Origin of the sequence: Bacillus sp. UNC322MFChir4.1, from assembly GCF_000746135.1 — a bacterium.
GTDB lineage: Bacteria > Bacillota > Bacilli > Bacillales > Bacillaceae_G > Bacillus_A.
In genome coordinates, this window is sequence record NZ_KN050809.1 from 230,686 (window position 1) to 346,028 (window position 115,343).

At 35.1% G+C, this 115,343-nt stretch carries 117 protein-coding genes, 1 tRNA gene, 3 pseudogenes and 1 riboswitch (2 of these 122 only partly in view); of the genes and pseudogenes, 29 read left to right on the forward strand and 92 right to left on the reverse strand.

Translation table 11 applies throughout. From position 1 onward, the window contains the following. On the reverse strand, positions 1-827 hold the 5' portion of the coding sequence (locus BR72_RS18425; protein ID WP_035435368.1) for an NAD(P)H-dependent flavin oxidoreductase. Its footprint begins 259 nt before the window's first position; the window shows 827 of its 1,086 coding nt (coding positions 1-827); its start codon is at positions 825-827; its stop codon lies off the left edge, out of view. 110 nt (positions 828-937) lie between these two features. Between BR72_RS18425 and BR72_RS18430 the strand changes: the two genes are divergently transcribed. Beyond that, positions 938-1,840, forward strand: coding sequence for a S66 peptidase family protein (locus BR72_RS18430; protein ID WP_035435370.1), 903 nt, complete (start codon positions 938-940; stop codon positions 1,838-1,840). A 399-nt stretch (positions 1,841-2,239) separates the two neighbouring features. Here the strand turns inward: BR72_RS18430 and BR72_RS18435 are convergent, their stop codons facing one another. Next, positions 2,240-2,638: an SseB family protein gene (locus tag BR72_RS18435; protein WP_035435372.1), complete on the reverse strand. Its 399-nt coding sequence runs from the start codon at positions 2,636-2,638 to the stop codon at positions 2,240-2,242. Between the two features lie 332 nt (positions 2,639-2,970). Between BR72_RS18435 and BR72_RS18440 the strand changes: the two genes are divergently transcribed. Further along, positions 2,971-3,153, forward strand: a complete 183-nt coding sequence (locus BR72_RS18440) for a DUF3913 family protein (RefSeq protein ID WP_035435375.1) — start codon at positions 2,971-2,973, stop codon at positions 3,151-3,153. Between the two features lie 23 nt (positions 3,154-3,176). Here the strand turns inward: BR72_RS18440 and BR72_RS18445 are convergent, their stop codons facing one another. The 17 genes and pseudogenes from BR72_RS18445 to BR72_RS18525 form a co-directional block, all read right to left on the reverse strand. Beyond that, positions 3,177-4,202, reverse strand: a complete 1,026-nt coding sequence (locus tag BR72_RS18445) for a type II CAAX endopeptidase family protein (RefSeq protein ID WP_090995311.1) — start codon at positions 4,200-4,202, stop codon at positions 3,177-3,179. A gap of 135 nt (positions 4,203-4,337) precedes the next feature. After that, the gene (locus tag BR72_RS18450) at positions 4,338-5,114 is read right to left on the reverse strand and encodes an ABC transporter permease (RefSeq protein ID WP_035435380.1); all 777 of its coding nucleotides are present in this window, start codon (positions 5,112-5,114) and stop codon (positions 4,338-4,340) included. Further along, positions 5,114-6,016 carry an ABC transporter ATP-binding protein gene (locus tag BR72_RS18455; RefSeq protein WP_035435383.1) on the reverse strand — a complete coding sequence of 301 codons (903 nt, stop codon included), beginning with the start codon at positions 6,014-6,016 and terminating at the stop codon, positions 5,114-5,116. Before BR72_RS18455 ends, BR72_RS18450 begins: the two co-directional genes overlap by 1 nt. A gap of 14 nt (positions 6,017-6,030) precedes the next feature. Then, positions 6,031-6,822 (reverse strand): hypothetical protein, encoded by a 792-nt coding sequence (locus tag BR72_RS18460; protein WP_035435387.1) that lies wholly within the window; start codon positions 6,820-6,822, stop codon positions 6,031-6,033. Beyond that, on the reverse strand, positions 6,819-7,517 hold the full coding sequence (locus BR72_RS18465; RefSeq protein WP_035435390.1) for an ABC transporter ATP-binding protein: 699 nt from the start codon (positions 7,515-7,517) through the stop codon (positions 6,819-6,821). Before BR72_RS18465 ends, BR72_RS18460 begins: the two co-directional genes overlap by 4 nt. After that, on the reverse strand, positions 7,505-7,894 hold the full coding sequence (locus BR72_RS18470; RefSeq protein ID WP_035435393.1) for a GntR family transcriptional regulator: 390 nt from the start codon (positions 7,892-7,894) through the stop codon (positions 7,505-7,507). Before BR72_RS18470 ends, BR72_RS18465 begins: the two co-directional genes overlap by 13 nt. A 537-nt stretch (positions 7,895-8,431) precedes the next feature. After that, positions 8,432-9,814, reverse strand: a complete 1,383-nt coding sequence (locus BR72_RS18475) for a putrescine aminotransferase (RefSeq protein ID WP_035435396.1) — start codon at positions 9,812-9,814, stop codon at positions 8,432-8,434. Further along, positions 9,815-11,308: an aldehyde dehydrogenase family protein gene (locus tag BR72_RS18480; RefSeq protein WP_035435399.1), complete on the reverse strand. Its 1,494-nt coding sequence runs from the start codon at positions 11,306-11,308 to the stop codon at positions 9,815-9,817. A 200-nt stretch (positions 11,309-11,508) separates the two neighbouring features. Next, positions 11,509-13,638 (reverse strand): sigma 54-interacting transcriptional regulator, encoded by a 2,130-nt coding sequence (locus BR72_RS18485; RefSeq protein ID WP_035435402.1) that lies wholly within the window; start codon positions 13,636-13,638, stop codon positions 11,509-11,511. Between the two features lie 142 nt (positions 13,639-13,780). Continuing rightward, complete coding sequence (locus tag BR72_RS18490; protein ID WP_035435404.1) at positions 13,781-14,029, reverse strand: biotin/lipoyl attachment domain-containing protein; 249 nt, start codon at positions 14,027-14,029, stop codon at positions 13,781-13,783. A 296-nt stretch (positions 14,030-14,325) separates the two neighbouring features. Further along, on the reverse strand, positions 14,326-15,675 hold the full coding sequence (locus BR72_RS18495) for an APC family permease (RefSeq protein WP_035435406.1): 1,350 nt from the start codon (positions 15,673-15,675) through the stop codon (positions 14,326-14,328). A gap of 416 nt (positions 15,676-16,091) precedes the next feature. Then, entirely contained in the window at positions 16,092-17,060 is a 969-nt protein-coding gene (gene nrdF / locus BR72_RS18500) for a class 1b ribonucleoside-diphosphate reductase subunit beta (protein WP_035435408.1), read from the reverse strand. Positions 17,061-17,244: 184 nt separating this feature from the next. Continuing rightward, a pseudogene (locus BR72_RS18505) lies at positions 17,245-18,630 on the reverse strand (ribonucleoside-diphosphate reductase subunit alpha); the annotation flags it as partial. Between the two features lie 369 nt (positions 18,631-18,999). Then, positions 19,000-19,698: pseudogene (locus BR72_RS18510) on the reverse strand (ribonucleotide reductase N-terminal alpha domain-containing protein); the annotation flags it as partial. Continuing rightward, the gene (gene nrdI, locus BR72_RS18515) at positions 19,685-20,044 is read right to left on the reverse strand and encodes a class Ib ribonucleoside-diphosphate reductase assembly flavoprotein NrdI (RefSeq protein WP_035435410.1); all 360 of its coding nucleotides are present in this window, start codon (positions 20,042-20,044) and stop codon (positions 19,685-19,687) included. The gene nrdI and the pseudogene BR72_RS18510, both read right to left, overlap by 14 nt. Positions 20,045-20,498: 454 nt before the next feature. Further along, positions 20,499-20,816, reverse strand: a complete 318-nt coding sequence (locus tag BR72_RS18520) for a hypothetical protein (RefSeq protein WP_035435412.1) — start codon at positions 20,814-20,816, stop codon at positions 20,499-20,501. Positions 20,817-20,864: 48 nt separating this feature from the next. Continuing rightward, on the reverse strand, positions 20,865-21,059 hold the full coding sequence (locus tag BR72_RS18525) for a hypothetical protein (RefSeq protein WP_035435414.1): 195 nt from the start codon (positions 21,057-21,059) through the stop codon (positions 20,865-20,867). 406 nt (positions 21,060-21,465) lie between these two features. Here BR72_RS18525 and BR72_RS18530 point away from each other — a divergent pair, with 406 nt between their 5' ends. Then, the gene (locus tag BR72_RS18530) at positions 21,466-22,023 is read left to right on the forward strand and encodes a GNAT family N-acetyltransferase (protein WP_035435416.1); all 558 of its coding nucleotides are present in this window, start codon (positions 21,466-21,468) and stop codon (positions 22,021-22,023) included. Between the two features lie 62 nt (positions 22,024-22,085). Here the strand turns inward: BR72_RS18530 and BR72_RS18535 are convergent, their stop codons facing one another. Continuing rightward, the gene (locus BR72_RS18535) at positions 22,086-22,685 is read right to left on the reverse strand and encodes a hypothetical protein (RefSeq protein ID WP_035435418.1); all 600 of its coding nucleotides are present in this window, start codon (positions 22,683-22,685) and stop codon (positions 22,086-22,088) included. Between the two features lie 228 nt (positions 22,686-22,913). Next, positions 22,914-23,072 carry a hypothetical protein gene (locus tag BR72_RS26805; protein ID WP_035435420.1) on the reverse strand — a complete coding sequence of 53 codons (159 nt, stop codon included), beginning with the start codon at positions 23,070-23,072 and terminating at the stop codon, positions 22,914-22,916. Positions 23,073-23,281: 209 nt separating this feature from the next. On the opposite strand from BR72_RS26805, the gene BR72_RS18545 reads away from it, so the two are divergent. Beyond that, positions 23,282-23,467 carry a YkvS family protein gene (locus tag BR72_RS18545; RefSeq protein WP_035435422.1) on the forward strand — a complete coding sequence of 62 codons (186 nt, stop codon included), beginning with the start codon at positions 23,282-23,284 and terminating at the stop codon, positions 23,465-23,467. A gap of 35 nt (positions 23,468-23,502) precedes the next feature. Here BR72_RS18545 and queF read toward each other — a convergent pair whose 3' ends face one another. The 4 genes from queF to queC (BR72_RS18565) are packed head-to-tail and all read right to left on the reverse strand — an operon-like array spanning position 23,503 to position 25,884. After that, complete coding sequence (gene queF, locus BR72_RS18550; RefSeq protein WP_035435424.1) at positions 23,503-24,000, reverse strand: preQ(1) synthase; 498 nt, start codon at positions 23,998-24,000, stop codon at positions 23,503-23,505. An 18-nt stretch (positions 24,001-24,018) separates the two neighbouring features. Continuing rightward, the gene (gene queE / locus BR72_RS18555) at positions 24,019-24,735 is read right to left on the reverse strand and encodes a 7-carboxy-7-deazaguanine synthase QueE (protein WP_035435426.1); all 717 of its coding nucleotides are present in this window, start codon (positions 24,733-24,735) and stop codon (positions 24,019-24,021) included. Then, complete coding sequence (queD, locus tag BR72_RS18560) at positions 24,728-25,222, reverse strand: 6-carboxytetrahydropterin synthase QueD (RefSeq protein ID WP_035435428.1); 495 nt, start codon at positions 25,220-25,222, stop codon at positions 24,728-24,730. The genes queE (BR72_RS18555) and queD (BR72_RS18560) overlap by 8 nt, the downstream gene beginning before the upstream one ends. Beyond that, positions 25,222-25,884: a 7-cyano-7-deazaguanine synthase QueC gene (gene queC / locus BR72_RS18565; protein WP_035435431.1), complete on the reverse strand. Its 663-nt coding sequence runs from the start codon at positions 25,882-25,884 to the stop codon at positions 25,222-25,224. The genes queD (BR72_RS18560) and queC (BR72_RS18565) overlap by 1 nt, the downstream gene beginning before the upstream one ends. A 96-nt stretch (positions 25,885-25,980) precedes the next feature. After that, positions 25,981-26,024, reverse strand: a riboswitch (PreQ1 riboswitch). A 234-nt stretch (positions 26,025-26,258) separates the two neighbouring features. Here queC (BR72_RS18565) and BR72_RS18570 point away from each other — a divergent pair. After that, on the forward strand, positions 26,259-27,467 hold the full coding sequence (locus BR72_RS18570) for an ATP-binding protein (protein WP_035435646.1): 1,209 nt from the start codon (positions 26,259-26,261) through the stop codon (positions 27,465-27,467). Between the two features lie 10 nt (positions 27,468-27,477). Here BR72_RS18570 and BR72_RS27185 read toward each other — a convergent pair whose 3' ends face one another. From BR72_RS27185 to BR72_RS18590, 4 genes are all read right to left on the reverse strand, one after another. Beyond that, the gene (locus BR72_RS27185) at positions 27,478-27,594 is read right to left on the reverse strand and encodes a DUF6254 family protein (protein ID WP_035435434.1); all 117 of its coding nucleotides are present in this window, start codon (positions 27,592-27,594) and stop codon (positions 27,478-27,480) included. A gap of 128 nt (positions 27,595-27,722) precedes the next feature. After that, positions 27,723-28,256 (reverse strand): DinB family protein, encoded by a 534-nt coding sequence (locus tag BR72_RS18580; protein ID WP_035435436.1) that lies wholly within the window; start codon positions 28,254-28,256, stop codon positions 27,723-27,725. A 141-nt stretch (positions 28,257-28,397) separates the two neighbouring features. Continuing rightward, complete coding sequence (locus BR72_RS18585) at positions 28,398-30,092, reverse strand: M3 family oligoendopeptidase (RefSeq protein WP_035435438.1); 1,695 nt, start codon at positions 30,090-30,092, stop codon at positions 28,398-28,400. 382 nt (positions 30,093-30,474) lie between these two features. Next, positions 30,475-30,921 (reverse strand): MarR family winged helix-turn-helix transcriptional regulator, encoded by a 447-nt coding sequence (locus tag BR72_RS18590; protein ID WP_035435440.1) that lies wholly within the window; start codon positions 30,919-30,921, stop codon positions 30,475-30,477. Positions 30,922-31,070: 149 nt separating this feature from the next. On the opposite strand from BR72_RS18590, the gene BR72_RS18595 reads away from it, so the two are divergent. Beyond that, positions 31,071-32,567 (forward strand): ATP-binding protein, encoded by a 1,497-nt coding sequence (locus BR72_RS18595; protein ID WP_035435442.1) that lies wholly within the window; start codon positions 31,071-31,073, stop codon positions 32,565-32,567. A gap of 24 nt (positions 32,568-32,591) precedes the next feature. On the opposite strand, the gene BR72_RS18600 is transcribed toward BR72_RS18595, so the two are convergent. Further along, positions 32,592-32,861 carry an aspartyl-phosphate phosphatase Spo0E family protein gene (locus BR72_RS18600; RefSeq protein WP_035435446.1) on the reverse strand — a complete coding sequence of 90 codons (270 nt, stop codon included), beginning with the start codon at positions 32,859-32,861 and terminating at the stop codon, positions 32,592-32,594. A gap of 439 nt (positions 32,862-33,300) precedes the next feature. On the opposite strand from BR72_RS18600, the gene BR72_RS18605 reads away from it, so the two are divergent. Continuing rightward, positions 33,301-34,074 (forward strand): divergent polysaccharide deacetylase family protein, encoded by a 774-nt coding sequence (locus tag BR72_RS18605; RefSeq protein ID WP_035435447.1) that lies wholly within the window; start codon positions 33,301-33,303, stop codon positions 34,072-34,074. A 26-nt stretch (positions 34,075-34,100) separates the two neighbouring features. Here the strand turns inward: BR72_RS18605 and cbpA are convergent, their stop codons facing one another. Next, positions 34,101-34,727, reverse strand: coding sequence for a cyclic di-AMP binding protein CbpA (cbpA, locus tag BR72_RS18610; RefSeq protein WP_035435450.1), 627 nt, complete (start codon positions 34,725-34,727; stop codon positions 34,101-34,103). Positions 34,728-34,888: 161 nt separating this feature from the next. Beyond that, positions 34,889-35,518, reverse strand: a complete 630-nt coding sequence (locus BR72_RS18615; protein WP_035435451.1) for a class II aldolase/adducin family protein — start codon at positions 35,516-35,518, stop codon at positions 34,889-34,891. Between the two features lie 443 nt (positions 35,519-35,961). Here BR72_RS18615 and BR72_RS18620 point away from each other — a divergent pair, with 443 nt between their 5' ends. Further along, a complete protein-coding gene (locus BR72_RS18620) occupies positions 35,962-37,728 on the forward strand; it encodes a B12-binding domain-containing radical SAM protein (protein ID WP_035435453.1) in 1,767 nt (588 codons plus the stop codon). 32 nt (positions 37,729-37,760) lie between these two features. On the opposite strand, the gene BR72_RS26810 is transcribed toward BR72_RS18620, so the two are convergent. After that, positions 37,761-37,913, reverse strand: coding sequence for a hypothetical protein (locus BR72_RS26810; RefSeq protein WP_035435455.1), 153 nt, complete (start codon positions 37,911-37,913; stop codon positions 37,761-37,763). Positions 37,914-38,206: 293 nt separating this feature from the next. On the opposite strand from BR72_RS26810, the gene BR72_RS18630 reads away from it, so the two are divergent. Continuing rightward, positions 38,207-38,542: a DUF3905 domain-containing protein gene (locus BR72_RS18630; protein WP_035435456.1), complete on the forward strand. Its 336-nt coding sequence runs from the start codon at positions 38,207-38,209 to the stop codon at positions 38,540-38,542. A gap of 225 nt (positions 38,543-38,767) precedes the next feature. Here BR72_RS18630 and BR72_RS18635 read toward each other — a convergent pair whose 3' ends face one another. The 5 genes from BR72_RS18635 to phaR all read right to left on the reverse strand — a co-directional run bounded on the left by BR72_RS18635 (position 38,768) and on the right by phaR (position 44,025). Beyond that, on the reverse strand, positions 38,768-40,117 hold the full coding sequence (locus BR72_RS18635) for a TrkH family potassium uptake protein (protein ID WP_035435457.1): 1,350 nt from the start codon (positions 40,115-40,117) through the stop codon (positions 38,768-38,770). Positions 40,118-40,129: 12 nt separating this feature from the next. Further along, positions 40,130-41,332, reverse strand: a complete 1,203-nt coding sequence (locus BR72_RS18640; RefSeq protein ID WP_035435459.1) for an NAD(P)/FAD-dependent oxidoreductase — start codon at positions 41,330-41,332, stop codon at positions 40,130-40,132. A 159-nt stretch (positions 41,333-41,491) separates the two neighbouring features. Next, positions 41,492-42,577, reverse strand: coding sequence for a class III poly(R)-hydroxyalkanoic acid synthase subunit PhaC (phaC, locus tag BR72_RS18650; RefSeq protein ID WP_035435464.1), 1,086 nt, complete (start codon positions 42,575-42,577; stop codon positions 41,492-41,494). An 82-nt stretch (positions 42,578-42,659) separates the two neighbouring features. After that, positions 42,660-43,403 carry an acetoacetyl-CoA reductase gene (locus BR72_RS18655; protein WP_035435466.1) on the reverse strand — a complete coding sequence of 248 codons (744 nt, stop codon included), beginning with the start codon at positions 43,401-43,403 and terminating at the stop codon, positions 42,660-42,662. Between the two features lie 154 nt (positions 43,404-43,557). Beyond that, positions 43,558-44,025 (reverse strand): polyhydroxyalkanoic acid synthase subunit PhaR, encoded by a 468-nt coding sequence (gene phaR, locus BR72_RS18660; RefSeq protein ID WP_035435468.1) that lies wholly within the window; start codon positions 44,023-44,025, stop codon positions 43,558-43,560. Positions 44,026-44,241: 216 nt separating this feature from the next. On the opposite strand from phaR, the gene phaQ reads away from it, so the two are divergent. From phaQ to BR72_RS18690, 6 genes are all read left to right on the forward strand, one after another. Then, entirely contained in the window at positions 44,242-44,691 is a 450-nt protein-coding gene (gene phaQ / locus BR72_RS18665; RefSeq protein WP_035435470.1) for a poly-beta-hydroxybutyrate-responsive repressor, read from the forward strand. A gap of 43 nt (positions 44,692-44,734) precedes the next feature. Beyond that, positions 44,735-45,259 (forward strand): polyhydroxyalkanoic acid inclusion protein PhaP, encoded by a 525-nt coding sequence (gene phaP / locus BR72_RS18670; protein ID WP_035435471.1) that lies wholly within the window; start codon positions 44,735-44,737, stop codon positions 45,257-45,259. Between the two features lie 101 nt (positions 45,260-45,360). After that, positions 45,361-45,804 (forward strand): MaoC family dehydratase, encoded by a 444-nt coding sequence (locus BR72_RS18675; RefSeq protein ID WP_035435472.1) that lies wholly within the window; start codon positions 45,361-45,363, stop codon positions 45,802-45,804. Between the two features lie 134 nt (positions 45,805-45,938). After that, positions 45,939-46,124: an alpha/beta-type small acid-soluble spore protein gene (locus tag BR72_RS18680; protein ID WP_020061915.1), complete on the forward strand. Its 186-nt coding sequence runs from the start codon at positions 45,939-45,941 to the stop codon at positions 46,122-46,124. Between the two features lie 390 nt (positions 46,125-46,514). Beyond that, positions 46,515-47,321: a TerC family protein gene (locus tag BR72_RS18685; protein WP_035435475.1), complete on the forward strand. Its 807-nt coding sequence runs from the start codon at positions 46,515-46,517 to the stop codon at positions 47,319-47,321. Positions 47,322-47,524: 203 nt separating this feature from the next. Beyond that, complete coding sequence (locus BR72_RS18690; RefSeq protein ID WP_035435477.1) at positions 47,525-48,361, forward strand: formate/nitrite transporter family protein; 837 nt, start codon at positions 47,525-47,527, stop codon at positions 48,359-48,361. A gap of 52 nt (positions 48,362-48,413) precedes the next feature. Here BR72_RS18690 and BR72_RS18695 read toward each other — a convergent pair whose 3' ends face one another. The 22 genes from BR72_RS18695 to BR72_RS18800 all read right to left on the reverse strand — a co-directional run bounded on the left by BR72_RS18695 (position 48,414) and on the right by BR72_RS18800 (position 68,054). Continuing rightward, positions 48,414-48,728 (reverse strand): cyclic-phosphate processing receiver domain-containing protein, encoded by a 315-nt coding sequence (locus BR72_RS18695; RefSeq protein WP_035435479.1) that lies wholly within the window; start codon positions 48,726-48,728, stop codon positions 48,414-48,416. A gap of 12 nt (positions 48,729-48,740) precedes the next feature. Then, positions 48,741-49,451, reverse strand: coding sequence for a prepilin peptidase (locus BR72_RS18700; protein WP_035435482.1), 711 nt, complete (start codon positions 49,449-49,451; stop codon positions 48,741-48,743). Between the two features lie 111 nt (positions 49,452-49,562). Beyond that, the gene (locus tag BR72_RS18705; RefSeq protein WP_035435485.1) at positions 49,563-50,273 is read right to left on the reverse strand and encodes a LutC/YkgG family protein; all 711 of its coding nucleotides are present in this window, start codon (positions 50,271-50,273) and stop codon (positions 49,563-49,565) included. After that, positions 50,273-51,694: a LutB/LldF family L-lactate oxidation iron-sulfur protein gene (locus tag BR72_RS18710; RefSeq protein WP_035435488.1), complete on the reverse strand. Its 1,422-nt coding sequence runs from the start codon at positions 51,692-51,694 to the stop codon at positions 50,273-50,275. The genes BR72_RS18705 and BR72_RS18710 overlap by 1 nt, the downstream gene beginning before the upstream one ends. Before the next feature lie 18 nt (positions 51,695-51,712). Further along, a complete protein-coding gene (locus BR72_RS18715; RefSeq protein ID WP_035435490.1) occupies positions 51,713-52,429 on the reverse strand; it encodes a (Fe-S)-binding protein in 717 nt (238 codons plus the stop codon). A 154-nt stretch (positions 52,430-52,583) separates the two neighbouring features. Then, entirely contained in the window at positions 52,584-53,273 is a 690-nt protein-coding gene (locus BR72_RS18720) for a FadR/GntR family transcriptional regulator (protein ID WP_269320429.1), read from the reverse strand. Positions 53,274-53,540: 267 nt separating this feature from the next. Beyond that, positions 53,541-54,929 (reverse strand): sensor histidine kinase, encoded by a 1,389-nt coding sequence (locus BR72_RS18725; RefSeq protein ID WP_035435492.1) that lies wholly within the window; start codon positions 54,927-54,929, stop codon positions 53,541-53,543. Position 54,930: 1 nt separating this feature from the next. Continuing rightward, entirely contained in the window at positions 54,931-55,602 is a 672-nt protein-coding gene (locus tag BR72_RS18730; protein WP_035435494.1) for a response regulator transcription factor, read from the reverse strand. Continuing rightward, a complete protein-coding gene (locus tag BR72_RS18735; protein ID WP_035435495.1) occupies positions 55,599-56,570 on the reverse strand; it encodes a YncE family protein in 972 nt (323 codons plus the stop codon). Before BR72_RS18735 ends, BR72_RS18730 begins: the two co-directional genes overlap by 4 nt. 541 nt (positions 56,571-57,111) lie before the next feature. Continuing rightward, complete coding sequence (folE, locus tag BR72_RS18740) at positions 57,112-57,699, reverse strand: GTP cyclohydrolase I FolE (RefSeq protein WP_035435497.1); 588 nt, start codon at positions 57,697-57,699, stop codon at positions 57,112-57,114. Between the two features lie 43 nt (positions 57,700-57,742). Next, positions 57,743-58,459, reverse strand: a complete 717-nt coding sequence (gene queE / locus BR72_RS18745; protein WP_035435499.1) for a 7-carboxy-7-deazaguanine synthase QueE — start codon at positions 58,457-58,459, stop codon at positions 57,743-57,745. Continuing rightward, positions 58,452-58,943 (reverse strand): 6-carboxytetrahydropterin synthase QueD, encoded by a 492-nt coding sequence (gene queD / locus BR72_RS18750; protein WP_035435500.1) that lies wholly within the window; start codon positions 58,941-58,943, stop codon positions 58,452-58,454. Before queD (BR72_RS18750) ends, queE (BR72_RS18745) begins: the two co-directional genes overlap by 8 nt. Beyond that, positions 58,943-59,608, reverse strand: a complete 666-nt coding sequence (gene queC, locus BR72_RS18755; protein ID WP_035435503.1) for a 7-cyano-7-deazaguanine synthase QueC — start codon at positions 59,606-59,608, stop codon at positions 58,943-58,945. The genes queD (BR72_RS18750) and queC (BR72_RS18755) overlap by 1 nt, the downstream gene beginning before the upstream one ends. Positions 59,609-59,620: 12 nt before the next feature. Next, a complete protein-coding gene (locus tag BR72_RS18760; protein ID WP_035435505.1) occupies positions 59,621-60,409 on the reverse strand; it encodes an ABC transporter permease in 789 nt (262 codons plus the stop codon). 2 nt (positions 60,410-60,411) lie between these two features. After that, positions 60,412-61,203, reverse strand: coding sequence for an ABC transporter permease (locus BR72_RS18765; protein WP_035435507.1), 792 nt, complete (start codon positions 61,201-61,203; stop codon positions 60,412-60,414). After that, entirely contained in the window at positions 61,200-62,198 is a 999-nt protein-coding gene (locus BR72_RS18770; protein WP_035435509.1) for an ABC transporter ATP-binding protein, read from the reverse strand. The genes BR72_RS18765 and BR72_RS18770 overlap by 4 nt, the downstream gene beginning before the upstream one ends. Positions 62,199-62,215: 17 nt before the next feature. Then, on the reverse strand, positions 62,216-62,872 hold the full coding sequence (locus BR72_RS18775) for a PIG-L deacetylase family protein (RefSeq protein WP_035435511.1): 657 nt from the start codon (positions 62,870-62,872) through the stop codon (positions 62,216-62,218). Positions 62,873-63,002: 130 nt separating this feature from the next. Then, positions 63,003-63,803 (reverse strand): class I SAM-dependent methyltransferase, encoded by an 801-nt coding sequence (locus tag BR72_RS18780; protein ID WP_035435513.1) that lies wholly within the window; start codon positions 63,801-63,803, stop codon positions 63,003-63,005. A gap of 11 nt (positions 63,804-63,814) precedes the next feature. Then, the gene (locus BR72_RS18785) at positions 63,815-64,594 is read right to left on the reverse strand and encodes a glycosyltransferase family 2 protein (protein ID WP_035435515.1); all 780 of its coding nucleotides are present in this window, start codon (positions 64,592-64,594) and stop codon (positions 63,815-63,817) included. Then, positions 64,560-65,318 carry a DUF5591 domain-containing protein gene (locus BR72_RS18790; RefSeq protein WP_035435518.1) on the reverse strand — a complete coding sequence of 253 codons (759 nt, stop codon included), beginning with the start codon at positions 65,316-65,318 and terminating at the stop codon, positions 64,560-64,562. Before BR72_RS18790 ends, BR72_RS18785 begins: the two co-directional genes overlap by 35 nt. Positions 65,319-65,331: 13 nt before the next feature. Continuing rightward, positions 65,332-66,999, reverse strand: coding sequence for a carbamoyltransferase family protein (locus BR72_RS18795; RefSeq protein WP_035435520.1), 1,668 nt, complete (start codon positions 66,997-66,999; stop codon positions 65,332-65,334). Positions 67,000-67,019: 20 nt separating this feature from the next. Continuing rightward, positions 67,020-68,054: a bis-aminopropyl spermidine synthase family protein gene (locus tag BR72_RS18800; protein WP_035435522.1), complete on the reverse strand. Its 1,035-nt coding sequence runs from the start codon at positions 68,052-68,054 to the stop codon at positions 67,020-67,022. 1,014 nt (positions 68,055-69,068) lie between these two features. Here BR72_RS18800 and BR72_RS18805 point away from each other — a divergent pair. Continuing rightward, positions 69,069-69,989 carry a CAP domain-containing protein gene (locus BR72_RS18805; RefSeq protein WP_035435525.1) on the forward strand — a complete coding sequence of 307 codons (921 nt, stop codon included), beginning with the start codon at positions 69,069-69,071 and terminating at the stop codon, positions 69,987-69,989. Positions 69,990-70,293: 304 nt separating this feature from the next. On the opposite strand, the gene BR72_RS18815 is transcribed toward BR72_RS18805, so the two are convergent. The 12 genes from BR72_RS18815 to BR72_RS18870 all read right to left on the reverse strand — a co-directional run bounded on the left by BR72_RS18815 (position 70,294) and on the right by BR72_RS18870 (position 85,020). Continuing rightward, positions 70,294-71,211, reverse strand: a complete 918-nt coding sequence (locus tag BR72_RS18815; protein ID WP_035435530.1) for an RluA family pseudouridine synthase — start codon at positions 71,209-71,211, stop codon at positions 70,294-70,296. A 94-nt stretch (positions 71,212-71,305) separates the two neighbouring features. Beyond that, positions 71,306-71,716 carry a hypothetical protein gene (locus BR72_RS18820; protein ID WP_035435533.1) on the reverse strand — a complete coding sequence of 137 codons (411 nt, stop codon included), beginning with the start codon at positions 71,714-71,716 and terminating at the stop codon, positions 71,306-71,308. Positions 71,717-71,824: 108 nt separating this feature from the next. Next, positions 71,825-74,020 (reverse strand): MMPL family transporter, encoded by a 2,196-nt coding sequence (locus tag BR72_RS18825; protein WP_035435650.1) that lies wholly within the window; start codon positions 74,018-74,020, stop codon positions 71,825-71,827. A 104-nt stretch (positions 74,021-74,124) separates the two neighbouring features. Then, positions 74,125-74,754: a phosphatase PAP2 family protein gene (locus tag BR72_RS18830; RefSeq protein ID WP_035435535.1), complete on the reverse strand. Its 630-nt coding sequence runs from the start codon at positions 74,752-74,754 to the stop codon at positions 74,125-74,127. Between the two features lie 221 nt (positions 74,755-74,975). Then, positions 74,976-76,544, reverse strand: coding sequence for an IS200/IS605 family accessory protein TnpB-related protein (locus BR72_RS18835; protein WP_035435536.1), 1,569 nt, complete (start codon positions 76,542-76,544; stop codon positions 74,976-74,978). A 116-nt stretch (positions 76,545-76,660) separates the two neighbouring features. Beyond that, positions 76,661-76,840 carry a MerR family transcriptional regulator gene (locus tag BR72_RS18840; RefSeq protein WP_035435539.1) on the reverse strand — a complete coding sequence of 60 codons (180 nt, stop codon included), beginning with the start codon at positions 76,838-76,840 and terminating at the stop codon, positions 76,661-76,663. Between the two features lie 158 nt (positions 76,841-76,998). Next, entirely contained in the window at positions 76,999-78,051 is a 1,053-nt protein-coding gene (locus tag BR72_RS18845; protein WP_035435542.1) for a polyamine ABC transporter substrate-binding protein, read from the reverse strand. A 117-nt stretch (positions 78,052-78,168) separates the two neighbouring features. Continuing rightward, a complete protein-coding gene (locus BR72_RS18850; RefSeq protein WP_035435544.1) occupies positions 78,169-78,969 on the reverse strand; it encodes an ABC transporter permease in 801 nt (266 codons plus the stop codon). A 6-nt stretch (positions 78,970-78,975) separates the two neighbouring features. Further along, on the reverse strand, positions 78,976-79,821 hold the full coding sequence (locus BR72_RS18855; RefSeq protein ID WP_035435546.1) for an ABC transporter permease: 846 nt from the start codon (positions 79,819-79,821) through the stop codon (positions 78,976-78,978). Then, complete coding sequence (locus BR72_RS18860; protein ID WP_035435547.1) at positions 79,818-80,801, reverse strand: ABC transporter ATP-binding protein; 984 nt, start codon at positions 80,799-80,801, stop codon at positions 79,818-79,820. Before BR72_RS18860 ends, BR72_RS18855 begins: the two co-directional genes overlap by 4 nt. Positions 80,802-81,070: 269 nt before the next feature. Continuing rightward, positions 81,071-82,438, reverse strand: coding sequence for an aldehyde dehydrogenase (locus BR72_RS18865; protein WP_035435549.1), 1,368 nt, complete (start codon positions 82,436-82,438; stop codon positions 81,071-81,073). Between the two features lie 197 nt (positions 82,439-82,635). Next, complete coding sequence (locus BR72_RS18870) at positions 82,636-85,020, reverse strand: immune inhibitor A domain-containing protein (protein ID WP_035435551.1); 2,385 nt, start codon at positions 85,018-85,020, stop codon at positions 82,636-82,638. A 340-nt stretch (positions 85,021-85,360) separates the two neighbouring features. Here BR72_RS18870 and sinI point away from each other — a divergent pair, with 340 nt between their 5' ends. Next, positions 85,361-85,474: a DNA-binding anti-repressor SinI gene (gene sinI, locus BR72_RS25865; RefSeq protein ID WP_141771584.1), complete on the forward strand. Its 114-nt coding sequence runs from the start codon at positions 85,361-85,363 to the stop codon at positions 85,472-85,474. Between the two features lie 96 nt (positions 85,475-85,570). Further along, a complete protein-coding gene (locus BR72_RS18875; RefSeq protein WP_035435554.1) occupies positions 85,571-85,894 on the forward strand; it encodes a helix-turn-helix domain-containing protein in 324 nt (107 codons plus the stop codon). 140 nt (positions 85,895-86,034) lie between these two features. Here BR72_RS18875 and BR72_RS18880 read toward each other — a convergent pair whose 3' ends face one another. The 8 genes from BR72_RS18880 to BR72_RS18915 all read right to left on the reverse strand — a co-directional run bounded on the left by BR72_RS18880 (position 86,035) and on the right by BR72_RS18915 (position 94,882). Next, on the reverse strand, positions 86,035-88,422 hold the full coding sequence (locus tag BR72_RS18880) for an immune inhibitor A domain-containing protein (protein ID WP_035435556.1): 2,388 nt from the start codon (positions 88,420-88,422) through the stop codon (positions 86,035-86,037). A gap of 456 nt (positions 88,423-88,878) precedes the next feature. Next, complete coding sequence (gene calY, locus BR72_RS18885) at positions 88,879-89,472, reverse strand: biofilm matrix protein CalY (RefSeq protein WP_035435558.1); 594 nt, start codon at positions 89,470-89,472, stop codon at positions 88,879-88,881. Between the two features lie 514 nt (positions 89,473-89,986). Beyond that, entirely contained in the window at positions 89,987-90,673 is a 687-nt protein-coding gene (locus BR72_RS25040) for an LPXTG cell wall anchor domain-containing protein (RefSeq protein WP_051957356.1), read from the reverse strand. Between the two features lie 82 nt (positions 90,674-90,755). Beyond that, complete coding sequence (locus tag BR72_RS18895) at positions 90,756-91,346, reverse strand: CalY family protein (RefSeq protein WP_035435559.1); 591 nt, start codon at positions 91,344-91,346, stop codon at positions 90,756-90,758. A 133-nt stretch (positions 91,347-91,479) separates the two neighbouring features. Beyond that, complete coding sequence (locus BR72_RS18900; RefSeq protein ID WP_035435561.1) at positions 91,480-92,109, reverse strand: DUF4047 domain-containing protein; 630 nt, start codon at positions 92,107-92,109, stop codon at positions 91,480-91,482. A 435-nt stretch (positions 92,110-92,544) separates the two neighbouring features. After that, positions 92,545-93,120, reverse strand: coding sequence for a signal peptidase I SipW (gene sipW / locus BR72_RS18905; RefSeq protein ID WP_035435563.1), 576 nt, complete (start codon positions 93,118-93,120; stop codon positions 92,545-92,547). Positions 93,121-93,270: 150 nt separating this feature from the next. Further along, complete coding sequence (locus BR72_RS18910) at positions 93,271-94,506, reverse strand: D-alanyl-D-alanine carboxypeptidase family protein (protein ID WP_035435565.1); 1,236 nt, start codon at positions 94,504-94,506, stop codon at positions 93,271-93,273. A 148-nt stretch (positions 94,507-94,654) separates the two neighbouring features. Beyond that, positions 94,655-94,882 carry a hypothetical protein gene (locus BR72_RS18915; RefSeq protein ID WP_035435653.1) on the reverse strand — a complete coding sequence of 76 codons (228 nt, stop codon included), beginning with the start codon at positions 94,880-94,882 and terminating at the stop codon, positions 94,655-94,657. Between the two features lie 314 nt (positions 94,883-95,196). On the opposite strand from BR72_RS18915, the gene BR72_RS18920 reads away from it, so the two are divergent. Further along, positions 95,197-96,903, forward strand: a complete 1,707-nt coding sequence (locus tag BR72_RS18920) for an IS200/IS605 family accessory protein TnpB-related protein (RefSeq protein WP_035435567.1) — start codon at positions 95,197-95,199, stop codon at positions 96,901-96,903. A gap of 69 nt (positions 96,904-96,972) precedes the next feature. On the opposite strand, the gene BR72_RS25045 is transcribed toward BR72_RS18920, so the two are convergent. Then, positions 96,973-97,200 carry a hypothetical protein gene (locus tag BR72_RS25045; RefSeq protein ID WP_051957357.1) on the reverse strand — a complete coding sequence of 76 codons (228 nt, stop codon included), beginning with the start codon at positions 97,198-97,200 and terminating at the stop codon, positions 96,973-96,975. 857 nt (positions 97,201-98,057) lie between these two features. Between BR72_RS25045 and BR72_RS18930 the strand changes: the two genes are divergently transcribed. The 4 genes from BR72_RS18930 to BR72_RS18950 all read left to right on the forward strand — a co-directional run bounded on the left by BR72_RS18930 (position 98,058) and on the right by BR72_RS18950 (position 101,691). Then, complete coding sequence (locus BR72_RS18930) at positions 98,058-98,978, forward strand: tyrosine-type recombinase/integrase (RefSeq protein ID WP_035435569.1); 921 nt, start codon at positions 98,058-98,060, stop codon at positions 98,976-98,978. Positions 98,979-99,125: 147 nt separating this feature from the next. Further along, positions 99,126-99,908, forward strand: coding sequence for a helix-turn-helix domain-containing protein (locus BR72_RS18935; RefSeq protein WP_035435573.1), 783 nt, complete (start codon positions 99,126-99,128; stop codon positions 99,906-99,908). A gap of 827 nt (positions 99,909-100,735) precedes the next feature. Further along, positions 100,736-100,966 (forward strand): hypothetical protein, encoded by a 231-nt coding sequence (locus BR72_RS18945; protein WP_035435577.1) that lies wholly within the window; start codon positions 100,736-100,738, stop codon positions 100,964-100,966. 95 nt (positions 100,967-101,061) lie between these two features. Further along, positions 101,062-101,691 (forward strand): hypothetical protein, encoded by a 630-nt coding sequence (locus tag BR72_RS18950; RefSeq protein WP_035435580.1) that lies wholly within the window; start codon positions 101,062-101,064, stop codon positions 101,689-101,691. Between the two features lie 265 nt (positions 101,692-101,956). Here the strand turns inward: BR72_RS18950 and BR72_RS18955 are convergent, their stop codons facing one another. The 6 genes and pseudogenes from BR72_RS18955 to BR72_RS18990 all read right to left on the reverse strand — a co-directional run. Continuing rightward, on the reverse strand, positions 101,957-102,226 hold the full coding sequence (locus tag BR72_RS18955; protein WP_035435582.1) for a hypothetical protein: 270 nt from the start codon (positions 102,224-102,226) through the stop codon (positions 101,957-101,959). Further along, positions 102,226-102,600, reverse strand: a complete 375-nt coding sequence (locus BR72_RS18960; protein ID WP_231559732.1) for a hypothetical protein — start codon at positions 102,598-102,600, stop codon at positions 102,226-102,228. The genes BR72_RS18955 and BR72_RS18960 overlap by 1 nt, the downstream gene beginning before the upstream one ends. 74 nt (positions 102,601-102,674) lie before the next feature. Continuing rightward, positions 102,675-103,346: a hypothetical protein gene (locus BR72_RS27190; RefSeq protein WP_231559733.1), complete on the reverse strand. Its 672-nt coding sequence runs from the start codon at positions 103,344-103,346 to the stop codon at positions 102,675-102,677. A gap of 60 nt (positions 103,347-103,406) precedes the next feature. Then, positions 103,407-104,309, reverse strand: coding sequence for a phage major capsid protein (locus tag BR72_RS18970; protein ID WP_035435586.1), 903 nt, complete (start codon positions 104,307-104,309; stop codon positions 103,407-103,409). A 169-nt stretch (positions 104,310-104,478) separates the two neighbouring features. Further along, entirely contained in the window at positions 104,479-105,318 is an 840-nt protein-coding gene (locus tag BR72_RS18975) for a hypothetical protein (protein ID WP_035435589.1), read from the reverse strand. Between the two features lie 1,317 nt (positions 105,319-106,635). After that, positions 106,636-106,911, reverse strand: a pseudogene (locus BR72_RS18990) (Rha family transcriptional regulator); the annotation flags it as partial. A gap of 1,063 nt (positions 106,912-107,974) precedes the next feature. Between BR72_RS18990 and BR72_RS18995 the strand changes: the two are divergent. Next, positions 107,975-108,556 carry a recombinase family protein gene (locus BR72_RS18995; RefSeq protein ID WP_035435597.1) on the forward strand — a complete coding sequence of 194 codons (582 nt, stop codon included), beginning with the start codon at positions 107,975-107,977 and terminating at the stop codon, positions 108,554-108,556. Between the two features lie 85 nt (positions 108,557-108,641). Here the strand turns inward: BR72_RS18995 and BR72_RS19000 are convergent, their stop codons facing one another. Next, complete coding sequence (locus tag BR72_RS19000) at positions 108,642-108,836, reverse strand: hypothetical protein (RefSeq protein ID WP_035435598.1); 195 nt, start codon at positions 108,834-108,836, stop codon at positions 108,642-108,644. A gap of 173 nt (positions 108,837-109,009) precedes the next feature. On the opposite strand from BR72_RS19000, the gene BR72_RS19005 reads away from it, so the two are divergent. Beyond that, positions 109,010-109,082, forward strand: a tRNA-Val gene (locus tag BR72_RS19005). Between the two features lie 498 nt (positions 109,083-109,580). Here BR72_RS19005 and BR72_RS19010 read toward each other — a convergent pair. The 4 genes from BR72_RS19010 to BR72_RS19020 form a co-directional block, all read right to left on the reverse strand. After that, the gene (locus tag BR72_RS19010) at positions 109,581-110,549 is read right to left on the reverse strand and encodes a 2-keto-3-deoxygluconate permease (protein WP_035435601.1); all 969 of its coding nucleotides are present in this window, start codon (positions 110,547-110,549) and stop codon (positions 109,581-109,583) included. Positions 110,550-111,268: 719 nt separating this feature from the next. After that, entirely contained in the window at positions 111,269-111,511 is a 243-nt protein-coding gene (locus tag BR72_RS19015; protein ID WP_035435604.1) for a hypothetical protein, read from the reverse strand. Positions 111,512-111,605: 94 nt separating this feature from the next. Beyond that, a complete protein-coding gene (locus tag BR72_RS27360; RefSeq protein ID WP_269320428.1) occupies positions 111,606-111,728 on the reverse strand; it encodes a hypothetical protein in 123 nt (40 codons plus the stop codon). Beyond that, the gene (locus tag BR72_RS19020) at positions 111,725-112,819 is read right to left on the reverse strand and encodes a response regulator aspartate phosphatase (RefSeq protein ID WP_035435606.1); all 1,095 of its coding nucleotides are present in this window, start codon (positions 112,817-112,819) and stop codon (positions 111,725-111,727) included. Before BR72_RS19020 ends, BR72_RS27360 begins: the two co-directional genes overlap by 4 nt. A 582-nt stretch (positions 112,820-113,401) precedes the next feature. Here BR72_RS19020 and BR72_RS25875 point away from each other — a divergent pair. The 4 genes from BR72_RS25875 to BR72_RS19035 form a co-directional block, all read left to right on the forward strand. Beyond that, entirely contained in the window at positions 113,402-113,857 is a 456-nt protein-coding gene (locus BR72_RS25875; protein ID WP_331280398.1) for a GMC family oxidoreductase N-terminal domain-containing protein, read from the forward strand. Next, positions 113,844-114,026, forward strand: a complete 183-nt coding sequence (locus BR72_RS27480; protein WP_331280399.1) for a GMC oxidoreductase — start codon at positions 113,844-113,846, stop codon at positions 114,024-114,026. Before BR72_RS25875 ends, BR72_RS27480 begins: the two co-directional genes overlap by 14 nt. 525 nt (positions 114,027-114,551) lie before the next feature. Beyond that, positions 114,552-115,112 carry an HAAS signaling domain-containing protein gene (locus BR72_RS19030; protein ID WP_035435610.1) on the forward strand — a complete coding sequence of 187 codons (561 nt, stop codon included), beginning with the start codon at positions 114,552-114,554 and terminating at the stop codon, positions 115,110-115,112. A 26-nt stretch (positions 115,113-115,138) separates the two neighbouring features. Beyond that, positions 115,139-115,343: the 5' portion of an NDxxF motif lipoprotein gene (locus tag BR72_RS19035; RefSeq protein ID WP_035435612.1), read on the forward strand. The gene runs 416 nt beyond the window's last position; only the first 205 of its 621 coding nucleotides appear in the window; it begins with the start codon at positions 115,139-115,141; its stop codon lies beyond the right edge, outside the window.

The window sequence follows — 115,343 nt, forward strand, 5'->3', positions numbered from 1 at the left end:
TACTTACCTGAAAATGCCCGTGTCATTGTCGTACTTTGATCTGTACTTTTTATAATTGCTTCTTTATGTGCATTATGAGCTGCACTTTCAAAACAAGTTAAAAATGCCGTTCCCATTTGTACTCCTTCTGCACCGAGTGCATAAGCTGCCACTACTCCCCGGCCATCCATAATTCCGCCTGCGGCAACAATTGGAATATGAGGGATCGCATCAACAAGCTGCGGAATCAGTGCAGTTGTTCCAATCATAGAATCTTGTTCTTTTCCTAAAAATGTTCCGCGATGTCCTCCTGCCTCACTTCCTTGTCCCACAATAATATGTACGCCTAAATCTTCCAATACCTTTCCTTCTGCTACATTTGTTGCCGTACCAATTATTTTGATCCCGTGACTTTTTAACAACTCTATTTCTTCTCGTGTTGGTGTATCAAAAGTAAAACTAAAAACAGGCACGTTCTCCTCTATAAGAACTTTCAGCTGTTCTTTATAATTCTCTGGTAACTGCACTGATTTCTTCACTATTTCTAATTGCAATTGTTCCCGAATGGGTTGTAGTAATTGTTGTGATTCTGCTACTTCTTTTTCATTCATTTGTATATCGTTTGTAATAAACAAGTTCACTGCAAAAGGTTTATCTGTTAACTGACGAATTGCACGTACTGAAAGGCGAATTTGTTCAGAACTCATATATCCTGCACCTAATGTTCCTAATCCTCCGCTATTAGACACAGCAGCTACTAACTCTGGTGTTACAACTGTTCCTGCCATTCCAGCTTGAATAATTGGATATGTAATTTGCAACTTCTCACATACTCGGCTATAAAACATTTTTTTCTCCCCTTTCTCTTATACTTTCTTGACCAATAAAACTATTTCCTTCTTTCTTCAATTATTGAAGAGCCATTACATGAATATAGTGTAAGAAAGGAGGGAATTTGATGCAGTACCCAAAAGCGTTACAATACGGAGATACCGTTATGATCATCGCTCCAGCAGGTCCTCCGTCTATTGAGCACATTCTGCAAGCAAAACAAAAATTCGAAGAGATGGGCTTATGCATTATCATTGGAAAGAGTGTACAAGAAAAACGAGGCTATTTAGCTGGAGATGATACCGTTCGTCTTCATGACCTACATGAGGCCTTTACAAACCCACATGTGAAAGGGATTTTTTGTGCTAGAGGAGGATATGGGACTGGTCGCCTTCTACCTTCTATTAACTATGAGCTCATTCGAGATAACCCTAAAATTTTCTGGGGTTATAGCGATATTACAGCTTTACATATCGCTTTCGGACAATTGGCACAACTCGTTACGTTTCATGGTCCCATGATGCAGGAAGTTGGAAAGGGACTTGATACTCTCTCTTTTTCCTCTTTCAAACAACTTTTCCGTCCGTACTCTATTATTTTAGAAGGGGCAGCGTTTCTTCATTCTTTCAATTGTTGCGTCACTGCTCCTCTTGTCGGAGGAAACTTAGCTGTCATTACAAGTACTCTTGGTACACCGTACGAAATTGATACAAAAGATAAATTATTATTATTGGAGGAAATCGGCGAAGAACCTTATCGCGTTGATCGTATGTTAAATCAATTACGCTTAGGAAAGAAATTTGAACAGTGTGCCGGCGTTATCTTTACAAATTGTCACAAGTGTACATCTACAAAACCAGCTTTATCTATTTCTGAAATTCTATATGATTATATTATCTCTTATAATATTCCACTATTGTATGACTTACCAATTGGTCATATCCAGCCAAATATAGGAGTTCCTCTAGGTGTCCCTGCTACAATAAATGGGCAACAAAAAACACTTTCTATCTCTTCTGGTATAAAGTGAAACTTCCATCAGTGAGGAGTCCTTCATCCTCCACCAATCAATCTTGAAGTGGGAATCTCATATTTCCCATTAATGCGAGGTAAATTTGAATAGAAATAATAAAGGAGAAGCAAAAAGCTTCTCCTTTATTATTTCTATTCAGTTATTCTTGTTGTTGTTATTGTTGTTATTTCTGTTATTCCAGTAATTCCAGCAACAGTTGTATTTGTTTTTGTTATTATTGTTGTTATTATTGTTGTTATTATTGTTGTTGTTATTGTTGTTATTACGGTTTTTCCAATTGTATAAGTTATCCCAGCAGCAGTTGTTATTGTTGTTATTGTCAGCCATATATATCCATCCCCCCCTTGGTCAAGCTACTAATACTATATGACGCAAAGGAAAAATGGTAACGGTACTTTATTGATAATAGTTAAAAATTCTTCCGGAAGCAATGTCAGCAATTTCTGGAGGTGTAAATGTTTTATCAAGATCTGTGCCGATATTTAAGACTGCTGTTGCTTCGGCATCAATGCTTTCAAATAACTCTTTTCCACGAATCGAAATAACAGGTACATCTTCCGGCAATGCAGCTTGTAAAAACTCAAGTTGCGTAAAGAATGGTAAAATCCATCTTCCTTCCCCTTGAAAATAGCGTAAATGCACGATTCCTTGTGTATCTCCTTCTTCTATATCAACTGTTCCTGCAACATAAACATGTGTTGTTAATAGTGTTTCATAAAATTCTTTTTGCTTTTGTTCATCTCCATCAGTTAATGCTAATAATGTTTCTAGTTTTTTTATTGGAATATGTGCCATACGCCCCACCCTGCTTTCAAAATTATTGTAATGTAATTATACAAAATATTCTTATTTTTTTCTATAAAATTATTTTTTTACTATAAAGCTAAGTAACTTCTCCTTTCTCAGTCCGCTAATAATAATCATTCTAGCTATAATTAAAACATTCAATAACAGCTTGTTTACATTGTCTTTTCAAAAATGGGTTCCAACTGATATCGAACATGTCCTCCCTCAACGAAAATATTTTTTGTTAAGTTTATTCAAAAAAACACGTAAAAACCTCTTACAATAAGCATAAAAATGTTTTATTATGTATTAAAATACAAAACTAAGAAAGGGGCACCACAGTGAAAATTTGGTTTTATGAAAAAATTAATAACACAAATGATTTACTCGGTATTTGGGATAACGTCCCTACTATTCCGCGAATTGGTGAGAAAGTAGAAATTTTAAAGAGAATACGTACTGTAACAGACATTAAATATACAAAAAACGGGAATAAATTCCATGTTGAAATTCTTATTTCTTAAAGAAAAAAGCTCTCCATTTTTCTTTAGGAGAGCCTTTCTCTTTCATCTGCTTTTTTTATCACAATTGTATCATTCACTAGTTCCACTTTTACATAATCACTTTCTTCTAAACCTAAATGATTGACAGCTTCATCAGGTAATTCGACAGCCATGTAGCGATCGGTGAAGACAACTTGACTATATGTAGCCTGCTCTGCAATCACGTCAGTTTGTTTTTCTTCTTGAATGATCCGCAATGATGGCAGTCCAACTTCTTTTACAGTGCGCCAATTTCGACGAATAAAGGGAATAAGCCATAATAAGCTAATAATAATGATAACAAGACCGATCCATAAATTACTCGGCGCTTGCAATTCAGCAATTTTTACTGGTTCTTGTGTGCCGCTATCAGTAAATTGAATAATGCTAACGACAGTATTGTTTAAAGCATGCACAATTATATTTGTCCATAAGCTTTTCGTTTTAATGTATAAAAGGCACATAACAACACCGAATAAAAAGGCACCAATCACATCTATGTGCCCAAATCCAAAAATTAGTGAAGAAATGATAACGGCCCGTTTCAAGCCCCACTTATACGCCATTCGGTTTAAGAAAAAGCCTCGAAAGATTACTTCTTCCATAATTGGAGCAAATATACAAGCTGAAATGACACTTAAAACTTTTGTAAAAGTAGTGCTCATATCAATTACATTTCCATCACTTAATAAATCAACTAAAAAGTCCGGAATTAGCTGAGCTAGTAAGTAAAATTGAACAAACGAAATGCCGAATGAAAATATCATTCCCATAGCCGTAGCAATTAAAATAAGTCGCCATGGAATGGATGATGGTTTATCAAAAAAACTTGTAAATACCACATTATGCTTTTTCATCTTATAAAACAACCACAGTAATGGAAATACAAAGAAAACGAAAGTGTCTGAAACAAATTCGAATACATTATTTCCAGCCCCTATTACTTCTAGCAAAAGGTATGTAATGAATGAACTTAAAATCATCCACCCAAAAAAACTACGAAGTCGAATACGTGAAAATGTAAGGTTAATAGAAAACACCTCCAACATGATATATCTATATTATAGTATCAATATGCTGTAATTTCTTCCTTTATTTATAAAATTAGCTCTGTATCATCCTACAACTCTCTAAAATAAATCCCCGCTTAAAGCGAGGATTTATTTTTATAGCACATCACGTTTTTGGAACAATGCACTCGAAGCAACGAGTAAAACAACAAAATGAGCTAACACAAATAACAAAGAAGTTGTAAAGCTAAACTCTGTAAATATCGGCTTTGCCCCTTGACTGAGCAACACATTACTATCATACATATTTAAATTCAAGTGAAACATTACAATATACTTTGCTATACCTTGGGCAAATTGGACGATTAGTATTTTTAACATTCCCTCTAGGAAGAAGAAAAACAGTGTAATAACTAATGGTAAAACTGATTTTCTAAAAATATTTGCTAATAAGAATGCAACTGTTGGATAAAAGAAGATCGGTAAAATATTATAGGCAAAACGTTTTACCAAAATTGCAAAGGTTACCGTCCCAATGTCCCCCCCAAATGCAATGAGGCCAATTAACATTGCTGTAAGTAAAGAAGCAATACATACGAATAATATCGCTAAGAGAACTGTAATATACTTTGAAAATAAGATCGTAACTCGCTTTCTCGGACGAATTAACAATTGTTTAATTGTCCCTTTTTGAAATTCATCTGTAATTGTGCGGGATGCAAGCGTTATTCCAAAGATTGTTGCAAACGTAGCAATCATGCCGATATTTTGCTCTGCATACATAATGAATCCTTCAATTTTGATTTCAGGCGGAGCCCATTTTTTAATAATAACTGCTCCTGCAATTTCTAATACTGCTAACACAACTAATAAAATATACATACTCTTTTTCGCATGTAACTTTAAAAATTCATTTTGAATTAATTTTATCATTACGCTTTCCCTCCCCCTGTAACTGCTAAGAACTCATCTTCTAATGATTTATTTTGAACTGTTACACCGTACACAAGAACATCAGCATGCACTAATTTTTTCACAAGTTGCGGAATATCCTCTTTCATGACAGATACAATAATTTTGTTTTCTTGTATAGTTCCTTTAATCAGTTCATTCGCTTCCTCTACTTGATCTACTTCAAACGCTACTACGATTTGTTCATCGCCTTTTACCTGTTCACGTAAACTATACTCTTGTACAAATTGTCCATTCTTAATAATAACGACACGATCACACATCAGCTCAATTTCACTTAATAAGTGACTTGATACAATGACTGCAATGTTTTCTTCCTTTGCTAAACGCTGTAAGTAATCGCGAATTTCACGAATTCCCGCCGGATCTAAACCATTTGTCGGTTCATCTAAAATTAAAATTTTCGGGTTATGCAGTAGTGCTTGTGCAATCCCTAAACGTTGTTTCATACCAAGAGAATATGTTTTTACCTTTTTATGTATCGCATGTTCTAGCTCAACTAGCTTTATAATTTCAGCAATCCGTTCTTTACCAATTGGTGTAACAGCCATATTCGCAAAATGCTTTAAGTTTTGCATTCCTGTCATATAATCATATAGTTCAGGATTCTCTACAATCGCACCAATATACTCTAACGCTTTCTCCCGTTCAGTACGTATACTGTGACCACAAATAGTAATATCGCCTTCTGTTATTGAAATCAGCCCTGTCATCATACGAATTGTCGTCGTCTTCCCACTTCCATTTGGTCCAAGAAAGCCGTACACTTCCCCTTCCTGTACTTCAAACGAAAGACCACGAATAATTTCAGCACTTCCTATTTTTTTATGAACATTTTCTAATTTCACCACTACATTTCCCAATGCCTATTCCTCCTTTAAACCTCTAATTTTTTGTCGATGATATAAGACGCTATGAATATGAAAAGGAAAGTCGATAACAAAACAAAGCATATATACGAAATACTTGCCCCTTCATTTATATAAAATGATGTTTCGAAAAAACCATTTTTATCTATAAATCCAATATGTTGAGTAGAGAATATATATTTGTCCATTTTTTCCAAGAGCGTAGTTATAAAAAATTGAATTACACCTAGAAGCAAAAAGAAAAATATAAATAATACTTTACTTAATAACGAGTTCACATCAAAAAGTTTTATAATTGCAATTATGAGGTATATAGAAACTAAAAAACCCGTTATATCTATAACCCATAAAAAGATAGAAAAGAAATGATGAAGCAACCCAAATTTATAAAAGTATTGCATCGCTCGTTGAATCTCTCCATTTGTGTTTTTCCCGTAAATATCTAATGAAAAAAAATGAACAAATCCTAAAGCTATTAATGACAATAAAACAACCATTATCGTAAAAAATAATAGGTTAGCATATATATATTTTTTAGCAGGAATAGCTGTATATCGAATCATAGAATTTTTTAACATTCTCCGAAATGATGAGACTGCTATTAATCCAATTGAAAATACCGTTATAGTAAATAATAATATAAACAAAACCAATATTACATTTTGTTTCATTGGAGTCATGTGCTTAGCAGAACCCATAAAATTGAATAAAAGAATAAGCGAGATTGTAATAAACCCTAGATAAATAATCCATATTTTCTTTTTATTACAGTTATATAAATAATGAAGAAGTGGATTCATTGTCCAAAAACCTCCTTGAACAACTCGTGTATTGCTTTTCCTCTTTGAAAACGAAGATCTTCTACATTTTCATGTAACACAATTTCTCCGTCCTTTAAAAAGATGACTTCATCAAATAAGTTTTCAATTTCACCGATTAAATGAGTAGAAATTAAAATGGTACTATCTTCACGGTAAAATTGAAGAATTAACTCTAATACATGCTCCCGTGAGACAAGATCGATTCCGCCAAGCGGTTCATCTAATACATACAGTTTTGCATGCCGTGAAAACGTTAAAATAAGTTGTAGTTTTTCTACCATTCCTTTTGATAAAGCATTAATTTTTTCTTCTAATGGAATTTTCAATTTCGCGATTGTATCCACAGCTTTTTGAATATCGAAATCTTCGAAAAAATCACGATAGAAAAACAAAGAATCTTTTACAGTCATCCACTCTTCAAATATAGGACGGTCGGACATGAATGAGACGATTTTTTTCGTTTCTCGATTTACTTTCTTATTAGCAATGAAAATATCTCCTTGAGAAGGATGCTGTAAACCGACAATCATTTTCAGCAACGTCGTTTTTCCGCTGCCATTATCCCCAACAAGTCCAATAATTTTTCCTTCTGTTATTTTGATATTTACATCTCTAATAACAGCTTTTAAATCGTAACGTTTCCACAAATTCTCTATTTCCACTAATTCTCGCATCTGTTCTCCCCCTTTTTCTCTTCTAATGAAGAATGAAGAATGGACAACATTTCCTCTTCTGAAAACCCTAAGTTGTTCATTCCATTTATAAAGACATGAAGCAACTCTTTCGCCATATCTTTTCGCATATCCATAATTTTCTCTCCTTCAGTTGCTACATATCTTCCCATTCCTCTACGCGTCACAACGATACCCTCGCGTTCTAACTCTTGAAATGTACGTTGAATTGTATTTGGATTCACTTGTAGCTCACCGGCTAATTCACGGACAGAGGGGATTTTACTACCAGGTGATAAATGACCTGTTGCGATTTCTTTTTTTATGTATTCCATCACTTGAATGTAAATCGGGATGTTGGGAGAAAATTCAATTTTCATTTCTTCCTCCTAATGTCATAGTGTACTAATCAAATAGTACACTATGACATTAAAAATGTAAATATTAACCTGCTATATTATTTTTTTAATATAACTGAAATTCACAGCATATTCTCAATAAAAATCTATATAATAACAATGTTATGTAAACTTATTCCTCAAAAAAAAGAGTGCCCTATACATATAGAGCACTCACCTTATTAAAAGTTAAATACAAAATCATGTTTTTTGTATCTGTATATAAACCATTTCGCACATTTGGATTCATTTCATATGTAGTACTCACCAGTAAAACCCATTAGAATGAATATAGTTTTACTGGTTTGTTTTTACACTTTATCCCGCTATTCGTGGGCAGTAATACTCCCACCTCAAGATTCGACGAAAGCATTGTCCAGCTCTAGCGGCTAGAATCTCCGGCCGTTTCCGCTTTTCTTAAGAAGTTAGGTGGGAGATAAACTGCCCGTAAAAGCCCGATTGGTGAGGGCTTTTAATCAGTGGGGGATGAAGAAAACCCCCACTGATTAAAGTTTCACTTTATTGTACTTTTACTTGTGCTAACACTGATTTGAAAGTATTGATTACCGTATCTACTTCTTCATAACTAATTGTAAGAGACGGTTCAATACGAATTGTTTTTGAATTAATTAGCGTTCCTGCAACAAGGATGCCTTGATCAAACATTGCTTTCGATACTTCATATCCAATTTCATCTTTATGGAACTCAATACCAATCATTAAACCTTGACCACGAATTTCAAATACTTTGTCTTCATGTCCTTCCGCTGCTTTTTTCAATCCGTTTAAGAAATACTCCCCAACTTCTGCAGCTCGTGCTGGTAAGTTCTCTTCCAATAAAACATGAATTGTTGCAATTGCAGCAGCACATGCAAGTGGATTTCCACCAAACGTTGTTGTATGCATGAATGGGTTATCAAACCAACTTTTAAATACTTGTTCTTTGGCAACAATTGCACCTGCTGGCATTACGCCTCCGCCAAATGCCTTCGCAAGACAGATAATATCCGGCACTACATCATACAGTTCTGCCGCAAACATTCTCCCTGTACGTCCCATCCCAGTTTGTACCTCATCAAAAATAAGCAATGATCCAAATTCATCACAGAGTTCTCTTACTTCTTTTAAATAATTTTCTGGAGGTAAAATAATACCGCCTTCCCCTTGAATTGGTTCTAGAATAACAGCTGCAACATCTTCACCTACTAATACACAAGTTTCAAATGTTTTTCTCATCATCTCGATATCGCCAAATGGAACGTGACGGAAACCTGGAATTAATGGTAAGAATGGTTTACGGAACATTCCTTTTGCTGTTCCAGATAAAGATCCAAGACTCTTACCGTGAAAGGCACGTGTTGTTGAAATGAAAGTTGTTCGTTCACTATACATTTTTGCTAATTTTAATGCCGCCTCCACACTTTCTGTCCCACTATTTGTAAAGAAAGCATATTTCAAATCACCAGGTGTAATATCTGCTAAAATCTTTGCAAGAATCGCACGAAGTGGATCTAGTAGATCCTGACTATGCAATGCTTGACGCTTTAATTGATCTGTTACAGCTTTCACCACTTTCGGATTACGGTGTCCAACATTATAAATCCCAAATCCACCTAAACAATCAATATATTTTTTTCCATTGATATCCATAAAACAAGATCCTTCATCAGACCATTCTACTGCTGCAAATTGTCCATCTTTTGTTACTGTTTTTCTGTAGGCAAGAAAACCAGGATTAACATGCTCTCTAAATCCATCTACTGTTTCTTTTTGGATCCAGTTCGCCTCTTCTTCAGAGACCTTTTCTTTTTCAATTAACTGCAGTACTTTCATAATATAATCATTTACATTTGAATTGTTTACATCCTGCTCATTTGATTTACTTTCTATATTCGTCACCATTTATTTCACTCCTATAGTCTTTTTATTTGCAAACCAACCAATTGGTTCTACTTCTAGATTTATATTAATCTGCTTAATTTCTTGAAATTCTTCTAAACCAAACGTTCCTAAACTACGACCGATCCCACTTTGCTTATATCCGCCCCAAGGCGCCTCGTTGTATGTTGGATGATAACTATTAATCCATGTAATCCCAGCGCGAAGCTTGCGGATTACGCGCATCGCTTTTGCCCCATCAACAGTAAACACCCCTCCAGCTAAACCGTAATCTGTACCGTTTGCTAGCTCAATCGCTTCCTGTTCACCTTTAAACTTTTGGATTACTACAACAGGACCAAAAATTTCTTCCTGCACAATACGCATTTCAGGTTTTACATTGACAAAGACCGTTGGTTCAATAAAGAAACCATCACCTTTTCCATCCGCAAGTATACGCTTTCCTCCGCAAGCAATTTCTGCTCCTTCGTCTTTCCCAATCTCAATATAGCGTAATACTTTTTCCATATGCTCTTGACTTACAAGTGGTCCCATCTCTGATTCTAGGTTATCACCAGGTCCAACATTAATTTGCTTTGCTCGTTCTACGAAATGAGTAACGAATTTATCATATATACTTTCCTCTACAAGAATTCTCGATCCCGCTGAACACACTTGTCCAGTACCTGCATAAATACCAAACAGCGCATAATCAACAGCGGTTTCAAAATCTGCATCTGCAAAAATAATATTTGGAGACTTCCCGCCAAGTTCTAGCGAAATCTTTTTCATATTATCCGCCGCTGTTCTCATAATGTGCTTTCCTGTTTTCGTTCCACCCGTAAAGGAAATCATGTCAACTTTATCACTTGCTGCAATCTCGTTTCCTACTGTTGGTCCAGCTCCCATTACCATATTTGCAACGCCTTTTGGCATATTTACTTTCTCAAGGATTTCAAATAATTTTGTTGCAGTGACTGGTGTCACTTCAGAAGGTTTAAATACAATTGTATTTCCAGCTGCTAAAGCAGGTGCAATTTTCCAAACACTCATTAGTAACGGATAATTCCAAGGAACAATTAAACCACAAACACCAACCGGCTCTCTGACTACCATAGCTTGCATTGGATCAGCTACATGATATGTTTGGCCATCTGGCTTTGTAATAAGCCCAGCATAATAACGGAAGCAAGCTGCCGCATCCCCAATATCACCTTCTGCCTCGCGATGTGTTTTTCCATTATCCATTGTTTCAAGACGTGTAAGTTCTTCCTTATTTTTATCAATTTCATCTGCTATTTTAAATAAATAAGATGCTCTTTCAGCTGCGGATGTTTCTGGCCAAATTCCGCTCTCAAAAGTCGCTCTTGCCGCTTCTATCGCGGATTTCACATCCAGGATCGTTCCTTCAGGCGCATATGCGATAACCTTGCCATTCGCAGGGTTAATAATAGGTCGTTTTTCTTGATTACTAGACTCTTTCCACTCACCGTTTATATACATTTTTAAATCTAGCACTATTTAATCCCCCTTTGTCGATCGTTCATATATTATATAAGCAATAATTGTGCCAACATTTAAAATACCAAGTAATCATACATTTCTTTAAATAAAACGCATGAACCTATGCATTTTTGCATAGGTTATTACATTTTGAATAATTACAACAAAAATAATAAAGAGAAAGGAGTCGTCCCATTAGACTTCCCCTTTCTCTTTTAGAAATATGAAATTGTATCAACTGCTCCTCCCTTTTCATTCATGATTTTTTGAAATTTACGACTTACCGAAGATTGGCTAATACCAAGAGCCTTTGCGGCCTTCGTCGTCGTTTTATACTGCTTCATCGCAAGTAAGATTAATTGCTCTTCTACAGAATGTAATGCTTCTTGTAATGGCAAGACCCTTGTAATAACTGGCTTAGATTTTTTAAAGTCATAACCAGGTGTTAAAAATTTACCAACAAATTCAGCATCAATAACTGGCTCATCTGCTGATACTACTAAACGCTCAATCATATTTTGTAATTCTCGTACATTTCCCGGCCATGAATAAAATTCTAATAAATTTAGTGCATCAGGGGTTAAATGGTAGTTTTTATTATATTTTTCATTTAATTGTTGTAAGAAGTGAAATGCGAGTACTGGAACATCTTCCATTCTCTCCCTTAACGGAGGAACTTGTAGTGGAATTACATTTAAACGATAAAATAAATCTTCACGGAACGTACCAGCTTCCACCATTTTTTCGAGACTTTTATTTGTAGCCGCAATAATTTGAACGTTTATTTTCGTAGGAACTGTGCTTCCGATTGGAATTACTTCTTGCTCTTGTAACACTCTAAGTAATTTCACCTGCAAATGTAATGGCATTTCGCCAATCTCATCCAAAAATAAAATTCCTTGATCCGCTCGCTTAAAATATCCTTCTTTTCCGTTTTTATCCGCACCGGTAAAAGCACCTTTCGTATATCCGAACAGTTCACTTTCCAATAATGATTCTGGAATTGCACCGCAATTTAGTTTTAAAAACGGCTTTGAATATCGATTTCCTAGTTGATGAATTGCTTGAGCAATCACTTCTTTTCCAACACCCGATTCTCCAGAAATAAGCACATTAGAAGAAAAATCAGCTATTTTTTTAGCTTGATTAATAATTTGTTCCATTTTCGGACTGCAATAAATAAGTTTCTTAAGAAAACGATCTTTATTTTTAAAGTTGTCCAATTCCTTTTTATATTGTTCAGATATCTTTTTCATCTCATGCAATTCCATTTTTAATCTCGTTGCCTCGGTAATATCCCTTGATGCAATAATAATGCGGTGCAGTTCTCCTTGTTCATTAAACACAGGGTTTCCAACCGCTAATATTTTCCTACCACTTTTCGTTTCTTGTACAATCGACACCTTTTTCTTTTTCTCTAGTACTAAGCGAGTAACAGATGGACTAAATAATCCTTTCCGCTCTAAATCTAATAGATTTTTTCCTAAAAGATTCTTGAGATCTCCTCCCCAAAAATCATTAATAATGGTTTCACTATAACGAATTAATTCCCCTTTATGATTGACTACTAATATTTCATCATAAATACTAGATAAGATTGCATGTAAATCTTTATTTAAATCCTTTATATATTCAATTTCCATGGCCATATCCTCAACCATTGGCAAATCTTGTACAATAATAATCATTCCTTCAATACTTTGATCAAAGCTAGGGATTGGACTATAATCAACTAATACTCCCATCTCATTCGTTATTTGTAACTGATTTAAAATCGTTTTTCTCGTTGCATATACATTGTTAATATGTTCACCATTAAAAATCTGTTCTGCTGGGACATTCAACACTTTTTCAGCAGTAGATTTAATCATCTTTAAACCAGATTCATTACAATTTACAATTTTCTTTTCCCGGTCGACTATAAAAATCCCCATTGGAATAGACATTAAAATAATTTTTAGTATATCTACACTTTTATTTTCCTGCCTAAATAATTCTGCAAAAACATCCTCTCTTCTTATGTACCCTTTTAACTCTCCTATTTCATTTTTCACAATAGCAATAGGTGCCCCAATAATTTGAAAGAGAGCTGTTAAGGAAATATTTTTGCTAAGGTGACAAATTGTATTTAGTGAAACAGCATTTGCAAGTAATGCCTGGGCAGTTAATTCCTCATTTTTTGATAGCAGTTCCTCCACATGGACGTATGCAAATAATTGATCTTCCCTTTTTAAGAACAGAAAAGGCTCTTTTATATTTTTAACATCTATATTCCATTCCTTTTCAGGTTGATCAATAGGTAGAGAAACAATCTGTCTAATTTTTTTATGAGCAATGGAAAACATTCCACTTCTCCTCCTTCGGGATACTTAATATGTATTGTATCACTAAAAACAGATTTTTTTAATTAATCTGACAATATATGTTTTCCTTTAATTGAATAGAAAAAGGAAGATGAATGCTACCATCTTCCTTTTTACTCTCTCATTAATCACTGCCACTATTTAAAATATCCTCTTGAATATAAGCTAATACCATCCCTGGAATTACCTTATCTCCCGCTTCTACTTCTAAAGACTGTACTTCTCCACTACATCCCATTTTAATCACTTCCATCTGACCATTCATATTTTTAATAGCAAACAGTGGTTCCCATTCATAAATTCGTGATTCCCTATTAATTGACACTTTTTCAACCGTTCCATAACATGGACTCGTAACGATTTCATAATACAAAATGAATCATTCCCTTCTTTTATTCTATTCATATTGTTCTGCTAACATTTGTAACTGAAGAATCATATGGAAAAAACTTCGGAAATCTTCTACATCTTCTATATATTTTTACTAGTTTTATAAAGCAATAATCGTGCCAAATAAAAAATATAACGTTTATTCAGCCTTCTCTCTGATACTGATTTACAAATTCCCTCTCTTTCTTTATGAATTGTTGAATGCCTTATGCAAGCTTGCATAAATTTCATTTCCCCAACATAAAAAACATCGGAAAAATTCCGATGTTTTTTGTTATTTTATATTTCCTGCACTTCTTCAAAATGCATTTGCGGTGGAGCTGATCGGAACATGTTCGTAATATACAACAAGTAACCAATTCCAACAGCAGCCCAGCTAAGTCCAAGAATTAGCGAATGAATATTGAGGTTAAACCATAACACAGCTACTGTACCTGCTCCGAAAATAGGTAGAACTAAGAAATTAAAAAAGTCTTTTGCTGTTTTATATCTTTTTTGCTTGATAACATAGTAAGCAATGACAGATAAATTAACAAAAGTAAATGCAATAAGCGCTCCGAAATTAATAAGAGATGCTGCTGTTTCTAAATCGATAAATATAGCGGAAAGTGAAATTATTCCCACAATAATAATGTTATATACGGGAGTTCGCCAGCGAGGATGAATGTATCCAAATATCTTCTGCGGGATTACATTATCCCGCCCCATTACGTATAATAATCGCGACACACTTGTATGAGAAGCTAAACCTGATGCCATTGTTCCCATAAATGTTCCTACTAAAAAGAAAGTTTGAAATAGTTTTCCACCAACGTATAGCGCGATTTCTGGTGCCGCTGATTCTTGATCTTTAAATACGGATGCATCTGGAAAAAAAGATTGTGTGAAATACGTAGTACTAATAAATAAAATGCCGCCAATTAAAGCGGTAAGAAAAATAGCCCGAGGAATTGTCTTCTTCGCATTTGGTGTTTCCTCCGAAAATGTAGTTACTGCATCGAAACCTAAAAATGAAAAGCAAAGAATTGTGGCCCCTGCAACGAACGATGATATTTGTATATCTGATTGAAAAAACGGCCGAATGGAAAAAACTTTTCCAGTTCCTTCTCCTGCTAGTAATCCTTTTACAACAAGAATTACAAACACAGCCATTACTAATATTTGAAACACGACTAAAAATGTGTTGAAATTAGCAGTGACATTTACACTAATAATATTTATAAGTGTAATTAGTAGGACAAATCCAACGACCCATATCCAAGAAGGAACACTCGGAAAAAGTGCAGACATATAAATCCTCGTTAGTAGTGCGTTCACCATTGGTAAAAACAAATAATCCAATAACGCTGACCATCCAACAAGGAATCCAAGCCTTGTACTAATTGTCTTCTGTGTATACGTATAAGCAGATCCCGCAGTAGGAAAAACCTTTACCATTTTACCGTAGCTTGCAGCTGTAAATAACATTCCTGCTAATGCAATAAGATAAGCTCCAGGAACATGACCACCTGTTTTTTCAGAGACAATTCCAAATGTATCGAATCCCACCATCGGCGTCATATACCCGACACCTAGCATGACAATTGACCAAAGTCCCAATGAACGTTTTAAACCAACTACTTTCCCCACCTATCATTCCTCCTACTTTCTCTATCTAATTCCCATGTAACGTTTGATAATTAAACTGAAAACGCTTTCAATAAATCGCGCATATTACATACCGCACTCCAGCCTCCCTTTTTATTTTTAAAATATTCATGCAATTTTTAAGCCAAAATTTTTTGGGTTAAAAAATTAAAAGGATAAGCCCGTTTTTGCGCTTCAAAGATACACCAGGTGAGTTTATTTTCTTTACATTTTTGTTGGTTTTTTATTCATTTTGACATAACTTATTCAATCTCTCATACCACTATATACACATGAAGTGAAACTTTAATCAGTCGAAAAACAACAAATTCATCACATAATAATAACATTTTGTAAACTATACATATCAAAAAAAGCTGCCTTCACATATGAAAGACAGCTTTTTTAATCCTATCTATTTAAAAGCTAAATACGAAATCATCATCTGATAATTTTTCAACATTTGTTGCTTTTACATAACCATTCCCTTTTACAGAGAAGAAATCATGGTTTTTCGTATCTGTACGTAAACCATTTAATACGATTGGGTTAATTTCTTCTTCTTCAAAGTGCGGTTCTAATCCTAAGTTCATTAGCCCTTTATTCGCATTGTAACGAATAAAACGATTCACTTCTTCCACAAGGCCAATTGATGTATAAATTTCCTCTGTATACGCTGTTTCATTGTCATACAGCTCTAATAACAGATCCTTCGTTTCTTTTTGTACTTCTTGTTGTTCTTCGGCAGAAAGCTCTGCAAAAACTTGCTGTGCTAAAATACCGACGAATACGCCGTGGATGGACTCGTCCCGGATTATTAAATTAATAATTTCTCCACTCGCCGTTAATTTTCCTTGCCCTGCTAAATACAGTGGATAGAAGAATCCACTATAGAACAAGTAGCTTTCTAAAAATACACTTGCTACCATTGCCATATATAGCTCTTTTTTCGTTACTTGAGGCTTTAATAAACGACGGTAGTAATTTGTAATGATACTTGATTTTTTCTCAAGTAACGGATGTGTATCTACCCATTCAAAAATTTCATCAATTTCTTCTTCAGTTGCAAGTGTTGTGAAAATATGACTGTAACTTTTCGCATGCACTTCTTCCATAGCTCCCATGAACGCAAGCACACTCTTTGCTTGTAAGTTCTCAAGGTGCACAAGAATCAGCGGCATTCCTTCGCCGCCTTGCTTCGTATCTAGAAGTGTTAATCCCCCTAGTACACGCTTATAAGCAATTTGTTCTTCCTTCGATAACTGCACCCACGTATTTTTGTCAGAAGAAACTGCGATCTCCTCTTCTGTCCAAAACTGAGCGATGTTTTGCTTCCAAAACATTAAACTAAAATCGTCTTCTTTCTTGTTCCAGTTTACCGCGCGCATTGAATCGCCCCTTTATTATATTGTTGCATCTAACGTGCGGTTAAACTTCCATTTCAAAATGAAAATTTAACCGCACGTTAGAACGTAAATTACATAACTAAGCATGAGCAGGGTTTTTCTGACCCTGCTCATGCTGTTTTATATGATAAATATCAATTGTATGCTCTTCTACTAAAAAAATACATTATACTGTGCAGGCTACACACTCTTCCACACTTAATTTACGTGTTCTTGTGTAGTACAAGCTCTTTAATCCTTTTTTATGAGCATAAATATAGTAACGTGCTAATTCACGAGTAGAAATATCACTATTTACATACAGGATTGTACTAATCCCTTGGTCAATATGTTCTTGAATTTCTGTAATTAAATCGATGAGCTTAAACTGATTCATATCGTAAGAAGATTTATAATACCAGAACGTATCTTTTGATAAATACGGCATTGGATAATATGTTGTCGCATTTGCGTACGTTCTTGATTCGATTTGGCTTACGATCGGCATCACTGATGAAGTAGCATTCTGCACGTAACTGATTGATTGTGTAGGTGCAATTGCTAATCTGTATGCGTTATATAAACCATGCTTTCGCACCTGTTCTTTTAAACTTGTCCAATCTTCTTTTGTCGGAACATGAATTCCTTCAAATAACTGCTGAACTTTCTCAGTTGTCGGACTATAATCCGTTGTTTCATACTTCTCAAAGTATGTGCCATTTGCATAATCTGACTTTTCAAAGTCCTTAAAGGTTTCACCTTTCTCTTTTGCAATTTCCATACTTTTTTCAATAGAGTAGTAATTCAACATCATAAAGAATGTACGAGCAAATTCTTTCGCTTCTGCACTTTCATAAGCGATTTTATTTTTCGCTAAATAGCCGTGTAAGTTCATCGCTCCAAGACCAACAGAATGTAGTTCCTCATTTGCTTTTTTCACAGTCGGTGCGTTCGGAATAATTGTCATATCAGAAACAGCCGTTAAAGCTTCCATACCTGCATGAACTGCTTCACGAATTTCTTTATTCTCCATTACGTTCACGATATTTAATGATCCTAAGTTACAGTTAATATCACGACGGATCATGTCATCTGTACCGTAGTCATTGATTTCAGATGTTTCCTGTAGTTGAAAAATTTCTGTACAGAGGTTCGACATCTTCACAGTTCCAATATCCTTTAACGGATGTTGCTTATTCGCATTTGATTTAAACATTAAATATGGATAACCAGACTCAAGCTGAATCATCGCAATTTTAATGAGCATATCGCGTGTACTAATATCAAGCTGCTTCTTTCTGATATTTGGATTGCTCATCAGTTCATCATACATTTCATCAATGTCGATATCATCTAAATGTTTTCCGTACTCTTTATACACTGTATAAGGCGCGAAAACATGGAATGGTTCGTTTTTCTCAGCAAGCTCAAAGAACTTGCTTGGTACGATAATTCCGATGGAAAGAGACTGAATACGGCTCTTCTCGTCGGCATTTATTTTTTTTGTATCGAGGAACTCAATAATGTCCCAATGGAAAATATTTAAATATACAGCTCCGGCACCTTTTCTTTGCATGTTGTTACTCCATACATTTAAAACGTATGGGGAATAGTCATTTCTGCTACCCTCTCTATATCGCTATAGAGTTCAGACCATATCTTCTTCTCACCAAATTCTTTGTTTAGCCATTCATCATATTTTTATTATATATACCATTTGAATTTGGTTTGTTTGAGAAGCCAGGTTCGAGCTATATAGTCGCCTACATAGCTACTTGGTCGTTGAACCTTCTCCTTATCTAACAGACTTAGGAGCTCGGCTGCTGATTTCCTGCAATCTTGGATTTTTAGGGGGCGCTACGTAATTTCTCCGTAGTATCCTACCTCGATATACTCAGGCGTTCCAGCAATTGACCCGGTTTTATAGTTGAGCCATAAGTTAACCCAACTGATTCGCATACGAAAACGAATCTTCAAGCAATTTCATAACTGGTACAACACCACTTGCTGCGTTCTCGATACCTTTAATTTGTTCACCGCGTGCTCGTAGTTTACTCAAGTTGAGCGCTACGCCTCCACCAATCTTACTTAACTGCATCGCTGTATTAATATTAAACCCAATCGAGTTTAAGCTGTCGTCCATCTCTAACAAGAAACAAGACACCATTTCTCCTCTTCTGCTTCTTCCTGCATTTAAAAAGGTTGGTGTCGCTGGTTGATAGTTTTGTTTGACGATCATACTTGCGAATTGCTTCGCCTTCTGAGCGTTTCCTCGTCCTAAGTATAACGATACGATTGCTACGCGATCAGGATAGCTTTCTAAATATTGTTTTTGATCATTCGTTTTTAACGCGTAATCTTTATAAAACTTAGAAGCTGCCATATAAGATTGAAACTCAAACTTTTCGCCGTATGCGATTTCGTATACAGCCTCCACCTCGTCCATCTTATATTCGCTTAACACATCATAGTAGTAGTCATGCTCTAACATATACTCGATGCGATTCGCCACGCTATCAAAAGGAACGGTATTCTCTTTCGCTTCTTCCATAAAGACAGCTAGTGCCTCTTTATCTTTGTGAAGCTGATAGAACCCGTCCTGCATTTGCGTGATCTCATTATTCAATTCAATGTGTCGCAATCTCCAGCACCCTCTCTTTAAAAACTTCTACATCTTTATTTGTTCCAGATAACTCAAATTTTGATACAATTGGCACTTCATATCTCGTTGAAATCTTGTCTGCACTTGCCCCAAACATATCTCCCCAATTACGATTTCCGCTTGCAGATACTCCTTTTAAACGTTCATGATTACGTTCTAAAAATTTCAAAACACGTTCCGGCACATTTCCAAAACCTGTTGTATACGTAATAAGGACAAATTCTTCATCTAATACGAGATTTTCATTGATTTGAACGGCCGGCATATTTAATTTGTGAATGAAACGCTTCACGTTTCCTGTCATAGAATCATATGCAACTAACATCTCCGACCCTCCTTTTACATCTTTTCACGTCATGTTCGCCCTTGATGAATTCTCTATATATTGTATTACTTTTTAAAAAAGGACACAAGATATATGTATAATTTCTTTCTTTTTAAAAATTTATTTTTTCGACAAAAAAGGCCGCTCTTTATACAATACAAAGAATATGAAACAACATTCTAAAACACATGTCAATAAAGTGTATTTCAAAAAAGTTGTCAACGGATTTACCCACATTTCCAAAAAAGTTCCTCTTATCAAATTGTCAAAAAAGAAAACATAAATGCGAAATCTATTTCTCATTTGTCAAAAAAAAACGAACAGTTCCCTTATTAGAAACTGTTCGAAACCGGTTACATATTATATATAAACTAGAACCCTTTTTAGGGAAATAGGAGCGTCTGACCGCACATAGAAACGGTCAGAGCTTTTTCCCTACCGCACTCGTGTAATCCTATTCTTGAAGTTCTACACGCACGATATCGCTCAAAAATATATGATGGAAAATTTCATCTTTACATTGCATCGTAAAAACAGGTGATTCATCATCGAAATACGCAATCGTACCTTTAACTTTTTGAATCGAATTTTGTAGTTTTGCTATTACAAGCACACTTTGTTCGTGTTCGTATGCTTTTTTTAATTGCTCCATGATTTCCTTCATTCGCTTGCGCTTCTCCGGAAACATAACCATCCCAACAAATTTTCTTCCTTTCTCATCTTTCCAAAAACAGTCCCAATGCGGAAGTATTCCTTGTTTAAACTCTCCCAAATAAACTTCTCTCCTTTCTCGTCATCCGGCTCTTAATAATTCTTTTCCTTACGAGCGCGGTGTTTCCATATATGTATAAATGATCTTTCCATCATGCTGTGCGTTACCTCGAAAATATTTAAAGTCTTCTCGCGCTACTAAAACTTCGCGAAATGTATAAAACACTTCTTTTGTTACAATATATTCTTGTATTTCTTTATTTTTAAGCTGATCTAAAATTATATTTACTTGTTGTTTATCCATACAAATCACCTCTCTGTCGTATTCTTATTTCACGACTACCTTTGAATATATCCAATAGATCCTATTTCAGCAAATCATTTTTTATCCCGCATTAACGGGCAATAATACTCCCGCCTCAAAATTCAGTGGATGCATTGTCCAGCTCTAGCGGCTAGAATCTCCGGCCGTTTCGCCCCCTCGGACGAGGCAAAAAGCGCCTCTCTGTCAGGGGCGTGGGCGTCCTGCGATTCTGAGCGAGCCGCTTCCGCTTTTCTTAAGAAGTAAGGTGGGAGATAAACTGCCCGTAAAAGCCCGATTGGTGAGGGCTGATAATCAGTGGGGGATGAAGAAAACCCCCACTGATTAAAGTTTCACTTTATCGTGCTCCCTCTTATGATACAATAAAATAGATATTAGGAGGGGTAACATGATTCGGAAAGCAAAACAAACAGATGCTAAAGCAATTTCTCCTTTATTGTACAACGCACTTCATGAAATTGCTGAAAAATTGACAGGCGGCACAAACGAAACGGAAGTTCTAGAAGGTTTAGAATATTGGTTTACGAAAAAGCAAAACCGACTCAGTTATGAAAATTGTTTTGTTGCAGAACGAGATGGAAAGGCTGTTGGTATTATTGTATCCTACCACGGAAGTGACGCAACGAAACTAGATAACAAAATCGTAAATCGATTACGAGATGTGAAACAAGATTCTTCTATTATATTAGAAAAAGAAGCAGAAGAAGATGAATATTATATTGATACTTTATCTGTTTCTTCTAAATATGGCGGACAAGGTATCGGTTCAAAATTAATTTCTACAGCTGAAACACATGCTCAAAAAAAGGGGCATGAAAAAATTGCATTACTAGTAAACTTAGAAAACAAATCTGCGTTTTCTCTTTATAAAAAACTCGGTTATAAACAAGATAACACACTTTCACTTGTGGGCGAACCATATGCTCACTTAATTAAACAAATATAATAAAACGGCACAATTAATCATAATTGTGCCGTTTTATTATGGAGTATGATACTTATCTTACTTTATGTATATGTTACAAATACATTCCCTTCCATTACTTCATGGAAAGTATAAATTGTACATCCAAACGGCTCATTATGAAATTGCAGTGGTCCACGCCAGCCCCGCGTACGTAACTCTTTCCCTATCATCGTATTAAAATAACTATGCCCAATAAGGCTAATCCGCTGATATACATTGGCATACCCAACTAACATATCGGCTGCTTGTTTCGCTCTTCTTTGTACTTCTATATAAGATTCAACATCCTTCGAATAACCAACCGTCCAAAATGCTCGGCCTAAAAAAAGCCATACTTCTGGTTTACACTTTATCCAATTCGGAACAGGTAAACTTGAAGGAACAGCAGCTTCGCGAAAAAGGGCATTCTGTATAAACATAACGCTGCTAGTCAACATCGCCCCTGATTGAACAGCTATTTTTTGATCACTTGAAACGATAAATTTAGAGGATTCTACCACTTCTATCGTTTCAAGTGGAATTTCTATTTCTCCCACAATACCTTCATGCTCGTATCTTTGCTGCCATACTTGAAATTCCTGCATTGTAATCGCTTTCTTTTGAACACTAGAGCTTCCATGACGTATGAAAGAAATTTGCATCTTTCTCACTCTCCGTTCAACATTTTTCTACATATATATCCATTTTAATTTTTCGCCATCTTTGTCTAGACGGGCCTAAACAGTCGGCTCCGCACAATACAACATGACCGCTACCTGCTGCTTTAAACCTTGCCGAAGGCCCTGACCGTTGCTATGCATAGCCAGATGCTCTCGCCCCCTAAAAAAAGTAAGGGTTTTTATGTCGATTTATTTAGAAACACACTTATATCATCCAGCACTTCCATCTTCATGACTAGAATAAGAAGAAATGCTATCAGCTCCCTCATAGTATATGTATGTTTCATGTTCACGAATCATTTTTAATTTCGTATATGCAAATAAAAACAACACAATAGCTATAAAGCTTCCTATAATCTCAAATACCATATAATCGTCTCCGTTTCATAACACTCCTATATTCACCTTACAATAAATACGAGATTGATACTATAAATTAATTGTGAAAAATTAGGATTTTTTTCAAAAAAATATCATGGAAACATTTACAAAATGGGAAATTTCGTTCACAATAAAGAAAAATACAAAAAACGAAACTTGTTCTCTTTTTCGTAAAAATGTAACAGGGAGAGTTGCTTATGAAAATCGCAGAAGCTGGAGATATCATTGAATTTAAAAACGGTTTACAAGGGCGCGTTCAAAAAGTAAATAAAAACTCCGTTATCGTTGATGTAACAATTATGGATAATTTCAGAAATTTAGATATGGAACCTCTTACTGTTGTAAATCATAAAAACTATAAAATTCTTACACGACATACATAGAACACTAGAAAAGAGGGGGCAAGCCCCCTCTTTTCTTAACGATTATCTACTGTTTCTGGATATAAATCATGATTCATTAAACGATATTCAGCCATTTTTTCATATTTTGTACCAGGGCGTCCATAGTTACAATATGGATCAATCGAAATACCGCCGCGTGGTGTAAATTTGCCCCATACTTCAATATAGCGTGGATCCATTAGTTTAATTAAGTCATTCATAATGACATTCATACAATCTTCATGGAAATCTCCATGGTTGCGGAAACTAAATAAATATAATTTTAAAGATTTACTCTCTACCATTTTTTGTTCCGGAATATAGCTAATATAAATTGTCGCAAAATCTGGTTGTCCTGTTTTTGGGCATAAACTTGTAAACTCTGGACAATTAAATTTTACAAAATAATCGCGATTTGGGTGATTATTATCAAACGTCTCTAAAATTTCTGGGCTATATTCAAATAAATATTTTGTATTTTGATTTCCTAATAATGTTACATCTTTTAAATCTTCATCTTTTCTTCCAGTCATCTAAAATTCTCCCTTCACTTATACACCGCGTTTATTCCCCCACACTAAAGCGTGGAGCTGCGGTAATACTTTCGCATCATTCATTTCCTTACATTGCACTGCTTTATCAATAAGCCACTCATATTTCATAAGAAGACGCTCAATTAATGAAGTATCATCCGTCGTCTTCGTATCATCATTGCCAACTTGCAAGAAAAACGGAACGTGCGGATAACGTTCATGCACTTCTTTTGCGTATACAAAATCTTGATCATCAAATACAACTACTTTTAGGCTTATATTTTTTCCATCTAACTTATCTATAATAGAATCTAACATAGCAAAATTCGTTATCATTGTTGAGCTCGGTGGTTTTGGCGAAATTGTTACTTCGTCTATAGCAAGTAACCAATCTTGCCACTTACTTCCTTGCGTTTCAACTGCTGTACGAATCCCCTTTTGTTGTAATAACGAAATGAATGCCCCTAAATGCTTTAACAAGGCAGGATTCCCACCTGAAATCGTTACATGCGAGAAATTTTCTCCACCAATTTGCACTAGTTCAGAAAAAATCTCTTCTGGCGACATTTGACGAATTTGCTCTTTTGCCGAACCATCCCATGTAAATGCAGAATCACACCAGGCACAGCTATAATCACAACCTGCTGTGCGAACAAACATTGTTTTTTGCCCAACAACCATTCCTTCTCCTTGAATTGTCGGCCCAAAAATCTCTAACACAGGAATGTTACTCACCCATCATCCACTCCCGTCTTACTTCTGCATAGCTTGTTGGTGTTTCAAACAGGCGCACAAACTCAACACGCGCCCCTTTATATTCATTTTGCCTGGCACCTTTTGTTAACGCCTCTTCCATTTTCTCAAAAATCCATACAACCATATTTTCAGCAGTTGTATTCATAGCTGGAAGTGTTTCATTTAAGTAACGATGATCTAAATATATTTCAATTTCATTTTTCCAAATTTCCTTTATATCACCAAAATCAATCGCTAGACCAATTTCATTGACATAACCACTAATTCCGAAAATTACTTTATACGTATGGCCATGAAGGTTTTTACATTTCCCTTCATAACAGTGCAAATGATGGGCAGCATCAAATGTAAATTCTTTGCTCACCATAACACGCTTATTATGATACTTTAGTTGCTTACGCTCAATGTCCTGATCTATTTTTTGTAAATTTTCAACAATGCGAAATCCAAAGAAGTCTTGTGTCATTATGCTTTCGCTCCTTCACGCTCTTGTACATACTTATCAAGTCCTGCACTGCGAAGCTGACACGCTGGACATTCACCGCAACCATCACCAATCACTCCGTTATAGCACGTTAACGTTTTTTCACGGACAAATTCAAATGCTCCAAGTTCGTCTGCCAATTTCCATGTTTCAGCTTTATCAATCCACATAAGTGGTGTATGAATAACGAATGGATAATCCATCGATAAATTTAGTGTAACATTTAGCGATTTCACAAACACATCACGGCAATCTGGATAGCCGCTAAAGTCTGTTTCACACACACCTGTTACAATATGGCGTGCCCCTACTTGTTTCGCTAACACAGCTGCAAACGATAAAAACAATAAGTTACGTCCATCCACAAATGTCGACGGCAACTCGCCATCTTCATGGGTAATTTCCATATCTGTACGCGTTAACGCATTAGGAGCGAGCTGGTTTAACAAACTCATATCAAGCACAGTATGCTTTACACCTAATTCTTTTGCGATTTCTGCCGCACAGTCGATTTCGAGCTTATGACGTTGATTATAATTAAACGTCACTGTTTCTACTTCTTCAAACTGTTCTAGCGCCCAAAATAAACATGTTGTACTATCTTGACCACCACTAAAAACAACAACTGCTTTTTCCTTTTTCATTTCACTCATTCTCCTCTATTCTCGATTCCAAGAAGAAAGAGCGTTCTTGAACTGTCATACTAAAAAAAACAAAACAATACCTAAAAGGATATTGTTCTCTTCATAGTTTTTTATAGAGGGAGTTCGCGAACCTCTCCCATGCTAGGCATGGATTGTCTTCTTTAACTTTCACATTACATTGTAACATACCGAGTAGATGTGTGAAAAACGTCTATTTTTTCTGTTTTTTCAAAAAATAACATTTCATTTTCTTCCATATTAATAGTATGATAATTTTATATATCAAACCTTTTATTTCTCGGTACAAGGAGGTTTTTAACCTGAAGCTTTTTATTATGTACCTCTTCATAAATATATTATTTATTTTAGTTACAATGTTAATTTATCACTCATTTTGGAGTGAAAAGGGAAATCGCTCTCCAAAGCTCAATTCGTTTGTATTTATTCTCTCCTGCAGCATTATCACTATTGTTTGTATGTCATTTGCTGCAAAAGTTGATTACGGTTTTCAATTTGACTTCCGACATATCGTGCTCGTTGTCGGAACATTATCGGGAGGACCAATAGCAGGCGGTGCCATTTTAGGTGTTATGAACCTTTATCGTTTTTTTATTGGCGGCAGCGGCTTCATACCTTCACTTATTGCCTCTATTATTTTGTACATTTTTCTCTTTACTACATACAAAATATATATAAAAGGGAAAATCAAAACAAAAATGTATTTAGCTTTTTTCTACAGCCTTATTTACGGTATTGGCTGGATTCCCTATTTTCTATCTATCGTTCCAAACCCAAAGGACTATACATCTTATTTTATTATATATGAGTTATGCACAATTATAGGAACGATCTTAATTTTATACTTAATGGACGTTTTACAATCACAAGTCCGTTTTGCAAAAGAACTTGTGAACGCCGAAAAATTTCAACTCATCGGTGAAATGGCTGCTTCTATTTCACATGAAATTCGAAATCCACTTACATCAACAAGAGGATTTCTTCAATTGCTACAATCAAAAAGCCATTCAGAACAAGAAAAACTGTTATATTTAGACATCGCTATGCGCGGTATTGATCAAGCAAACCATGTATTAACAGACTACTTAACATTTGCAAAACCAAGTATTGAAAAAGTCCAAATATTACAGTTGGAAGAAGAATTACTTCATGCAATTACGCTCATGACTCCATTAGCAAACCTTTCTAACGTTTGTATACATTATACGAAACAAAGTAAAACATTTTATATAATGGGAGAAAAACAAAAGCTCAATCAATGCCTTTTAAACATTATAAAAAACTGTATTGAAGCAATGCCAAATGGCGGGGACCTTACAGTTACTGTAACACCTGCTAATAAACACATCCAATTACATATTCAAGATACAGGAATCGGTATGGACGCCGAACAAGTAAAACGCCTTGGTTCACCTTTCTATTCTACAAAAGAAAAGGGAACAGGTCTTGGAATGATGGTTGTCTTTAGTATTATAAAAGCAATGAACGGAAAGATTGACATCTCTAGCAAGAAGAACATCGGAACAACTTTTCTTCTTACATTCCCCTTAACGAAAAAAACGTGATGCAGGTGCATCACGTTTTTTTCGTTTCCTCTACAAGTTCCGCAAAAGCCTTCACTTTCCCATGCTGCGGCGGCTGTTCTTTTCGCGCTTTCCATTGCCTTTCTTGCTCCCGTTTTTTATTTCCCATTATTTCAACTCCTTTTCAGATGTCCTTATATATGTTCCAACATATGAAGGAGGAATATACATATACTGAGTGGTACAAAAACGATAAAAAATCCATCAGCTAGTTAATCAACTGATGGAAGTTTCACTTTATCTTTGTAAAATTGCATGTTTCGCTTCTTTTAATTGTGTTAGATGACGCTGTTCATGTAAATCTAAAAATTGCACCCATTGATATAAATTAAGCTCATCAAGTACAGGATGTTTGAGCGATTTTTCGAATAGTTCTTTTTCATTTACAATACTATGAAGAACATGTAACAGCTTTTCTCTTGAACTTTGCAGCAATTGTATCATTTGTGTTTTTTTCATTAATGTTTCTGTTGGTTGCATTTGTTGAGGGGCTTCTCTCTTTCTTGTTCGATCGAGTGTAACTTGAAGGTCTTTTGGCGGAACAACTTTTCTTTCAGTTTTATGAAGTCCATATACTATAGCAGATGTAACGGATTGTTCAACAAGGTGAAGGTGATGTAACACTTGCATAATGCTCCATTTATCACGGCGTGGTTTCATATTAATTTCTGTATCGCTTAACATTTCAATTTCTGATAAAATCATTTGTCTCGTAGATGCCATTCCACGTAACAACGTTTCCATATTCATATTTGCATAAGATTGCATCATAATTTATCCCCCCTTATTTTGTTAAAAAGAGGCGCTTCTATTTCAGAAACACCTCTCACTTAATTATTCTAAATTTTCTTTTATTATCTCATTTTTCCCAATTTTTGTCGATTGTAAATCTATAAAAAATAGTGAATATTTTTACAATTCTGTGTCATCTACTCCGTTTAACCAAGTATGAATTTCATCGATAACACCTTTCACACACCCATCTGCAAATGGTGATGTTAAATTTGCTACATCAACTAATTGTAAGAATGATTTACTACCACCTTGACGACAAAGATGAACGTAATCATCCCATGCCTCTTGACGATTCTCTCTAGAACGCTTCCAAAATTGGAATGCACAAATTTGTGCTAACGTATAATCAATGTAATAAAATGGTGAATTATAAATATGTGCTTGGCGTTGCCAAAAGCCGCCGCGCTCTAAATAATCATTCTCTTCGTAATCACGATGTGGTAAGTACTTTCTTTCAATATTACGCCACGCTTCTTTCCGCTCAGCTGGTGATGCTTCTGGATGTTCATATACAAAATGCTGGAATTCATCAACAGATACACCATATGGTAAAAATAGCAACGCTGAACTTAAATGTGAGAAATAATATTTCTCTACATCTTCCTCAAAAAATAATTTCATCCATGGCCATGTGAAAAATTCCATACTCATAGAATGAATTTCACACGCTTCATATGTTGGCCAGTTATATTCTGGAATTTCATAATGGCGGCTTTCATACACTTGGAAAGCATGTCCCGCTTCATGTGTTAACACATCAATGTCACCGGATGTTCCGTTAAAGTTTGAGAAAATAAACGGCGCTTTATAGTTTTCAATATATGTACAATAGCCTCCGCCAGCTTTTCCTTTTTTCGCAACAAGATCTAGTAAATTATTTTCTAACATGAAATTGAAAAATGTATTTGTCTCTTCTGACAATTCTTTATACATTGTTTTACCATGATTTACAATCCAGTCCGCATCACCTTTTGGCACTGCATTACCAGATGGATATTCAAAGTTCTCATCATAATAAGCAAGCTTTTCTACTCCAATACGAGCCTGTTGCTTTTGTCTAAGTTCAGTTGCAACAGGTACAATATAATCAAGTACTTGTTTACGGAAGTTTGCAACCATCTCTGCATTATAGTCCGTACGATACATTCTTGCATATCCAAGCTCGACAAAATTATTAAAACCAAGTTTCTTTGCAATTGTCGTTCTTACCTTTACAAGTTCATCATAAATACGATCTAACTCTTCTTCATGCTCTGCTAAATATCCATAATATGCTTCACTTGCTTGTTTACGCATATTACGATCTCTGTTCTCCATAAACGGAACAAGTTGTGATAGTGTTCGTTCTTCTCCTTCAAACACAATTTTAGCTGCCGCCAATAACTGTGTGTACCCAGAAGACAACTTGTTCTCTAACTGTAAATCTGCTACTACTTCATCAGAGTATGTTTTCATTTCAGCCTCTGCGAGTGCAAATAACTGTATACCATAATATTCTTCTAATTGTTTACGAAATGGCGATTGTGTTAATGCCTCGTAATACTTTGTCACATACCCTTTCACAATTGGTGAATATTCATCAAAGAAATCTTGTTCTTCTTTATAAAATTCATCCGTCGTATCGACACTATGACGAATGTAACATACGTTATACATCGTGCTAAAGTCATTGCGAATCTCATTAATCTGTGCAATTACTTCTTTTTGTTCTTCCATTGTTTTAGCATTCTTAAACTCTTGTAAAGTCGCTGTAAACTTATCCTTCACTTCATCCATATTTGGACGTTTGTATTCATAATTCTCAAATGACATAGAAATAGCCCCTTTCTTTTCTAAAAAACATTCCCTTACTATAATTCCATATATTTCGTAAATTCCCTTTATTCATTGGGAATTTTCACTCTACTTATTCTTATAGATACCCTTACATCAGTACGTACTAAATTCTTTCTTTATTCACTCTACATCTTAATCTATAGAAATCCATTTTGATTTTCCGGCACATAGATCGCTTGACCTGCACTCGCATGTGGCAAAAATAAGCCCTGACCGCTTTTATGCATGGGCAAACGCTCTCGCCCACCTCAAAAGAAAGAGGGTTTTTATGTCGTTTTTTCAATTTGCATTTATATAGTTACCGCCTGCAGTCACAGAAATAACAAAAAACTTTGAATGAATAGTTCAAAGTTTTTTATTATTTCTCATATTTCCCTATCTTTTTTAACAAAGCTATGAGTTGATCTTTTTCATCATTTGATAACATATGTAATGAATCATGTATGACTTCCTCATGATTCGGAAAGATATTAGAAATTAATTGTATCCCTCGTTCCGTTAAATAAGCGTAAATAACACGACGGTCATTTTGGCTAGGCTTTCGCTCAACAAGTCCTTTTTTCTCTAGTTTATCAATAACATATGTAATACTACCACTTGCAATTAAAATCCTTTCTCCAATTTGCTGCAATGGTTGAGTTCCCTTATGGTATAACAGTTCTAGTACAGCAAACTCGGTTGGATTTAATCCATTGCTTTGAATAGACTTATTGGCAGTATCCATTACAGAGCGGTGCACACGTGATAAAGCAATAAATAGTTTTAACGATTTAGAAACATCTTCTCTTTCATACTGAGATGTCATAACACTTCCATCCTTTACTAAATTTCTTTTCAAATAAAGATTATAAAAAACACTGCCCGCTTCAACATATTACAACAAAAAGCTACAAAAACACTACACATTTCAGAATGTTTTTATATAATAAATATAAAAACAAAAGGAGAAGCATTTTGAACGTAAAACTCCGCAACACATTTATATATATTTTGCTTGTTATATTGCCAACCCTTTGTATTAGTTCTCTCTTGTTTTTGTACGAAAAATATACATTGGAAAAAGAAAATAAACAAGCAGCTCATTCCGCCGTCTTTTTATATAGAGACTACTTAGATCGTTATCTAGGTGAAGCAACCTCTGCATTAGAAATGCTTGCGTTAGTTATTAGCACAAAAGCACAAAACGATACTGAAATACAACAAGTTCTCCATAGTACAGATGGAACCGTTGAACGATTTGATGGCCTGTATTATGCTCATACGGATTTGAAAGTTTCATTATCATCATCGGGATTAAAAGTTCCTATCGATATTACTGATCGTTCTTACGCAACTGAAACTTTGAACAATAAACAGACAACGGTTTCATCTGCAATTACAGATCGTGCTTCTGGCCATAAAGTGATTGTGATTTCCACTCCTGTTTTCAATAAAAACAAAGATGTTTCCGGGCTGCTATTAGCAACCCTACGGTTTGACTATATTGCAACGTCTTTAAATGCGATTAAACCAAAATATCACTTTGAAGTACTGGATAAGTATGGCGTTACATTTTTACACGATAATAATCCAAATTTTGCCCTAAGACAAACAAAACAAATGACTATTCCATTAACAAGATTACCGTGGAGCGTTGCTATTTATCCATTACCTATTAAAGAAACCATTTTATATCGTAACGTATTTACGGAAAGTTTAATAACATTATTTCTTATGACTATTTTATTTTTAGTTATAAAATACATTCTTCTAAAAAGACAAACAAAATTAGAGAGAAAGCAAAATGAATTACAAAAACTAGAATTAGTTGGTTCTTTCGCTGCAAGTACAGCTCACGAAATCCGCAATCCTCTTACAGGTATTAACGGGCTCATTACTCTTTTAAAAGAAACACATACAAATGAAAAAGACCAATTTTATTTTTCTGTTATTGAGAAGGAAATTGAAAGGATTAATGAGATTGTCAGTGAGTTCCTTATTCTTGGGAAACCAACTGCTATTATTGAAAAAACATACGATTTAAGAGACATTGTAAAAGAAGTTTCGTTAATTATTCAATCAGAGGCAAATTTACATAACGTTGAACTTTCCATACGTATGCCTGAACATTCAATTCCGATACGTTGTTCAAACGATCATATTAAACAAATTATTTTAAATATTACAAAAAATTCTTTTGAAGCAATGTCATTAGGAGATTCATTGACAATTACAATTGATGCAAGTGAAAATACAGCACAATTACAAATTAAAGACACTGGAAAAGGAATTCCTAAACACATTCAAAAACAAATTTTCCATCCGTTTTTCACAAATAAAGATACAGGAACGGGACTAGGCCTTGTCGTATGCAAAAGAATCATTGAAATTTATAATGGTCAAATTACGATTGAAAGTACAGAAAATATTGGAACAACAGTATACATTCTACTCCCGCTCTATTCACGGTAATCATCCCTTTTCTTCATGGGATGATTACTTTATAAATGTTGTCCAAATTGCATGCGATTTCTCATTGTACGTCACTTTGAAAAGTAATGTTTTTATCATTAAAAACCATTTTGATACCTTCTTCTCTTTGTAACGCTGATATTTCACAATAAGCGCGTCCAATTCTTGACTTACTTGAATTGTCTCCAAGCTATTAAATCCACTTGTAAGTCCTAAATGAATCATTTCTTCGCGCTTCACATGAATATCATACAAAAGCTTGTCCATTGTAGATTTTCTTTTTACTACAAACATGTATATCCCCCTCGATATCCTTTCATAATTTGTATTCCATCCTTATTAAGAATGAAACTTTCTGTTTCTCTCCTTATTAAGTACAAACGTTCAGAAAATTTAACATTTTCTCCCTATAATTTACAAATCTTTATCCTCACCTTGAGAATTATTACAAATTATTCTATCTTTGTAAATACATTCGCAATAATAGACATTTTTTTTATATTATTTTAATGAAAATCCCTATCAAACGGAGAATTTCTGCTTTTTACAATTTTATTTTCGACATTTTGTGCGTTTAAATTCATTCAAAACGTAAACGATAACAGTAAATTAGCAGTTACACCGCACCAACGATCTCAATTGGTTCAACTAATCATCAGGCGATGAAAGCCCCCACTGATTAAAGTTTCACTTTATTATGGATGCTTTGTATTATACGAAGGGAGAATTGTACATGCGAAAATATATAATTATTTTTTTCCTTACCGCACTACTGCCAATCGTAACTTTTTCTGTACCAGCGTCTGCTCACACAAATAAAGTAGCGATTGTCATTGATGACTTTGGAAATAATATGAAAGGAACGGAAAAAATGTTATCACTGCCTATCCCGTTAACTGTCGCAGTTATGCCATTTCTTCCATCTACAAAACAAGACGCGGCGTCTGCTCATCAAAAAGGACACGAAGTTATTATTCATATGCCAATGGAACCGGTAAAAGGAAAAAAAGAGTGGCTTGGCCCAAATGCAATTACAACCGATTTAAGTGATGCTGAAATTAAAAGTCGTATCAAACAGGCAATTAAAGAAGTTCCATTCGCAATTGGAATGAACAATCATATGGGGTCAAAAGTAACTGCTGATGAAAGAGTAATGCGCATTATACTATCCGTTTGTAAAGAGCATGGTCTATTTTACTTAGATAGTAAAACTAGTCCACACAGCGTTGTAAAAAAAATTGGCGAAGAGATCGGCGTTCCTATTGCCGAAAATAAACTATTTTTTGATGATTTATATACTTCAGCTCACGTAACGAAACAAGCCAATATTCTCTTACAAAAAGTAAGAACTGAACCTGTTATGGTAGCGATTGGTCACGTTGGGCCTCCAGGAGAAATTACATCTTCTGTCATTAAATCTTATATTCCTAAAATTCAAGAAAAGGCCGATTTTATCTTCTTATCTGATCTTGTATCGCCAATTCCACCTGTCTCTTCACAAAAATAGAGAGAGGCTTTCGCCTCCCTCTATTTCTAAATACGGTCTACATGACTAACTCGAAAACCTTTTTTCTCTAGCTTCGCCACTAACGTTTCTAACTCTTTTTGATTCAAATCATCCGTAATGTTAACAATAAGACGTCTAATATATTGATCACCATTATCTAACGTGAATAATCCTCCAATATTATACACCTTTAACAATGTGCCTAGCTCTTTAATGATTCCTTTCGATTCATGCGTCGCTAATGTCAATATATACCCACCTGTATTCATTCCAAATGAGTCCTCAATCACATCAAAAATATTAGAATGCGTTAAAATACCTATAAATTCATGATAATCATTTAGTACAGCTAAAAATGGCAATCTACGAATGGTATAAAAAGCTCTAAAGAAAGAATCCCGTTCAAAAATAAAAGCCTGCTCATTTTTCATTAGCTCAGAAACACTTTCTTTTCTTTCTTCATGCTCCTTATATTTATTCTCTAACACATCCACTTTATAAATAATACCTTTAAATGTCTTACCGTTCTCTGCTAAAACAGGAATCGCTCTATATCCACTGCGATTCATTATCTCTAAAGCTCGCCCTGCCTCTTCATTTTCGAAGCAATTGACAACTTGTTGCTTCAGAAGAAAATGATATTTAACTCGCAAAATACGTTCCTCCCCACATGATGACATGTAATCTATATATAATAAGGAGAGCCGTATTTTATGAATAAAACTTCAAAAGTAAAACGCTTTCATTTTTTTAGGGTTACTTCCTAACTGATTCCAATTCTCTTTAGGTACTTCTACCTAAAGAGGCCTATCGATTACATCACCGAACTTTTCTTTCCTTTAATCATTAACAATTTTACATGATAATTCATTAAGTACTCTAATCCCTCCAACCATTTTTTTGTTTCTTCTGGCGTTGTTCCCCAAACAATTAATCCGTAATTGTGAACAAGAACTGCTCCGCCTCCTTTTGTAAAGCAAGGCACAGTCTCTTCTAACAAATTCGCAAATTTACTTTCATCTTCTACGATTGGAATTGTAATACTTGTAATCCCTTCTTTCCCAAAAACACGTTCTACATTTCTCTGTTCAAACGTTACTTCCCCTGCTTTTCCATATAACTCTGACATTAAGTGACTATCAACTGTTTGTACTTGTAGAATACATTCCGCCTGGCTTTTTTTATAAATATCTGCGTGCATAAATGATTCAGAAGCCGGTTTCTCATCAATTGCAAATACCGGTTCACATGTACTGTTAACTACAATAAAATCATCTTCCACAAATAACCCTTTATCTTTCCCTTCTATATTAACCAAAAACGTAAGCGGATCATGTGACGTGCGCATTGATAAACTAATTTTTGTCCCATAAAACCAGTCACGAAGAGCCAATTCCATCTTAATATCCCGTAATTCTTTCCATTTTTTCAAAAACAATAACACATTGTCACCCCCGTATTGTTATCTTCTATTTCTATGTAAAAAGTAATATTTTTTGATAATTCGAAAAATTTAATTGAATTATCACATGAGAAGACAGTTTTGTCAATATGCTTTCGCCATGTTCCCTAAAAATAAAAAGAGCCCTTATTATAGAGCTCTTTTATTCATCGTAATTTGTAGCATAGCATTCTTCTCTTTCTCACTAATAATCCGTAATTTTCGCAGTATATATGCATATATAATTATCTTCTCACTCACTCTTTTCTTCACCTCTGTCCCTTCTTTCCTTCAGCCAACTTTTTTTCTATTGGTAAATTATATGAGCAGTACGGGAAAAAGTGTCCTTTTTTATGTAAATTCAAGTTCTAGTGAATGTTGTTTTTTTTTCGTATATATGCCTATACTAAACAATGTAATTTAAAATTAAAGTTGAGGGTTAAAAGATGAACATTATTATTAGTACGTTAAACGCAAAGTACATTCATACCAATCTAGCAATTCGTTATATTAAAGCATATGCCCAGCCAGAATTTGATTTAGAGATGGCTGAATATACGATTAACGATCCTGCCATGAATATTGTTACAGATTTACATAGGCGAAAACCTGATGTAATAGGCTTTAGCTGCTACATTTGGAACATAGAAGAAACAATTGAAGTCATTCAAATGCTTAAAAAGATTAATCCAAATCTGATTATTTTTGTTGGTGGTCCAGAAGTTACATACGATGTGCCTCAATGGCTAAAACGTGTTCCTGAAATCGATTTTATTATTGTCGGTGAAGGAGAACTTGCTGTAAAAAACCTTCTATTTGAAATACAAGGTTCACAACAATTTGAAAACCTTGACGGTATTGGATTCATAAAAGATGATGGCACCTATGTAATCAAACCACAGCATGAGAAATTAAATTTAAAAGAATTGCCATCTCCATATCGTTTTCCAGAAGATATCCCACATTTAAATAAACGTATTACCTATATCGAGACGAGCCGTGGTTGTCCGTTTAGCTGTCAATTTTGTTTATCTTCTATTGAGGTCGGCGTCCGTTACTTCGATCGTGAACGTATTAAAGAAGATATTCGCTATTTAATGCAAAATGGTGCACGCATTATTAAATTCGTCGATCGTACTTTTAACATTAGCCGTAGCTACGCAATGGAAATGTTTCAATTTTTAATTGATGAACACGTAGATGGAACCGTATTTCAATTTGAAATTACAGCCGATATTATGAGGCCTGAGGTCATTGAATTTTTAAATACACATGCTCCTCCAGGTTTGTTCCGTTTTGAGATTGGTGTACAATCTACAAATGATCAAACAAACGACCTTGTAAAACGACGTCAAAACTTCGAAAAATTGACAAGAACAGTTACAATGGTTCGCGATGGACAAAAAATCGCACAGCACCTAGACTTAATTGCCGGACTTCCTGAAGAAGATTATCAATCCTTCCGAAAAACATTTAATGATGTCTTTGCTTTAGGACCAGAAGAATTACAACTTGGCTTTTTAAAATTGCTGCGTGGTACAGGTCTTCGTCTTCGAGCGGATGATCATCAATATATATACATGGAAAATGCACCATATGAAATGCTTGGAAATAATGTCCTATCATTCGATGATATTATTCGAATTAAACAAGTTGAAGATGTATTAGAAAAATATTGGAATGCTCATCGTATGGACAACACGGTGTCATATATCGTATCACACGCATTCGAAACACCTTTTGACTTCTTCCAAGAGTTTGGCTCTTATTGGGATACACAAGGATGGATACGAATCGGACACCAACTAGAAGATTTATTCCAGCGTCTGTATCAGTTTCTACAATCAAGAAAAACTGATAAGCTCCATATCATTAAAGGGTTAATGACAATCGATTATTTACATAATCATAAATATCGCCCACGTAAATCATGGACAACAGAACAAAGGACAAAAGAAGAGGTAAATGCTTACTATAAAGGAATTCTAGAGCATCCAAACATTCTAGGAGACCAATTTGTTTCTCTTCAATTGACAGAAAAGGACCTATATAAACACACGATTGTAGAGCAAATACCATTTGATTACCACCATTACATAAAGCACGGTGAAATGATTTCAAATCCTTCTTTCCTTGTCGCTTACTACAATCCGAAAACGACACAATGTGAGTTATTCGCAGCTCGTGTCAGCGAATTATCAACATTAATATAAGGATAAAAAAATGAGACGTTTGTAAAAACGCCTCATTTTTTCTTGCCTTTTTTTGAATTACGATTTGCATATTTTGCAACATTTTCATTTTCATACTCAACTGCAAATTCCGCATCCGGCAAACTTTCTTTTGGCGTTTGATTGTTCTTTGCAGCTGCGTTACGACTCACCTTTCGTTTTACCATACGAAACACCCCTTAATTCTTTCTATAAAATTAATGCTTGTAGTACTAATATGGACATTGAAACTCTACCCTATAGATGGTAACTGTTAACAAGTTACGAACACACAATATGAGGAAATGCTATAAAACAGGAAGGTCTATACACCTTTCTACTTAAATACAAGTTGAAATACTGACATAAAAACCCCTTTTTTATGTAGACGAGAGCTTCTGAACTTGCATAGAAACAGTCAGGGCCTGTTTCTGCCACATGCAAGGTTTAAAACAAAAGAAGAAAGCAAGGAGCGATGTATGTGAAGAAAAACGAACCGATCGACTCTCCTATTCTTGACGAAACAATTCCGCATCAAATGAATTTTCCTTCTTTTAAAGGAACTGGCATCACGATGCAGCCACCATTCACCAATGAGTATGGCGTGATTATTGGCGATAGCCAATATAATTCAGAAAATAGCCCCCTAAACGATTGGAGTGATGATATTGACCCTGCTATTATGGCCGGAGATCAATGGATACATCCAACAAATGATATTGGCTGGATTGCTGAAGAAAATCAGGAATTACTGCAAAAGAACAATAATGATTCAGAAGATACTTTTATGCATCCTCAGTTTGGTATTAACGATTAATGTAAAAAAGGCTTCTCCAAAAGTGAAACTTTTGGAGAAGCCTTTTATTCTTATATAAGGATCTGACTAAAAAATTCACTTTTTAGTCAGATTCCTTCACTTTTCGATATGATACAGTTCAGCGGATTGACTACTTGTATGTCGAATAACGTCGAAGTGTCTTTATTTCATGTCGAATCGCCGATATATTGCAAAGAACGGTCGATAACGGAAGTCAGCTTCTTCTTATCCAACAATGACCCGTTCTTTCGGATATTTATATCGAGGAGGTCTCTCTCTTCCCCCAATTACCCATATGAACGTTAAAATACCAATCCGTCCGATAAACATAAGCACAATTAATACTAACTTTCCAATTGTTGTGAGTTCTGATGTAATTCCCGTCGATAATCCAGTCGTTCCAAATGCTGAACACACTTCTAGGACGAGGTTCAATAATGGAAATGGTTCTGTTATACATAAAATAAATATTGCTACCGCACATAGCAATGCACCCATCAATGCAACAACAAATGATTTTATAATATCCTCTTCATGTAATTGTCTCCCAAATACCCGTACATTTCTACTACCTTTTGCAAAGTTATACAATACGAGGATACAAACGGCAAATGTTGTTGTACGAATACCGCCGCCAACAGAACTTGGAGAAGCTCCAATAAACATTAATATACTCATAAAGAACAGCGTCGGCGGTGAAAATTCTTGAATATCTATCGTTGCTAGGCCGCCACTTCTGGTTGTAACAGATTGAAACAATGTATAAAATAACATTTCATGCCAGGATTTCCCGTGCAAAAAATGATTCCATTCTAACAAAAAAATAACGATCGTTCCAACAATGACTAGAGAAAAGAACGTTGTCGTTGTCAGTTTTGTAAATAACGAGAATCGAAATAATTCATGTTTCTTTTTGCCAATATATTGCTTGATCTCCATTAACACCGGAAAACCAATTGCACCTAAAATAATGAGAAACATATGAATAATTTGTACAATATAATCCTCTTGATACGGTATAAGCGATTGTCCTGTTAAATCAAATCCAGCATTCGTTGTCGCACTAACAGATGCAAAAAAACCATGGAAATACGCTTCCTTCCAGCCAGGAAAGTAATGTAAAAATCTTGTTCCTAACAAAAGTGCACCAAGCACTTCAATCGAAACGATTAATATTAAAATAGAGCGCATTAACTGAACCAGTCCTGCTAAATTCCCTTGATTTTGATCTGCCATAATTAAGCGCCGCTGCTGCAAACCTATTTTCTTCCCTGTGATCATCCAAACAAACGTCCCAAGTGCCATAATGCCAAGCCCACCTAATTGTAAAACAAGTGCTAATATCACAATACCTGCTGTATTAAATGTATCGGGAATTGACACAGTAGATAAACCGGTCACACTTACTGCACTAACAGATATAAATAAGGAATCAATGAATGTCCACTTCACTCCTGGTTTTATAACAAATGGCATGCTTAATAATATAACAGACACAATCACAGCAATGCTATAAAATACAGCGATGAGCTGTACAGGCCTTAAACGTTGTAACCATTTTCTAATAGCTTTCATTCCATCACTTCTTTAACTTTTTTTGCGGTGAAATACTTCAAAATCCGAACTACTTCCGCATGTAAACAATTCTTGAAATATTTTTGCAAATACCATACTATAAACGGTACCGTTCCCTCCATAACCTAATGCATAATAGAGATTTCCAATCGATTCATCCTCTTTCAGAATAGGCATTCCATCATGCGTTCCGCCAAATATGGCTGCCCAATAATATTCTGCTTGTATATGTTTCAACTGTGGAAATAATTTTGATGTCATTTGAACAAGAAGGTTTCTTTTATGTAGTAAATGTGTATCACCATACTTTTGTAACATAGTCGGTTCATCTAAGCCACCGATGATAATTCGATTTTTATAAGTGCGGCAATATAAATACGGACGTGCAGTTTCCCAAATTAGCGACTGCTCGTACCATCCCTCAAAGTTTGGTTGCTCATTTGTAACAATTGCATAGGAAGTTGCCAAAGTTGCATTTGCTTCTTTTTTCGTCTGTTGCGTTTCGTATCCTGTAGCTACAATAACAGCTTTAGATATAATTTTCTTTCCGTTGTTTGTATAACAGATTATATCTTTTTGAACAGATTTAATATGAACAACCTCTGTATCTTCAAAAATAGCCGCTCCATTCTTTTTTGCTTTATGAATAAGGCTATGTGCCAATACATACGGATTCACTTCCGCATCTCCTCTTGTATATAAAGCAGCTGGTTTTGTAAATGAATAACGTTTTTTTATATCTTCTTCTGTAAAAAATTCAACAGGAAAACCATATTGTTGTAATGTTTCATATTCTTCTCGTAGAAATAAAGCATCATCTTTATTACTTGCATAATACAAGCTTCCTCTACGAATAAATTCGGGATTCATATCCAATTTTGTTGCCACTTGCTCCAAAGTATTTATTGCATCATAACATAATTGATATGCACGAACCCCTTTTTCTTCACCAAATGTATGAACAAACGAAGTTAATGATTTATCGTGAGCATATTGCAACAATCCTGTATTCACAAGCGTACTTTCACTTGCAACTTTCCCTTTATCGATAACTGCCACTTGTAGTCCAATTATTGATAACATATATGCAAGATGAGCACCCGTTTCACCACTTCCAATAATAAGCACATCACATATCATATCATTTTCCAGCATTTCATAACAAGGTATAGAAATCCCTTCATTCCAAAACAATTTTCCGAATCGAAGTTTCATGAAATCTCTCCTAAAATAAAGATGCATTTCTTTGTCTTATTATTTTTCTTTATTTCCCATAAAAAAATCCAGATAGTTTTCACTAACTGGATTTTTCTATCACGCTCTAACAGCGCTATCTTCAATTTTTCTCGATTGCCAACTGCCTGTGGTTTCGCGTTATTTTGAACGTTCCTCAAGCCAATTTCCAACGGTTGGATATGTTTGTTTTACCGCTGCTTTGCCGTATACAATTGACATATGCCCCGTTGGAATACAAACATACTGCTTATCAACGCTAGAAATATGATCTAATAAAGCTTCCACTTGACATGGAAGTGCTATATGGTCACGTTTCGCAGAAATATTTAATACATTTGCCTTAATGTTTTCTAACTTCACCTGTTGGCCGCGAATCACAAGCTCACCTTTTACTAACTTATTTTTTTGATAAAACTCTCGAATCCATTGACGATATGCTTCTCCTGGAAACGGAATCCCATCTGCAACCCATTTTTGAACTAATCTCCAACTTTCTACAAACTGCTCATTTTCTGAACGATCAAGAAGTGCTACATACGGACCGACAAAATTCGAAATTGGCTTTAACATTTTATTCCCAAAATCAATCATTTCCGGAGGGATATTGCCAAATGTATCCACCGCTTTATCTAAGTTAAAATATTTCTCATCTAATAGCGGTCCATATAACCCTGTATCAGAGAAATCGAATGGACTCGTCATAAAAATTAAATTACGAATTGGCATATGCGGATGAAGTGCAGCGTAAATAGAAGTTAATGTTCCCCCCATGCAATAGCCAAGCAAAGATATTTCTTCTGCATTCGCTGTACGCAATACTTTTTTGACAGCTTTTGCAATGTAATCAAGCACAAAATCATCAAATTTCAAATGACTATCTTCTAAACCGAACGTTCCCCAGTCGAGCATATATACATCAAAACCGCGGTCTACTAAGTATTCTACTAAACTATTCCCTGGCGTTAAATCCATAATATAAGGCTTATTAATAAGAGCATAAATTAACAAAATAGGAACAGAATGTGTCTTTTCTTTCTTCGGAATGTAACGATATAACTTCGTCTTATTTTTCGTCCAAATTACCTCTTTCGGCGTTAACCCTACTTGCGGCTCTGGTTCACGAAGTAACACTTCACTCGCTCGTCTAAAGCGTTGGTATGCCTTTCGATATTCCTCTGGATACAACTCTAATTGCTTTTCCCATTCTGCTCTCAACGTTGTCATGTTCACAACTCCTTTATTTTTATTTCTTCTAGAAAGAAAGAAGCGCATACCTATCATAGACATGCACTTCTTTGTTGTTAGATTACATATATAAACCGCCATTAATATTTAATTGCTGACCTGTAATGTACGCACCATCTCGGCAAAGGTATACAACACCTTTTGCAATTTCATCAGCTTGACCGAAACGTTTCTTTGGAATTTTCGCAACAATTTGCTCACGAACGTTTTCTGGAACTTCCGCTACCATCTCTGTATCAATAAAGCCTGGGCAAATCGCATTTACTGTTACATTTGTTCTTGCAAGTTCTAATGCTAAAGATTTTGTAAATCCAATCATACCAGCTTTTGCAGCTGAATAATTTGTCTGTCCAAATCCACCAGCTTGCCCAATAATAGAAGAGATACTAATAATTCGTCCCTCTTCAGCTTCCGTTATGTATGGAAGTACAGCACTTGTTGTATTAAATACACTGCTTAAATTTACATCAATAACGCGCTCCCAATCTTCACGATTTAACTTTTTAAATGTACGATCTCTTGTAATTCCAGCATTATTAACTAAAATGTCTACTTTCCCAAAGTGCTGTACTGTTTCTTCAACAAGACGCTTTGCATCTTCTAACTTAGAAACATCTGCTTGACAAGCGTATACATCATGTCCTTCTTTTGCGAGCTCATTCACAAGGTTCTCAGCAGCTTCTTTACTGCTATTGTAGTTAATTACTACCTTTGCACCTTCTGCTGCTAGTGCCATTGTAATTGCCTTTCCAATCCCTTTTGCTCCACCCGTTACAATTGCTACTTTTCCATGTAATTGAGCCATTTTTGCTCCCCCTTTGTTATAATTTGCGGTTACATGATGGATGGATTTCGCCTAGATGTACACCGCATAATGCATGTATACATTTATAAATAATATATCGCCCTAGAAAGAGGTTCTCCCTTCCACTTTCTGAACAAATATATATTTAACGAAATTATTTTTTAGGATCTGGTTTCGCTTGTACAGCTGGCACTTGTAATTTTTCTAATATTGCATTCTGCCCCTCTAATAGCTCTAAAACTTTATCTAATTTATTTTCTAATGTTCGAATATCTTGTTTCACTTTTGTTACATCACGTTTTATTGTAGGTGATTGTCTAATGGATTCTGTATTTTCCTCCAAAAACTCTTCAATATTGTCAACTTTGTTTTCTAAATTAATAACAAGAGAAGCAACTCGTGCAATATCTTCTTGCGTTGGAATATTCACTTTCTCTAAATACCCCTTTGTTGCATCGTTCATCATCTTTTGATAAAACAAGTTCAAATCTAAAACGCTTCCCATCCATGCAGAATACTCTTCTGTCTTGACTGTTTCATTAAGCGTTTTTCCCCAAAACTTTTCTGTCTGTTCGTAAACTTCCTTCCAAGCTTGTAGTGGATCGAGTTTTTGTTCAATCAATTCTCCTACACTCCTTCATTTCGTTATTAAAACAAATAAAAACAATTGAAATAATTCAATCTATTCATTATTTTCCGATATTCTTTCAGAAAGTTCAAGGGTATATTTATTTTTTCTATTTTCAAAAAAATCAATTGACAAAAAATACAGATAGGTGTAAATTGCACATATAAGAAAAAAATCCCAATTAACTGATTCATGAGGTGATGCACAATCATGCTACAAAATGAACCAGAAAAAAAAGAAAGTTTGGAAACGGCCCAAACGAAACAACCAAACTCCATGCCGAAAAACTTCTTAGTTCCATTTCTACTTCTCTGTCTTAAAGACTGGAGTCTTCACGGTTACAAACTCATTCAAATGCTAATGGATATTGGCTTTTCTTCTATTGATCAGGGTAATGTATATAGAACTTTGCGAAAGTTAGAAAAGGAAAACCTCATATCTTCCACTTGGGATACAAGTGAAGGAGGTCCAGCAAAACGAATTTATTCTTTAACGGAATATGGAGAAGAATATTTAACTTCTTGCGCTACGTCATTTGAACAATACCAAAAGATGCTTCGTACATTTTTTAACCTATACACAAATGCGTTCTTCCCATTTTCCACAGTTTCAGTAAAGGATGAAAAATCTTCATCATCTTCTGGTGATACAGCAGATTAATCTGCGTTCACAATATGTAAAAATTTTATTTGGAGGTCAAGTCATGGAAACGAAACCACACGAACTTGTTGATACATTCTGGAAAAATTGGTCACACTCTCTTTCTTTTTTCTCTTCAGCAGGAAAACAAATGGAACAACTTACATTAGAAACGTTGAAACATCAGCAGGAGTCTTTGCATAAATTAACAGAAAGTACACAAGAAATTGAGAAAGAAATCCAGCAATTTTCAGCACAAGCAAACGCGCAATACTCTGAATACGTTAAACAATTTTCCGGAAATTCCTTCAATGAACAAATGGATGGATGGCAAGAAAAATGGAATGAACTTTCCAATCATATGCAGCAGCTAACTGTGTCTCCAACAAAAGCATCCCTATCTTTACTTTCACAAACAAGCGAACAATTCGAAGAAGCAGTAAAACAATTAATTAACCAACAACAACAACAACGTGAAGAGGTTCAAAAACAAATGGAAAGTTTTTTAGAAGAATTCAAATCCATGCAACTAGACCTCGTAAAAAAGTTCGAGGAAAACTCAAAAAATCTATTTACTTCCATGAAATAAGAAAGATGTGGCAACTGACTGCAAAAAATACGCTTTCCCTTCTTTCTCCCTTTGCATCTGGACCGCTCACATTTTTCAACATGGAAAAGAAGGAGGAAGAAATGAATCCTTTTCGAGAAGCAGAATCTGTTCAAGAGCTTTATTATGATGACATTCACTTAGGGGATCGAGCTTCTTTAACAAAGACCATTGCAAACGAAGATATTATTACGTTTGCAAAACTTACAGGCGATGTAAATCCAATTCATCTCCTTGATTCTTTTGCTAAAACAACGATGTTTAAAGAACGCATTGCCCATGGTATGCTCGTTTCTAGCTTTATTTCAACAATACTTGGCACAAAGCTTCCTGGAAAAAATACCATTTATTTATCACAAAACATCGCATTCCGTGCCCCTGTAAAAATCGGAGATACATTACGTGTTGTCGCTGAAGTCATTGAAAAACGCGACGATAAAAGAATTATTACATTACAAACAAACATCTATAATCAATACGATAAAGTTGTTGTAGAAGGCACAGCAACCGTTATGAAAAAAGAGTAGCGCTGCTACTCTTTTTCATTTCCTCCAAGAACTGTTAGTCTCTCCGATTACTTCCGCGTATGAGTGAAATTCAAACACATACAATAACATCATCAGCTCTTATAAGCTGAAAATGAAAAAAGGGGTTTTATACTATGGCAAAAACAAATAAACTACTTGTTCCTGGTGCTGAACAAGCATTAGAACAGTTTAAGTATGAAATTGCACAAGAATTTGGTGTGAATTTAGGCTCTAACACAGCTTCTCGTTCAAACGGATCTGTCGGCGGTGAAGTGACAAAACGCCTCGTTTCTCTTGCACAACAACAATTACGTGGATAATAATATAAACAATGGATTTGAGGCGGATATTCTCCGCCTCTTTTTTAGCGTACATAAAGTGAAATATTCACACAAAACTCTTTTAGCAGATTGACAAACTTTAGCAGTACTTATATACTGTACGTAATAGCATATTTCCAAAGGGGAGTAGCGTCAGAGAAAATATTCTCTGAAACAAAGTCGTCATTACGTGGAACCATGTTCCTCCGGCTTTGTTGGCATAGTTTATTACATATGTCTAGCAAGACCTTTGCCTATTAACGGCAGAGGTCTTTTTTGCATTCATTTCTAAATTCCTCCGCCGTTGATAGAGCTTATTTTGGGGAAGCTAAACAACGGGGAATTTTCTTCTGTTTGTTTAGCGCTTGTACAAACGAGAGGAGATTGTAAATGGAACTATCTTTATTATTGGAGTATGGTTGGGTATTACTTATTTTAGTCGCTTTGGAAGGAATTTTAGCAGCAGATAATGCACTTGTCCTTGCAATCATGGTTAAACACTTACCGGAAGAAAAACGTAAAAAGGCTTTATTTTACGGACTTGCAGGAGCATTTGTATTCCGCTTTGGATCATTGTTTATGATTTCATTTCTTGTCGATGTATGGCAAGTACAAGCAATCGGTGCCATTTATTTAATGTTTATCGCTGGTAACCATCTTGTAAAAACGTATGTTAAAAAGAATGCAGCTCATCAAGAAACAGAGAAAAAAGAGACAGAGAAAAAACAAGAAAACTTTTGGTGGACTGTATTTAAAGTAGAAGTTGCTGATATCGCGTTTGCTGTTGACTCTATTTTAGCAGCTGTTGCATTAGCAATGACATTACCGAAGACAAATCTTGGTACAATTGGCGAACTTGATATCGGACAGTTTGCTGTTATTTTCGCAGGCGGTATGATTGGATTAATTATTATGCGCTTTGCCGCATCCGCTTTCGTAAACTTACTGCAGCGTAAACCAGGATTGGAAACTGCTGCATTCATGATTGTCGGTTGGGTTGGTGTGAAATTAGCAGTTTATACGTTAGCTCACCCTGCATTAGGCGTCATCCCACACGAATTCCCAGAATCAACTACTTGGAAATTAACATTTTGGATTGTATTGCTGTCAATTGGTGTAGGTGGTTGGCTCTTATCAAAAGAAACAACGCCAAACGTACAACAAGATTCAAAACAATATAACGAAAAAGCGCTGTAATTTCAGCGCTTTTTCCTTTTTCTCCATAGATAGAGTTTCTCAATTTTGAAAATATATTATACAATATTTTGTTCAATATTTCACAAAAATGTTGTCCTTTTTGTGAAATATTGAACAAGATTATTGAAAGTAAGAACAAATACGTGTAATTTATTCATATAAAGAATATTAATAAATGATTTATTGAAGGAGCGTAATGTTTTATGCTAGAACAAGGAGTAGATTACCTAGTACAGCTCGCAAAGAAAAAGAAAAAAATGTTAGATAACAATCCAATGCAATATTTCCTTCGGGCAGCGCTAGCTGGTGTCTATATGGGTTTTGTTATTGTACTATGTTCTAAATTAGGAAATTTCTTTCATGATGCACATTCACCCGCAACATATTTTGCATTCTCTATATTTTTTGGAATTGCACTTATTTTAATTATATTTGGTGGAGCTGAATTATTTACAGGAAATACAATGTATTTCACCGTTGCAACTTTACGTAAAGAAACAACTGTTATCGATACACTTCGCAACTGGGGTGCTTGTTATATAGGAAACTTAGTAGGAGCAGTATTTTTGGCATTGCTATTTTATGCAACTGGTATTTATGAAACAATAAGTCACAATCACTTATTAAATGTAGTTGCCACAACAAAGATGGGCGCATCAACAACACACATATTTTTCAAAGCTATTTTATGTAACTGGCTCGTTTGTCTTGCATGTTTCCTTCCATCACAAGTAAAAGGAGATACAGCTAAAATAATTATGATATTTTTAACTGTATTTACTTTCTTCATGTCAGGATATGAACATAGCATCGCAAATCTAGCCATCTTTTCAATTGCTTTACTTGTTCCACATCCTGATACAGTTTCTTTTGCAGGTGCGATTCATAACTTAATTCCAGCTACAATCGGTAACATAGTTGGCGGATCTGTTTTTGTTGGTATGGTTTATCATTATTTGACTAAAACGAAATCTGCAAAACCAGAAATCGATTCCGAACAAACTGAAGAAATTATTCCATTGTCAGCGCAAGTAAAATAAGATGAAACTTTTATTGAGCGAGCATTCCAAATTGATTGGAATGCTTGCTTTTTTAGTAACTTCCAACACATTTAATTATAATGGACGAAGAAATTTCTCCAGACTCTTTTCCTTTTTGTATCCGCGCTAACATATAATGTTGTCCAATCGAATCATTCGTATGAAGATGAATTTCCTCCACATGTAATCGTTCTTTACAAAATACATCTACGAAAAATAGCCCATTTCTCTGACGAAATCCCATATTATAATCAAGTGATAACGTATGTATCTTATAATTCCGCATGAGATCCAGCGCTTGTTCGACTGTCGTCGCTAGTGTAAAACCAGATGGGCACGGTCTTTGATCATCCATAAATACATTCATCTTATCCCTCCTCTACATACTATATGTACATATAGTACCAAGTGCAATAAAAGGCGCAAAAGGAAGCGGTTCATTATATGTCATACGTTTTAGAGCAATTGAGATAATAAGAAAACAAAGACCAAATAATGATGAGAAACAAAGTGATAACAGTATCACTTTTGTTCCAACGACAAAACCAAGTAAAATAAATAATTTTACATCCCCTCCTCCGATTCCTTTTGGATAAATAGTTTGAATGATATATAAGAGCATAAACATGACCATTGCTCCTAACAATCCATCCCACCATAGCGATGGCTGTATAAAAAAACGTTCGATTAAAAATAGTCCTGCAAAAAAGAGTAAAATTTGATTTGGAATAACCATATAAAGAAGATCTGTAATGGAAACAATAAGAAGAAGTGATAACAGCGTCCATGCAATAATAAGCTGCCCATCAGCCCCAACAAAGACCGCTGTAAGAAGAAATAACACTCCGGAAATGCCTTCAAATAATGGATGTAAATATGAAATTTTTATATTACATTGCGTACACCGTCCTTTTTGAATACAAAATGATAAAATGGGGATTAACTCTTTTAGTTGTAATACATGGGAACAATGAGAACAATGTGATCGTGGTTTTATGATGGAATAACCGAGTGGAATCCGATACGCAACAACGTGATAGAAAGAGCCTAATATTAAACCAGTGAAAAAAGCATATACATAAAATAGCATTTCATTCTCTCCTTTCTCGCCTAGTATAACAAGAAAAGGTAACACATTGTATTTTCAAAAATTCATCTTTCTCCATAAAAAAACAGGCCCTTATAAGGCCTGTTTCTTCATTTATACAACAAAATAAAACGCTTTTAATGGTCCATGTACACCAACAACAAGGTTCATTTCAATGTCAGCAGAGTTACTTGGTCCTGTAATAAAATTAATGCAAGAAGCCGGTGCCTCTCCATTTTCTACACGTGTATTCAAATCACGTACCGCTTGTGTAATACGCGGCACGATTGTTTCACGTGGAATAATGGCTACATAAATAGTTGGTAGAAAGTGTAATGAACGCCCTCTTCCTTTATGACTTTGCACGACAATTGTACCTGATTCTGCTAATGTATAATCACTAAATGAAATTCCGATATTTGCTTGTTCGGCTAACTTCATGTTTTCTTCTTTCTTCGCTGGGTCCCAAACATGCACTTCTACATTTTCACCAGGAAGTTCCGCTTCAAACAATTGCTGCAGTCCAAACTTTTCAAAACGATCATCTTGAGATAACATAATTGGTCCGCCGCCGTTTTCCGTGACAACTTTCTTAATTGCAACACTTAATTCAGCTCGATTCGTTTCAACAACAGTCGTATGAATATTGTTACATTGCTTCTTGAATACTTCTAATAATTCTTCTTGGGAGTAATCATGTAACGTTTCTACATTCACATTATTTTTCCATACCGGACGCTGTACCCCTTCTGTTTTGCGTTCACGTCCAAGCTGTTTTGCGATATTTTCTAAAAATGAATCGCGATTTTGAATCGTTCCTGCCATTAGTTATTCCCGCCTTTCTTATGCTCTTTATACCAATCACGGAATCTTTCTTTGCTTGGCGCTGGGAATTCACGAATTTCCGTCCAATTTTTCAGCGGTCCCACACCTTTAGAAACACGATTACCAGATGTAAATGGGCTCATTGCAGCTGGTGCCATTTTCGATCCCATTTTGTATAAAGCAGCTGACGAAGCACCCATACTAAACATTTTCATTGCAAGCTTTTCTGCAAGTGGTGCACGTCCTTCTTTTTCCACAATTACTTGGCGGTGTTTTAATAACAAGTCATGTAATGGAATTTTTACTGGACAAGCTTCTGTACATGCTCCGCATAAACTAGATGCATATGGAAGTTCTTTATAATCATCGTATCCACCTAAAAGCGGTGTTAATACTGCACCGATTGGCCCAGGATAAATGGATCCGTAAGAGTGACCACCAACATGACGATATACAGGACATACATTGATACATGCTGCACAGCGAATACATTGCAGTACTTGACGGAACTCAGAACCTAAAATTTCAGAACGGCCATTATCGACAACAACTAAATGAAACTCTTCCGGTCCATCTACTTCCTCTTCTTGAATTGGTCCTGCTACGGTTACATAACTTGTTAGTTTTTGACCAACAGCGCTACGACATAGTAAACCAACAAGAACATCAAGCTCTTCCATCGTTGGAACCATACGTTCCATACCCATTACCGCAATTTGTGTTTTCGGAATAGACATAACAAGGTCTGCGTTCCCTTCATTTGTTACTAAACAAAGAGAACCTGTGTTAGCAACTGCAAAGTTACATCCTGTTATCCCGATTTCTGCATCCATAAATTTTTCACGAAGAATTTTACGAACAAATTTCGTCATTTCATATGGATCATCCGAGTTTTCATATCCTAATTTTTCTTTAAATACATCACGAATTTGCGTTCTATTTTTATGAAGTGCTGGCGCAACAATATGAGATGGTGGGTCATTGTCCACTTGTAAAATATATTCTCCTAAATCACTCTCAACAACTTCACAACCGATTTCTTGAAGGACATGGTTCATACCAATTTCTTCTGTTACCATCGATTTTGATTTTACAACTTTTTTCGCTTGTTTCTTTTCAGCTACTTGTTTAATGTATTCAGCTGCCTCTTCTTTCGTTTTCGCAAAGAAAACATGACCGCCTCGCTTTGATACATTTTCGCTCAGTTGCATTAAATAATAATCTAAATTTTCTAGCGTATGCTGACGGATTTGTTCACCAAGATCTCGCCATTCTTCCCAGTTTCCTAGCTCCTCAGCTGCTTCTAAACGCTTTGTGTATAAACGCGTTTGTGCAGATGATACAGCCCCGCGCATAAACGAATCTTGAAGATTTTCACCAACACGATCATTAAATTTTTTATCACTCGTTTTCATAGACATAGCTTAATTCCCCCTCCATCAGCGGCTATTCAACACTTCAGCAATATGCATTACTTTCACATTTTTTCCTAAACGCTCGATACGTCCGCCAATGTTTAACAAACACCCACAATCTGCTCCAATTAAATAATCAGCACCTGTTTCCATGACACTATCCACTTTTTCATCTACCATCTGTTCAGAAATTGGCGTCATTTTTACCGAGAACGTTCCTCCAAAACCGCAGCAATTTTGTACATTAGGTAACTCTCTCACTTCTAAGCCCTTCACATTTGATAATAAAATGCCTGGAGCTTCTTTTACTCCTAGTAAACGCGTCATGTGACAAGATTTATGGACCGTTGCTACGCCATCCAAACGAGCACCAACGTCAGTAACTTTTAACACATCAACAATAAATTGTGTTAATTCATACGTTTTTTTAGCTACTTTTTGCGCACGTGGTCCCCATTCTGGATCATCCTTAAATACATGTGGATACTCGTGAAACATTGTCGCACAAGAACCAGAAGGTGTAACGATATACTCAGCATTTTCAAATGTGCTAATCATATGCTTCATTGCTTCTTTTGCTGCTTCTACATGGCCACTGTTGTAAGCTGGTTGTCCACAACAAACTTGCGCTTCTGGAAATTCAATTTCACAACCTAATCGTTCTAAAATTTCAACCGTAGCTTTGCCGACATTTGTTTCAAACATATCGACTAAGCATGTAACAAACAATGTAACTTTCATATTATAGCTCCCCCTCATTTCAACTCAGTCAATATTCATATGGTCATCAGATGACTTGGAAAAAAGAAAGAAACGAGACATTAACTGCTCATATTTATTCTTTCTTTAGAAAACACTAACTTATACTCTCTCTACTTAATCAAAAGGTATAAGCTTACGAATTTGTTTCTTCAATGCCTGTGACCATATACTCCACATTCGTTAGGTGATTTTGCATCGCTTGCTGCGCTGCTTCAACATCATTCTCTAACACTGCTTCATAAATTTTTCGATGCTCTTCTAGAAGTCGTTCTGCTGTTGTTTGTTCACCATATAAAATAATTCGTCTTGTTTCACCGATTGCTTCAGCAATCATTTCAGAGACATGGTTCATTAATTCTAACAAAATATTATTATGTGAAGCTTCTGCAATTACCATATGGAAATGAAAATCTGCTTTTTCACCAGCTTGTTCATCTCCGATTCCCTTTTGCATCTCATCTAACCAGTGCTTCATATTGTGTATATTTTCTTCTGTACGTTTTAACGCTGCTGCACCAACTACTCCTACTTCAAGCACTTTTCGAACTTCAAATAAATTCACAATATCTTCTTGTTTCATCAGCAAAGTTGAATTTAATGATGATGTTAAAGAAGAGGCAGTAAAATTCTTCACATATGTACCTTCACCTTGTTTCATCTCAATTAAGCCCATTGCTCGCAATGCGCTTAACGCTTCGCGCACAGCAGATCTGCCAACTTGAAACTGCTCCGCCAATTGGTGAACAGGAAGAAGTTTATCACCAGGCTTTAATGTACCATTTTTAATCATTCCTAAAATGGCTTCCGATACTTCTTCGTAAATTTTTTTTGGTTTAATAGATTTGTATTCCAGTTGTATCACCCCAGTATCATCCAAACAACAATGACAACAATTTATCCCGCGCTAACGGGCAGTAAAACTCTCACCTCAAGATTCTGAGAAGTGAAAAAGATAAGCAAAAGTTACCATTTCACTTTATTCAGAAAATAGCATCCATATCTATTTTAGAACTAAATGCGCAGAAGTACAAACATTTTGTTCATAAAATAGACAAAATTAGTTACTCCGACATTTCCCCCTATTTCTTCATTATGATAAGATAACTGGTAACTGAATCAAAATTGTCGTTCCTTTTCCTTCTTCACTTTCAATTTGCCACGTTCCATCGTGAATATGCACAATTTGTTTTACAATCGCAAGACCTAGTCCCGTTCCACCATTTTGACGGCTTCTCGCTTTATCTACTCGGTAAAAACGTTCTCCTAACTTTTCAAGATGTTCGGCACCAATGCCAATCCCATTATCTTTAATTTGCAATGTACATTGTCCTGCTTGTTGCTCTAATTGAACATGTATCGTCCCGTTCTCACCTGTGTAGCGAAGCGCATTATCTATTATGTTATGAAGCACTTGTTGCATCCGATCTTCATCAATGTTGACAATAATATCTGGATCAAGAGTTGTCTGCAATGTAATTTGTTTTTCTGTTACTTGTAATTCATATGTCTCTAATACATCTTCAATTAACTGCGTAAATACAATCGGCTGTTTTTTAAGAGGAAAACGTTCTCCTTCAAGCTGTGCTAAATCTAATAAATCATGAACAAGACGTTGCATACGTCCCGCTTCTTTATGAACAAGCCCAGTAAATTTTAACTGTTGCTCTCCTTTTGCTACACCGTCAATAATCGCTTCACTATATCCTTTAATATAACTAAGAGGAGTTCGCAGTTCATGTGACACATTTGCTAAAAATTCTTTTCGCTGCACATCCTCTTCTTCTAGTGCACTTGCCATCTTATTAAATGCTTTACCAAGCCGACCGATTTCATCTTCTGATGAAATTGTTATTCGCTGTGAAAAATCTCCTTTTGCCATACGATTGGCAACGTTCTCCATTTGTGAAAGCGGCTTTGTAATGGCAATAACAATTTTCCGACCAATCCATACAGTTAACACAATCATGACAAAGGCAAGAGGAGCTAAAATGAGTCCCATTTCATAAATTAGATCTTTAATACTCTTTAAAGGAATATAAGAATATACAATACCGACCAATTTTTTATTGTCTAATACAGGAATAACGATGCCCATAATGTTACGCTGAAAATGTTCTTCATATCCCATCTTTGTAATCGTCTTTCCTTCTAACAGTGTTTGCCGGTCATTCTCACTAATAATTGAATTGTAATGAACATCAAATGGAAGACATGCACTTAAATCGCGTGGATTATCCACAAACAATACATCAGCACTCGCAATTTTATCAAATGATTTTACTTTTTCTTCAAATACCCCTACAGGCTCACCGGCTCTATATTGTGCAACAAGACGATTCCCTTCTGCTTTTAATGTATCTTCAATATTTTGGACATATAATTTTTCATACGAATATAATGAAACAAAATATAAAAACGAAACTGTTATACAAACCGCGCATGCAACTGTAAGCCATAACTTTTGTACCATTGTAAACATTTCACACCTCAAATTTATAGCCTACACCCCAAACCGTTTGAATACAATTCCCATGTTCTCCAAACTTTAAGCGCATTGTTTTCACATGCGTATCAACTGTTCGAGTGCTGCCGGCGTAATCATATCCCCAAACTTTTTCAAGCAACTGCTCCCGGCTAAATACTTGACCGTTATGTTGACAAAGAAAATAAAGTAAATCAAATTCCTTCACAGTTAATGAAATACCTTCCCCATCTATTTCAACACGACGACTTTTCTCATTAATAACAACTGGTCCAAATTCTATTTCCTCTTGTTCTTCATATTTCATATATCTCCTTAATACTGCTTCCATACGTGCAATCAATTCTCCTGGACTAAATGGTTTCACAATATAATCATCTGCCCCTGTACGCAATCCATTTACGCGATTCCACTCTTCTCCTTTTGCTGTCAAAAAGATAATCGGAATATCGGATGTCTTTCGAATTTCTTTACAAACCGTAATCCCATCCATTTCTGGCATCATAATATCCAAAATAACAAAATCAAACTTTTCTATTTCAAGCATGTAAAGCGCCTGTTTTCCGTTTTCAGCTTCTTTCCACTCATAACCAAAGTTGTCCAAATACATACCGACAAGTTGTCTCATATCACTTTCATCATCAACAAGTAATACTTTGCATTTACTCATTTTTTCTCCCCTACTCTTTGCGTAAATTGAAATGGTCCTTTACCAACTGAAATCGTCTGTTTTATTTTCATTTCATGTAAATCTAACACATACACTTCATCACTATCATAACTCGCAACATACCCTTCACTACCAATTTGCCAAAATGCAAATGGATTCGATCCTACTTCAAGTGAAGCTACTTCTTTATACGTTTTTCCATCAAATTTTCTCAGCGTGTTAGATCCGTGACTCAGTACATAAATATATTGTTGATCTGTAGACAGATTAATTGGCATAAATGGCGCATGCAACGATTGAAGCATCTGTCCATCTTGTACAGAATACTCGAGCACTTTTTCATTTACTTGTTTTCCGTCACCATGGCCGCCAATAAATATTTCCTTCCCATCTCCGCTAAGAAAAGCACCTGTTGAAGCTGGTGGAATCATAAAAGAGTTCACAACTTTCTTTTGTTTCACATCAATACTAGACAATTTCGTATCATAAAAATTAAGAACATATAACATGTCATGACGCTGCACCATCGTCAGCGGTCCCTTCCCAACCGAAATGCTCTCCGTTTCTTTTCCATTGGTTGTGAACACACGAATTTTTTGCTCATTTTGATCAGCTGCGAACAATTCTTTTCCATCTTCAGATAATAAAATATTGGCTATTCCTTTTCCTGTATTCCATTTTTCAAGCTGCTTTCCATCTTTCAAAGAATATACATATACATACTCAAGCTGTTTTCCATACACAAGTAAGCGATTCTTGTCTGGTAACAACGTTGTTCCCGTAATTGTTTCATTTAAATGCCACGTTGTAATTGTTTTTTTCGTATTAGTATTAATAAAACTAATACTTCCTTCTTTTATATTTGTTGTTATTAGAAGAGGGGTCTTCGGATCAATCGATTGATAGCCCCCTTCCTTACACCCTGTAAGTAAAAATACAATACAAAGTGAAATCAGCCACCTTTTCAAAAGATTACCTCCATTATGGACAGTTTTGTTATACTTGTAAAATAGCAAATAATTGTGAGGAAAGTGTGAAATTATTTTTCTTTCTATATTATAAATGTAAATTGAAAAACGGACCTAAAAAACAAGCTTTTTTAGGTAGGGCGAGAGCGACTGGTCATGTTTCGTTTCACAACTTCCTTCTACTGTTATATCGACCGTTTTGGAGAATATATCATAAATGAATATATCCAGCTGTAATACGTTGTTCTAACAAGCTTTTCAAAAAATGAAGAAGTAAGATGTTTATGTAATTTTTCAGCAAATAATTGTAGTTCACTTTGAATCGAAAAATCAAAAAAAACGTCATCTTTTCTAAATAAGATAAGTAATTAGAAAAGATAACGTTTTTTTTATTTTGGGGTAGTAAAATTTCTTAAATTGATGGGTATGTAGCGGTACCCCAAGTATAAAAAATACCCTCCTTTCCTACAACCCACAGAAAGAATAACGTCTTTTTTTCATTTCAAGAGAATTTCTTTTTTAGCATAATAACGATGTAATTCTATCCCTCTATCAAATTTAAAGTTTCACTTCGAAGTGTACTATTATCTTTAAATATTCCTTTATATGACGAAGTTATAGTCATTGAACCAGGTTTTTTCACACCTCTCATTGTCATACACATATGCTCAGCTTCAATTACAACAATTACTCCTTTTGGCTCTAAAATTTCAAAAATTACATTTGCTAATTCATTGGTTATTCTTTCCTGCAACTGTGGTCTTTTGCATATGGTCTCTAAAGCTCTAGCTAATTTGCTTAACCCAGTTACTTTTCCGTTATTAGGAATATAACCTATGTGAGCCCTTCCAAAAAAAGGTACCAAATGATGTTCACACATAGAATAGAACGGAATATCTTTAACTAATACCAATTCTTCATGATTTTCATTAAATATTTTTAACAAATGTTCAGAAGGGTTTTGACCTAAGCCTTGAAAAACTTCCTTATACATTTTTGCTACTCGCTTTGGGGTTTCCAAAATACCTTCCCTATTAATATCTTCTCCAATTGCTTCAAGAATCATTTTTACTGCTACTTCAATTTTGTCAGTATCTATTTCTACACTTTGGATTGTTTTTAAGCTCATATATTATTTCCACCTTATTAATTTATTCATAAAATGCTCTTATTTATACGCCTCGCTTATTTCCCCATACTAAGGCATGAAGTTGAGGTAATACTTTCGCATCATTCATTTCTTTACACTGTACAGCTTTTTCAATCAACCGTTCATATTTCTGTAATAAGTTTTTAATAAGCGCTGCATCATCCACCGTTTTCGTATCCTCGTTCCCAACTTGTAAGAAAAATGGTACTTGCGGATATCGCTTGTGCACCTTTACTGCATATTCAAAATCATAATCTTCAAATACGACTACTTTTAAACTAAAATCTTTTCTTTCTAATTTATGAATAATAGAATCTAGCATCGTAAAATCTGTTTTCATCTTCGAACTTGGTGGTTTAGGCGAAATTGTCACTTCATCAATTTGAAGTAACCATTCTTGCCACTTACTCCCTTGCGTCTCAATCGCTGTACGAATTCCATTCTCTTTTAATACAGTAAGAAGAAACTGAATATTTTTCAGCAAAACGGGATTCCCACCTGAAATTGTAACGTGAGAAAAATTTTCCCCACCAATTTCAACAAGTTCATTCCAAATTTCTTCTGGCGCCATTTGTCTAATTTGTTCTTTTGTTGAGCCATCCCATGTAAAGGCTGAATCGCACCAAGAACAGCTATAGTCACAACCTGCTGTGCGAATGAACACCGTTTTTTGCCCGATAACCATTCCTTCTCCTTGAATGGTTGGACCAAATATCTCCAAAACAGGAATCTTACTCATCGAGTATCCACTCCCGTCTTACTTCTGCATAACTCGTTGGTGTTTCAAAGAGACGTACGAATTCGACACGAGCCCCTTTATATTCTTCTACTCGATTCCCCTTTGTTAATGCTTCCGCCATCATTTCATAAATCCAGACGACCATATTTTCCGCAGTCGTATTCATCACTGGTAATGTTTCATTTAAATAGCGATGATCCAAATAAATCTCTATTTCGTTTTTCCAAATTTCTTTTATATCTCCAAAGTCAATTGCAAGTCCAATGTCATTTACATATCCACTAATACCAAATACAACTTTGTATGTATGACCATGTAAATTTTTACATTTTCCTTCATAACAGTGCAAATGGTGTGCTGCATCAAATGTAAATTCCTTGCTGACCATTACTCTTTTATTATGGTATTTTAATTGCTCACGCTGAATATCCTTGTCCATTTTTTGCAAATTTTCTACAATGCGAAATCCGAAAAAGTTTTCCATTATCCATTCCCTCCTTCGCGTTCTTGTAGATACGTATCTAAACCTGCTTTACGAAGTTGGCACGCTGGACATTCACCGCAACCATTACCAATGATTCCGTTATAACATGTTAAAGTTTTTTCTCTAACAAACTCGAATGCTCCAAGTTCATCTGCTATTTTCCATGTCTCTGCTTTATCAATCCACATAAGTGGTGTATGAATGACAAACGGATAATCCATTGATAAATTTAATGTAACGTTTAACGATTTCACAAACACATCACGGCAATCTGGATAACCACTAAAATCAGTTTCACATACACCCGTTACGATATGGTGTGCTCCAACTTGTTTTGCTAATACAGCAGCAAATGATAAGAATAGTAAATTTCGCCCATCTACAAATGTCGATGGTAATTCACCTTCTTCGTGTGTAATCTCCATATCTGTTCTTGTTAACGCATTTGGAGCTAGCTGATTTAGTAGGCTCATATCTAGCACTGTATGTTTAATGCCAAGCTCGTTCGCAATTTCCGCTGCACAATCAATTTCTAACTTATGACGTTGATTGTAGTTAAATGTTACAGCTTCCACCACTGCAAACTGTTGCATTGCCCAAAATAAACATGTTGTGCTATCTTGCCCACCACTAAAAATAACTATTGCTTTATCATTAGAGTACATTTTATTCTCCCCTTAACTACTTGCACTGTTATAATATCTTAAGGCAAACTTCCAAAAATAAATTGAAATAATAAAAAATCCAATAGAATAACCCATTAACACGAATACATCGTTTAGTTCTAATCGACCAATTAAAGCATAAGTTGGAATATTACTAACAATAACAATAGGAAAAACAAATAAAAAAACAAATCGACTTATTCCTTTATATAAGGAAGATGGGTATCTGAGTAATGTCATAGTACCAAGAAATAACTCATGCATACCTTCAACTTTGGTTAACCATATAGATAAAGTCATTAAAATATACCAAAGAGAGTACGAGAGTAAAATCCCTAAAAATAATAGACCAAAGAAAGAAAGCCCATTTACAATACTAACACTCTCTCCCTTTTGTAATAATGCATAACTAATTAACAGTACGGCTGGTAAACAGTTCCCTAAATTCCCTAAATCAAGCTTTCTTAATGAAACTAGAAACTGACTATTAATAGGCTTAAACAATATATGATCTAAACTTCCTTGGTTAACTAAACTCGGTATATACGGTAGATTATTGATAAAAAGAGTAAACATCAAAGATTTTATTAACTCACTTGTTCCAATTAACAAATAAATATCATTTGTATTCCAACCATTAATATTACCAAAACTAGCAAATATACTATTAAAAAATATTAATGTAACAATGAACCAAACAACGCTATCTAATATATTTAAAAAAAAGTTAACTCTATACATCATAATATTACTTAAATTAATTTTAAGAATTGCTTTTAACATTTTTAAATATCTAATCATATTTATGCACCAACAGATTCATATTTATTTAACCCCTTCTTCCAAAGTACTCTAATTAGAAGATAGAAAACTAAAGACCATACCACTTGTAAAATTAATCCATTCAAAATTTCAGTGCCACTTAATTTCCCTAAATATACATTTACCGGAAAATGAATCAAGTATGAAAAAGGTAAAAATTGAGTTATTGTATTTAACGGAGCTGGTAAAAATTCAAGCGGAATAAGCGATCCAGATAATAATTCTAATACTATATCTATAGTAAAGAAAAATGATGATATCTCTACAAAGTAAAATGAGAAGAGTGATGTCAAATAATAAATCATATAATATAGTATTAATGCTCCTACTATTGAAAGAATGAATAGGAAAGTATATTTTAAGGTAGGTAAAAGGAAATAATCCCTATTCAGGAATATTATCGGTATTATCGGTATTACTGACATCAGCACCTGAATAATTTTGTTACCTAAATTATGACTAAACCAGTATCCAAAATATGAAAATGGTTTTGTAAGATATTTTGATAGTTCACCAGATTGTATTTCCTCATTTATCGACCAGTGCATTTCAGGAATTAGTAAGAGTTCAATTAACTTAGCAATTATTACATAAGTAATCATCATTTCAAGAGTATAGCCTTGAATATTGTTTTGTGTTTCAAAGAGAGAATGCCACAATAGTATTAAAGCCACAAGCGGTATTAAACCAAAAATCATATATAATACAACATTCATGCGATACTGAAAAACCGCTTGAAATGAAAGCATCATTGGTTTTAAATACTTCTTCATACTGTTATTTTCACTCCAGTCGATTCCATTGAATAAATATCTTCAATGAGGTCTTGTGATGACATTTCAGTCAAATTGTAGTCAATAACATTGAATTCTTTTAATATGCTAGATATGGTCTCGTTCACTAACTTATCTTGAACCTTTATTGTTACACTAAATTTATCCGACTCTTTAACTTCTCCATATTTCTTAAGATCTTGAGAATTTATTTCATTCTCAAAGCTAAGATATATATATTTATAACTCTTAATTTCTTCTTTTATTTTTTTGAAATTGTTATTAAAAACAACTTCTCCATTCTTCAATATTATTAATTCTTCACATAACTCATATATATCTGGGAAATAATGGCTAGTTATTACAACTGTTGTATTTCTTTCTTTGCAATAATTCTTGAGAAAATTTCTAATATTCTTTTGAGCAAGAAAATCCAATCCAATAGTCGGTTCATCTAAAAATAATATCTTAGGTGAGTGTAAGATTGAAGCAATTAACTCACATTTCATTCTCTCTCCTAACGATAGATTCCTTACTGGCGATTTAAGAATTTCTGATACCCCAAGATTTTCAACTAATTCATCTACATTCTTTCTAAACTCTGTATCAGACAGCTCATATATTTCTTTATGTAATAAAAATGTTTCGTAAGGGGAAAGATCCCACCATAGCTGATTTTTTTGGCCTAAAACAACGCCAATTGACTTTAAAAAATCTTTCTTCTTATCATGGGGGTTAAATCCATTTACCAAAATTCTCCCGGAAGTTGGTTTAATTAACCCAACCATTGCTTTCATTAAGGTAGACTTACCAGCACCATTCGCGCCAATAAGCCCTATTATTTTACCTTCTTTTATTTTAAATGACACATCACTTAAAGCCGTAACCTTGACCTTTTCTCTTTTAAATAAACTCTTGAAAGAGTTTATCAATCCTTCTTCAATTTTTACTCTTTCAAAAGTTTTTGATACATCTTCAATTTCAATGATATCCATCTTCTCTCTCCTTCTTACTACTTACTTACCACTCTAAAAACTTCTGCAAATTGCACCCCTGCCTGCATACCCCTATAAGAATTTAACCCCAAAACTCCATCAACCAAATTTAATGTTTTAAGTTGTGATTCGTATTTTTTAATTGATGCTTTTTTCAGTTCAATAAACCTGGTAATATCTTTTACAACCTGATAGTGTTTCATGGGGGTCCATACTTCATACTGTAAACACAAAGGAGCACAATCTTCTTTTAAGAACCCTGATTGACACAGGAATATTGCTTCTGATACAACTTCATTTACTATTCGATGATCCCTATCACTTTCCATATCATGGGGGAAATAAATAAAATTAGGCTTATATACAGAGATTTCGTGAATAATTTCTTCCACAAAATCTAAAGAATACACAAGTGATCTGTCTGGTTTCTTTAAAAATTTAACATTTTCTTTTTCTATCCCTAATGTATTACAAGCTTTTATACACTCGTTCTCTCTATTTGAAACAATTTCATTTAAATCCCCTACACCTCCAGATAAATCTCCTTTTGTAATTATTATTACTTTTATATGTTCACCCTTACTAATAGCTTGAGCAATTGTTCCACCACAACCAATGACTTCATCGTCATGGTGTGGCGCTATAACTAAATGTTTTTTTACTACATCCTTCATTCAGCATCACCTTTATTGAACAGGTAAATCATTTACCTATTAGTTTAATTAAAAATTATTTACTCTGGAGCCCCTATACGAACTGGATACATTTTATTTCCACTAGAAAAATATACTTTTTTAAAAGCGTCTATTCGCACTGTATATCATTAAAATTCTCCCCTTGCTTCCTACATTCATACACCATAAATTCACTATTCCTCCCAAAAGGATTTTTATTGTAATCACCATAAAAATTTTTTATATTGAATCCTTCTATTTCTAAGAGATACTGCATTTCGGATGGTAAAGTATATTTTGCAAGAAATCTAAATTCTTTTTTACTTAAGAAATTATCTGCTATGTCATAAACCTCAAAATAACAAGTGGTTTCAATTATTTGCTTATAATGATCTGCTTTTACGACATCCCATGATTTAACTTTATAATTTTTAAAATTCTCCCCTTTAATGGGACTATTTCCTCCATCACTCACTCTCTTAGAATAAGGAAGAATAGTTGGAGGTGTAATAATATCGAAAACAAAAATCCCGCCTTCTTTTAATAGTAATTTAATATTTCTAAGAGCTAATTTTTGTTGTGACGATGTAAGTAAATATTCAAATACACCACCAGACATAAATATAAAATCAAATTTTCTTTCAGACTTAAAATCTGTAGCAGAAGAAACCTTAAATTCTATTTTATCCTTAATATTTGGTATCTCATCTAACTTCTTACTAGCTTTTTCAATCATTCCTGCTGATATATCAACACTAGTTACATTAGCGCCTTTTTCAGCGAGAATAAAAGATAATCTACCAGTACCGCACCCCAAATCTAAAACTTCATCATTTGGTTTTACCAAACCACTGTAAAAATCAAAAATACCATCAGGTTCTGGGATGATAATGTCGTATAATTCAGAAATTTCATCATATTGTTGCTGCATTGTTTTCCTCCTTAATGTATTTCTTTTTCATATCCCCTATAAAAGGCAATCTGCCAAAATATGAGATAGAAAGCAGTTAAATAACCGTATTTTTTTTTGATATACTTATAGGAGTTAATAATCGACCTCAATTTATTTTTAGGTTCATAATAACCATTTTTTTGTTGTAAAACCCCACGTGCATGACCTACCCCATAATTAAATGAACTTTTCAAATCTTGCTTAATGCTTAACTCTGGATGAATAATTCTTGCATTATCATCATATAAAATCTTAAGACTTGCAGATTTAACTCTAATATCAAAATCATAATCCTCTGTCCAAGATAATTTCTCATCAAAATAATATCCATTTACCTTCGCTAAGATTCCTTTATTAAATGCCAATGGAGGTGAATATGCATTTTTTTTGCAAGTATGTATATGTCTTGCACGTGCAATGATTTTTCCAATTTTGCTGTTAAATGAAAACATCACCCTTCCTTTAGCCAAAGATCCTGCATCTAATAATTTATATAATTTATTGATGGTACCTGGCATAAAAACACAATCTGAATCCATAATTAACACGTTATCTTTACTAGAAATTTCAATTCCATAATTATAAGCTTTCGCTAAATTAGGTGTAGATAATTCCCCAATTACTGCATCGCTAGAATAGGCGATTTTTTTTACTTCTTCTGTTGCACCATTTAAGACAACGACAACCTCTACATTTTCATCAATACTTTTTAAACACTTTTTCAATCTTATATCGTTATAAGCTGGTATTACAATTGTTAGATTCAACATATCTACTCACCTTATTTAAACAATTATCCATACTACTCAAAACTTCATCTAAACAATAAAATTCTCCTGAATCCTTTAACTCGACTAATTTACCTTTATTATTTCTATATGTTTCTATATCTGGGGTTAAAAGAAAAGCAATTCCCAGATCCTCACAAATATCTTTAATTGCAGGAGCCATTGAATATTTTTTTACCGGTACACCATATTGTACTACTACATCGTATGAATTTGATTCTAGGTATCTCCTAATTCTTTGTATCAATACATCCCTATATTCTTTCATCAATTCTTCGTAAATTACTGGATCCTCAATATCTTCCATCCAATCGTATGCACAAAAAGTAGGGTTCATTTGGTATTCATATGGTATAACTCCCGCATTTGATAGAATAATTGGATGAACCATAGGGTATTTATTTGTAACTTGTCTAATTTTTTTACCAATATATGAAAAGTCATATGGTTTAGCCCAAGTACAAACTTGTAAAAAAGCAATTCTTTTCCCCTGAGGCTTTTCGTAATAATCCCCACAAAAATATTCCTGCCATGTATTGAACTCTTCATGATGAATATACTTTGAGCAAGCTCCTCGTTTAAAAATTGGTTCCTCTTTTATTAAATCTAATAGTATATATTCTGGATAGTTAGGATAACTTTTTTTATTAAGTAACAAATCCTCTATCATTCCATCTTTTAGATTAGAATAATTTCTATTTCTCAAAATCTCTCCTCCTTTATTTAAGAATCAAAAATGAACCTAATAAAAGGGCATCCAACCCTGATCCATAAAATGACCTAATAGCATCACTTGGGTTACATATAATTGGTTCTTTTCCTACATTAAATGATGTATTCATAACTGCAGGAATTCCTGTTTTCTGGTAAAAGTTATAGATTGTTTCATAATAATCAGAATTCATATCCCTCGTAACTACTTGAGCCCTTGTTGATCCATCAACATGAACTATTGCTGGAACTAAATGATGTACCTCTTTTTTAACAGTAGAATTTAGCAGCATATAGGGGTTATTTATTTTTTCTTCTAATACTACAGAAGCGTTTTCATCTATGATGCTAGGAGCCAATGGTCTCCATTGCTCTCTTTTCTTAATAGTATTTACTTTATTTAACATATCCCTCCTCTGAGGGTTGGCTATTATACTTCTATTTCCTAAAGCCCTAGGACCGAATTCCATCTTTCCAGAAAATCTTCCTATTATCTTATTTTGAATTAATAACTCGGAGCATTTATCATATTGATTAGAGCCTAATTCTATATATGATAGATTATATTTTTTTAATATATTCAAGATACCGGAATCAGGAAATTCCGGACCGGAATATACATGATCTTCAGTGAACTTAGGTGTTATACCATTTTCGGCAAGAAACCATGAAGCTGCTCCAATACTTACCCCACTATCTGAAGCACCTGGTTGAATGTACAAACTATCCACTTCTGGTAAATCAGCTATAATTCTATTCGCTATACAATTTAATGCTACTCCTCCCGAAAGACACAAATTATCTATTCCAGTTAGATTAATAGCTTTTTTTACAAGCTTAACAATTGCTCTTTCCAAGGCTGCCTGACCTGAGGCTGCGATATTTTTATATTCCATTACTGATGAATTCATTAATAGTATTGAATCTATTGGATTATATTCATATTCAATATAATTAGGAGCAATCTTTGTTATACCATTAATAACTTTTATCCAATCTTTTAATACCGAAAAATATTTATCGTTCATACTAACTGTATTTTCATTTGGTTTCAAAGGATTTTCCAGTATATCAGGAAATTCAAATATTTCTTCTCCATATGAAGATAGGCCCATTAACTTCCCTTCATTATGCCTCCCTAAACCTGAAAATACAGTTAATGCTTCATAAAAAATACCTAAAGAATGTTCCAACGGGTATTTTTCTAGTACTTCTATTATATTACCTTTTCCTTTTGCTATCGTTATTGACTCTTCTTCTCCACTTCCATCAATAACTATTATGGTAGCTTCATTGAATCCCGAACTAAAAAACGCACCAGAAGCATGTGCCAAATGATGAGAACACATATGAATTTGAGGATCTTTATCTCTCTTAAAAATTCCCTTCGGAAAAACCTTTTCAAGACAATCTTCTTTGTTAAGCTTCTTTGAATACTTCTCAAAATATAATTGCTCTACATCCCAACCCATAACAATATGATCTACTTCATTTGGAGTAATTTCAGCTTCCTTTAAACAATAAGCTATTGAATTATATGGAATTTTATCTAATGCTTTTTTTTGACGAATAAATCTTTCTTCTTCAGCTGCAGCTATTAATTTACCATTATAAAATAAACACGCACTTGCATCATGAATATCAAAGTCCCACCCATTGACTCCTAAAACATACATTATTTTACCTCGCAGTTAGTTTATATTTTTCTTCTAATCTCATAATATTCTTGCGGAAAAAGGGTTGGTTTATCTATTAATCGGACAAAAACTAACATATCTGTTTGAATATACAAATTATGATATGTATCTTTAGAAAAACCAATGTCATCTAAGTCCTTTTTTATTGATTCTTCATCAATGTAAGGCTCTTCATCCACTTTATAAGAACTTAAATCGTGAATAATTTCTTTTAAATAAAAACCTAAAGATGTCAAGAAATTTTGCAAATAAACCGCCCTATTACCTAATCTTTTAACACTTATATTTAAAAAAATTAAATCACCCTTTTGACCTTTTAATAATTCATTAGCTCTATTTAACCACAAGTCTAACCCTCTACCATCATCTATAGGGTCACAATGTATTGCATCATACTTATTCCTTAAATCTTCCATAACTTCATTTCTAACATCAAAATTATAAAACTCAATATCATCGTTTGTGGATTTAAAATATTCAATCAATTCTTCATCAATATCTCCTACACCTATTTCTCTGTTTTTATATTGTTTAAGGGCTAAACTTGTATAATCATCATCTCCACAAAAAAAGATATTTTTATTAGACGATAACTCTTGATTTATTATTTCAGCTCTCCTCAACGAACTATCCCAAGTAGCTTTAAATTGAGCATATTTTTTTTTGTTTATTTTATTCTCATTTCCTGTATTACGAAGAGGGGGTAGTTCATATAAAATACTACTTGTTAACTCTTGTGAAAACCTTATATTATTTTCTATAATTTCAACTAAATTTCTTTCTTTTAATACTTTTAATAATCTTAATGCCAAACTTAAAGTCCCAGTTATTTTGACTAGATCATCTAAAGTATCTACAGTATTAATGGACTTCCAAATTATAAATTCGAATTGTTTTTCACTAATTTCATACCATTTTTTCCAAAAATTCAAAAGTACCCCTCTGTTTTTTAATTTTGGTACTTTATCTAACTCTTCTTCATAGTCTAATTCAATAAATCTTTCATATAATAAAATAATCTTATTTTCTTTCATTCTGTATACCCTACCTTAAAAAAAGTTACATATACAGTTAAACTGCATATGTAACCTCCTTATTTTAAAACTCAACCTAATGTCTTGCCTGCACGAATTAGTAAATCCTCTTCATCTAATTCAAGATCTTCAAGCTCTAACATTTCTTCATGAATATGTTCCTTTTCCATTTCACATTCCCCCCTTATATAGATAAGTGTGTAATTCAAATATGTGCAACAGAGCTGCATCACCAATATTATCATAAGAATAGAATTTTCTGACTAATAAAAAAATTCTATTTATGGATAAAATTTATTCAGAAAATTAAGTAAAATTTTTCCTAATAAAACAGTACCAAGAATAATTATGGATATTTCCATTATTACAATTCATATATTAAGATTTTCAAAAAGCCTAGCATAGAGCCCTTTTTTAGAAATTTTTGTCGATTTTTTATTTATAAATTTTTCGAAAAATATTTTTTTTGGGGGATTATTGGGGGATTTTATACTAGCAAATAACAGTGAATTATCATCAGAATTCTTAAGTTAATGGGCATGGGATCAGCTCCCTCTTACTATGAAAAACGGGCGTACCTTTCTCTATTAAAGGTACGCCCGTCTTTTTTATAGTCTACAACATTAAGAATATGTTACTGTATAATAAAAAAGAACGACAAATAGATTACAATTATGTAAAAAACAAACCATAATATTCCTCATTTATTCTCTATAAATGCTGGCGTTATCCTCTTTTGCTTTCTCTTCTCCGGAAATTATATCCAATTACCCTTTTATTTCTCCTCAGAAAAAAGCACGGTCTATTCCTTATATCATCTAGTATTTTGGCGTTTGTTCTCCCTCTAAAATCTAGGATAAAAAAGGAAATCTTATAACCTATGAATTTTTTTCCAACTTTTTTTCATTACATTCTGTGCTACGATGATTTTGTCAGTCAGACAGGCCGACAAAAATAAATTCTATGTAATAACAGTTTCATAACTTTATACATACGTAGGGGGACAATTTAACAATGAAAAAACGTACTTTACTATCTGTAGCAGCCGCAACTGCTCTTACATTTGGACTAGGAACAGCTGGTGCGAAAGCAGAAACAATGCAACCATCAACAATGAAGGTTCAAAATATTCAGCAATATCCATCATTTATGCAATATATGAATCAAGAAGACTTTCAATCTTTCATAACATCTCTTTTAAATTCAAATCCAACATGGAATGCGGGTGCTTTCCAACAAAGTAACTGTGGACTTTCTGGACAACCAACTTACACAACAATTACAACTCCTTGGGGCAATTTTATAATTGTCAACCCAGTTAACAATAATCAAACAGCGCAGCCAGAAGAAAAACCAGCTGACAACAACCAAGCAGCTAAACCAGAAGAAAAGCCAGCTGATAACAACCAAGCAACGAAACCTGTTAATAAGCCTGCTAACAAACCGGCTGACAACAATCAAGCAGCTAAACCTGCTGAGAAACCAGCTAACAAACCGGCTGACAACAACCAAACAACGAAACCAGCTGATAAGCCTGCTGAAGAGTCAAAAGGTTCATTAAGCGCATTTGAACAAAAGGTTGTTGATTTAACAAATGCTGAACGTGCAAAACAAGGTTTACCAGCATTAAAAGTAGATGCCCAGTTAAGCAAAGTAGCACGTGTTAAATCAGAAGACATGCAAAAAAATCATTACTTCGATCACACTAGCCCAACATACGGTTCTCCGTTTGATATGATGAAACAATTTGGTATTTCATATAGATCTGCTGGTGAAAATATCGCACAAGGACAACGTAGTCCTGAAGAAGTTGTACAAGCTTGGATGAATAGTGCCGGTCACCGTGCAAATATTTTAAATAATGGATACACACATATCGGTGTTGGTTACGTAGAAAGCGGAAACTACTGGACACAAGAATTTATTTCGAAGTAAGACTTTAATCAATGGGGGGCTCCCCCATTGATTATTTTAATTGAAAAGCGGACATGAAAAACCCTTTTTTAGATGGACAAGAGCATCTGGCTGTGCATAGTAGCGGTCAGGGCTTTTTTCTATTCCATTTTGGGATGATCCAGCTCAGTAAATCGACTACTTTTATGTCGAATGTCGTTGAGGAGTCTTTAAATCATGTCGAATCGCCGATATATTGTGAAAAGCGCCGATATATCGCAAAGAACGGTCGATAACGAAAAAAGCTGACTTTAAAAGGCACATTAGTGCCTTTTAAAGTCAGCTTCTATTTATTCATATAAGAATGTAAAACCCGAGAAAAATCATGAGGAAGAGGGATATCTGCTTCAATTTGCTGTTTTGTAATGGGATGCATCATTGTAATATGAGCGGCATGTAATGCTTGACGCGAAAGCAACTTTGTCTTACCGCCATATAAGACATCGCCAATGAGCGGATGACCGAGATAGCTCATATGAACGCGTATTTGATGGGTTCTTCCCGTTTCTAATTGAACTTTAACAAGTGTTATGTTATTTTCTTTCGAGTATTGCATGACCTCATAATGTGTTACAGCATGGTCACCTTTTGGAGAAACACGGCGCCTTGATGCATGGTGACGATCTCGTCCAATTGGAGCGTCTATTGTGCCTCGCTTCTTTTGTACTTTCCCTTCAACAAGTGCCATATATGTCCTCTTAATTTTACGCTCTGTTAATAATCGGTCCATAATTACACCGGCTAAAGCATGCTTTGCAAAGACGACTCCACCTGTTGTGTCCTTATCTAATCGGTGAATGTGGCGCACCTTCGTTTCAATTCCTTGCATTTGCAGGTGAAATGCTACATAGTTTGCTAATGTGCCTGTCCCGCCTTTATTTGCAGGATGTGTGTCTACTTGAATTGGTTTATTCATGATTAAGACATGATCATCTTCATATATAACATCTATATCATAAAACTCTGGTTCTACATCATACTCTTCTTGTATAAACATATGAACTTGCAATTTATCTTCTTCTTGCAGTTGTTCACTCCACCGTTTTCCTTCTCCATTCACAAGAATACTTTTTTCCATACGATATTTGTGTAATAATTTTTTCGGAACTTGCCACTCTTCTTTCAAAATAGAGTCTATCGTTCGCCTTGTCCATTCAGAAGGAACTGTAATTTCACACCATTCTCCCATTTTCTTTACTTTCATATTATCACCTTATTTCTAGTCATCTTCTTATTGTAACGGAAAATTGCTTCTTATGCATAATGAAAGACAGTCCGCAATTGAACTGCCTCTCCTATTACGCACGAAGCTTTTTTATTTCCTGCAACATTTCATCCGCTTTTCTTTCATATGATAAATCTTGAAAAAATTCAGCTAACCGCTTGTAGTCATTGTAAGCATCTAATAATTGGTCAATCGTTTTATGATTATTTTTTTTCAGCGGTGTTTTTAGTTTAACAGGATAACGGTATTCTCCCATATCACGAATTTTATAATACTCTTCTTCTACTTGAATCACTTTCATAAGCTCAACTTCTTCTGCATCGAGTGTATATCCATCGAACTCGCGCAGTAATTCATAAATAATATGTGGCTCTTTTGAATAAAAACCTTTTTCTAACCGATAGCCGACAATGCGATACATATGCCCATCATTTTCTGCAAATTGTACAGTATCATTCAATTTAAATTTAAAATAACGAAACATTGCCTTCCCCCCACTCTTATATGTAATCTCCTTATCTCATACTATTCGCTAAAAGGGGGGCAAGCTATTCATATAAGTAGCTCTCACCTACTCGATGAGAGCCACTTATTAATGCATATTTTTCTGTTTCTTTTTGCGAAATGGAAGCCACCAGTTCCACTCGCCAAACATTTTCATTAAACTTGGTACAAGGATTAATCGAATAATGGTTGCATCAAGGAATATGGCTAGCGCAACGCCAAGCCCCATCTGTTTCACTGGCAAAATATCAGTAAAAGCAAATGCACCCGTAACAACAATCATAATTAACGCAGCTGACGTAATAATCCGGCTTGTTGACACTAATCCTTCTAACGTTGCATAATCGTTATCTCTCGTCTCTTCGTATAATTCATGAATACGCGAAATAAGAAATACTTCGTAGTCCATACTTAATCCGAATACTAATCCAAAGATAAAAATCGGTAATACAAATAATACAGAGCTTTGTTCTAATCCAAAATGGCCTCCTTCAAAAAGCCAAATGACAATGCCTATTGTTGCACTTAAACTAAGTACATTCATCACGATTGCCTTAATTGGAATCAACAGCGAACGAAAAGCTAGTAATAATATCAAAAATGTTGACGCAAAAATAACAGACATCCCCACAACAACTTTGTCTTTAATTTCATCTTCTAATTCTTGCTGGAAAGTTGTCATTCCGCCTAAATAATAGGTTACACCTTCTGTTTTATAGTTTTCTTTAAAATCTCTTACCCATTGCTTCGCTTTCTCTGTTCTTGGCAATGCATCTAAAACAATTCCAATCGTTGTTTTATTCCCTTTCACATACGCCTCTAATGCCGGCTCTATTTGGGCACGGTTTGGCGATTGCAGCGTTGCTGTCAATTGTTCTGCCGACATATTTCCAAGTTGTTCATATAAATTTTTCACTTCATATACATCTTTATCATTCTTTAGCTTCTGCACAACTTTTTGCAACGTTTGTAAATTCTCTTTTTCTGTTACATTTCCTTTTGTCTCAAGGACAAGCGTCACATCTGCATGAGTTTTCACCGTTTTATTAAATGCATCTTCATAACGTTCAAAGGCAATACGTGCCTCGCTTTTCTCAGGTAATGCTTCTACACCAGGAAACTGTAAATCCGCACCGCGAAGCGGCAATAAACAAACGATAATGAATGTAAATACAGCAATCGTCATCACAATTGGATATTTCATTACGAACTGTGCAAATTTACGCCACATCGGTGCTGTGCGCTTAACATTTTGGTTCTTTCCTAATATACGTTTTCCCATTAAAGCTAACAACGCTGGAAGCATCGTCAGTGAAAATAAAATACTCATGATTACGACAATCATCCCGCTAATTGCGACAGCTTGAATATAATCAATTTTGAAAAAGAACAAACCAGACAAACCGACAAATACACATAAACCTGAAAAAATAATGGCGCGTCCTGCCGTTTGATAGGTAACCATAATCGCTTCTTTAACAGAGCGATGTGCAAGCTCTTCTCGGAAACGATTCACAAATAAAAGAGCAAAATCAATAGATAAAGCAAGCCCAATCATCGGCGCGACGTTCAGTACAAAAATAGAAAGTTCCTTTTGTTCTCCGATAAAATATAAAATCCCCATCGTACTAATAACACTTAGCGCTCCATTTAAAATAGGCAAAATCGATGCAAACAAGCTACCAAAAGAAAGTAATAGCACCAAAAACGCAATTGGCAACCCAATCATTTCGGCTACTTTTAAATCATTTTGTGTTCTCGTATTAATTTCATCATTAATAATCGGATATCCAGTTGGAGATATTTTGATCTCTCCGTTACTTTCTTTTTGAATATCCTTTGCAAATGCTAATGTTTTTTCCTGCCGCTCTTTACTTGTTTTCCCGGAAAATAAAATGGAAGCATAAGCAATATCTTCCTTCATCATTGTTTTATTTTCGATCGGCTCATGAAAAGACTCATAAGTTTCTTCGCTTTTAATTTTTTTTACGACCTTATCAATTCTCTCAATAAACTTTTGCTGAGATACGCCTTTCTCCTTTTGAAAGACGAGTAACAATGCATCTTGCGACTGTTTAAAATCTTTGTCTAATATCTTTTTCGCCTTTTGATAATCTCCCTGTGTTTGAAACCCATCTCCACCTAATACACTAGGAAGCTTCGGTGCAAATATGCCAAGTAGCGCAGCTAGCAATATTAATAGCGCAATCGTTGTATATCGAAACCGATATAACAAAGCGCCGATCTTCCCCCACATATCTACTTTATGTACAGTTGTTTTCACAGAGCTCACCTACTCCTCTTCTCATATTCTTTCTCTTAGTGTATCATATCCACTCTTTCGTTCATGAAAAAAGCTACCCTTTCATCAAAAAAGGATAGCTTTTCTTAACGCGCTGAATAAAAACGGTGTAAATAAATAGCGATAATAAGTAAGACACCGCTCATACAATAACCTGCTAACACATCAGTTGGATAGTGTACGGATAAAATGATCCGGCTTAGTCCAATTAAAACAATACATACACTGGCTACAATCGTTATAAAGTATTTTGCACCTGCACTTTTTACATTTACTGCGATCATATAAGCAAGAAATCCATACGTAACAATCGATAACATCGCATGTCCGCTTGGAAAGCTATATCCAAGCGCATCTAACGCCTCGTTAATAGTTGGACGATCTCTTTTCACAATCGCTTTAATTCCTTTATTAATAAGATGTGTACTAAGAATGGAGAGAGGATATATGACCATTGCTACGTAATAACGTTTCTTCCAAAAACAGAACAGACTTACCGATAATACACTTACAATCCCAATTCCAGAACCGAGTTTTGTCATATAACGAAAAAACGTAAGTGACGATTCTGTTTGCAGTCCTGTTACCATTCCTTTCACATACATATCGACTGTCGTTACACCGCCAGAATGTACTCTCCACAAAGTGATGCTAAATGCACAAAGCAAGAGTGCGATGCATACAATCTCATACATATGTAATTTCTTTTTCGACATTCAGTTCCTGGTTTAAAAAACTTATAAAAATCTATCAAAACGTTGGCGAACCAAGACAAAAGCCAACTACCGAGAAGGAATCTCACCTTTTTCCTGTCCGCAAGGGTATCACCTTCTCATTCACCTACTGTGAAAGAATAACGGCAGATTCCTGTTAGGAACGGTCTTGTTTTGCGCATAATCATTCATCCGAGTCAACTATACGCAAAGGGATATAAGTTTTAAACCAGTTTCCCCCCCTTCTTGATTTGAAATAAAATTTGTTGATTACTCATATACACTGTTTTATGAAGGATACTCCATAATTTCCAGTTGTGATGGTCTTCCCATGTTGCGATGGTTTGTAACCATTTCTTATATATCTTTTTTGTATTCTTATTGCTTTCTTCCAATGAAGCAATAAGAATACGAAGTTTCGTTGCGATTTGGTTTTGTAACAAAGAAATCATTTCTTTTGGTAGTTTTTCTTGTAGCCCGAGTCCACGACGTGCAATCGTAAACGCAGCCGTTTCATGGACGCTAATCCCATACTTTTTACTATATTTTAGTTTTCCAATCACGCTTGTATAAGCAGGGTTCACCATTTTGACGGAAAATCCATTGCGAAGCCCCATTCTGATTAAACTACTTAACATCTTCTTGTAAGTAAACTGATGAAATTTGCGATTGCTATATTTGTCTGTATCATGAGATTGTTGAAAATGTAAATCTTCTAAGACAATGGCGCCAACATGTTGAGAAAATAACCAATCTTTGATTTGTTGTGTCATTTGCCCGATTACAGTAGCACGTTTATCCGTAGAAAACGTATCCAGATTGTGTAAATAAAAGATTTTCGATCCTTTGAAATTCCCTTGCTTCGTGCACAAACTAACGGCTATACGATCCGGATTGACATCGATTCCTGCAATCACATCAGATATTGGGACTTCTTTGAAGTCTAACATACGACCTGTTTCCGTTTCCTCAAATGTAATGTTTACATAGAACTCATCTTTTTTACGAAGTAATTCTACACTATATGCTTGATGGTCAATCATTGGATTTCCTTTTGGATTCACACCCGTTTGTGTACCCATGACGACATCTGTGATTTCCTTGTAATAACGATACGGAATTGTAATTGGTACTACAATACGAGGACTTGTTCTTTTCCCTAGAGTTAAGCCTAACGGATTGGCGATTTCTAACCAACCTTGGCCGTTATCATCCATTGTGATCCGTATATTTAAATTTCCTTTTTTACTTTTATCACCTCTTGAATACAATTGCCGTGTCCGTAAATCTTTCCATTCTTGATTGGAAATGTTTTGTTTCATACGTTCATAAAAGGCTCTTCGACCACCGAAAATAACAGGCGGTAATGTACCGTTTGTTATATGCGTTTCATACATCGCAACTTTTTGTTCTAATTTTTGTTTTCGCTTTCGTAAACCGTTTAAACAAACGTCTAATGATACTTTTTTTGGTCTTTTTCTACCACTTTCATATTCTTCTATTTTTTGTATGGTTTGTTCTAACTTTTTTTGATTGTTTTCTAGATAAACAGGAAGGAGTTCTTTTTGAGAGGAAATGATGGTTTGTGCTTGTAAAACTGCATCTTCACAATAACGTTTATTTAAGGAATACACGTGTTGTAATTTCTTGATCAATTCTTTATCATGATGTCCTTCTGTTAAACGATTAAAACTATAACGTTTGGCACTTTCAAATGTACGAATCAAATCGAGAAGTTGTTCCCTTTGTTCTCTTGTGATGGTTTTGATTTTACAAGAACGTGTTGTTTTCATCTACTACTCTCCTTTCGTTAATCAATTCTCAATCTCTTTACTTACTTTTTTCCCTCCACGTTTTCCGCTTGTTTGTTTGTGGAAACACAAGCATAGATAAAAACTTGTTTGTTTATTCATTTTTCTTTATTTGTTTGAATGCCTAAAAAGGCGTCAATTGCATCTATATCATATAATCGATGTCCATTGGGAGTGATGATTGTTTCTAATGACCCTTTGTTAGACAAAGAACGTACCGGTTGTTTGTCTACACCTAACAATTCCACCGCTTCTCTAATTATTATCATTCTTCCCATAAAAAACAACTCCCTTTTTGTTATAGATTCTGACAAAAGGGGATGTGTATGCAGTAGTTTTTATTATCTTTTATAACTTTTTATGAATTTTTTTGAAACTGTCGGAATCTCCTGCTATAAAAAAGCGCGATTTCCGCTAAGGAATCGCACTTTTTTTATTACTTTTCTTTTCCTGTCTTCAGCTCTGTCCAGTAACGATCATACTCTTTTAATTTTCCGTTCACATCAACAAGCCATTCTGTACGATCTAGCTCTTCTTTTGTTAGGAAAATCATATGATTGTTTTGATACTCTTTACTGTGAAGAGTACGAGCCTTTTCATTTGGATTACTATATCCAATGGATTCATAGTTTTTCACGCTGACTTTTGGATCCATTAAGTAGTTAATAAATTTCTCTGCAAGCTCTTTATGTTTTGCACCTTTTGGAATTGCTAACGTATCTGCCCAAATTGTACTGCCTTCTTTTGGAACGACGTATTCAACATCCTTATTCTCTTTTGCAATATATGCCGCATCTCCGGACCATACAGTACCGATCCATGCCTCTTCAGTAATAAATTGTTGTTTAATATTATCTGTTTCAAACGCTAATAAATTTGGTAATAATTTTTGAATATCTGTAAAAGCTGTTTTTAACTCTGCATCATTTGTTGAGCTATTTGAAAAACCATGTTTTTTCAGCCCCATGCCAAGTACTTCACGAGAATCATTTAATAATGATACGTGACCTTTATATTTATCATTCCATAAATCATTCCAGCTTGTTGGCGCTTCTTTTACATATTTTTTATTATAAGCAATGCCCGTTACACCCCATGTATACACAATCGAATACTTATTTTCCGGATCAAACGGAGGTGTTTTAAAGTTTGAAACAAGATTCTCTACATTCGAAATGTTCTTTTTGTTTAATGGCTCTAACAGATCCATTTTTGTCATTGTTTTTACCATATAGTCAGACGGTTGAACTAAATCATACTTTGCTCCGCCTGCTTGTAATTTCGCAAGCATCTCTTCATTACTTGCATACTTATCATAATTCACTTTCACATCATACTTCTTTTCGAAGTCTTTAATAACTTGCTCATCAAAGTTATCAGCCCAGCTGTAAATATTTAATTCTTCCTTCTTTTCGCCGCATCCTGCTAACACCCCTGCAGCAACTCCGAAAGTAAGTGCTGTACTTGCAGCTACTTTCAACCATTTCATTTGCATTCCCTCCTAGTTTGAACTTCATCATTCATCTTTTACTCGTTGATTTATCTCGATTGGGTGGGCTTTCCATCAGTGGGGGAATGCCCCTCCACTGATGGAAGTTTCACTTTATTATAACGGAAGATGGCCGCCTGTATTTTCCTCTCCATCTGCACCTTTGCTACGGAACATCTCAGAAGCGAGCATTAATCCGACAATTACAACAATCAAAATTGTCGACAATGCATTAATTTCAGGCGATATACCACGTTTTACCATACTGTAAATATACAGTGGCAATGTTGTTGATCCTGGACCTGATACGAAGAAACTAATAACAAAGTCATCAATCGATAATGTAAATGTCAATAATGCCGCTGAAATAATACCTGGTGCTAACCCCGGAAGCGTTACATAGCGAAATGTTTGCCACGGCGTTGCCCCTAAATCATTTGCTGCTTCTTCTAAATCGCGCCCCATACCGGAAAGTCTTGCTGATAATACGACAACAACAAATGAAATACTAAATGTAATGTGAGCAATAATAATTGTCATTTGCCCAAGTTCAATACCGAGTTGACTAAACAAAATTAAAAGCGATAATCCCATTAAAATATCTGGAATGAGAATTGGTAAATAAACAAGTCCGTTAATTGCACCTTCAAAACGATATTTATAACGATGTAAAGCAATTGCGATTAACACACCTAACAGTGTAGAGACAATTGTCGTGACAACTGCAATCGTTAAACTGTTGATAAGCGCATCAATTACATCCTGTTTTTGAAATAAATCTGTATACCAATGAAGTGTAAAGCCTTTCCACTCCGCATTAATACGTGAGTCATTAAACGAAAACAGCATAAGTACCATCATCGGTAAATAAAGAAACAATAAAATTAGCCAAGAATAAGTGACTAAAAACTTTTTCATCTTCGTTTATTCCCCTCCGTTTCCATAGTTATATACTTTCGTAGCCCGATAATATAAGTAAATTAACAGAACAGAGAATAACACAACAATCATAGATAACGCTGACCCAAACGGCCAATCACGTGCACCTAAAAACTGATTTTGAATCACATTTCCGATTAATGCAACTTTCGAACCACCCATAACGTCTGATACAACGAACATACCAATAGACGACACAAATACTAAAATCGATCCTGTCGCAATTCCTGACATCGTCATTGGAACTGTTACATGCCAAAATGCTTTAAGCGGCGTTGCACCTAAATCATATGCCGCCTCTAATTTTCTCTTATCAAGTTGTTCAATCGCTGCATATACAGGCAAAATCATAAATGGTAAGAGTGAATATACCATCCCTAAAATAACAGATGGTGTATTGTACAGTAAATTTAAAGGCTCACTAATAACACCTAACTTCAGCAATAAAGTATTGACAAGCCCTTGTGAACGTAAAATAACAATCCAAGCATATGAGCGGACTAAAAAGTTAATCCAAAATGGGATTGTAGCAAGAAGCAGTAAAAGTGAACGCCATTTACGATCAACAATCGTCACCGTATAGGCGAAAGGATATCCAATTAACAAACAAAGTACTGTTGTAATAACGGCAACTTTTACTGTTTCCCATAACGTCTCCATATAGAGCGGATCAAATACACGTCCAATATTCTCTAATGTAAATTTCATCTCAACTGTTCCATACGTCCCGCGCTGGAAAAATGAAAAAGCTAATACAAACAATAGAGGCGCTAAGAAGAAGATAAGCAACCAGACAATTGTCGGTAATGCAAGTAATTTCCCTTTTTTCAATTTAAGGTCACCTCATCTTCTTTCTCCCAACCTATAGACACATTGTCACCAATGTTCCACTGCATCGCTTCGTCTGCACTTTGATACGCCATAAACAACTCGCCTGTTTTCTCATCGCGAATATAAAGCTTTTCCATATTTCCGACAAATTCAATATCCTCAATATGACCAAAGTGATAACCCTCATTAGATGACTCTTCCACGGAACGTATTTTCACATTTTCCGGGCGTACTGCTACGTATGTTTCCCCTGTTTGGACAATATTATTTTCTCCAATAAACGTTGCAACGAACAACGTTGCTGGCTTGTGATAAATTTCTTTTGGCGTTCCAATTTGTTCAATATGACCTTTGTTCATAACCACAATACGATCACTCATGCTCATCGCTTCTTCTTGGTCATGCGTCACATAAATGAACGTAATCCCAAGATTTCGTTGTAAGTTTTTCAACTCACGCTGCAAATCTTTTCGAAGCTTAAAATCTAGTGCTCCTAGCGGCTCATCCAATAACAACACACGAGGATTATTCACAATTGCACGTGCAATCGCTACACGCTGCTGTTGTCCACCAGAAAGTTTTGATGGTTTCCGATTACGGAATTCTGTTAACTGAGTTAAACGCATCGCTTCCTCAGCACGTTCTATTTGCTCCGCTTCAGAAACCTTTTGCATCTTTAATCCAAAGCGAATATTCTTCTCAACATTCATATGCGGAAATAGTGCATAATGCTGAAATACTAAGTTCATATGACGTTTATAAGGCGGTAAATCGTTAATCGTTTCTTCATCAAGCGAAATGACACCTTTTGTCGGTTTTTCAAAACCAGCAATCATACGAAGTAACGTCGTTTTCCCACAACCACTCGGACCAAGAATCGTTAGAAACTCGCCTTCTTTAATGTCTAAAGAAAGAGCCGGAATAATAACTTGATCCCCAAAATGTTTTTCTACTGCTTCGACCTTAATAATATTTTTCATCTTCTCTTCCTATCTACCTCATATTTTTGATAATTATAAATAACCAAGTATTCTATATATACTACCTTTGTTTTATTCTAAACAAAAACGATGTTTCATCACATAATGCGAACGTGATGAGTGGTGAATGAACGTCCGCCACTAATAGAAGCTTCACTTTATGTAATATGTTCAGTTTAATTTTACACGGTACACACCTTGAATAGAAAAACCCCTTCGTGTTGAAGGGGATTTTATCCTACGGACGCACCAATTGATAAACACCATCATCATTTTAACAATTTTCGAATGAATTTTAAAGCACTTTTTGTAGAAGAATAGCGGATTTTCATATCAAATGCTGTCGATTGAGATAAAATGCTTTTATAATGTGAAAATATTTGAAAACTCTGTTCTCCGTGATAACTCCCCAGTCCACTTTGACCAACACCACCAAATGGTAAATACGGCGTTGCTAGATGATATACAACATCATTAATACAACCGCCTCCATAGGAAATGGATTGTGTTACTTGCTTTTGCAAATCTCGCGATTCAGAGAAAACATATAATGCAAGCGGTTTCGGATGGCCCTGAACAGTTGCTATCACATCTTCTATCTTGTCATACTCTAATATTGGTAAAATTGGACCGAAAATCTCATCTTCCATAACAGCATCATTCCATGTCACATCTGTAAGAAGTGTAGGTTCAATTAATAGTTTATCTTGATCATAATTCCCGCCTACTACAGCCTGACCATCTTCTAAAAATGACCGTAATCTTTCAAAATGTCGTTTGCTCACGATCCGAACATATTTTTCATTTTGCAATGGCTGTTCTCCATATTGTTCATGCACAGCTTTTCTCATTTCCTCTATAAATTGATCTTTAATAGAAGAATGAACGTATACATAATCAGGTGCCACGCATGTTTGCCCTGCATTTAAAAATTTTCCCCATACAATTCGCCGCGCTGTAACATCAAGCTTCGCATCTTTATGTACAATGCATGGACTTTTGCCGCCAAGCTCAAGGGTAAGAGGCGTTAATTGTTTTGCAGCTGCCTCCATAACAATTTTCCCAACTCCCACACTACCAGTAAAGAAAATATAATCAAACGGCTCCTTCAGTAAAGCTGTGCTCACATTGGCGTCTCCTTCCAACACTGCAACAAACTCTGGTGGAAATAACTCCGTTAACATTTTTGCAAGAACGCTAGAAACATTTGGTGTTAACTCAGAAGGTTTCAAAACAACTGTATTTCCAGCCGCAATCGCGCCAACTAACGGGGCGACCGCCAGTTGAAACGGATAATTCCACGGGGCAATTATTAACGTTACGCCATACGGCTCCGGAATAATTTTCCCTTTTGATCCAATATGAGTCATTGCCGTTTTCACACGCTTTGGTTTACTCCATTTAGAAAGATTCTTTAGCATAAAAGAAATTTCTTTTAATGTATAGCCAATCTCTGTTGTATACGATTCATGCTCTGATTTATTTAAATCCAGCTTTAGCGCTTCAAAAATTTCAGATTCATAGCGCTGAATACCTTCATATAACGCGCGTAGCTGTTTCTTTCTTTCCTCTATTCCTCTTGTTTTCCCGCTATAAAAGTAGGATTTTTGTCGTTTTATAATAGAAGCAATCGTCATAAAACTCCCCCCTTTACTTCATCATATATTATAATACATTTCTTGTTTCTTCTTATAGAAAAATAAACTGATATGTAAAATATTATTTTTTATGTTCCAAGTGCTTTTCTGCTTTTTTTCATAGAGTGACTGAGTAGTTACTATGTTTCTATAAAAAAAGCTGTTGAAAGGAATCCCCTTCAACAGCTTTTCCATTATTAACGATATAAACGAACTGCACCTGCAGAATTATCATCTGCTTGTCCAACTACTTCAAATTTCAATCCAAGTTTCGGTAATTTGCGTCCTGCATCTGGGATTAATTCGTTCATATACAATTTAGAATCATCAAACTTCGTTACACCTGGTAATCCTTTGTAATCAAATGTTCCGCGTGATGGAGATACAACTTTCCATGCTGGCGCTTGGTTAAAGGAGAACGCAGCATCTGCAATTTGGTATCGTGTACTATTTTTAACAGATGGCTTACCATTTAACGTTCCAACAATTGCCTCTGGGTGAGAGTCAACAACACCTAAGAAACCTTCGCCTGGATGAAGACCAACCCAGTTATCTGTAAAGCTAGAGTCTGCATACCATACAAGAAGCCCCGTATTATACTGTACACCGTTGCTATATTTTAACGCTTGGTCAGCACCAGCATAGTTTCTCCACTCTAAATAGTAGTTATTTTTCTTCTTATCAAAACCGTTTGCTACAACGAAACCGTTTAATTTAAATTGTGTGTCACCTTCTGCATCATCAGAGAACACAACATTTCCATCGACAGTTAATGTCGCATTATCAAGAGTAAAGCCGTTCGGTGCTAACCCACCGTCTGTAATATATTCGAACACTAATTTTACTTTTTGACCTTTAAATTGGCTTAAGTCATATGACTTATCTACCCATTTACCATCTGTTGTGTCTAGACCATTTTTCACATTCTTTTCACCAATTCGATCCACTAACGTTTTCTTACCATCTTCTGTCACTGCATGTACTTCAAGGAAATCATAACCAGTTTCAATTTCATACAATGATTTGTAATCAAACTTCGTATTTGTTGCTTTTGTTAAATCAAACACTGGCGTTTCTAATGTCGTATGAAGATCGTCGCCTTTTGTACTATAGTAATACTTCTTACCAAATGCAGGCTGAATACCTTTTACATCTTTGTCTGGTAAATTAACGCGAATTAGACCAGGGCGAGCTGATTTCGTTACACTTTGATCTAAGTATGTCGCAAAACCGATACCGCGATTTAATTTATCATAATCAACCTCTACAATGTTCGCCCAATTTCCGCCAATGTTCTTTTGAAAGAACTCTTTGTTTTGCGGAGAAAAACTTGCTGGCGTTGTACCTGCGATTTTACCTGCCCAGCTGCCGCTCATAACAGACCAAGAGTTAATTGGCTCACCTGATCCAGAATACTTCGTATCATACTCATCTGGAAGACCTAAATCATGACCAAATTCATGCGCGAATACCCCAACTGCTCCGTCCTCTGGCTCAATTGTGTAATCGTACGCTGCCATTTTACCGCCCCAGTTATCAACTTTTGCTTTTGTTCCTTCAATTGGATATGGGTTTCCAAGGTTCCAGCGATGTGACCAAATTGCGTCGTCACCTAATCTACCACCGCCTCCATCTTGGCCAACACCAGCGTGGATGACCATTAAGTGATCAATCAGACCATCTGGTTCATTTTTATTTCCGTCTCCATCAAAGTCATATTGATCATACTGATCAAATTCAGATAAGTCCATACCGCTTGCTACAGCTGCATCTAATGACTCTTTTACAAGATCACGAGGTCCTTTTGGCCCCTTATTATCATGACCGCCATCACCAGCATCTGCACCATAATCCGCTGCTTTACCTGGAACTGTTAACCACTTTGTTACTTTTCCATCGACTGAGTAACTACCGCCTGATTGCTCTTCATAATATTGTTTAAATGTTGGAATTTTCGAACCATCAAAGAGCGTAAACGGCTCATCACCAAATAACATTTTTTGATAATGTTCTGGAGTAAAATCGTTTGCATACATATAACCTGGAACTTGATCAATATTGTTATGTTTAAAATCAGCATACTCTACTAGCAATACAAGTACTTTATCTTTGCGAACATCACCATTATATTGTTTTTGCTTCGCTGAAGAAGTTGGTACTTTTCCGTTTAATCCACCTTTAACTTGCTCTTGCCCAGCTACTGGGCCACTAGCTGGCTGATCTGCTTTTTCTTTCATATCTGCTTTTGCATCTTTCACTTTTTTCAAAAAGTCAGAAGCTTCTCTCGAGACACTATCCCCTGCTGCTGGCTCTTTCCCAGCATTTTCACCTTTTTTCTTCTCTACGTATTTTTCAACAGCTTTTAATGTGTCTTCTTTCGATGCAGACTCACTAATTACACCGCGCTTCTTGAGCGCCTCTGCTAGACGATCCTCTTGAATTAAATTTTCATCAATTGGGCTTAAAGTTCCTGCATTAGCCGGCGTTGCCGCATAAATAGATTGACTGCCAAACCCAAATGTGCAACTAAGCACAGCTGTCGCCGCAAGCGTAGACAGCACTTTAAAAGGCTTTTTCTTCATCCCTATTCCTCCCCAAATCAAAATACATACTAATATTTTGATAATAAAGAAAATTCTATCAATTTGCAATATAATGTCTTAATTTGTAATATTTTTGAAAAAATCCTATACTCCGTATGATTTAATATTAAAACTTATTAATTTATAGAGAATATCTTAAGAAAATATTGATAAAATTTGCTAAAAATATTAAAATTTTTGTAGGTAATTACAAAATACTTGTCCTGCTTTATAAATTTTTTTAATATATATAAGCTTTATGTTTTTTTACTATTATTAGTGCATTTTTTAGTTTTTTATTTTTTATAACCGCAATTACTAGGGGGCGTCATTTGTGCAAATGGAGAAGAAAGAATTACTTGATTCAGAATGGGTCGATTTATTGTTGGAAGCTTTAGATATGAATATAACTAGTACGGAAGTATCTGAATTTTTGAAACATGAAAGTCAATAATCACAGAGCTAACCAACATTGTTCTTTCTAAACAAAAGTGTGTTATAATATAATACATCTTAAGTCGAATACATACAGTATGAAAGGTGCGCTAATATGATTGGAGAACGTATCAAACGACTGCGTCTACAAAGAGGCATCTCCTTAACAGAACTTGCCGAAAAAGCAGGCGTTGCAAAGTCATATATTAGTTCCATTGAACGAAACTTACAAAAAAATCCTTCGATTCAATTTCTCGAAAAGATTTCTAGCGTTCTGCACGTTCCTGTTGATGTACTCCTTCATGATGAACCAACTGAGGAACATGCAATGGACTCTGAGTGGATAAAACTTGTTAAAGAAGCCATGCATTCCGGTATTTCAAAAGAGCAATTTCGTGAATTTTTAGAGTTTAATAAGTGGAAACAACAAAAAAAATGACGCAGACAGAGCGCTTTCTATGAAGGTGCTCTTTTTCTTTATATTATAAAAAGATATTCAGACACAAAAACAGGGTGTGGAGAATGTATTCTCCACACCCTGGCTGTTGAAAGGAATTCCTTTCAACAGCTTCTCCATTATTAACGATATAAACGAACTGCACCTGCAGAATTATCATCTGCTTGTCCAACTACTTCAAATTTCAATCCAAGTTTCGGTACTTTACGCCCTGCATCTGGGATTAAATTGTTCATATACGTTTTAGAATCATCAAACTTCGTTACACCTGGTAATCCTTTGTAATCAAATGTTCCGCGTGATGGAGATACAACTTCCCATGCTGGCGTTTGATTAAAGGAGAACGCAGCATCTGCAATTTGATATCGTGTGCTACTTGCAACAGTTGGTTTACCATTTAATGTTCCCACAATTGCCTCTGGATGAGAATCAACAACTCCTAAGAAACCTTCGCCTGGGTGAACACCAACCCAGTTATCTGTAAAGCTAGAGTCTGCATACCATACAACAAGACCTGTATTGTACACTGGACCACGACCATGTTTTAATGCTTCATCTGCACCAGCGTAGTTTCTCCACTCTAAATAGTAGTTATTTTTCTTCTTATCAAAACCGTCTGCTACAACGAAACCGTTTAATTTTAATTTTGCTTCGCCTTCTGCATCATCAGAGAACACAACATTTCCATCGACAGTTAATGCAGCATTATCAAGAGTAAATCCATTTGGTGCTAAACCACCATCTGTAATGTATTCGAATACTAATTTTACTTTTTGACCTTTAAATTGGCTTAAGTCATATGACTTATCTACCCATTTACCATCTGTTGTGTCCATACCATTTTTCACATTTTTTTCACCAATTCGATCCACTAACGTTTTCTTGCCATCTTCTGCCACCGCATGTACTTCAAGGAAGTCATAGCCTGTTTCAATTTCATACAATGATTTGTAATCAAACTTCGCATTTGTTGCTTTTGTTAAATCAAATACTGGCGTTTCTAATGTCGTATGAAGATCATCGCCTTTTGTACTATAGTAATATTTCTTACCAAATGCAGGCTGAATACCTTTTACATCTTTGTCTGGTAAGTTAACACGAATCATACCAGGACGAGCTGATTTCGTTACACTTTGATCTAAGAATGTTGCATAACCAATACCTTTATTTAACTTATCATAATCGACTTCAACAATATTTGCCCAATTCCCACCAATTGTTTTTTGGAAGAACTCTTTATTTTGCGGTGAGAAACTTGTCGGTGTTGTTCCTGCAATGTTACCTGCCCAGCTACCGCCACTCATAATAGACCAAGATTGAATTGGCTCACCTGCACCAGAATACTTCGTATCATACTCATCTGGAAGACCTAGATCATGACCATATTCATGTGCGAATACGCCGACTGCTCCGTCTTCTGGCTCAACTGTATAGTCGTATGCAGCCATTTTACCGCCCCAGTTATTCACCTTTGCTTTTGTTCCATCAATTGGATGTACTTTCCCAAGATTCCAGCGATGTGACCAAATTGCGTCATCACCTAATTTACCACCGCCTGCTTCTTGCCCAACTCCAGCATGAAGAATCATTAAATGATCAATAATACCATCTGGCTCATTTCTATTTCCATCTTCATTTATGTCATATTGATCAAATTGGTCAAATTCAGATAAATCCATACCGCTATCTACAGCTGCTTTTAATGCATCTTTTACAAGATCACGAGGTCCTTTTGGTCCTTTATTATCATGACCGCCATCGCCAGCATCTGCACCATAATCCGCTGCTTTACCTGGAACTGTTAACCACTTTGTTACTTTTCCATCAACTGTATAACTGCCACCTGATTGCTCTTCATAATATTGTTTAAATGTTGGAATTTTCGAACCATCAAAGAGTGTAAACTGCTCATCACCAAACAGCATTTTTTGATAATGTTCTTGATTAAAATCGTTTGAATACATATAACCCGGTTCTTGATCAATATTGTTATGCTTAAAGTCAGCATATTCAACTAGTAATACAAGAACTTTATCTTTGCGAACATCACCATTATATTGTTTTTGCTTCGCTGAAGAAGTTGGTACTTTTCCGTTTAGTCCACCTTTAACCGGAGCTTCTCCAGCTGCAGGTCCTCCAGTTGGTTGACCTGCTTTTTCTTTCGCATCTGCTTTTGCATCTTTCACTTTTTTCAAAAAGTCAGAAGCTTCTCTCGAGACACTATCCCCCGCTGCTGGTTCTTTCCCCGCATTTTCGCCTTTTTTCTTCTCTACGTATTTTTCAACAGCTTTTAATGTGTCTTCTTTCGATGCAGACTCACTAATTACACCGCGTTTCTTGAGCGCATCTGCTAAACGATCCTCTGGAATTAAATGATCGTCGATTGGCGTTAAAGCTCCTACATTAGACGGCGTTGCTGCATAAACAGATTGACTACCAAATCCAAATGTGCAACTAAGCACAGCTGTCGCCGCAAGCGTAGACAGCACTTTAAAAGGCTTTTTCTTCATCCCTATTCCTCCCCAAACCAAAATATGTACTAATATTTAGATAATAAAGAAAATTGCATGAATTTGCAATATATTCTCTAAATTTGTAATACTTTTGAAAAATTACGTATTTTCTATATGATTATATATATGGATAAAATGATTATTTTAGAAAATATTAATAAAGTAGAGTTTAATACGTGGAGACAAAAAATGATGCTGGAAGAGTGCTTTCTGTGAAGGTGCTCTTTTTCTTTATATATAAATACAACTTGAAAAAACACTTTTTTTAGATGCTTGAGAGCGTCTGGCCATGCTTGGAGCGGTCAGGGACACTTTCTGTCACAGGAAATGTGAAAACAAAGCGAGAGTAGGTCATGTTTTGTTATGCATAGCCGTGACCTATATGTTAGAAAACCAAAATGTATTTATATATAATAAAAAGCGGAAGGAAGCCTTCCGCTTTTATTACATTATTTATTTCTCTTCACCTTCAGTTTGTGAAGCATTGAACGTCCATTCTAAATTCAATTTGTCGCCTTGGAAGATATTTTGGTCTTGTCCATTATCTTCGAAAACGAATTGCACCCATAGATAATCCTCTGAACCAGCTTTTAAGCCGCCTTCTTCAGCCCATTCAGGAGCAAATACATCTTTTGCAACTACATCTGGATCTGCTTTTTGCAGGTCAGCTAATGTTGTTTCATAAACTGGCTCGCTTTGTTTATCCCAGTTCCAGATAAACTTTACTTTAATGTGCTTACCAAAATCTTCACCATTATTGTCGCCTTTGCTATCAGTTACTGAATATTTAGTTGCTAGCTTTACATCTTTGATTGCTAATGAACCATTATTTTTTAATAAAAATTCTTTTTTCACTGAATCGCCTGGTTTTAAGTTGTCGATATCAACGATTGTTTTTGGATTAAGCTCAAGGTCTAATGTACCCGCTGCAAACGTATTGTTGGATACTTCTTTATCGCTAAAGAATGCAAACGTTCCTCCACCGATTAAAGATAACCCTAATGCTGCTGATGCTACTCCCATGCCTAACTTTTTCTTAAGACCCATTCTAAATTCCCCCAATTCTCTTTTTATTGTTAGCTCTTATATAAATAAGAGATGTAACTAATAAAATAATTGCTTCATTTTAACGTAATCGTGCCAGTCTACTTCCTATTATCTCTATGTATGTTCTTTCATAAGCCCTTTGAATTCATTATAAAGAACAAGGGCGTATTAGAAAAGTGTCAAATATTAAGATATTCCCACTTTTTTCATCGTTTAATTTATCAATATTCTATTTTTCGCTATTTTTCTAATTTTTTCTCCCCTTTTATCTAGAATAGTCAAAAAATAAAGAAAATTCATTCTGTAAAACTTAAAGAGTTCAACAACATTGTATTCTATCACAATTCAAATAGATGTGGAAAACAATTGCTAGTATCCCATTCTCATATCTCTATTTATGGATCTCTCAATAAACTTACTTCTTTCCTCATAGGTAAAACCACACAGGTTACGTAAAATAACCTAAGGTAGCTCCTTCTTCTAACAAGAAGAACTACCTTAGGTTACCATTACTTTACTCTCTAATTCTTTTTCGCCATAATAATATTGCAACTATAATCAATCCACTTCCCAATAAAATTAACATTATATCTCCATACAAACTCCCAGTACTAGGTAATTTATTTTGTTTTACATACGAGTGATCTAAAGTCCTATCAGTATTACCATTGCCTTCGTTTCTATTCGATATATCATTCTTTCCACTATCTGTTTTTTCTACTATATCGCGCGAATCTTCTGCATAGAAAACAAATTTCATATTTACCTTTAAACCTTGATAATCATTTCCCAATTCTTCAGGGAATCGAACTATACATTGTAACTCTTCGTTTTTCCCTTTTCCCAATATACGTTTTTCTTTTTTTGTAAACCCACTCAAACTTCCTTTATATAACAATTGGTCCGAAGCCCTAATCTCTAGCTGCAGCGCATTATATAATTTAACTGAACCTTCATTAAATTCTGAATTTAAAAAGTAAGAGAAGTCCTCACCCTGTTTATTGCTAACATGAATACTCCTTTTCTTCCAATCTCCTGGTTTCATGTCCACCACATCAAATAACATTTCATTAGGTGTCAAACTTAAATCAATTTCCTGACGTTCCTTCGCCTGTATTTTCTCCATATCCATACAAATTCCAACAAACAGCACAATAACACAATAAGTGATCAAAACATACCAAAGTTTTTCGCGGTTCATACACATCCCTCATATAAGCAAAAATATGTTAGAAAAACCCTATATAGAAAAAGGTGGGACTATCCCACCTTTTAGAAAAAAATTATCTTTCTTCTCCCTCAGTTTGTTCTGCTTCGAACGTCCATTTCAATTCAAGTTTATCCCCTTGGAATTGGTTTTGATCTTTACTATTATCTACAAATTCATATTGTACCCATAGATAGTCTGAATCACCATGCTTTAAACCGCCTTTTTCTGCAAACCAGCTACCAAAAATACTTTCTTGAACTGCATCTGGTGACATTCCTTTTAAATCTGCTAATGTTGTTGAGAAAATCGGCTCGCTAAGCTTATCCCAATTCCAGAAGAAGTTTACACGAATATGTTTTCCAAAGTCTTCTGTATTATTACCTTTTGCATCTATTACTTTATAGTCCGTTAATAATTTAACAGTTTTGATATCTAAACTACCATTATTAATAAGTTTAAAATCACGTGTCATCTTATCCCCAGGCTTAATATTATCAACATCAATAATTTTTGTCGGATCTACAGCAAGGTCTAAAGTACCTGCTGCAAATGTATTATTTGAAACCTCTTTATCGCTAAAATACGCAAATGTTCCTCCACCAATTAAAGATAATCCTAATGTTGCTGACGCTACTCCCATACCTAATTTTTTCTTAAATCCCATTCCATATTCCCCCTAAAAACACATTATTTTTTATGTTAACCTCTACAGTTGTAGAAGGTATAACCTCAGATAATAAATCCTTTTCATAATGTTTTTCTGGTTGATTAGAAATGTATTGTCTCCGCTTTGCTGTTTATGATTTCACCTGTTCTTCTTGTTGTTTTTGCTTCACTTGTTCTTCTTGTTGTTTTTGCTTCGCCTGTTCTTCCTTTTGTTTCTTTTCTTCATCAATTTTCTTTTGTAATACTTCATTCATCTCATCTATTTTTTGTATACTTACTTGTTGTTCAATATTATTTTTTATTGCTTTAATATTTGTAAAGCCGTTTTGTACGTATGCAAATACATCTTGACTTGCCTTCGTATTGTCAGCTTTTACAGTTTCAGATACTTGATTATAATATCCTTCAATCTCTGTATATATTTTTTGTAACTCTTGTTGATCTTGTACAAGTTTTTCACGCTGTTGTTGCCAATTCACCAAAACTTTCTCAATTTGTTCTACAGATGTACTTTTCTGCGCGTCTTGCATCATATTTTGATATATTTTTAAAATCTCTAATTCTTTTAACTGTGCTTCTTTTACACTATTTTCAACTGTTTTTGGAAATACGATCGCAGCTGAAACGACAGACTCTACCTTTTTTTCATTCAAAAACTTAGCTTCTGTAGTTCCTATAGCTGTTGCTCCCATATAAAAAGAGATAGAACACATACACGTTAATACGAGTGTATTTTTAAATCTCCTGGATACTTTGTTCATGATACCCTCTCCTGTCACGTGCATTGTAATTCTTTATTAAGAACCTTACATTTACATTATAGTGAACTTAAAAATAAAATGAAAGACAATTTAAGATACAAAAAACGACAGATCCACGACTTATTTTTACATTATATGTAAAAAATTGTCTGTACTAATTAAATAAGGTTTATCACCAAAAAACGGGGGTGACATATAGATAGATGTACACTCCACTCCGAGTGGACGCTTTCCGCGGGCGAGAGCCAGCCTCCCTCGACAAGCCTGCGGGGTCTCACTTTCCTCGCTATTCCGGCAGGAGTCGCCATTCTCCGTTCTGTGTATTAAAAATGATTCATTTTCAAAAAACAACCCCAAGTTATGGTGAAGAACCGTGAATAAAGAAAAAATGGTACTTATTAAACACAAGTACCATACTTTACAAAAATATTATAGTTACACAGATCCTCCTACATCTGCAGATTTATTTTTCTTTTCATTATCAATGCTACGAATTGCACTAAAAATAGAAACTGCTGAATACCCAAGTAAACATATACCTGGAATAATTAAAAGTAAGGCAGCTCCTGCTTTTGAATTCGCATACCCCAACAAATATCCCACATAAGGAACAGTAATATCTGCATATTTTCCAATTACATTTTCAGCAAGAACCGGCTTTAAATCAGGACCATTATTATTGTCCCCTTTTGTTTCATAAGCCACTTTTCCATTTACATCTTTCACATCAATAATGCGGTGAGTCACAATCTTATTATCTTTCTCTTTAAACGTAATAACATCACCTTTTTTATACTTTGAACCATCTTTCGTTGGTTCAATCGCAATAACAGACCCTGTTAAAAACGTAGGTTCCATTGATCCTGATAATACCGCTTTGAATTGGTATCCCATCACCGTTGGATCGCCGCCACTCGCCTTTGACGAAATAACAACAAACGCTAAACTAACCATAATCATAAACAAAACAAAAGAAATGATATTACTCATTACTTTCCATACAAACTTCATCTGTTTCCTTCCTCTCATTTATTTCGCCTTTATATAAGTAAATCGCAAAAAACATTCCTATTCGGTATTCTTTTTACAGAACTCACAATTATATTATAATGAATATTCAAAAAACACAATAAAAAATAGGCAAAATACATTTGCCTATTTTCATCGCGACAACATCTTCTGTCTTTTACGATTCCAAAGAAATACTCCGATACTAAAGATAATAAGAACAGCTGCACTAATACCAGCTATTAACTCATACGAAAAAGTTGATTTTGTTATACTATTCTCTTCCGGCTTCTCAAACACAACATCTGCTTTTGAAAGAACGTTAATACTTTCTATCGTTTGATCATTTTTCTTAAGATCGACAGTCCCAATCACATCACCGCGGCGAAGACCCGTTTTATATAAATGTACCTCATCAACATGCTTTTCTTTAAAAACAGCTTGTACATTTTTCGCTTCACCTTGTTTCATTACAAGATCAACACTTCGCTCAAGCTCACCATCTACTGATTTATTCAAGTAAAGCATTTCCTTTGTCCAATTGTTTTTATCTAACACTTGCTGCTTTGCAAATTGCGAAAATCCATAATCAGCAAGCTTTCTCATATCCTCATAAATTTCAGGTTTTTGTGAAGCCATTACGACATTCACAATACGATTTCCATCTTTCTCATTCATTTGGACAAGCGTATTACGCGCTTCATTTGTAAAACCTGTTTTCCCGCCAATGCAAAACGGATTTTCAAAATATTGTCCTTTATTAAAAATAGAAGCAGTTTGTCTTGACGTTGTAACATTTGTTCGCTTCGTATTCATAGCCTTCATAATTTCTGGATGCTTCATCGCACCTCTTGTAATCATTGCCATATCATACGCCGTTGTATAATGATTCGGATCATGAAGACCATTTGGCGTAACAAAATGACTATCCTTTGCCCCTAACTGCACTGCCTTCTCATTCATCATCTTCGCAAAATTTTCTGGACTTCCTGCCACATGCTCCGCAATCGCATATGCTACATCATTTGCACTTAACACCATTAAAATCATAAGTGCCGTATCACGATCTACCGTTTCCCCAGCCTGAAGTTCAATTTGATAATTACTTTTCTCTTGTTCAAGAGCTTTTTGAGAAAAAGTAATCTGCTCCCCAGGTTGTACATGCTCCACTAACAAAATACTCGTTAACACTTTCGTCATACTAGCCGGAAAAGCACGCTGATGTGCATTTTTGTCATACAAAACATCACCTGTTTTCGCATCCATTGTAACCGCAAACTGCCCGAATACTTCCGGCGTTGGTACATTTTCGGCATACAACTTAACAGGAGCAAGCAAAAATAAACAGCTCGCAATAACCAAAGCCGAAATTTTCTTGAAATTCAACATACAATTCTCCCTTTTCTTAACTCTCTATATATACGTTAATTAATTATCGAAATCAAAATGGAACACGATACTCTTTATTCACCGTTTTTCAGTATATCATAATTTTACAAAAAAATACATCATATCAATATAGCAAAATAAGGAGGAATCATTCCTCCTTATCTTCCTCATCACTTAAGAGATCTCTAAATCTCTTATTAACGTCCTCTTCCATTATCTCATCCGTTACCCCAATAAATAACCAACCCTTTGATACAATCCACTGTAAAAACTCATCTGCAAATTCATCATGAGACACATTTACATCAAGAACTGCTCCATTAATAGCAATTGTTCTATATCTCGGCACAAACATTTTAAAATTTTTTCTTACCATTTCCGCCCCTTCATTCATATATATATTTAGAAATAAATCATTTATTCCTCTGTATATAATATTAATAGAATGGTAAAAAATGAACTCTTCATATGCCCTAAAAACTACTATATAAACGAAAAACTTCTTTCTATTTAAGAGAAAAAGAGAGTGACTTTGTATCCATATCGCATTTATCATATCTGGCGAGAAGCCCCCCACCTCAAGCGTGCAATGGTAGGTGATGGATGAAGCGTTTTTTTAGTATACAGATAGAAACGTACGTTCTTATTTGATATACTTTGTGTATACAAAACAAGAAAGGAGTGTGTCCAATGAAAAAAGCATATTTTTCAATTCGTATTTATAAGAATGCACTGAATCCGAAATATGTTGAAGCGATTGAACATGCTCTTTTCGTATTTAACCGTGCGAAGCATTTCGCTTTTCAAACGCAAGTGTTAGAAAAACGTTCTGGCACTTCCAGACGTTCTGATAGTATACAGATTACTGTAAAATCACGATTTAGTCTAAATGATTATTATGCAAATAGTGCTGTGCAGGAAGCCAATGCACTGTTTTCTTCTCAGACAGAATTAAAAAAATTGTATATCGAAAATAAAAATGAACAAATGAAAGCTGTAAAAAAGAAGATGAAGAAAACTAAGTCAGATTTGACAGTGCTGAATAAAATAAAAACGTCGTTTATCAAAGGAAAGCCAACGTTCAATAAAACGTCCAAAGAACAACAAAGGGGACAATATTTTATTGTGCAATTTAAAGAGAAAACAGATATTTACTATCATGCCTATCAATTTGAGCATGAATATTTAGATGTACGTATTCAAACACTTCGTTCTCGTTTAGGTAACCTTGCATTTCGGTTGGATAGACTACAAAAACTACTTCATAGTTTAAAAAACAACGTTTCTTCTGTTGTATTTGGGAGTAAAAAACTATTTAAAGCACAACATACGGTAGATACCTATGTTCAAAATCATACACTTTGGACTCAGGATTTTGAAAAGGCTCGTTACAATCAAATGATGATTTCAGGTCGAAAAGACGCGAAATCAGGAAACTTTGTATTTACATACAATACAGAATCACAATCTTTACACTTTACAACCCCAAACGGCGTTACAGTTGAAATTCCGAACCTTGCATTTCCGTATGGACAAGAACAAGTGAATGCAGCTGTTCAAAACCAATGGAATTGCAAAGATAAAAAGAATGCAGGAAAACCAATCAGTTGGGCAATTGAAGACCACGGGGATTACTACATTTTTAAATGTTTAATAGATATTGAAGAGAACCAAAATAAGAACTTCAGCAAATCCGATGGTGTCATTGGAGTAGACTGTAATTTTGACCACTTTGCTTGGTCAAACATCAATAAACAAGGACAATTAATACAAACGGGTGTATTATCCTTTGATATGTTAAGGAAAACATCAGAACAAATTACGAAAATGATTGAAGCGGAAGCCATTGCGTTAGTTGATATTGCTGTAAAAGCAAACAAACCGATTGTTGTAGAAAAATTAAACACAACAAAAGCAAAGGTTAAGAACCCTTATGGCAACAAAAAAGTAAATATGATGATGAGCATGTTTGCTTATAAAAAGATGATTTCAGCTATAAAAAGCCGTGCTGAGAAGATGGGGGTCGCGGTATTTGAGGTAAATCCAGCGTACACTTCCCAAATTGGTAAAATCAAATATATGAAACGTTTTGGTATCAGCATTCACCAAGCAGCTTCTTATGTCATTGCTAGAAGAGCAATGGGGTTTAAAGAAAAACTTCCACCAATTTTGTATTCCCTATTACCGGAGAAGATGGTAGGTCTGCATCATTGGGCGCAATGGAAGTGGCTGTCTGGCATCCTGTCTGATTTGCGTGTTCACACATTCTATCAGATGGTGCTTTCGAACCATAACAAGATTCGTTCTGCGAATGAACTTTTTCCTCCAGGGGCTCTTACCGACTTGGAAGTAAAAGGCTTGTCTAAGTTTGAAGGCAGAAAAACCATACCTTGTTGAATGGGTATGGTCTACTAAGCATTTTGTCTTAGTTGTCCCTTTGGGGAATCCCCCTTCCTCAAAAATTCGTTAGGATTTTAGGTGGGCGTAGTTCAATTTAATATCAAGGTCGTGGACAATGCGATGCGCATATCTTAAAGCTTGCGTATCATGATGTTTCACTGCAATATCATGTAACTTCCCAACTCGTTCCAAGCCATCTTTCAATCCACCCTCAGACAAAGAAGCAGCTTCCTTCAACGTAACCGCAATTAATTCAAAAAAACTTCTAGACTCCTTCCATAATGGGCTATTCACATCTTCATATTCCTCATACTTCTCCCAGCCCGTTATATTATTTAAATCACTATGTATCGCTGTTATTTTTTACGGAACACTCTTTGGAAGATCCTCTTCTTTTACTTGTTCAGCTTTCACAACCTTACTTTCTTGTTGATCCGTCTTATAAAGTGAAACTTTAATCAGTGGAGGTTTTCTTCATCCCCCACTGATTATTAGTTGAACCAATCGGGCTTTTACGGGCAGTTTATCTCCCACTTAACTTCCTCGCTTTTCTCTGAATCTTGAGGTGGGAGTATTACTACCCGTTAATGCGGAATAAAACAACTGGAAGCCACCAAATATTACTCCTACTAAAACAAGACCTCAAGCAACAAACACAATACCCTTTTTAAACATGATGCTCCCCCTATACATCAATCTCTCATTTCTCTCATCACATCACAATTTTCTGAATATAACTTTTCCTACATTATCATGAAGAGCACATATATTGATAGAAAATGAAAAATAACACCATTCTAGTTATTATTTGTAATATTATAAATAAAAAGTCTTGTAGAGTTCCTATCATTTCATTTATAATAGAAACCATAAAATAACAACGATGTTTATCCATCATTATTTCATCATGATCCCGTAGCTCAGCAGGGAGAGCGCCACCTTGACAGTTTTGTCTTTGTGGGTTCTTAAATTGTATAGTCTACTAACTCAATGGTATCAATACTTGAGAGGCTATATCCAAAAGCTGAAACTGTGGGAGTTCTATATAAACTCCTAACTCGTAAAGAGGACTACTTAAAGTCGACCTATGTAGGTTGGCTCAGGTAGTCCTCTTTTTTTGTGTGCAACTACATAGAAAGGATCGATGAGTTATGCTATTACGTTTTGCCATGAAGGAGTTCCAGGAGGAAAAAGAATACAACAACCTATCTCATAGGACAATCGAGGTTTACATGGCTACTTTAAATGAGTTCCGTAACTTTTGTTCTGAGCAGGAAATAATCGACTTAAGAGCCATCCGAGAGGCGACTGTAAAGTCCTACCTCAGATACTGCAAGAACACGAGAGGTAACGGTGTAGTCACTTGCAACTCAAAGTTACACCACTTGAGGATATTCTTTAACTACTGGCAGAACGAGGAGGTTATTGAATATAAAGACAACCCAGTAAGAAAGCTCAAACCTGCCAAAGAGGATACCAAGATAGAAGTATTCACAGATTATCACATTCAGCAAATGCTCAGGTATTACCGTAGGTTAAAAACCAGAGATAAATCATTCTTCGGCTACAGAGATCACGCTATTATTGTGCTGCTGCTGAGTACGGGAATCCGTCTAGGCGAGCTCGTGAATTTACAGTGGAAGGATATTGATCTAGTAAACCAAACAGCAACCCTATTCGGTAAAGCTAGGAAACAACAAAGTATACCTATCACGGACAAGCTAACAAAGGAGATATGCGAATGGAGAATATTTGTAGAGAGTGAGCTGGGGAGTTTACCTCAGTATTTGTTCACCTCTAGAGAAGGAAAGCAACTTACACCTAATGCAGTAAAGCTGATCTTTAAAAGGTTGTCTAATGTGATGAACTTCAAAGACGTCCGTTTAAGTTGCCATACTTTCCGACATAGTTTTGCTCATAGGTGCATTATGCAAGGAATGGACGTATTTACTTTGCAGAAGCTCCTCAGACACTCAAACCTTAGAATGACCGAAAGGTATTTATCTCTTTGGGGAACAGCCTTAAGAGAGCAAAACGAGAAGTTTAATCCACTTAATTCACTTGAGATTTAAAACAAATAAAAGAGAGCCCTCCTAGTTTGGCGACCGGAAAGGGCTCTCTATAGGAGAAAACTCTGAAGGAGCTTTCTTGTTTGCTATTGTATCATGCTCAGTGGTACTAGCTCAAGAGTTGTTCCTTCTTACATAGGAGGAAGAATAATGAAGGAACTACGAAAGTACCAATCATTCAATAATGTAGCTGAGATGGACGAATCTATAGATTTATATCTTAAGAGATACGATTTAAAGGAAAGCGAACGAGTAATACTATTAAAGCTGTCAAATTACTCATGTAAATCCCCTGGAGTTAGCTACCTCAAAAACAACACGTTAGCAGATCTAACAGGATACTCTAAACGTACTGTTCAGCGTGCCCTCAAACGTTTCAGCGAGTTAGGTATTGTTACTCGTGTTGAACAGTTTAAACCTGTTAAAGGTGGCTATTCAGCGTTTATCTGTGTCATTAATCCTTTTGAGAGTCACCATGAGTTGTCATCTTGCAAGGAAGCTGTTGAGCCTACTCCTGAGCAACCTGAGGAGTCATCTCACGAAAATGAAGCCATTACATTTAAAGCTAAAAGCTCTAAAGAATTAAATATACGTAATAGCGAGCCAGTTGGTATCAATGAGCTAGATGTATCTTATTTAGACAACTCACATATTCCAACTGAGTTTATCAATGCAGTTAAACCTTTTATTGGATCAGCCAAAGAGGTTTATTCACTGTGGGGGAAAGTCCTGCTAGCTCACAGGAAACACGCTCAAAGCCTAACAAATTACACTGAGATAGCTATACAAGCATTTAAACAATCTGTGTTTGCTCTAAAGATGAACAAAATTAGAAAAGACTTCAAAGGTTACTTGTTTGGTGTTCTCGCAAAGATGATGTCTGTTGAGCAAAGAAAACTAAAATGTAAGTTATTCAATTTCTTACAAGGTTAACCTGAGGAGAGCCACATACTGTTATTACTGATAAGTAATAATCCCTCTTATCTGGTTTCTGTCCTTCTCAGCTTTAACTATTGAGGTGTTGCTATCTGGTATATTCTTGATTACATGCTAATGGTGGTAAACTATCGAGCATAGCAATCTAGCTTATCCTATCCTACTTGTACCTATAAGAACGGGGTGTTCCAGTTAGGATACCTGTTGAATTGCCATATAAGAGAAAATAACCACTCAGATTCCCCTATAATGGTTTCTATCTCATTATCCTATGTGTTTGTACATAATCAGAATAAAGCTCGTACACGAGACTAATATGTACGTCTAATGAAGTTTTACTGTTTTGACCGTACTCATGAAAATAAATTCCCAAAAAGTTTTAAATATCTATTGACGGTTCTAGAACTTTTTAATAAGATGTAATTAAGCCACTAAGGAAACGAGGTGAGCAAAAGCAATTGGAAAGTAAGCAGCAGAAGTTTTACGGTAAAGTCAAAGACTTCTATGAGTTGGAAACTATCGAGGATGCAAAAAGGTTTTATACCGCTTTTAACCAACTAAACAAAATTAACACAGTAGACAAAGCAAATAAGATCGACAAAATGCTAACTCGCATGTATGCCGGCAAGAAGTTAACAGACTAGCCTAAAACTACAAAAAACACAAATAGCCCTGCTCGGTGTATACTTTGGCGGTATCCGAACAAGGCCAAACAAATCAGTCGAACCTTTAAAGGCTCTTCCTTCATAGTATCACGAGATGGAATAAGTCGTAAAGGTTCGACCTCTATAGTAAACAAATAAAACTAAAGGGAGAGATTATTTATGACAACAAACACTATTCAACCAACTAAATTAGATATCACTATGGAGGAGATTGATACTTTAGTTTCAACTTTCCAAGATTCACTATCTCGTATTACTAATAAAGTTTGCAAAGTAGATACATTCCAGCTAGGTCTTACGTATGTAGTTATCTTACGAGCTGGCAAAATCTCTAAAACTCTTAGTTTTAATCTAAATGAATTAACTGAGGTAGTACCGATCGCAAATTAACCACCTCGGGGAGTTCAAATATATCGTGTGTCCTATTTTAAAAAGTAGCACAATATATGTATAAACGATAATTAAAACTAAAGGGGATATGTTAAATGATAAACTTATCAATCGTTCAGGAAGTTAAAGCCATGGAGATTAAAACTATAGAGGGGCTAGATTACACTTATACTATCACTACCGAAGGTAATATCTATAAGCAACCTACTGGGAAGCTACTAAAAGTTTCTTACCAAGATGACATCATCTCACCGTATGCCTTTGTTAGATTACCTGTTAACGGTAAATACGTTAAATTCTCTGTAGCACAACTTGTACTGGATAACTTCGTAGGCAGAACTGACGAGGACGAAGAGTTAATAAGTCTTTATCCCTCTCATAAGGATTATGATTACAGAAACTGCTCGCTAGATAACCTGGAGTATGATATATTAAGCAACATCCATACAAGACAATTAGAGCATTCTAATAAGGTTACTAAAGAATCAATCAAAGAGGTTATGAAATCTAATGGAATTACCTTGTCAGCGTTATCATATGTAAGTATCATCTCAAGCCAATGGCTAGAGAGCTGGTTAAATGGAGATACTCAATTTGATAGCTACAAAGTGAGAGTACTAGCTAATATTGTCGAACACATTGATTACAACTTTAAAGGCGAACAACTTAGTGCTGACAATCTGAGTTACTTGGCTAGCCATTCTGGAGTTAAATTTAATAAGTAATATCAAAGAGCTTACCTTTCGAGGTAGGTTCTTTTTAGTATGTACACAAAAATAGCCAGCTCCTAAGAGCCAGCTTCAATGTTTATCCCAAGTAATTTGCCATCAATAGTGTATTTGAACTCTGAGTTATAATGATCTGTCAAAGTCTGTCTGAGTTGCCCCGGAGTCTTGCCTGTCTCAATATTAAACTGAGTTAGATACTTCTCACCTCTTACAGAGTATGAAACCTCTACAAAATACTTCAGATAGCATCACTCCTTAGGTATTATTCTACAGTTTGCTGCTGGAGGAAACGCAAGTTAGCGTCCTCTTCAGATCTACCAGCTAAGTACTCCAACTCGCTAATTTCATCTATATTGATAGATTCAATTTCCACAAGTTTAGTGAATAACTGAGTAAGCATCAGCAGGGTATCGAATTTAACTCTGGAGATGTCCTTCTCGGGAGAAACTTCCATGTAGTGATTTTGCTCATAAGTATTAGATGAGATAGAGGAAAATTTGTAGGATAGTTTAATGTGAAGGTATTTATTCATTAGCTCTCCTCCCCAAGATCAAACAAGTAATTTAGATCTACATTAGTTGGATTCTCTGTGTTTTGCTTGCTCAGGCGGTACTTACGGTTAATCCCTAAGGTTTCAGCTTGGCGGATTGCTACCTCTTCAAAGCTACGCAAGGATACCTTTTGTTGAATAGCGTAATCCATGCCTACAGAGTCCGCTCTCATAGCTTTAATGGAGTTAACAAGAAAACGATCGAGAGCTATTTCATCAGCCGGCTCTAGGTTATAATTCTCTTCGTACCATGTTAAGGTATTGTTATAGAAGTCCTTCTCCTCTTGAGTCCACTCTTCACGGAAATTCTTAGAGTAGATTCCGTGGATAGTATTACCTGGAGTTAAGTTCTGCATTGCCTTCGCTTTCCCCTCTTGAGTACGTGGACCCCCATTGCAATTATGTGGTCTAGCCATATTAATCACCTCTATTAGTATTTTTGTCCTAGCCCTAGTGTAGATAGGTACTGTTGGTATGCAACCTCGTTAGCATCCATTACAGGATCTTCTTTCTTCAATCCCATCTCAACTAGATAATTATTATAGAATTTATCATCCTCATCTACTCGAGGTACTTGTTTGAAGTCCACACGAGAAGGCGTATTGTCTACAAGCTTAGCCATTCGTTTTTTCAAATCATCAGCAAATTCTTGGAGTTTCACCAGCTCATATTCCTCCGCAAACAACTGAGCAGTCTTAACCTGCGGGAAAGCCACTAAGCTCACCTCACGAATCTTTTGAGGATTCCCCTTCTCGTCAGTGTAAAAAGAGATTGAAAGCTTTTTAGCTAACCCTTCAGCTACCTTCTCTTTAACAGTTTTCTCGATGATACGAATTTTCCCCATCAGTTTTTCACCTACAACAGATACACTCTCTAGGTATCCTACTGTATCTTTAACGCTCTCTGAGTGGTCAAGTTGTAATGGTATTTGCTCCTCAGCCACAAACGAGCTAGCCAAAGCTAACAGGTCACGGCTAGTGTAGTTTCGTCCTCTGTGTGTACCTGCGCTAAATAATTCAGCATTCTTTATGAGATCATCTGTAGGATTACCTACCGAGAACGACTCAATAAGCACTCCTGCTTCAATAGTTTGTTTACTCATTTATTTCACCTCTGTGGTTTAAATAAATAGGGACACCAAGTCGGTATCCCTTTAGTTCTACTAAGCTACAATATTCTTTAATAGGTAGACACCTTTAGGATCTGTTACATAAGACTCAGTGAAGCGTAGAGCACGCACAATCGTAGTCATATCTTCATCTTGGTTATACTGGCTAGTAGAGAATGGAACTGCATCAGCAATATCTCCGATAACTCCACGTTGCACTAACAAGACATTCTTATCAGAGAAAGACTCGTCCACAATTAAGTCTAAACCTAAGAAACTACCTCGGTAGCCACTCAGTTGTTTTAAATCTTGGTTAACGTACTCAGGGGAGGCGTCACTATTATTAGAGATAACTCCAAAAGTAGCTGGAGAAACAACCATCGTGTCCAGTGTATAGCCAAACTTCCCAGCTTCTACTTGAGCAGCTGATAAATCACTACGAATAGCAATAGCACCTTTTGTCGTGTTACCTTTTGCAGACACCCCAGCAGTTACATCTGTCCAGAAGACATCTGTACCAGTACCCGCTTTAGTACGTTGGTTAATATTTGCATCGTTTAGAATGCGATCATAAGTCATAATGTTCACCATGTTAGCAACTGAGTTAGCAAGCTTGTTAAACACACGTTCAAAGTAACTGCTAGTTCCCCATTTTTGTTGCTCATATGAGATAGCACTCTCTAAACCATACTTACGAATTAAAGCGAGTTGTGCTTTCTCGCTAATACCAATACGTTTAAACCCTGCGCCTTCACCTACCTCAGGTACTTCCTCGTAAGCATAACGACCATTAGCATCTGCATCAGCATCCTTAAAGAATTTAACGGATAGTGCATCTACACTAGTCTTTGTCATTAGTAAATCAGCAATCATTTTCTTTCCTGCTAGATCCTTAATACGTCGATCTACAAATTCCTTCTTCAATAGTGGATGTTGACCTAGAATTAAATCTGCCATAGTTTTCCTCCTGAGCTCTACCTATAAGGGAGCTTCTGAAATGTATTAGTCTTCTTTAGCTTTTCGGCAAGGTGAGTACTCAACCTGTGAATACTGAGGAATATATTTTAGAGGGCTTGCCTTCTCAGTGGATCTTGTGTTACATTTAAAAATGGATAACTCTGCGGGTTTACTTCTTAAAGTTATCAGAAGAAAGAGAAGCCTTTTGGATATTGTCAAGTAGCTCCTCAACAGTAACTTCTTTCTTTTGTCTGTTAGTAATTTTAGGATCTAAACAGATAGCTTCATCGATAGTGATAACTACAAAGGTCATTCTTGCTTTGGCTAGTTCAGTAATACATTTTTTAACAGTAGGACGAGATATTCCGTATGCTTCCTCTAAGTCTTTTCTTTTCCATAAGATCAACTTCTCAGTATCTTGCTCCTCGGGGTTTTCAACTAATAAGTTCGTTTTCCAGTGGAAATTGCCGAGCATTAAAGCAAAGAATCCTAATGCATTTAAACTTACTTCTTTCACAACCTCTTTAAGGCGTTGCTTGTAGATTTTAACCGTATTATATTTTCTATTTCCAGTTGAACCACAAACAAAGAAACCCTCTGAGATCGACAAGTAAGAATTACGTCCTTCCGTCTCACGGGTTACAATCCCTAAGTTCTCCAGTTCAGTAATTACTTTTCTTATTTGCGCTACACTCTTTTCAGTTAACTCTGATACATCACTCATTGACAATCTATCAGTTTTATTCTTGAAGAGTTTTCCTTCTTTGTTTATTTCCATGCAAGTTAATAAGTACATTAAAATACCGTGCTGGCTCAATGTTAATTGAAGCTTAACTGTGTTATAGTGGTCTTTTTTCATTAGAATGTATCTCTTCTCTCTACCTAGTACTTTTGCAGTATTGTAAGCTTCCTGTCTAGCAAAATTCTTACGAGCTTCCTTCTGAGCTGCACTCAAAATTTCATATCCTGCCTCGGTTACTTCTCTTTTAGCTGCTTGTAGATTATCCATTTAGTTTTCTCCTCGAGTGCCGATATATCGCTGGATATATCTCAAAGTTGGAACACTAAAGAAGAAATTGCCATTACGCCAGCTCGATAGAGTTGTCGAAGATAGACCTAATTTGACAGCTACAAAAGTTAGTTTCACTCCATTAGACTCCATATAATTTTCAAATTCCTTCAAAACTTGATTGTTGAACTCCTTATTCACTTTGAACCATCTCCCCTTATAGTTTTTATTTATCGAGTTATTCCTTGACTATTAATTTAAAAAAGAACCTACCCAGTATCCCCACACTGAGCAGGCCAAATTACTACATAGCCATGTCAGTAACTATGTAGTATCATCAGGAGGCTATATTGAGATGTAACTTCCATTAGCAAAACTCCGGGTGGTGAACCCCTTCAGCGTCTTCCCAATAGTTGCCTATCTCAAGATTTAATCAAATTAAGGAAAAACTTGCCCTCAATAATAACGTACAAGTTTCGTGACATTGAGGAAAAAATCGCCTTCATATACTATATACACTAAGCGTTGCATTGAGGAAAAACTCTAGTTTATCCCCTTCAATAGGTATTTATTAGAACTGTGACATTAAGGAAAAACTTGCCCCTCATAAAGGATATACGGAAAGTGTAACATCATCGTCGCTTTACAATGTAGATGTATACCTCCAAAGAGAAAACTCTCTTTTTTTCCCTTCGATATGTAAATATCAAATTGTTTAGTCTCGTCCATTTAACCTGAGGATGCAAAAAAAGAGAACCTTATTGGCTCTCCTCATCAAATCCGTATTTATCTTTCCCAGTCAACATATTATCTTCGAACATTAAGAGTACACCACTAGCACACAAGCCGTACTACAAGTTATGTACCATTTGAAACCAATTAATTAACTCCTCAGTTGGCTGACGATCTATTATAAAAGATACAGATATACCCTTTGAAGCTATGGTTATACCAAACCCTCCACTATTTAGAGGTTGAAAACACATTAGACCGTCCCCATTGTCTGATACCTCAGTTCGTTCGTTACTACTCAGGATTCTTACAAACTCACGAGCTCGGCTTCCTGAGAATACGAAGAGAACCTTCCTTCCTACCTTGTCTTTGATAAAAAAGTACACTGAACCTAAAACAAAATTAATTTCTAAAGTAGTACTCATTTGGTCTTTATATTCCAACAAAGGAATCACTTCAAATCACCTCCCCAAAATTATAGAGGTGCTAAAACAAAAAAGGAATAACTTGATTAATTTACCAAAATTTGATACTAGGGTAATATTAGATTAATACCTCGATAGTATCCCTTAATAAATGATTGTGTCTCTCCCCTGTCATCTTATTGGCTACCATATCGCAACCTTTACGGGTTAGAAGGTAGCTCTTATTTTTTCTACCTGTAGAGTCCTGATAAGTACTTTCTACAAAGAAATTATCAGGGCGCAATTTTGCGCTTTGACCTAAAACTTCTATATATCCTTCAATAGACCTTAATAAATCCTTGTGTAACTTCCCAGTCATCTCCGCAACTTCTAAGCTATCAATGTAAAGCTCGTTAGTTTTGTACTCCTCAGTTTTAATCAATCGCAAACTATTCATTAATATTCCCCCTTAGTCCCGTCTCAAGTAGCGAAAAAAAACGAGCGGTATTAAAACTACATTCCACCTTACTCTCCCAAGGTATTCAGCCGATTTTACCCTCTTTTTTTCTTTTTCTTTTATAGCAACCCATTAGTCCCAGCTCATAAGGTATTTGTATTTCTTTACTTACGAATTATAAACTAATAGAACAACAAAAAGAGCTGCACTCAGTAGGCAAGCTAATCAGCCTGCTCATCAGTACAACTCTAAGTTTAAAACTCATATGTAATTACTTTCTCAATCGAAATATATAAACACCTGAGACGGATATCTATTAGTATTCAACTCACAGGTTATTACTTATCGGTTAACCGATAGATGTACTTGTGAAGTTAACCCTATTGTCCGTTCTCGTATTTAAATCAATTCAAATACCTTATGAGGTAGCACTCTTAGATTTAACTATATAGTTTACTTTCTCGTTACCGAGATAGCTATATCTATTAGTCCATCTCGATAGTTCTTTTTTATTTCTTTTTATCGAATTTAACCTAATTAGTATTTCTCTCTTAGTTCATTATACAGTAATAAGTCTAAAAAGTCAAGTTACAATAGTGTTACAAATGAGTATTACCTTGAGAGTGTAAACTTAGTATCATGATCTCAAAAGGTTAATTTGATGTGAGACCAACGAGAACGGCTAACAAGACCGACTTTTGGAGAATAAATTTTATAAAAATTGCTGATTAGGTTTCAACTCCTTGGTGTGCCTGGTGAGAACGGTCAATATAAGCCGCCTCCAGGTGCTATACTCCGAGGTCGACTTCTCATGTAGTTTCTACTATATTTGGCTACATGCGTCTGCGAAACACCCCCCTATGGTTGTAATATTTAAGCTGGCCATCTCGTCAACAAAGACATATATATGATCTGACGAGACAGACTTATTAGCTGCGTTCTCAAGTGTTCGTATCTACATAGTGTATCTTTTGACCTTCCTCTATTGACACAACTAGGTAGTTGTTGATACTATTGAGTTAACGATGTATCAATAGAGTGTATCAAAAAGGAGAGATGGATAATGACCATATACGGCTATGCTAGGGTATCAACAAAGGAACAATCACTGGAGGTACAAACTCGTGAGTTAACTGACAGAGGTGCTACAAAGATATTCCATGAGAAGATAAGTGGTAAGAACATAACAGATCGTCCTCAGTTGCAGAAGCTTATGGATACCATTACTGAGGGAGACACCTTAGTAGTTACTAAGCTAGACCGTATATCTCGTAGTTTAAAAGATGGTATTCAACTCATAGAGGAATTGACCTCCAAAGGTGTAACGCTTGTTATAGCTAATATGGGTACGTTTGACAATACTCCTAACAGTAAACTCTTACTAGGTATCCTGCTCAGTGTGGCAGAGTTTGAGAGAGCTATAAACCATGAGCGTACTATGGAAGGTGTCGCACTCGCTAAGGAACGTGGTGCTTACAAGGGAAGAGTTAAGAAGTACACGAGTAAGAACCCTAAAGTAGCTCATGCTCTGGAGCTGTACGACAATAGGGAAACTAATGGATACTCTGCTAATCAAATAGCTGAGATAACTGGAATGAGCCGGGCAACACTATATAGATCAATACGTGAGAGGGATGACCTGTAGGGGTTGTCCTTTTTATTGTGCTGCCTCCTATGTCCACTATTCGAAACTCTAATGTGGGAGAATTGACCTCATCGAGGTGAGGGTTTTAACTATTTAGTCCCATCTCTTTAGCATCAATCTGTGCAACTAACTCAATTAGTGCATCCTTGTAAGTCGTAGGTAATTTAAACTGAGGAGTTTGACTTTTTAATTCATTTTCCATCTCCGCAACTTCCAAGCTATCGATGTAAAGCTCATTTGTTTTGTATTCATTAGATTTTACTAGACGTAAACTGCTCATAAATATTCCCCCTTAGTTTAACCACCTTGTAATACCTGAGAGGTAGTAACTCAAAAGGTAACTGTGGAGGTCGCACCTAATTATTGTTGACTTATAGCTTAAACTACTATAGTATTTTACCCAACAAATACTATTTTAAGTGGTTCACAACGAGTAAACCTACTTATATAGCTGATCCCGTAGCTCAGCAGGGAGAGCGCCACCTTGACAGGGTGGAGGTCGCTGGTTCGAACCCAGTCGGGATCATAGCGAAACCCCTTGATTTTCAAGGGGTTTTCTAATGTACAACAGTTTAACCAAAAGGATGAAACAGTACTTTTGAGGCAGAAATGGGGCAGAAAAAATGCCTGTCACTGCCTGGAGTACCGAAAGTTCGATCAATTACCAGGAGTACAAGCATTTTATTTAACTATTTAATATGCATAGGAATTACTCTTTGTCCAAATACCTACACTCTTAATTTCTTTATACTCAGGTTTTCACATAGCATCTTCAATAGTATTCTCAGATACATTCATGGTGTTTCCTTCCTTCTATCTTAAAATAGCTATTCCGACAATACTGCAACCATGTTAATAAATTTTTCCTTATCCCACTAGTTTTTTTAACTTAATGACCCTTTTTTGTAACTAAACAAAGTAGACGGTGAAACCGCTGACTGCCTCTTCCTTGTTTTATTTTCGAATTGGCTTAAAAGCTTCAGCAGCATGATGGCCAGAATAACAGTAGATTTTTACTTTATTGTCATGCTGCCCCTGCAATTGATTTTTTAGCTTTTTTCTTTTCGGACATTTTAAATGCATAACTAACAATAATCGGACAGACTATTGCAGATATTACACATGCTGCTGCAACTTGTGCAGTAGCTCCTGGTGCTATTGAAGCTAAGGTTGGATCTGCTGCTGCAACAACAGCTGGTGTAGCTACAGCATTTCCGGCAGTTGACCCTGTTGCTAAACCAACGATAGGATTTTCCTTAAATAACTTCAAAAGTACGTAAGCTCCAATTCCAGTGAATGCAGCTACTAATCCTAGTAATATGCCAGGACCTCCCGCTTTTATAATAGTTGAAAGATTCATTCCTGCACCTAATGGGAATGAGAAGAATGGAATTAATAATAATTTACTGCTTCCAAGGAACTTTCTCATATCAGAATCAATATTTCCTAAAATCATTCCTATTACTATTGGAATTAATACTCCTACAAGTGTTTGAAGAGGAATTGAGGCAAGGCCGGATGCACCTAATGCAACTAATGTGAAAAATGGACCATCTTTTAAAGAAAATACAGCATATGCGCCTACATCAGTTTCGTCACCATACGATGAAGCAAGAGATGCATATAATCCACCATTAGCATTTAATAATGCTGCAAGGATGGCTAATGGTGATAATCCTAGTACTCCGGCAGGCCCAAAAATCATTGCTACAGTTAAACCTATAGCAGCACCTATTATAAATTTTCCTGTTAATAATATTGCGCCTTTTTTTATTGCCTTTGGTGCTAATTTGAAATTAATTTGTGAACCAATTAAAAACATAAAACATGCCAAAATGGTAGATGATGCTTCTTTACTGAATAATGCCGTTGTAAAACTTCCAATTTTTAAAAATTCCGGAAAAAATGTGTTCGTTAATACTCCTAAAAAAAGTGGAACAACCATCAGACCACCCGGAATTTTATCAAGCGTTTTCTTAATTGGAATTTGCATTTTTAACCCTCCTAAAGTAGTTTTTATAACCTCGAAAGGAACCCGTTATTTTACCAATCATTCCAATAATCGGAGAAAGTGGTTCCAATTTTCTTGCATCTTGTACTATGTTTTAATCTCCCTTTGCTTTGTTACCTGTCTATCATATTCAGAAAGAGAGCGTTTTCATAGTTTATGAAATTTTAATAACCATTTTTGTAAATAAAAAAAGTAAGCAGTTTCAAAAACTGCTTACTTTTTTATTAGGTGTTCCTTATATTGGTTATATTCATGCTGATATACAGACCGTCCCATTGTTCCATAGATGACTTTGACTTCAAGTATTCCTAAATCCTTTAGGAAGTTAAGGTACTTTCTTGCTGAAACCTTTGAAATGCCTACAACATATGTTATTTGAGGGGATAATCTTAATTTTCATACGTGGCATATTTTTAACAAATGTATGTAGTTATTTCACTATTTTCTTATATTTTTATAAAATCGTACTTTTATTCAGTTAGCCCCTCATTTACAATGGAGAGATTAATCAATAAGTATTAGATTTTATTGTTTTTATGTTTAAATGCTCGATTAGCATTAAGCTTCTCTATATTCGTTTATGTTATATATGTTTTAGCTTAAGGTTAATCCAAAATCTAAAATTTTCCTACCTTGAAAATTTCTAACCTACGCTTAATAGTGTTAATTAAACTGACGCTTTTTTAATTTACAATCTAATACTATAGACTCCCTGTTGTATTATCATCTAAACATTGAGAAACATGAATAAATTTACGCTTCTGATAATTCATTGGTTTGGAAGTAAATCTACTTTTATCTGTATGTACCCAATACGTATTTGGATTTGTTTGATACTCTCCACGTTCAACCACAAAATTCTCAGGTATACAACCGATTAGACCAAATTTTTCAAGTGCATCCAACGACTTGCCAATTGTCTCTATTGTTAGCCCATCAAACATTTTCGTTGTTCAGTCCTTTTTTGGATAAAATTAAATAAAAAAGAACGCCCCCCTAAGACCGAAGCATAGGTAAGCGTCCTATGTTTTTAATAAATCAACCTGTATCACCATCAGCTAATCCTTGTATGATATTAATAGCTGTTTGAGTATTAACTGAAGTATGTGTGCCTATCGTTACAAGTGTAATCAATAGCACTCCTAATAATACTTTCTTCACTTTAGCGCCTCCTTTTTAAAAATTTCTTTTTTCGCTTCATAACTTAAGTAGAAATATTTACTTCCTTGTTCAAAGTTTCCTTCGCTATGAAATTGGACTGCTAATGCTTCCATGTATTCTTGAACATACTCCCATAATCTTTCGTTTCTAAAGTAGTCCATTCCTGCTAACACAGCTTGTTCTAATTTTTCGGCAGTAACTTTTTTATTTATTTCTCTTAGAATTGCAAAACGGTATTGATATTCTTGATTTCCTAATTCATTGCAGATAGTTAAACCTTTTTCAATGAGTTGAGATGCAATTTCTTCTTCATCTAGCTTGACATGTTCCTTTGCTTTGACAAAAATGGCTTTGTAATGATGAGATTTCTTTTCAACAACTTCTGAAAGGTATCGAATTGCCGAACTAGAAAGATTCTGACTCGCATACATGAAGCCTAAATTATACCGAACTAGTAAGATTGCTTTCTCATTCTTTTGCTTTTGGAATATATCCATTGCAGTAACAAAGTATTCTTCAGCTAGTTCAAACTCTCTTAGATGCGTACAAGCTAATCCTAATAAATTATTACAATAAGCTGTCTTTAATTCATAGCTTTCATGTTTAGAAAATATGTCCCTAGCTTTTGTACCATGTTTAATGGCCAAAAGTGCTTGATAAATATGGTAATGATATGTTGCTAAGTTATAATGAAATTCCGCTTTTTCAAGTTCATTAGGAATGTGTTTAAGTAAAATTTCTGCTTTATCATAATGTTCTTTAGCAAGGTTATAATTACCGATTGCGTTAGAATGAATAGCCTTATAAAAATGGTAGTAGTAAGATAAAAAGTTATCTGTCGGAATATCAAAAGATTCAATTTTATCAAAGCTATTTTTTGAAATACTTAAATTATCCACTAAATATTTATAACCAAAATCTAAAAGGTGATAGTAGAATAACAAGTTTGAGTCTGCTTCGTTATTGTGAATGATAGAATTAATTTCTTCTTTTAAACAATGGGCATTATCTATATTACGTGAACGTATTTCTTGGTACCATTCGTTAAGTAGTTTTGAAATTTGTTCATTCCCCTTTATTAGAACGTCCATGACATCCCCTCCCTTTTTGAATATTCTTATAAATAATAATAGCAAGAATAGAATTTAATGGAAATTCAAATTTAATATTTCTCAACATTTGTTTAACAATTTTATTTTGAAAAAAGTTTAATTAAAACTCATTTAAAATTCTTTAATCGAGAATGAGCAAAGCGATATGATTTTTTTATAAACAATGCAACTTTATTTTAAACCTACAGTAGATAGCTATCGTGTTTATAACTCCTCAATCCTTGAATTATTTCCGCTCCGTCTTAATAGCAATAATACATGGAAATATACAATCGCTGGTAGGATCCCGTAGAGAGAATACCCTATTAACCCGCTCTCTATAAAATAACTCCAAACATTGAGTACATAAGTAATTAAATCAAATATGCTTTTTTAGAAGAATAACACTTATTTAAGATTTTGTTCGTAGCCCAATCGACTAACAGAGAGTATGGTATTCCGATAAACGTGAATATGGGGATAGTATAAAATAATGTAATTATAGAAAAAAGTATAGGTGAAAAATCATATATATCTGAGTTCTTTTCTAATTGTCCCCCTAATAGTTTGATCAATACGTTAGTGCAAGCAACAAACACTGTTTTGGGGACACCAATTGTTAATGACTATAATACCAGCATCAGGGATTGTACATTTTCTAGAACGCAATATATTCAAAGAGAAATTAGCCCCGGTAACTTTGCCCGTTCTTCAACAGCAACAGGCTATTTAAATGACCAGATTGTCACCCAAGGGAATCAATTTTTTCCAGATGAATTTGGGGTTGGGGGAAGAAAGTTGGTCATCTTAGCTAAATCAACTGTCAACAAAGTGTTGTTTGTGGATAAAAATGGAACCCCTACTGCAGTTGGGGTAGAATATGTCAAAGACGGGGTTTCCTACAAAAATTTTGCCCGCAAAGGTGTCATCCTCTCAGCTGGATTTTTCTCCTCGCTCATTCTCCAGCGTTCAGGGATTGGTGCCTCGGACGATTCAAAAAGGGGTTGTCGATGGATTCCTCAATGTGTTTGGTATTAAAAATCTTAAGGTTGCCGATTTGTCCATTTCGCCTATTTTACCGGATGGGCAGCCGTCCGCCGCTACTCAGATGATCGGACTCAATGCGGTGCAGTTTATTCAAGGGGATAGCTCTTCATATGTAATGACAGATAAGGAACTTGAAGATTATAGAAATAAGTTTATATAATTACTGAAATCTTAGCCAGGATCATAACTACAAAAACCGTGTCAAATTAACGTTTGATGCGGTTTTTATTTATTTGCTCGCATATTCGTTCAAGCACTAAACATATACCACCATATCTCCCTATAAATTACGACATTTTATTGAAATTAAATATTGTACTCATCAATTCATAGTATCGACAATAATATAGTACCTTGCAAAATACACTAGTTAATGGTATATTTGGAAATAATTGAATATCCATTAAGTGGAATTATTATTGATGAGAAATCCCGTATAAAAAGGTGTGTTAGAACAAATAGCTTTATGATTCATATGGTTATTCATTAGCTAAACGTACTTCTAGATCTAAAGGTTCTCTCTGCCTCTACTAAGAAGATTCGTTAATGATAGTTGTTCTCTTAACTTATATTCAAGAATCTCGTGAAGGACCTACAAGAGAATATTATTCTATAACCGAAAACTGAGAAGAACGGTTAAAATTCTCGGATGTGATTAATCATTTTATAAAGGAAAGTGATTTTAATGAACAAAAGTGAATTTTTAAAAAAACTCAGCTCTTCCCTAAAGAATATGCCAAATTCAGAAAAAGAAGATATTATCTCAGAATATGAAACTCATTTTATCAGTGGTAAACAAGATGGGAAATCTGAAGAAGAAATTTCTAAAAATCTAGGAAATCCTAAAACGATCGCTACAGAACTTAATGTTACATATGTAATAAACAATGCTGATAATAAACGAAGCCTCAAAAATATTATAACAGCAATATTTTCTGTTATGAGCTTAAGTTTTTTGAACTTGATATTTATCATTATCGCCTTCTTCTTGTTACTCTTGTTATCGCCAATTCTCATAGCGCTCATAATTGCCACTCCATTACTCATGGTATCACCTATCCTTTTAATCGTAGTAGGATTTATGAAAGGATTTCATCAAATCCATTCTTCTGATGTTTATAGTGTATTTGTAGGTTTTCTCATTGGTTTAACAATTGGTGGAGTATCTTACTTTGCAATAAAACATTTATACTCACTTTTAGTAAAGTATTTGAAATGGAATTTAGCCATTTTACAAAGGCATTAATTAAATTGGGCAAAAAGGAGATTAAAATGAAAAAACATACTTTATATTTATTAATACCGCTAACTTTTGCATTTATGTCTGCTTGTTCACACGATACACAATCTAATGAAGCAAATGATTCACGATATGATAAATTAAGCAATGCACAATCTATTAAAGATGTTACTATTGAAATTCCCGAAAATATATTCAACTCTCAGAAAAAGAATGAAAATATTAATGAAGATGAAA

What these genes read in the sequence shown, in the direction of transcription:
- BR72_RS18960 (WP_231559732.1), bottom strand. Translation starts at nt 102,600, where the DNA reads ATGCAGAACTTAACTCCAGGTAATACTATCCACGGAATCTACTCTAAG.
- BR72_RS18725 (WP_035435492.1), bottom strand. Translation starts at nt 54,929, where the DNA reads ATGTTTACAATGGTACAAAAGTTATGGCTTACAGTTGCATGCGCGGTT.
- BR72_RS18805 (WP_035435525.1), top strand. Translation starts at nt 69,069, where the DNA reads ATGAAAAAACGTACTTTACTATCTGTAGCAGCCGCAACTGCTCTTACA.
- BR72_RS18935 (WP_035435573.1), top strand. Translation starts at nt 99,126, where the DNA reads ATGAAGGAACTACGAAAGTACCAATCATTCAATAATGTAGCTGAGATG.
- BR72_RS18690 (WP_035435477.1), top strand. Translation starts at nt 47,525, where the DNA reads ATGCTAGAACAAGGAGTAGATTACCTAGTACAGCTCGCAAAGAAAAAG.
- BR72_RS18950 (WP_035435580.1), top strand. Translation starts at nt 101,062, where the DNA reads ATGATAAACTTATCAATCGTTCAGGAAGTTAAAGCCATGGAGATTAAA.
- BR72_RS18485 (WP_035435402.1), bottom strand. Translation starts at nt 13,638, where the DNA reads ATGTTTTCCATTGCTCATAAAAAAATTAGACAGATTGTTTCTCTACCT.
- BR72_RS27185 (WP_035435434.1), bottom strand. Translation starts at nt 27,594, where the DNA reads ATGGGAAATAAAAAACGGGAGCAAGAAAGGCAATGGAAAGCGCGAAAA.
- phaP (WP_035435471.1), top strand. Translation starts at nt 44,735, where the DNA reads ATGGAAACGAAACCACACGAACTTGTTGATACATTCTGGAAAAATTGG.
- BR72_RS18715 (WP_035435490.1), bottom strand. Translation starts at nt 52,429, where the DNA reads ATGAAAGTTACATTGTTTGTTACATGCTTAGTCGATATGTTTGAAACA.
- calY (WP_035435558.1), bottom strand. Translation starts at nt 89,472, where the DNA reads ATGGGTCTTAAGAAAAAGTTAGGCATGGGAGTAGCATCAGCAGCATTA.
- BR72_RS18475 (WP_035435396.1), bottom strand. Translation starts at nt 9,814, where the DNA reads ATGGTGACGAATATAGAAAGTAAATCAAATGAGCAGGATGTAAACAAT.
- BR72_RS19000 (WP_035435598.1), bottom strand. Translation starts at nt 108,836, where the DNA reads ATGAGCAGTTTACGTCTAGTAAAATCTAATGAATACAAAACAAATGAG.
- BR72_RS18570 (WP_035435646.1), top strand. Translation starts at nt 26,259, where the DNA reads ATGTTAATTTATCACTCATTTTGGAGTGAAAAGGGAAATCGCTCTCCA.
- BR72_RS18895 (WP_035435559.1), bottom strand. Translation starts at nt 91,346, where the DNA reads ATGGGATTTAAGAAAAAATTAGGTATGGGAGTAGCGTCAGCAACATTA.
- BR72_RS18580 (WP_035435436.1), bottom strand. Translation starts at nt 28,256, where the DNA reads ATGATGCAATCTTATGCAAATATGAATATGGAAACGTTGTTACGTGGA.
- BR72_RS18850 (WP_035435544.1), bottom strand. Translation starts at nt 78,969, where the DNA reads ATGAAAAAGTTTTTAGTCACTTATTCTTGGCTAATTTTATTGTTTCTT.
- BR72_RS18870 (WP_035435551.1), bottom strand. Translation starts at nt 85,020, where the DNA reads ATGAAGAAAAAGCCTTTTAAAGTGCTGTCTACGCTTGCGGCGACAGCT.
- BR72_RS18710 (WP_035435488.1), bottom strand. Translation starts at nt 51,694, where the DNA reads ATGTCTATGAAAACGAGTGATAAAAAATTTAATGATCGTGTTGGTGAA.
- folE (WP_035435497.1), bottom strand. Translation starts at nt 57,699, where the DNA reads ATGAGCTTAAAAACAATCCAAAGTGTAGAAATAGATACTGACAAAATT.
- BR72_RS18635 (WP_035435457.1), bottom strand. Translation starts at nt 40,117, where the DNA reads ATGAAAGCTATTAGAAAATGGTTACAACGTTTAAGGCCTGTACAGCTC.
- BR72_RS18830 (WP_035435535.1), bottom strand. Translation starts at nt 74,754, where the DNA reads ATGTCGAAAAAGAAATTACATATGTATGAGATTGTATGCATCGCACTC.
- queE (WP_035435499.1), bottom strand. Translation starts at nt 58,459, where the DNA reads ATGAGTAAGATTCCTGTTTTGGAGATATTTGGTCCAACCATTCAAGGA.
- BR72_RS18815 (WP_035435530.1), bottom strand. Translation starts at nt 71,211, where the DNA reads ATGAAAGTAAAGAAAATGGGAGAATGGTGTGAAATTACAGTTCCTTCT.
- BR72_RS26805 (WP_035435420.1), bottom strand. Translation starts at nt 23,072, where the DNA reads ATGGTATTTGAGATTATAGGAAGCTTTATAGCTATTGTGTTGTTTTTA.
- BR72_RS18620 (WP_035435453.1), top strand. Translation starts at nt 35,962, where the DNA reads ATGAACATTATTATTAGTACGTTAAACGCAAAGTACATTCATACCAAT.
- BR72_RS18730 (WP_035435494.1), bottom strand. Translation starts at nt 55,602, where the DNA reads ATGAGTAAATGCAAAGTATTACTTGTTGATGATGAAAGTGATATGAGA.
- queF (WP_035435424.1), bottom strand. Translation starts at nt 24,000, where the DNA reads ATGACTGGAAGAAAAGATGAAGATTTAAAAGATGTAACATTATTAGGA.
- BR72_RS18685 (WP_035435475.1), top strand. Translation starts at nt 46,515, where the DNA reads ATGGAACTATCTTTATTATTGGAGTATGGTTGGGTATTACTTATTTTA.
- BR72_RS19030 (WP_035435610.1), top strand. Translation starts at nt 114,552, where the DNA reads ATGAACAAAAGTGAATTTTTAAAAAAACTCAGCTCTTCCCTAAAGAAT.
- BR72_RS27190 (WP_231559733.1), bottom strand. Translation starts at nt 103,346, where the DNA reads ATGAGTAAACAAACTATTGAAGCAGGAGTGCTTATTGAGTCGTTCTCG.
- BR72_RS18435 (WP_035435372.1), bottom strand. Translation starts at nt 2,638, where the DNA reads ATGGCACATATTCCAATAAAAAAACTAGAAACATTATTAGCATTAACT.
- BR72_RS18945 (WP_035435577.1), top strand. Translation starts at nt 100,736, where the DNA reads ATGACAACAAACACTATTCAACCAACTAAATTAGATATCACTATGGAG.
- BR72_RS18865 (WP_035435549.1), bottom strand. Translation starts at nt 82,438, where the DNA reads ATGACGATTGCTTCTATTATAAAACGACAAAAATCCTACTTTTATAGC.
- queD (WP_035435428.1), bottom strand. Translation starts at nt 25,222, where the DNA reads ATGACACAAGACTTCTTTGGATTTCGCATTGTTGAAAATTTACAAAAA.
- nrdF (WP_035435408.1), bottom strand. Translation starts at nt 17,060, where the DNA reads ATGCGCGCGGTAAACTGGAACAAGAAAGAAGACGATTTTAGTTTAATG.
- BR72_RS19015 (WP_035435604.1), bottom strand. Translation starts at nt 111,511, where the DNA reads ATGTTTGATGGGCTAACAATAGAGACAATTGGCAAGTCGTTGGATGCA.
- BR72_RS18470 (WP_035435393.1), bottom strand. Translation starts at nt 7,894, where the DNA reads ATGAAAATTGAATTTTCTCCCAACATCCCGATTTACATTCAAGTGATG.
- BR72_RS18970 (WP_035435586.1), bottom strand. Translation starts at nt 104,309, where the DNA reads ATGGCAGATTTAATTCTAGGTCAACATCCACTATTGAAGAAGGAATTT.
- BR72_RS18765 (WP_035435507.1), bottom strand. Translation starts at nt 61,203, where the DNA reads ATGAAGAAGTATTTAAAACCAATGATGCTTTCATTTCAAGCGGTTTTT.
- BR72_RS18795 (WP_035435520.1), bottom strand. Translation starts at nt 66,999, where the DNA reads ATGTATGTTTTAGGAGTCAATGGGTGGGACTTTGATATTCATGATGCA.
- BR72_RS18880 (WP_035435556.1), bottom strand. Translation starts at nt 88,422, where the DNA reads ATGAAGAAAAAGCCTTTTAAAGTGCTGTCTACGCTTGCGGCGACAGCT.
- BR72_RS18465 (WP_035435390.1), bottom strand. Translation starts at nt 7,517, where the DNA reads ATGCGAGAATTAGTGGAAATAGAGAATTTGTGGAAACGTTACGATTTA.
- BR72_RS18545 (WP_035435422.1), top strand. Translation starts at nt 23,282, where the DNA reads ATGAAAATCGCAGAAGCTGGAGATATCATTGAATTTAAAAACGGTTTA.
- BR72_RS18780 (WP_035435513.1), bottom strand. Translation starts at nt 63,803, where the DNA reads ATGCAGCAACAATATGATGAAATTTCTGAATTATACGACATTATCATC.
- BR72_RS18680 (WP_020061915.1), top strand. Translation starts at nt 45,939, where the DNA reads ATGGCAAAAACAAATAAACTACTTGTTCCTGGTGCTGAACAAGCATTA.
- BR72_RS18845 (WP_035435542.1), bottom strand. Translation starts at nt 78,051, where the DNA reads ATGAAATGGTTGAAAGTAGCTGCAAGTACAGCACTTACTTTCGGAGTT.
- BR72_RS18605 (WP_035435447.1), top strand. Translation starts at nt 33,301, where the DNA reads ATGCGAAAATATATAATTATTTTTTTCCTTACCGCACTACTGCCAATC.
- BR72_RS18695 (WP_035435479.1), bottom strand. Translation starts at nt 48,728, where the DNA reads ATGAATGTATTTATGGATGATCAAAGACCGTGCCCATCTGGTTTTACA.
- BR72_RS18590 (WP_035435440.1), bottom strand. Translation starts at nt 30,921, where the DNA reads ATGACATCTCAGTATGAAAGAGAAGATGTTTCTAAATCGTTAAAACTA.
- nrdI (WP_035435410.1), bottom strand. Translation starts at nt 20,044, where the DNA reads ATGTTAGTTGCATATGATTCTATGACAGGAAACGTGAAGCGTTTCATT.
- BR72_RS18760 (WP_035435505.1), bottom strand. Translation starts at nt 60,409, where the DNA reads ATGATTAGATATTTAAAAATGTTAAAAGCAATTCTTAAAATTAATTTA.
- BR72_RS18840 (WP_035435539.1), bottom strand. Translation starts at nt 76,840, where the DNA reads ATGGGAAGAATGATAATAATTAGAGAAGCGGTGGAATTGTTAGGTGTA.
- BR72_RS18675 (WP_035435472.1), top strand. Translation starts at nt 45,361, where the DNA reads ATGAATCCTTTTCGAGAAGCAGAATCTGTTCAAGAGCTTTATTATGAT.
- BR72_RS18585 (WP_035435438.1), bottom strand. Translation starts at nt 30,092, where the DNA reads ATGTCATTTGAGAATTATGAATACAAACGTCCAAATATGGATGAAGTG.
- BR72_RS18770 (WP_035435509.1), bottom strand. Translation starts at nt 62,198, where the DNA reads ATGGATATCATTGAAATTGAAGATGTATCAAAAACTTTTGAAAGAGTA.
- BR72_RS18640 (WP_035435459.1), bottom strand. Translation starts at nt 41,332, where the DNA reads ATGAAACTTCGATTCGGAAAATTGTTTTGGAATGAAGGGATTTCTATA.
- BR72_RS19020 (WP_035435606.1), bottom strand. Translation starts at nt 112,819, where the DNA reads ATGGACGTTCTAATAAAGGGGAATGAACAAATTTCAAAACTACTTAAC.
- BR72_RS19010 (WP_035435601.1), bottom strand. Translation starts at nt 110,549, where the DNA reads ATGCAAATTCCAATTAAGAAAACGCTTGATAAAATTCCGGGTGGTCTG.
- sinI (WP_141771584.1), top strand. Translation starts at nt 85,361, where the DNA reads ATGGAGAAGAAAGAATTACTTGATTCAGAATGGGTCGATTTATTGTTG.
- BR72_RS18975 (WP_035435589.1), bottom strand. Translation starts at nt 105,318, where the DNA reads ATGGATAATCTACAAGCAGCTAAAAGAGAAGTAACCGAGGCAGGATAT.
- BR72_RS18530 (WP_035435416.1), top strand. Translation starts at nt 21,466, where the DNA reads ATGATTCGGAAAGCAAAACAAACAGATGCTAAAGCAATTTCTCCTTTA.
- BR72_RS18820 (WP_035435533.1), bottom strand. Translation starts at nt 71,716, where the DNA reads ATGTTTCGTTATTTTAAATTTAAATTGAATGATACTGTACAATTTGCA.
- BR72_RS18700 (WP_035435482.1), bottom strand. Translation starts at nt 49,451, where the DNA reads ATGCTATTTTATGTATATGCTTTTTTCACTGGTTTAATATTAGGCTCT.
- BR72_RS18535 (WP_035435418.1), bottom strand. Translation starts at nt 22,685, where the DNA reads ATGCAAATTTCTTTCATACGTCATGGAAGCTCTAGTGTTCAAAAGAAA.
- BR72_RS18775 (WP_035435511.1), bottom strand. Translation starts at nt 62,872, where the DNA reads ATGAAGGATGTAGTAAAAAAACATTTAGTTATAGCGCCACACCATGAC.
- BR72_RS18655 (WP_035435466.1), bottom strand. Translation starts at nt 43,403, where the DNA reads ATGGCTCAATTACATGGAAAAGTAGCAATTGTAACGGGTGGAGCAAAA.
- BR72_RS18860 (WP_035435547.1), bottom strand. Translation starts at nt 80,801, where the DNA reads ATGAAAAATATTATTAAGGTCGAAGCAGTAGAAAAACATTTTGGGGAT.
- BR72_RS18430 (WP_035435370.1), top strand. Translation starts at nt 938, where the DNA reads ATGCAGTACCCAAAAGCGTTACAATACGGAGATACCGTTATGATCATC.
- BR72_RS18835 (WP_035435536.1), bottom strand. Translation starts at nt 76,544, where the DNA reads ATGAAAACAACACGTTCTTGTAAAATCAAAACCATCACAAGAGAACAA.
- BR72_RS18915 (WP_035435653.1), bottom strand. Translation starts at nt 94,882, where the DNA reads ATGGTAAGAAAAAATTTTAAAATGTTTGTGCCGAGATATAGAACAATT.
- sipW (WP_035435563.1), bottom strand. Translation starts at nt 93,120, where the DNA reads ATGAAGTTTGTATGGAAAGTAATGAGTAATATCATTTCTTTTGTTTTG.
- BR72_RS18900 (WP_035435561.1), bottom strand. Translation starts at nt 92,109, where the DNA reads ATGAACAAAGTATCCAGGAGATTTAAAAATACACTCGTATTAACGTGT.
- BR72_RS18460 (WP_035435387.1), bottom strand. Translation starts at nt 6,822, where the DNA reads ATGAATCCACTTCTTCATTATTTATATAACTGTAATAAAAAGAAAATA.
- BR72_RS18600 (WP_035435446.1), bottom strand. Translation starts at nt 32,861, where the DNA reads ATGTTTGTAGTAAAAAGAAAATCTACAATGGACAAGCTTTTGTATGAT.
- BR72_RS18705 (WP_035435485.1), bottom strand. Translation starts at nt 50,273, where the DNA reads ATGGCAGGAACGATTCAAAATCGCGATTCATTTTTAGAAAATATCGCA.
- queC (WP_035435431.1), bottom strand. Translation starts at nt 25,884, where the DNA reads ATGAAAAAGGAAAAAGCAGTTGTTGTTTTTAGTGGTGGTCAAGATAGT.
- BR72_RS18920 (WP_035435567.1), top strand. Translation starts at nt 95,197, where the DNA reads ATGAAAAAAGCATATTTTTCAATTCGTATTTATAAGAATGCACTGAAT.
- BR72_RS18875 (WP_035435554.1), top strand. Translation starts at nt 85,571, where the DNA reads ATGATTGGAGAACGTATCAAACGACTGCGTCTACAAAGAGGCATCTCC.
- BR72_RS18785 (WP_035435515.1), bottom strand. Translation starts at nt 64,594, where the DNA reads ATGTTGAATCTAACAATTGTAATACCAGCTTATAACGATATAAGATTG.
- queD (WP_035435500.1), bottom strand. Translation starts at nt 58,943, where the DNA reads ATGGAAAACTTTTTCGGATTTCGCATTGTAGAAAATTTGCAAAAAATG.
- phaC (WP_035435464.1), bottom strand. Translation starts at nt 42,577, where the DNA reads ATGACAACGTTGAGAGCAGAATGGGAAAAGCAATTAGAGTTGTATCCA.
- BR72_RS18450 (WP_035435380.1), bottom strand. Translation starts at nt 5,114, where the DNA reads ATGATAAAATTAATTCAAAATGAATTTTTAAAGTTACATGCGAAAAAG.
- BR72_RS18955 (WP_035435582.1), bottom strand. Translation starts at nt 102,226, where the DNA reads ATGAATAAATACCTTCACATTAAACTATCCTACAAATTTTCCTCTATC.
- BR72_RS18800 (WP_035435522.1), bottom strand. Translation starts at nt 68,054, where the DNA reads ATGAAAGAAAATAAGATTATTTTATTATATGAAAGATTTATTGAATTA.
- queC (WP_035435503.1), bottom strand. Translation starts at nt 59,608, where the DNA reads ATGTACTCTAATGATAAAGCAATAGTTATTTTTAGTGGTGGGCAAGAT.
- BR72_RS25040 (WP_051957356.1), bottom strand. Translation starts at nt 90,673, where the DNA reads ATGAACCGCGAAAAACTTTGGTATGTTTTGATCACTTATTGTGTTATT.
- BR72_RS18525 (WP_035435414.1), bottom strand. Translation starts at nt 21,059, where the DNA reads ATGGATAAACAACAAGTAAATATAATTTTAGATCAGCTTAAAAATAAA.
- phaQ (WP_035435470.1), top strand. Translation starts at nt 44,242, where the DNA reads ATGCTACAAAATGAACCAGAAAAAAAAGAAAGTTTGGAAACGGCCCAA.
- BR72_RS18910 (WP_035435565.1), bottom strand. Translation starts at nt 94,506, where the DNA reads ATGTTGAATTTCAAGAAAATTTCGGCTTTGGTTATTGCGAGCTGTTTA.
- BR72_RS26810 (WP_035435455.1), bottom strand. Translation starts at nt 37,913, where the DNA reads ATGGTAAAACGAAAGGTGAGTCGTAACGCAGCTGCAAAGAACAATCAA.
- BR72_RS18995 (WP_035435597.1), top strand. Translation starts at nt 107,975, where the DNA reads ATGACCATATACGGCTATGCTAGGGTATCAACAAAGGAACAATCACTG.
- BR72_RS18930 (WP_035435569.1), top strand. Translation starts at nt 98,058, where the DNA reads ATGCTATTACGTTTTGCCATGAAGGAGTTCCAGGAGGAAAAAGAATAC.